At 69.2% G+C, this 115,343-nt stretch carries 85 protein-coding genes and 1 tRNA gene (2 of these 86 only partly in view); 43 read left to right on the forward strand and 43 right to left on the reverse strand.

Going from position 1 to position 115,343, the window contains the following annotated elements:
* A protein-coding gene (istA, locus tag WME97_RS22410) for an IS21 family transposase (protein WP_437541801.1) crosses the window boundary here: on the reverse strand, nt 1-993 show its 5' portion. The gene continues 573 nt to the left of window position 1, outside the view; 993 of the gene's 1,566 nt are visible here — the first part of the coding sequence; the start codon lies at nt 991-993; the stop codon falls past the left edge of the window.
* 921 nt (nt 994-1,914) lie between these two features.
* Between istA and WME97_RS22415 the strand changes: the two genes are divergently transcribed.
* Nucleotides 1,915-2,064, forward strand: coding sequence for a hypothetical protein (locus WME97_RS22415; RefSeq protein ID WP_437554762.1), 150 nt, complete (start codon nt 1,915-1,917; stop codon nt 2,062-2,064).
* A 252-nt stretch (nt 2,065-2,316) separates the two neighbouring features.
* Here WME97_RS22415 and WME97_RS22420 read toward each other — a convergent pair whose 3' ends face one another.
* The gene (locus tag WME97_RS22420) at nt 2,317-3,804 is read right to left on the reverse strand and encodes a DUF4041 domain-containing protein (RefSeq protein ID WP_437554764.1); all 1,488 of its coding nucleotides are present in this window, start codon (nt 3,802-3,804) and stop codon (nt 2,317-2,319) included.
* Between the two features lie 108 nt (nt 3,805-3,912).
* Between WME97_RS22420 and WME97_RS22425 the strand changes: the two genes are divergently transcribed.
* The 5 genes from WME97_RS22425 to WME97_RS22445 all read left to right on the forward strand — a co-directional run bounded on the left by WME97_RS22425 (nt 3,913) and on the right by WME97_RS22445 (nt 7,493).
* A complete protein-coding gene (locus WME97_RS22425; RefSeq protein ID WP_437554765.1) occupies nt 3,913-4,254 on the forward strand; it encodes a hypothetical protein in 342 nt (113 codons plus the stop codon).
* A 334-nt stretch (nt 4,255-4,588) separates the two neighbouring features.
* Nucleotides 4,589-5,023: a phage integrase N-terminal SAM-like domain-containing protein gene (locus WME97_RS22430; RefSeq protein WP_437554767.1), complete on the forward strand. Its 435-nt coding sequence runs from the start codon at nt 4,589-4,591 to the stop codon at nt 5,021-5,023.
* Nucleotides 5,020-5,430 carry a hypothetical protein gene (locus WME97_RS22435; RefSeq protein ID WP_437554769.1) on the forward strand — a complete coding sequence of 137 codons (411 nt, stop codon included), beginning with the start codon at nt 5,020-5,022 and terminating at the stop codon, nt 5,428-5,430. The genes WME97_RS22430 and WME97_RS22435 overlap by 4 nt, the downstream gene beginning before the upstream one ends.
* A gap of 242 nt (nt 5,431-5,672) precedes the next feature.
* Nucleotides 5,673-6,083, forward strand: coding sequence for a tyrosine-type recombinase/integrase (locus tag WME97_RS22440; protein WP_437554771.1), 411 nt, complete (start codon nt 5,673-5,675; stop codon nt 6,081-6,083).
* Between the two features lie 186 nt (nt 6,084-6,269).
* Nucleotides 6,270-7,493 (forward strand): hypothetical protein, encoded by a 1,224-nt coding sequence (locus WME97_RS22445; protein ID WP_437554773.1) that lies wholly within the window; start codon nt 6,270-6,272, stop codon nt 7,491-7,493.
* A 1,743-nt stretch (nt 7,494-9,236) separates the two neighbouring features.
* Here WME97_RS22445 and WME97_RS22450 read toward each other — a convergent pair.
* The 6 genes from WME97_RS22450 to WME97_RS22475 all read right to left on the reverse strand — a co-directional run bounded on the left by WME97_RS22450 (nt 9,237) and on the right by WME97_RS22475 (nt 14,900).
* Nucleotides 9,237-9,494: a hypothetical protein gene (locus WME97_RS22450; RefSeq protein ID WP_437543650.1), complete on the reverse strand. Its 258-nt coding sequence runs from the start codon at nt 9,492-9,494 to the stop codon at nt 9,237-9,239.
* Nucleotides 9,491-10,300: an ExeA family protein gene (locus WME97_RS22455; protein WP_437543652.1), complete on the reverse strand. Its 810-nt coding sequence runs from the start codon at nt 10,298-10,300 to the stop codon at nt 9,491-9,493. The genes WME97_RS22450 and WME97_RS22455 overlap by 4 nt, the downstream gene beginning before the upstream one ends.
* A gap of 2 nt (nt 10,301-10,302) precedes the next feature.
* Nucleotides 10,303-11,652 carry a helix-turn-helix domain-containing protein gene (locus tag WME97_RS22460; protein ID WP_437543653.1) on the reverse strand — a complete coding sequence of 450 codons (1,350 nt, stop codon included), beginning with the start codon at nt 11,650-11,652 and terminating at the stop codon, nt 10,303-10,305.
* Nucleotides 11,653-11,778: 126 nt separating this feature from the next.
* The gene (locus WME97_RS22465; protein WP_437545645.1) at nt 11,779-12,210 is read right to left on the reverse strand and encodes a hypothetical protein; all 432 of its coding nucleotides are present in this window, start codon (nt 12,208-12,210) and stop codon (nt 11,779-11,781) included.
* A 776-nt stretch (nt 12,211-12,986) separates the two neighbouring features.
* Nucleotides 12,987-14,585, reverse strand: coding sequence for an IS66 family transposase (gene tnpC, locus WME97_RS22470; protein ID WP_437554775.1), 1,599 nt, complete (start codon nt 14,583-14,585; stop codon nt 12,987-12,989).
* A gap of 120 nt (nt 14,586-14,705) precedes the next feature.
* Nucleotides 14,706-14,900 (reverse strand): hypothetical protein, encoded by a 195-nt coding sequence (locus tag WME97_RS22475; RefSeq protein WP_437554777.1) that lies wholly within the window; start codon nt 14,898-14,900, stop codon nt 14,706-14,708.
* Nucleotides 14,901-14,932: 32 nt separating this feature from the next.
* Here WME97_RS22475 and WME97_RS22480 point away from each other — a divergent pair, with 32 nt between their 5' ends.
* From WME97_RS22480 to WME97_RS22490, 3 genes are all read left to right on the forward strand, one after another.
* Nucleotides 14,933-15,283: a DUF5372 family protein gene (locus WME97_RS22480; RefSeq protein WP_437546103.1), complete on the forward strand. Its 351-nt coding sequence runs from the start codon at nt 14,933-14,935 to the stop codon at nt 15,281-15,283.
* Between the two features lie 75 nt (nt 15,284-15,358).
* A complete protein-coding gene (locus WME97_RS22485; RefSeq protein ID WP_437546105.1) occupies nt 15,359-15,865 on the forward strand; it encodes a helix-turn-helix domain-containing protein in 507 nt (168 codons plus the stop codon).
* A gap of 249 nt (nt 15,866-16,114) precedes the next feature.
* A complete protein-coding gene (locus tag WME97_RS22490; protein WP_437546107.1) occupies nt 16,115-18,232 on the forward strand; it encodes a recombinase family protein in 2,118 nt (705 codons plus the stop codon).
* Here the strand turns inward: WME97_RS22490 and tnpB are convergent.
* The 4 genes from tnpB to WME97_RS22510 form a co-directional block, all read right to left on the reverse strand.
* The gene (gene tnpB / locus WME97_RS22495) at nt 18,121-18,447 is read right to left on the reverse strand and encodes an IS66 family insertion sequence element accessory protein TnpB (RefSeq protein ID WP_437554778.1); all 327 of its coding nucleotides are present in this window, start codon (nt 18,445-18,447) and stop codon (nt 18,121-18,123) included. The two genes, WME97_RS22490 and tnpB, sit on opposite strands and share 112 nt — an antisense overlap.
* The gene (gene tnpA / locus WME97_RS22500; protein WP_437554780.1) at nt 18,444-18,785 is read right to left on the reverse strand and encodes an IS66 family insertion sequence element accessory protein TnpA; all 342 of its coding nucleotides are present in this window, start codon (nt 18,783-18,785) and stop codon (nt 18,444-18,446) included. Before tnpA ends, tnpB begins: the two co-directional genes overlap by 4 nt.
* A gap of 631 nt (nt 18,786-19,416) precedes the next feature.
* Nucleotides 19,417-21,633, reverse strand: coding sequence for a GmrSD restriction endonuclease domain-containing protein (locus WME97_RS22505; RefSeq protein WP_437554781.1), 2,217 nt, complete (start codon nt 21,631-21,633; stop codon nt 19,417-19,419).
* Entirely contained in the window at nt 21,630-23,342 is a 1,713-nt protein-coding gene (locus WME97_RS22510) for a DUF262 domain-containing protein (RefSeq protein WP_437554783.1), read from the reverse strand. Before WME97_RS22510 ends, WME97_RS22505 begins: the two co-directional genes overlap by 4 nt.
* 747 nt (nt 23,343-24,089) lie before the next feature.
* Here WME97_RS22510 and WME97_RS22515 point away from each other — a divergent pair.
* Nucleotides 24,090-24,239, forward strand: a complete 150-nt coding sequence (locus WME97_RS22515; RefSeq protein WP_437554785.1) for a hypothetical protein — start codon at nt 24,090-24,092, stop codon at nt 24,237-24,239.
* A 482-nt stretch (nt 24,240-24,721) separates the two neighbouring features.
* Here WME97_RS22515 and WME97_RS22520 read toward each other — a convergent pair whose 3' ends face one another.
* The 4 genes from WME97_RS22520 to WME97_RS22535 all read right to left on the reverse strand — a co-directional run bounded on the left by WME97_RS22520 (nt 24,722) and on the right by WME97_RS22535 (nt 27,822).
* Nucleotides 24,722-24,922 carry a hypothetical protein gene (locus tag WME97_RS22520; protein ID WP_437554787.1) on the reverse strand — a complete coding sequence of 67 codons (201 nt, stop codon included), beginning with the start codon at nt 24,920-24,922 and terminating at the stop codon, nt 24,722-24,724.
* On the reverse strand, nt 24,919-25,482 hold the full coding sequence (locus WME97_RS22525; protein ID WP_437554789.1) for a sigma-70 family RNA polymerase sigma factor: 564 nt from the start codon (nt 25,480-25,482) through the stop codon (nt 24,919-24,921). Before WME97_RS22525 ends, WME97_RS22520 begins: the two co-directional genes overlap by 4 nt.
* 192 nt (nt 25,483-25,674) lie before the next feature.
* Nucleotides 25,675-26,571 (reverse strand): helix-turn-helix transcriptional regulator, encoded by an 897-nt coding sequence (locus tag WME97_RS22530; RefSeq protein ID WP_437554791.1) that lies wholly within the window; start codon nt 26,569-26,571, stop codon nt 25,675-25,677.
* Between the two features lie 120 nt (nt 26,572-26,691).
* Complete coding sequence (locus WME97_RS22535; protein ID WP_437554793.1) at nt 26,692-27,822, reverse strand: RNA polymerase sigma factor; 1,131 nt, start codon at nt 27,820-27,822, stop codon at nt 26,692-26,694.
* Between the two features lie 427 nt (nt 27,823-28,249).
* Between WME97_RS22535 and WME97_RS22540 the strand changes: the two genes are divergently transcribed.
* Genes WME97_RS22540 through WME97_RS22550 form a run of 3 tightly spaced genes read left to right on the forward strand, consistent with a single transcriptional unit; the run spans nt 28,250 to nt 32,437 of the window.
* Entirely contained in the window at nt 28,250-29,170 is a 921-nt protein-coding gene (locus WME97_RS22540) for a hypothetical protein (protein WP_437554795.1), read from the forward strand.
* A 20-nt stretch (nt 29,171-29,190) separates the two neighbouring features.
* Nucleotides 29,191-30,828: a hypothetical protein gene (locus WME97_RS22545; RefSeq protein WP_437555465.1), complete on the forward strand. Its 1,638-nt coding sequence runs from the start codon at nt 29,191-29,193 to the stop codon at nt 30,826-30,828.
* 37 nt (nt 30,829-30,865) lie between these two features.
* Nucleotides 30,866-32,437 (forward strand): hypothetical protein, encoded by a 1,572-nt coding sequence (locus tag WME97_RS22550; RefSeq protein WP_437554796.1) that lies wholly within the window; start codon nt 30,866-30,868, stop codon nt 32,435-32,437.
* 73 nt (nt 32,438-32,510) lie between these two features.
* On the opposite strand, the gene comJ is transcribed toward WME97_RS22550, so the two are convergent.
* Nucleotides 32,511-32,978 carry a competence protein ComJ gene (gene comJ, locus WME97_RS22555; RefSeq protein ID WP_437554798.1) on the reverse strand — a complete coding sequence of 156 codons (468 nt, stop codon included), beginning with the start codon at nt 32,976-32,978 and terminating at the stop codon, nt 32,511-32,513.
* Nucleotides 32,979-32,981: 3 nt separating this feature from the next.
* On the reverse strand, nt 32,982-39,665 hold the full coding sequence (locus WME97_RS22560) for an RHS repeat-associated core domain-containing protein (protein WP_437554800.1): 6,684 nt from the start codon (nt 39,663-39,665) through the stop codon (nt 32,982-32,984).
* 927 nt (nt 39,666-40,592) lie between these two features.
* Here WME97_RS22560 and WME97_RS22565 point away from each other — a divergent pair.
* The 5 genes from WME97_RS22565 (at nt 40,593) to WME97_RS22585 (ending at nt 45,981) form a co-directional block, all read left to right on the forward strand.
* Nucleotides 40,593-41,114, forward strand: a complete 522-nt coding sequence (locus WME97_RS22565) for a hypothetical protein (RefSeq protein WP_437554802.1) — start codon at nt 40,593-40,595, stop codon at nt 41,112-41,114.
* 242 nt (nt 41,115-41,356) lie between these two features.
* Nucleotides 41,357-42,895 (forward strand): tyrosine-type recombinase/integrase, encoded by a 1,539-nt coding sequence (locus WME97_RS22570; protein ID WP_437554803.1) that lies wholly within the window; start codon nt 41,357-41,359, stop codon nt 42,893-42,895.
* Nucleotides 42,896-43,153: 258 nt separating this feature from the next.
* Nucleotides 43,154-44,017: a tyrosine-type recombinase/integrase gene (locus tag WME97_RS22575; RefSeq protein WP_437544987.1), complete on the forward strand. Its 864-nt coding sequence runs from the start codon at nt 43,154-43,156 to the stop codon at nt 44,015-44,017.
* 6 nt (nt 44,018-44,023) lie between these two features.
* Nucleotides 44,024-45,298 carry an IS91 family transposase gene (locus WME97_RS22580; RefSeq protein WP_437544988.1) on the forward strand — a complete coding sequence of 425 codons (1,275 nt, stop codon included), beginning with the start codon at nt 44,024-44,026 and terminating at the stop codon, nt 45,296-45,298.
* Nucleotides 45,299-45,792: 494 nt separating this feature from the next.
* A complete protein-coding gene (locus tag WME97_RS22585) occupies nt 45,793-45,981 on the forward strand; it encodes a hypothetical protein (RefSeq protein WP_437554805.1) in 189 nt (62 codons plus the stop codon).
* Here WME97_RS22585 and WME97_RS22590 read toward each other — a convergent pair.
* Complete coding sequence (locus tag WME97_RS22590; RefSeq protein WP_437554807.1) at nt 45,971-47,455, reverse strand: sigma 54-interacting transcriptional regulator; 1,485 nt, start codon at nt 47,453-47,455, stop codon at nt 45,971-45,973. The genes WME97_RS22585 and WME97_RS22590 overlap by 11 nt on opposite strands.
* Before the next feature lie 275 nt (nt 47,456-47,730).
* Here WME97_RS22590 and WME97_RS22595 point away from each other — a divergent pair, with 275 nt between their 5' ends.
* Nucleotides 47,731-49,320 carry an endo alpha-1,4 polygalactosaminidase gene (locus WME97_RS22595; protein ID WP_437554809.1) on the forward strand — a complete coding sequence of 530 codons (1,590 nt, stop codon included), beginning with the start codon at nt 47,731-47,733 and terminating at the stop codon, nt 49,318-49,320.
* 66 nt (nt 49,321-49,386) lie between these two features.
* On the opposite strand, the gene WME97_RS22600 is transcribed toward WME97_RS22595, so the two are convergent.
* Entirely contained in the window at nt 49,387-54,327 is a 4,941-nt protein-coding gene (locus tag WME97_RS22600; protein ID WP_437554811.1) for an MG2 domain-containing protein, read from the reverse strand.
* 423 nt (nt 54,328-54,750) lie between these two features.
* Between WME97_RS22600 and WME97_RS22605 the strand changes: the two genes are divergently transcribed.
* A complete protein-coding gene (locus WME97_RS22605) occupies nt 54,751-55,548 on the forward strand; it encodes a hypothetical protein (RefSeq protein WP_437554813.1) in 798 nt (265 codons plus the stop codon).
* A gap of 121 nt (nt 55,549-55,669) precedes the next feature.
* Entirely contained in the window at nt 55,670-56,614 is a 945-nt protein-coding gene (locus WME97_RS22610) for a bifunctional methylenetetrahydrofolate dehydrogenase/methenyltetrahydrofolate cyclohydrolase (protein ID WP_437554815.1), read from the forward strand.
* A 64-nt stretch (nt 56,615-56,678) separates the two neighbouring features.
* On the opposite strand, the gene WME97_RS22615 is transcribed toward WME97_RS22610, so the two are convergent.
* Entirely contained in the window at nt 56,679-57,533 is an 855-nt protein-coding gene (locus tag WME97_RS22615; RefSeq protein ID WP_437554817.1) for an SDR family oxidoreductase, read from the reverse strand.
* A gap of 167 nt (nt 57,534-57,700) precedes the next feature.
* On the opposite strand from WME97_RS22615, the gene WME97_RS22620 reads away from it, so the two are divergent.
* Entirely contained in the window at nt 57,701-58,645 is a 945-nt protein-coding gene (locus WME97_RS22620) for a LysR family transcriptional regulator (RefSeq protein ID WP_437554818.1), read from the forward strand.
* Between the two features lie 5 nt (nt 58,646-58,650).
* On the opposite strand, the gene WME97_RS22625 is transcribed toward WME97_RS22620, so the two are convergent.
* Nucleotides 58,651-60,273: a protein kinase domain-containing protein gene (locus WME97_RS22625; RefSeq protein ID WP_437554819.1), complete on the reverse strand. Its 1,623-nt coding sequence runs from the start codon at nt 60,271-60,273 to the stop codon at nt 58,651-58,653.
* A gap of 176 nt (nt 60,274-60,449) precedes the next feature.
* Nucleotides 60,450-61,265, reverse strand: coding sequence for a hypothetical protein (locus tag WME97_RS22630; RefSeq protein ID WP_437554820.1), 816 nt, complete (start codon nt 61,263-61,265; stop codon nt 60,450-60,452).
* Nucleotides 61,266-61,576: 311 nt separating this feature from the next.
* On the opposite strand from WME97_RS22630, the gene WME97_RS22635 reads away from it, so the two are divergent.
* Nucleotides 61,577-65,248, forward strand: coding sequence for a hydantoinase B/oxoprolinase family protein (locus WME97_RS22635; protein ID WP_437554821.1), 3,672 nt, complete (start codon nt 61,577-61,579; stop codon nt 65,246-65,248).
* A 225-nt stretch (nt 65,249-65,473) separates the two neighbouring features.
* Here the strand turns inward: WME97_RS22635 and WME97_RS22640 are convergent, their stop codons facing one another.
* From WME97_RS22640 to WME97_RS22655, 4 genes are all read right to left on the reverse strand, one after another.
* Entirely contained in the window at nt 65,474-67,480 is a 2,007-nt protein-coding gene (locus WME97_RS22640) for a hypothetical protein (protein ID WP_437554822.1), read from the reverse strand.
* Nucleotides 67,477-68,751 (reverse strand): hypothetical protein, encoded by a 1,275-nt coding sequence (locus WME97_RS22645; RefSeq protein WP_437554823.1) that lies wholly within the window; start codon nt 68,749-68,751, stop codon nt 67,477-67,479. The genes WME97_RS22640 and WME97_RS22645 overlap by 4 nt, the downstream gene beginning before the upstream one ends.
* Before the next feature lie 118 nt (nt 68,752-68,869).
* On the reverse strand, nt 68,870-69,943 hold the full coding sequence (uxuA, locus tag WME97_RS22650; protein ID WP_437554824.1) for a mannonate dehydratase: 1,074 nt from the start codon (nt 69,941-69,943) through the stop codon (nt 68,870-68,872).
* 70 nt (nt 69,944-70,013) lie between these two features.
* Complete coding sequence (locus WME97_RS22655) at nt 70,014-71,621, reverse strand: pectinesterase family protein (RefSeq protein ID WP_437554825.1); 1,608 nt, start codon at nt 71,619-71,621, stop codon at nt 70,014-70,016.
* A gap of 185 nt (nt 71,622-71,806) precedes the next feature.
* On the opposite strand from WME97_RS22655, the gene WME97_RS22660 reads away from it, so the two are divergent.
* Nucleotides 71,807-74,554 (forward strand): bifunctional acetate--CoA ligase family protein/GNAT family N-acetyltransferase, encoded by a 2,748-nt coding sequence (locus WME97_RS22660; RefSeq protein WP_437554826.1) that lies wholly within the window; start codon nt 71,807-71,809, stop codon nt 74,552-74,554.
* 127 nt (nt 74,555-74,681) lie between these two features.
* The gene (locus WME97_RS22665; protein WP_437554827.1) at nt 74,682-76,058 is read left to right on the forward strand and encodes a DUF5939 domain-containing protein; all 1,377 of its coding nucleotides are present in this window, start codon (nt 74,682-74,684) and stop codon (nt 76,056-76,058) included.
* A 447-nt stretch (nt 76,059-76,505) separates the two neighbouring features.
* On the opposite strand, the gene WME97_RS22670 is transcribed toward WME97_RS22665, so the two are convergent.
* A complete protein-coding gene (locus tag WME97_RS22670) occupies nt 76,506-77,048 on the reverse strand; it encodes a hypothetical protein (protein WP_437554828.1) in 543 nt (180 codons plus the stop codon).
* A gap of 53 nt (nt 77,049-77,101) precedes the next feature.
* Nucleotides 77,102-77,461 (reverse strand): SLOG family protein, encoded by a 360-nt coding sequence (locus WME97_RS22675; RefSeq protein WP_437554829.1) that lies wholly within the window; start codon nt 77,459-77,461, stop codon nt 77,102-77,104.
* A gap of 222 nt (nt 77,462-77,683) precedes the next feature.
* Between WME97_RS22675 and WME97_RS22680 the strand changes: the two genes are divergently transcribed.
* Nucleotides 77,684-78,604 (forward strand): AraC family transcriptional regulator, encoded by a 921-nt coding sequence (locus tag WME97_RS22680; RefSeq protein ID WP_437554830.1) that lies wholly within the window; start codon nt 77,684-77,686, stop codon nt 78,602-78,604.
* A gap of 54 nt (nt 78,605-78,658) precedes the next feature.
* On the opposite strand, the gene WME97_RS22685 is transcribed toward WME97_RS22680, so the two are convergent.
* Nucleotides 78,659-79,642 carry an MBL fold metallo-hydrolase gene (locus WME97_RS22685; protein WP_437554831.1) on the reverse strand — a complete coding sequence of 328 codons (984 nt, stop codon included), beginning with the start codon at nt 79,640-79,642 and terminating at the stop codon, nt 78,659-78,661.
* A gap of 493 nt (nt 79,643-80,135) precedes the next feature.
* On the opposite strand from WME97_RS22685, the gene WME97_RS22690 reads away from it, so the two are divergent.
* The 4 genes from WME97_RS22690 to WME97_RS22705 all read left to right on the forward strand — a co-directional run bounded on the left by WME97_RS22690 (nt 80,136) and on the right by WME97_RS22705 (nt 82,182).
* Nucleotides 80,136-80,525, forward strand: coding sequence for a hypothetical protein (locus WME97_RS22690; RefSeq protein WP_437554832.1), 390 nt, complete (start codon nt 80,136-80,138; stop codon nt 80,523-80,525).
* Nucleotides 80,526-80,637: 112 nt separating this feature from the next.
* Entirely contained in the window at nt 80,638-81,726 is a 1,089-nt protein-coding gene (locus WME97_RS22695) for a hypothetical protein (protein ID WP_437554833.1), read from the forward strand.
* 109 nt (nt 81,727-81,835) lie between these two features.
* The gene (locus WME97_RS22700) at nt 81,836-81,985 is read left to right on the forward strand and encodes a hypothetical protein (RefSeq protein ID WP_437554834.1); all 150 of its coding nucleotides are present in this window, start codon (nt 81,836-81,838) and stop codon (nt 81,983-81,985) included.
* 8 nt (nt 81,986-81,993) lie between these two features.
* Nucleotides 81,994-82,182, forward strand: a complete 189-nt coding sequence (locus WME97_RS22705; protein WP_437554835.1) for a hypothetical protein — start codon at nt 81,994-81,996, stop codon at nt 82,180-82,182.
* Between the two features lie 36 nt (nt 82,183-82,218).
* On the opposite strand, the gene WME97_RS22710 is transcribed toward WME97_RS22705, so the two are convergent.
* From WME97_RS22710 to WME97_RS22730, 5 genes are all read right to left on the reverse strand, one after another.
* Nucleotides 82,219-83,529, reverse strand: a complete 1,311-nt coding sequence (locus WME97_RS22710; RefSeq protein WP_437554836.1) for a serpin family protein — start codon at nt 83,527-83,529, stop codon at nt 82,219-82,221.
* 171 nt (nt 83,530-83,700) lie between these two features.
* Nucleotides 83,701-85,464: a CotH kinase family protein gene (locus WME97_RS22715; protein WP_437554837.1), complete on the reverse strand. Its 1,764-nt coding sequence runs from the start codon at nt 85,462-85,464 to the stop codon at nt 83,701-83,703.
* A 367-nt stretch (nt 85,465-85,831) separates the two neighbouring features.
* On the reverse strand, nt 85,832-86,239 hold the full coding sequence (locus WME97_RS22720; RefSeq protein ID WP_437554838.1) for a Kazal-type serine protease inhibitor family protein: 408 nt from the start codon (nt 86,237-86,239) through the stop codon (nt 85,832-85,834).
* A gap of 390 nt (nt 86,240-86,629) precedes the next feature.
* On the reverse strand, nt 86,630-87,400 hold the full coding sequence (locus tag WME97_RS22725) for a response regulator transcription factor (RefSeq protein WP_437554839.1): 771 nt from the start codon (nt 87,398-87,400) through the stop codon (nt 86,630-86,632).
* A 411-nt stretch (nt 87,401-87,811) separates the two neighbouring features.
* Complete coding sequence (locus WME97_RS22730; protein ID WP_437554840.1) at nt 87,812-88,978, reverse strand: alpha/beta hydrolase family esterase; 1,167 nt, start codon at nt 88,976-88,978, stop codon at nt 87,812-87,814.
* 326 nt (nt 88,979-89,304) lie between these two features.
* Between WME97_RS22730 and WME97_RS22735 the strand changes: the two genes are divergently transcribed.
* Both WME97_RS22735 and WME97_RS22740 read left to right on the forward strand, forming a co-directional pair.
* Nucleotides 89,305-90,126, forward strand: a complete 822-nt coding sequence (locus tag WME97_RS22735; RefSeq protein ID WP_437554841.1) for a polysaccharide deacetylase family protein — start codon at nt 89,305-89,307, stop codon at nt 90,124-90,126.
* Between the two features lie 92 nt (nt 90,127-90,218).
* A complete protein-coding gene (locus WME97_RS22740) occupies nt 90,219-90,389 on the forward strand; it encodes a hypothetical protein (protein ID WP_437554843.1) in 171 nt (56 codons plus the stop codon).
* A gap of 27 nt (nt 90,390-90,416) precedes the next feature.
* Here WME97_RS22740 and WME97_RS22745 read toward each other — a convergent pair whose 3' ends face one another.
* Nucleotides 90,417-91,493, reverse strand: coding sequence for an ABC transporter substrate-binding protein (locus WME97_RS22745; protein WP_437554844.1), 1,077 nt, complete (start codon nt 91,491-91,493; stop codon nt 90,417-90,419).
* 197 nt (nt 91,494-91,690) lie between these two features.
* On the opposite strand from WME97_RS22745, the gene WME97_RS22750 reads away from it, so the two are divergent.
* Nucleotides 91,691-92,758 (forward strand): hypothetical protein, encoded by a 1,068-nt coding sequence (locus WME97_RS22750; RefSeq protein ID WP_437554845.1) that lies wholly within the window; start codon nt 91,691-91,693, stop codon nt 92,756-92,758.
* Between the two features lie 81 nt (nt 92,759-92,839).
* On the opposite strand, the gene WME97_RS22755 is transcribed toward WME97_RS22750, so the two are convergent.
* Entirely contained in the window at nt 92,840-93,331 is a 492-nt protein-coding gene (locus tag WME97_RS22755) for a nucleoside deaminase (RefSeq protein ID WP_437554846.1), read from the reverse strand.
* Nucleotides 93,332-93,891: 560 nt separating this feature from the next.
* On the opposite strand from WME97_RS22755, the gene WME97_RS22760 reads away from it, so the two are divergent.
* Nucleotides 93,892-94,320 (forward strand): hypothetical protein, encoded by a 429-nt coding sequence (locus tag WME97_RS22760; protein ID WP_437554847.1) that lies wholly within the window; start codon nt 93,892-93,894, stop codon nt 94,318-94,320.
* Nucleotides 94,321-95,173: 853 nt separating this feature from the next.
* Entirely contained in the window at nt 95,174-95,476 is a 303-nt protein-coding gene (locus tag WME97_RS22765; protein ID WP_437555467.1) for a helix-turn-helix domain-containing protein, read from the forward strand.
* A 585-nt stretch (nt 95,477-96,061) separates the two neighbouring features.
* Here WME97_RS22765 and WME97_RS22770 read toward each other — a convergent pair.
* The 3 genes from WME97_RS22770 to WME97_RS22780 all read right to left on the reverse strand — a co-directional run bounded on the left by WME97_RS22770 (nt 96,062) and on the right by WME97_RS22780 (nt 99,606).
* Nucleotides 96,062-98,053 (reverse strand): peroxidase family protein, encoded by a 1,992-nt coding sequence (locus WME97_RS22770; RefSeq protein WP_437554848.1) that lies wholly within the window; start codon nt 98,051-98,053, stop codon nt 96,062-96,064.
* Between the two features lie 1,113 nt (nt 98,054-99,166).
* Nucleotides 99,167-99,415, reverse strand: a complete 249-nt coding sequence (locus tag WME97_RS22775) for a hypothetical protein (protein ID WP_437554849.1) — start codon at nt 99,413-99,415, stop codon at nt 99,167-99,169.
* Nucleotides 99,416-99,531: 116 nt separating this feature from the next.
* Nucleotides 99,532-99,606: transfer RNA gene (locus WME97_RS22780), tRNA-Glu, on the reverse strand.
* A 614-nt stretch (nt 99,607-100,220) separates the two neighbouring features.
* Here WME97_RS22780 and WME97_RS22785 point away from each other — a divergent pair.
* From WME97_RS22785 to WME97_RS22795, 3 genes are all read left to right on the forward strand, one after another.
* Complete coding sequence (locus tag WME97_RS22785) at nt 100,221-102,146, forward strand: TonB-dependent receptor plug domain-containing protein (RefSeq protein WP_437554850.1); 1,926 nt, start codon at nt 100,221-100,223, stop codon at nt 102,144-102,146.
* Nucleotides 102,143-103,267: an HmuY family protein gene (locus WME97_RS22790; RefSeq protein ID WP_437554851.1), complete on the forward strand. Its 1,125-nt coding sequence runs from the start codon at nt 102,143-102,145 to the stop codon at nt 103,265-103,267. Before WME97_RS22785 ends, WME97_RS22790 begins: the two co-directional genes overlap by 4 nt.
* A 174-nt stretch (nt 103,268-103,441) precedes the next feature.
* A complete protein-coding gene (locus WME97_RS22795; protein ID WP_437554852.1) occupies nt 103,442-105,199 on the forward strand; it encodes a hypothetical protein in 1,758 nt (585 codons plus the stop codon).
* A 23-nt stretch (nt 105,200-105,222) separates the two neighbouring features.
* Here WME97_RS22795 and WME97_RS22800 read toward each other — a convergent pair whose 3' ends face one another.
* The 3 genes from WME97_RS22800 to WME97_RS22810 form a co-directional block, all read right to left on the reverse strand.
* Entirely contained in the window at nt 105,223-106,047 is an 825-nt protein-coding gene (locus WME97_RS22800; RefSeq protein WP_437554853.1) for a CBS domain-containing protein, read from the reverse strand.
* 474 nt (nt 106,048-106,521) lie between these two features.
* Nucleotides 106,522-106,962 (reverse strand): hypothetical protein, encoded by a 441-nt coding sequence (locus WME97_RS22805; protein WP_437554854.1) that lies wholly within the window; start codon nt 106,960-106,962, stop codon nt 106,522-106,524.
* Between the two features lie 575 nt (nt 106,963-107,537).
* Nucleotides 107,538-108,485 (reverse strand): alpha/beta hydrolase, encoded by a 948-nt coding sequence (locus WME97_RS22810; RefSeq protein WP_437554855.1) that lies wholly within the window; start codon nt 108,483-108,485, stop codon nt 107,538-107,540.
* A 179-nt stretch (nt 108,486-108,664) separates the two neighbouring features.
* On the opposite strand from WME97_RS22810, the gene WME97_RS22815 reads away from it, so the two are divergent.
* The 5 genes from WME97_RS22815 to WME97_RS22835 form a co-directional block, all read left to right on the forward strand.
* Entirely contained in the window at nt 108,665-110,071 is a 1,407-nt protein-coding gene (locus WME97_RS22815; RefSeq protein WP_437554856.1) for an FAD-binding oxidoreductase, read from the forward strand.
* 257 nt (nt 110,072-110,328) lie between these two features.
* Nucleotides 110,329-111,903 carry a serine/threonine-protein kinase gene (locus WME97_RS22820; protein WP_437554857.1) on the forward strand — a complete coding sequence of 525 codons (1,575 nt, stop codon included), beginning with the start codon at nt 110,329-110,331 and terminating at the stop codon, nt 111,901-111,903.
* A 58-nt stretch (nt 111,904-111,961) separates the two neighbouring features.
* Nucleotides 111,962-113,836, forward strand: a complete 1,875-nt coding sequence (locus tag WME97_RS22825) for a protein kinase (RefSeq protein ID WP_437554858.1) — start codon at nt 111,962-111,964, stop codon at nt 113,834-113,836.
* A gap of 189 nt (nt 113,837-114,025) precedes the next feature.
* Nucleotides 114,026-114,898 (forward strand): alpha/beta fold hydrolase, encoded by an 873-nt coding sequence (locus tag WME97_RS22830; protein WP_437554859.1) that lies wholly within the window; start codon nt 114,026-114,028, stop codon nt 114,896-114,898.
* 128 nt (nt 114,899-115,026) lie between these two features.
* A protein-coding gene (locus tag WME97_RS22835) for an MFS transporter (protein WP_437554860.1) crosses the window boundary here: on the forward strand, nt 115,027-115,343 show its beginning. Its footprint extends 919 nt past the window's final position; the window shows 317 of its 1,236 coding nt (coding positions 1-317); its start codon is at nt 115,027-115,029; its stop codon lies beyond the right edge, outside the window.

The raw sequence follows: 115,343 nt of genomic DNA on the forward strand, positions 1-115,343 counted from the left end.
CGCGTCGGTCCAGTACGGCACGTCGAACGGCGCGGCCGGCGCCGGCTTCATGGCGCTCCTCTCGCGCGCCTCGAACACCTCGCGCGGCACCTCGCGCGTCGTGCCGTGGACGCGCGCGCCGGCGACGTCGCGGCACCACCGCTCAGCCGACACGCGCGCGTCGTCGAGGCTCGTGAACGACTCGCCGTCGAACCAGCTCTCCCGCACGTAGGCGACCTGATTCTCGACACGTGCCTTGTCTCTCGGCGACCTGACACGCGCGGCATCCACGAACAGCCCGCGCGTCTGAGCGTAGTCGAGGAAGGCCGGCACGAGCACGGGGGTGAGCTCGTCGGCGCGCAGCACGATGGCTTTCATGTTGTCCGGGATGATCACGCGCGCCATCGCGTCGAAGAACCGCCACGCCGCATCCAGGCCCGCGCACACCGCCACGGTGGTCTGCTCGAACGAGGGCCACACGAACTGGTAGCGGCTGTACACGAGCGTCACTACGAGCACCCACAGATTGCGAACTCGCTGCGTCGCAGGATCGAACAGCCTGCCCATGAGGCCGAAGTCGACCTGCGCGACCTCGCCGGGCTCGGTATCAGCGACACGAACCGTCGGCGTCTTCTTGCGCCACGCGAGCTCCTCCTTGGCGAAGCGCCAGAGCGTGTCGTAGCTCGCCGTGACGCCGTGGTCGCGCTGGAGCAGCGTGTGGATTTTCCGCAGCTTCAGCGGGCGAGATTGGGCGAGCCAGGCCTCGATACGCACGCGATGCGCGTCGATCTGCTTCCTCTCGTCGCTCGCGTCGGGCACCGGGCGCGCCTGCACGCGCTGGGCGATCGCATGAATCTCCTCGTCCGTCGGCTCGCGGTCGCGCGGCAGTGGCAACGTCGCTGCGGCCTCGAAGTACCTGCCGACCGTCTTGCGATCGAACCCCGTCTCGCGCGCCACCTGACGCGCGCTTTGCCCCGCCGCACGACGGCGGAGCATTTCCTTGATGTCAACCATGATCAGCTCTCGGTAGGGCATCGGGCTCCTTCCGACGGCGACCCGCGCCGTCGTCGGAAGGAGCCCGTCTCAGATCCCGACCGCGGCGTCCCGAGCTGGCCCCATGACCCTGCGAAAAACCTCGGAAGCTGGCCCCATGACCCTGCGAAAAACTAGGTCACGCCCCCGCGCGGGTGGCCCCATCCTCCTGCGATTGGGGTGGCCCCATGACCCTGCGAAAAACGCCGTCAGGTGGCCCCATGAGCCTGCGAGCTGGCAAGCTGGACTCCCGCTCTCCAAAGGAGATGCCGCATGCAGCTCGCGCTCTCGCTCCAGGACTATGCTACGGCGTTCCCCCCGTCGAACCCCTCGTCGCGCGGTGAGGAGCGCCGCAGTGGCGCTCCTCGCGCTCCTCGCGGCGGGCGCCGCGCTCACGGCGTGCGCGCGGGGCACCGGCGCGCCGAAGGGCCGCGAGTCGGCGCCGGAGCGCGACAAGGAGTGTACGGATCCGGCGAGGCCGAGGGCGTACTTCTATCCGGCGGAGGACCGGACGAACTACGCGCCTGACGACCCGTGCAAGGACGGCCGCCCGCCGCGCCGAAGTGATGACGAGGCTTGCCATCCCGCCACCCCCGGAAGAAGTGCGAGACGCTTGGCATGCACGAGGCGAAGGTCCGCCCGCACCTGGACGTGACGATCGCCGGGAAGGTGAACGTCGCCGCTCGCAGGACGAGGCCGAGCGCCCGGCCTCGCTCGCTGTCGCTCCAGCGACCGCTCGTCATCGTCCGTTTTTTCTGGCGGGACGATTCCGCGGGGGCGAACGGTCGCGATCCGGTGCTTTCCCGGGGATTTGGGGAGGACGTGGCGACGGATCGCACCCCCCCGGGAGGCATGGGCCCAACCCGGGCCCAAGGGCCAAGCCCCGGGCTTGGGGAGCTCGCCGTGACCGATCCATCGCCTCGGGCGGCGGTGGTCGCCTCGCTCGCCAGCACCCTGAGCCGCGCCGTCACCCTCGGAGATGAGGTGGGGGCCCGGGTCGTTCACGAGGCGATCGGTCGGCTGCTCGGGCTGCCGGTGGCACCGGAGGGGTGAGCAGGCCTGGGCCGAACGTCGAGCCCACCCGCTCGCTTCGACTCGCTGTCTCAGCCTTGCCGCTCGCCAGGGTTCTGCCGAGATCGCCCGCGCGCAGTGGTTGCGTGCCGAAGCGCCCCGGAGGTCTCCGGCAACGCGCTGTCGGCAAGCAGTAGGCCTGTGCCGGGGGGCAAGCGCGAAGGCATGCGCGGGCGATCAACCTCTCGCCGCGATGATGCCTGACGACTCCGCTGGCCCTGACACGCGTCGGTGTCAGGCGGTGGCCTCTGCGAGATCGCGCTCGAACGCCCGCGAGGCTTCCGCCTTCGCTTGCGCCTCCAGCCAGGCGGCTTCGTCGAAAGTTTTATTCGCCATCGCACGCTCAATCGCCTGCGTCTCTCGGAACTCCCGCGCTTCTGCCGCTAGCGTCCACGTTACCTCCAGCGACATCTGCCCGATCTCCTGGCGGATGTCGTGGAGCGGCACACGGAAGAACTCCTTGCGGGGGTTTACCTTGTTCACCTGGTTGCGGACAAAACGCTGATGGATCGCCCGTTCGAGGGCTGGAGCATCCTGGCTAGAGATCATCGCATGCACGTCGAACTCGAACGGCACGCTCGCATCGCCCAGCTCACGGACTCGGTCCAGGGGCTCGAGCCGCCGCGTCATCCCGATCTTGTAGACGTGCTCTCCGAACGAACCGACGTTCGAGATGATGTAGACGTGCCCGGCCTTCGTCTGCTGCGCCATCGAGACGGCGCGCTGGCTTTTCTCCTCCGCCGCGCGGAGCCGCTCGGAGAGTTCGAGGAGCTTCTGCTCGTACTTGGCACGCTCTTCGCCGTTCGCCTTCTCCACGTCACGACGTGCCTTTTCCATCGCCTTCCTGAGCGTTTCCTCCTCCTTCTCGGCCTCCTTCTTCGCCCTCTCAAACTCGCGCTGGGCTCGCTCTTCCTCCCGGATTCGCTCCTTGATCTGCCGCTGCTCCTCGCGCTCCTTCAGCTTTAGCTCCTGCGCGATCACGGCCCATCGAAGCTCTTCGAGCCGGGTGTCGAGGTACTCGGGCAGGATCCGCGCCTCGCGGAAGGCGCGCCCGTTCTGGTTCACCAGCATGAACGCATCTCGGATCTTCTGCTGCAAGGTCCCGAAGTTGTCGTGCCGAACATCGGCGAGAATCGTGTCGACCTTGCCGTTGAACGCATCGAGCACGAAGGCGATGGCCGTCGTGCGCCGGTTCGCCTCCACGTACTCGCACGTCGCCGCCGCGCCGTAACTGATCATGTCGCGGCACTTGCCGCGCGCCGCCTTGAGGCGCTGTCCTGCCTCGGCGAAACCGAACTCCTCGGCGAGCTCGTCCAGGAGACCCGCCGTCGGCATGACGTAGCGATCGCCGTAGCCCTCCATCACGTTCTTCATCGCCTGCGCGGTCTGCTCGAGGCGCTTCGCTTCCCGTTGTGCGGTGAGCGCAGCGCCGGCGATCTCCTCGGCGCGCCGGTTCGCGTTGTCCACGATACGCGCCGCGTCGGCAGAAGCCTGGCCCAGCGTCGCTTGAACCGAGGTGCGCGCCGCCGCCTGGGCGGCCTGCGCCTCTGCCGCGACCTGCGCCGTCAAGGCGTCGGCCGCAGCGTGCGCCTGCGCGTGCGTCGCGCGCGCCTCGGCGAGGAGGTGCTCAGCCTCCCGTCGAGCGCCGCTGGCGAGCTCCGCCGCAGCGGCCTCCGCGTGCGCCCTGAGCTGCGCTGCCCACGTCTCGGTTTGCGCCTTCAACGCGTTGGCCGCGGCGAGCGCTTGGGCGTCCGTGGTGCGCGCGTCGGCGAGGAGGCGATCGGCCTCCCGTCGAGCGCCGCTGGCGAGCTCCGCCGCAGCGGCCTCCGCGTGCGCCCTGAGCTGCGCTGCCCACGTCTCGGTCTGCGCCTTCAACGCATTGGCCGCGGCGAGCGCTTGGGCGTCCGTGGTGCGCGCGCCGGCGAGGAGGCGATCGGCCTCCCGTCGAGCGCCGCTGGCGAGCTCCGCCGCAGCGGCCTCCGCGTGCGCCCTGAGCTGCGCTGCCCACGTCTCGGTTTGCGCTCGTACTCCGGCGGCGGCGGCTTCGGCGTCGACGATCGTCTGATAGCGGCTCAGACGCTGAAGTTGCTCCTGCAGGCTCGCGACGTGCTGGCAAAGACCTCCGTTCGTATCGAGCGCCCGCTTGAGCTCGCTGCTTACCTGCTGGCGTGAGCTCTCCATTTGCCGGAGCGAGTCCTCCGTTTGCCGGAGCGAGCCCTCCGCTTGCCGGAGCGAGACGCTGGTCTTGTGCTCCTTGAACGCGAAGAACGCCGCGATCGCGAGTGAGACCAGGAAAAGGACGATGAGAGCGAGCTCCACGATGCTCCTCCTGCGGACGGCGGTACGCCGCGCTTCCAGAGTACGCGACCGTCGTGTCGCGCGTCCGGGCACGAATCTGATGGCGGCTCATCTTTGTCGATCGCGGGAGCATCCCTCAACACTCCTCACGACATCAGGGCCATCCCATGTGGCGCCAGCGCGCACGACGCCCTACGCCGGCGCCAGCGTGAACCCCCCGCGCCTCCTCGAACGCGTCCGTGAGGCGATCCGGACTCGCCGTTACAGCCCTCGCACCGAAGAGGCGTACTGCGCCTGGATCCGGCGCTTCATTCCCGTCCATGAGCGCCGCCACCCATGCGACCTCGACCCGGCCCACGTCGAGGCATTCCTCACGCACCTGGTGAGCGACCAGCCCGTCTACGCCTCGACCCAGAACCAAGCCCTTGCCGCCATCCTCTTCCTCTACACCAACGTCCTAGCGCTCCCCCTCGCGCAGCACGACGATGTCACCCGAGCGAAGCGCCCCGCGCGCTTCCTCGCGGTGCTCACTCCGAGCGAGGTGCGCGCTCTCCTGGATCGCATGACCGGCGTCCCGCGACGCATGGCCTCCGTCCTGTACGGCGCCGACCTCCGTCCGCTTGAATGCGCCAGCTCCGCGTGAGGGACCTCGCCCTCGAGCGCCGCGAGATCCTCGTTCGCCACGGCAAGGGCAGCAAGGATCGGATCACGATGCTGCCGCTCCGCCTGGTCCCCTCGCGCCACGCTCACCTCAGCGCCATGCGCACCCAGTACGCCGCCGATGTCGCGGCCAGCGCCGGCAGGGTGACCCTCCCCGACGCCCTGGACCGCAAGTATCCGAACGCCGGCCGGAATGGCACCGGCAATCGGTCTTTCCCGCGACGCGGACCTATTGCGACAGGTCAGCTCCGGCGGCATCATCTGCATGAGTCGGTGCTCCAGCGCGCGGTGCGAGAGGCCGCCCTCAGCGCCGGTCTATCGATGCGCGCGAGCTGCCACACCCCGCGTCACTCATTTGCGCCTGCGGGTGTTACCGAACTGGCTAGATGATGGCCCTGGGCCCTTTTTCGCTCGCGCTGGTTGATGGCCATCCGGTGCCCGGAGCCCCCGCCGGAGGCTCAGTTCGCCCATCGCCCGCACGGGACGGTCGCCGGAGCGCGGAGGGCGGGTCAAGGGCGGCGTAGCCGCCGCGCCCCGGCGCGGGCACCCTTGACGCGCCTGAGCACTCCGGCAGCCACGGCCGCGGGATGGGCCGACCATCACGGCCGTGACCGGGAGCGCTCACCCCCGCGATGGCCATCGAACAGCCTGCGCGATCGAGCATCAACCATCGTGAGCGTCAACAGCGGGAAGCCGGCTACGACATCCGCACCATCCAGGAGTTCCTCGGCCACCGCGGCCTGAGCACGACGATGATCTACACACACGTGCCGAACCGCGGGGGACTGGCCGTTCGCAGCCCCCCGCGACGGCCCCTTCGGTCCGAGGCTGTGAGCAGACCGGTATGTGTCAGCCAATGTTTTAACGAGGTGGCTGCGCCGTGTCATCCAGGCGCGACGCGGCGCGACACCTACAGCGTCTGCCGCGCCCCCTCCACGCGCCCCCGAGCCCCAGGAAAAGCGGCGACCGCCGCCGGAGTTAGACGGATCTACCCCATGGCGCTGGAGAGCGTTTGGGCCTTGCGGCGCAGGGCCGATCCGTGAGACATTTTGTGGGGGAGGCCACAAAAGGCAACGAGCTAGACAGACCTGGTCCGACGGTTTCGGTTGACCAATCGACTGATCGTTGGGCGGGCAGCGGCCGCTGGCGTCTGGGCGGAATGGGATGATATGGTCCATTGACGCAGCCGTGTGAGAGGCGTACGCTGACCGCGGCCTACGGACAAGCATATGACGCATCCGACGCCTGACCTTCCCACCGTTCCCCGATACAACGCTTGGCGGGAGTGGAAGCCGATCGTCGCAAAAGTCGACGTCGCAGCATGGTTTACTCTGCAAAATGAGATTCGCGCGCTTGAGAGCCCGGAACTCCAGGCTGGCTATGCTTATTGCAAGTACACGGGGTTCGACTGCATCGAGTTTATTATCCTCGCGAACTTCGTCGACGCTGCACCGGTGCGGCGGTACCCCGGCGGCCTCATTCTGGTGCCGTGCGAAGACGTCCTCCGTGCGGCGGCGGACCGGGCGCTCGCTCGGACTCCGCGCAGTGAACACATTTATGATGCATGGTTCCCTTTGCGCTCAACGGCACCCGAAGCAATTCGTGATGCGCTCTTGGAAATCGACGACATTGTGACTTTTATCGCGCGCTCTTACGGCGTCACGGCCCGATGGATGCCGAAATATATCGAGACCGTCCTTCCGCCGAAACCAGTTCGCACTATTGAAGACAGCGATTGGAAACGACACGCTGGCGCACTTTCACGTTTGCGAGCCTTGCCTGGTTCTGTTCGTCCTGCTGCTGCTCGAGCCGCTCATTGGCTGCTTCGCGCGCAGCAGCAGCGGGCAGGCATCGACCGCTTTCTGTACGCGTGGTTCGCGTTGGAGGGCCTGTTGCTTGCTCTGTATGAGCACGCCAGCGACGTGGAACTTCCGCTGCCAAACGAGGATGCCTCACTATCGAAGTCGCAGAGGCGCCGACTTCGGAATGATCAAATTCGACAGATCTTGGTCGAATCTATGGACCACGATCCCGAGCAGGCGACAATGAGAGCCTACTTCGATGTCGTTGTGCCGATTCGAAAGCGCTCAGAGGCCGTGCTCCGTGCGGCCTTGGGAGAACAAAGTCCGTTAATCGGATGGCTATACGGCGGGGCCGATGGTCCAGCAAAGCTGCGGACCGACATCGTTCATCATGGCAAGTCACCGCACGAAATTCACACTCGATTTCCGGTTGAGCGCATTGCGCAAAATGTAGAGGACCTTGCCAACGAAATCATTGTCCGAACGCTGCGTCGCATGTGGCGCGGAGAGCCCCTGCCGACATCGACCCATTCCGTGACTATGACGATCTATCCGGAGGCAACCATCGCAAACGCTCCAGATGGTGGATTCGTAGTTCAAGGCGATTTCCGAATTACGCATCAGCTGCTTGCTATCCTGGGGCTGCTTTAGCGTTGTTAAGCAACTGCAATACCTCCGACATCCATAGCGCGCTGCCCGAATGCTCTGTAGGCGTGGACGACGCCGCCCAACTTCCGGTTGCAGCGGGCAGGCTGCGTCCGCCGCGGAACTGGAGTCGTTAGGCGCGCGCTCGTCCCATGCCTCTGACGCTCTCCACAACGACTTGACCACACCGCCAGGCGGCGTACGATCGCGACGATGCCGTCCTCCAAGAAGAGAACGCAAGACCGCGTTGAGACGGGTGCAACAGCCCGGCGCCTCGGCAAGCTCGCGGAACGCGAGGTTTCGTACCGCTGCACGCAGGCCGGATTCATCGTCAACGAGTCCGGCGAAGATATGGAAGGCTGGGACCTCCTGCTTCAGTTGCCAAGCACAGGTGCGGCCCCCTCCTTTCTCGACCGAGCCCCGCCGCAGCTCAGTTGCCTCGTCCAAGTCAAGAGCACATCATCTGCGTCCGGTAAGGCGCGAATGACGCTGTCGAATGCGTTGAAGCTTGCCAAATATCCAGGACCAGCGTTTCTCATCGGAGCGCACGTCATTAACGACTCGATCGGATCTTGGTGGATTCTCCATTGCGGTGCCCGATTTATCGAGACAACACTGGAGAAGGCTATCAAGAATGCTGACAAGAAGCCGCTCAACAAAGTTTGGGTGCAATTCGAGCCAGATGATGGCGAGCCACTACCGGTCCAGGGGGTCGCTCTTCGCGCGGCGATCGAGCGGCACGTCGGCCAAAGTACATTCGGCTACGTGCGAGAGAAGGAACGGCTTCTCTCGACAGTCGGGTATGGGCGCCACAATAAGTTGGTAAATATGACCCTGGACGTCAGTTCGCCCGAGCGACTTTCCCACATGGCACGCTTTGCAGTAGGTCTCGAAAGAGAACTCCAGACCGACACAGTGACTATTTACGATCTTCGTTTTGGTGCCAAGCGGCGGGAGCGCTCTCATCGTGACGCCGTGATCGAGCTTCCAAACATGCCAAGCGGCCCAGCCATTCGTCTCGAACTCCGGGGCCCCAACGGGCAGTCCGTGTTCTTTGACGCCAAGACCTATTTCGCGTCGGCCATCTTTCCGTTTCTTCCGTCAGAATATAACATAATGCGGATCCGATGTCCGCATTTCGACATTTATTCAGAGCCTGAAAAGCGGCGTGACGATGCAAGTACGGTTCACTGGAGCCTGATAGGTATGGACGTACCTGTCACGGACGCAAATCTGATTGATATGGCTGATGCCGCCCGTGGAATGCGATGGTTGCTTTCTGGCGAGGCAACTGTTCACGTTTGGCTCAAGGAGAAATCGTTTGACCTGCCGTTTGGGGGCTTGAACGCGCCGCAAAACGAACTTTCCAGGTTCCTTCAGGCGATGGACGATTTTCGGACCGTGGTCCGCTCTTTTGGAGTGCCACTGGGACCGGGTGGTGTCCGGCCTTACACTATTGAAGAACAATCAGATCGTCTGTATCCGTTCGGCAGAGCCCATCCTGACGTCGAGCAGGCCAGGGACCTAGGCTTGCCGTGCGATGCGAGAGCGACGGCAGAGCACCGGCAACGGCGGCGAGACCGGACTGAGGGACCCCGAAGCGACGCCAGAGGATGTTACCGAGCAGGCTGCTTGATGGCCGGAAGATCCGGCTCTGTGATGGCCATCATCGAGCTGGATTTGCGCTCACCGCGATCGCAGCGAGGCATGCGCCGGGGTGACTGCGGCGGTCGCAGAGCGCCGGCGCTCTCAGTCGATGCGGAGTGGGAGGCGGTCATCGCCGTCGAGGACGGCGTGGTAGCGAGCGAGAGCGTCGTCGAGCCGATCGAGGTAGTGGAGCACGACGTCAACGGCGTAGAGACGAGGGCACAGCGGATCCGGGTCGCTCGGGTAGCGCGCGGTGAGCGCGCCGCGGGCGAGCGCGAGGGCCGCGACGAGGGCGGCGGCTGCGCTGCCCGCGGCGTCGCCGCGCCGCGTGTCCCCCTCGGCCACGGGGACGGGGTTCACCCGGCCTCCTCTGCGTCCAGCTGCAGGATGCGGCTCAGGACGTCGCGCTCGACGAGCTTGCGCTTCTTGCGCGCAGCGGCGCGGAGCGCGGCAGTGGCGAGTCGATCGGTGTCGCGCAGGCTGCCAGCGGCCGCCTCGTGCAGCATCGCGATGGCGTCCGAGGTGAAGAGCTCTTTCGTGCAGCCGACTCGGCCGAGACGTACACGCAGATAGTCGGCCGTATCGTCCGGCGTGAGCGGGTCGATGGTCAATCGGTAATGGAGGCGCGAATACAGGGAGCGATTGCGGCGCACGCGGAGCCGCTCGCCGAGCTCGGGCAAGCCAAGCAACACGAGCGAAAGCAATGCGCGGCTATCCCATGCGTAATTAAGGAGTATGTGAAGATGATCGAGTGTGTCCTGATGAAGCAGATGGGCCTCATCGAGGACGAAGACCGGAAATACGCGCTCCTTCGCGAGTTCCTCGACGTGCGTGCTGACCGCGTAGAAGACGTCTCCAGCGGTGCTGCAGCGAGCGAGACCGAGCGCCAGACAGAGCTGCCGATAGAAGTCCCGGCGTCCAAGCGTCACGTTGGCGCAGTAGGTCAGGCGAAACGTCTGCGGCGAAAGGGCATGACGGAGCGCGCGGAGCAGACACGTCTTGCCGACGCCGGGGTCACCGGCGAGCAGCACGCTCTTTCTGGCGTGCACCGCCTCGATGAGCGTCTCGAGTACCATCTGCTTGGACGGGGGGAGCCAGAGCTCGCCGTCTTCGACCTCCTTGGAAAATGGCTCTGCGGTGAAGCTGAAGTAGCTGCAGAAGTCCATGGTCATCCCTCCTCGTCATCGCGGGGCGTTCGTCCGAGAGCCTTGTCCAGGAGGGTCTTCGGCGGGTCAAAGGGGACGCGCGCCTCGTGAGCGACATCGAGGTTGCAGGCCGGTCGCGGCCGATGGGCGTTCTTCACCGGATCGACCCGGTGCAGGGCGAAGCGTTTGCCCTCGTGTTCAATCCAGGGCGGCTCGGTCGGCGTGACGAGGCACCTCGACACCGTGACGAGGCGGCCGGCGAGGAAGCCGAGATCGGTCTCCCAGTCCTCCCCATCCATCGAGAGCGTGCTGTCACGCCGCACGCGCCGGCGGGCCTGGGCCGTGAGCGCGTCGCGCAGCTTCCGCTCGTCGAGGTCGTCGGTGACGTGGGGATACTCCTCGTAGACCTGCGCGGGGGACTTGCCGAAGAGCGCCGCGTGCGGTGTGCGGTGATAGTGCTCGTCGACCCATGCGTAGAGCCGGACGTTGAGGTCGTGGAGCGACCCGAGCGCGCCGGTAAAGTCCAGGCACCTCTCGCGCAACGTCCTCCAGAAGCGCTCCATCTTGCCGCGCGCGGGGGCGTCGTACGGGCGGGCGTGGATCAGGGTGGTGCCGAGTCGCTCGCACGCAAGGTGCAAGGTGTGCCCGCGGTAGGTCGAGCCGTTGTCCAGGTAGAGGGCGTCGGGAGCGCCGTGCTTGCGCAGCGCCCGGATGAAGAGCGCCAGCATGTCGACCTCCCGCTCGGCGCTCATCGCCTCGAGCGCGAGGATGTACCGCGAGGCGTCGTCGAGCAGCGCGTGAATGCGCACCGGCGCCGGGCTGCCGTTGACGAGGATCGGCGACGCGTGACACACATCGCCGTGCCACAGGGCGCCGGGATGCTCGGCCTGCCAGCGCAGCCGCACCTTGCCGCCCGGGCGATCGCGCAGCGCGACGCGATCGAGGTGGTGTTCGGCATACAGCCGTCGCACCGTGGTGGCGGATATGGCGCCCTTGTCGATGCGGCCCGCCGCGATCAGGGTGTCGAGGATGAGCGAGACCGAGGCGCTCGGGTGCTCCTCTCGGATCTCGAGCAGCATCTGCCGTTGCTCGGGGGTGAGCTCGCGCGCCCGCCCCTTGTCCTTGCGGGGCTTGGGGCGTAAGCCCTCGAGACCTTCGGTCTTGTACGCGTAATACCAGCGCTCGAGCGTGGGGACGGAGTAGGTGCGCGGAGAATGGGCGCGTGGTGGGCGAAACCGCTGCTTGCTCAGGTCGGCGAGCGCTTCGGCGAGCTCTCCGCGGTCGAGCTCGCGGTGCATGAGCGAGCCGATGATCTCGCTGCGATAGAGCGCCACCGCTTCGGCGTGGTCCTTCGGCTGGAGGGGGTCTTGCACGTCGTGTCCTTTCCGCGCCGGTGACACCGCACCGGCCGCACAGCCATCCAAGCGCAAGGCGCTCCGCCGACCGAGGATCCAACCGGGTGGGGTCCGGCATGAGCTCGGCGAGCGGGCCGCTTGCCATCACGCGGCCCGCACGGCGCCTGCCATGACGGCGGCCTCGGGGACCTCGGCCGCAAAAGGCGCCATCGCGACGAGCGTCATCGCCGCCCGCTCGGCCCGCTGCCGCAGCGATGCAGCGAGGGGACTGGGGCGGACCGCCGCAAAGAGGCGCCTCTGGTCGATGGCGCGTAGCCAGCGCCGCACGGTCACCCAGCTGTCAGCATCGAAGCTGGCGGACCAAGGGCTGACGCGCCGCCGCACCTCGATGAGCGCTGCACCGGCGACGCCGACGAGCAGCAGGGCCAGACCGATCGCCGTCGCGGCGAAGTGCCGTCGCGGTGCGACGCCCCGCGGCACGACCGTGATCGCGGCGCTGCAGCGGCGGCATCGATAGCGGCGCGCCTCGATCGTGACGAGCCCGCCGCGCTCACCGGCAGCCAGCGGCCCGCGCACCTGCCGCGACCGCGTTCCGTGACCCCACAGCCCCAACCCGCCCCCCAGCGGGCACCCCGCCGCGCCGCAACGGGGGCAGCGGGCTGGCCGCGCGCGGTCTACGGTGGGCGGGGAACCAAGCCAGCCTTTGACATCGAGGTCCAAATGGACGATCTGTTGAGGGCTCCGCTCTTTCAAGCGATTCGGAGCACGACGGGAGGGGGCACGCGGCCAAACGAGCTCCTCCCGTCGCCTATTTTGTGGCCGGCGCCGCGCCGATGCTCCACTCCTGCCGCTGACCTACTCCGTTCGTTACGCCGACGGGCGAGGAGTCGTGCTGGTAATTTTCGAGAGGAGAACGGAATGCGCGCTCCCTCTTTTCCTGTGCTCCTGGATTCGACCAGCGCGTTCGTGCTCGGGACGAGCTACAATGAGAATTTCATCGGACTCGGCGTAATGCATGGCCGGGGAGCGCTCCGGCAACTTGCTGCCCCCGGACACCTCTGTCATCGCGTCTGATCCGCCTCGACGATGGTGTTCTCCGGTGGGTCGAGCGCCCCGTCATCAAAGAGCTGGATCCACAGGCGCACCATGGGCATCAACGACGGTGCTCGGTAACACCAGAGGAGCGCGGGACCGGGGGCGCCGGCGTGCGAAGGCGGCGTCCCGGCAAGTCGATTGTGTCCGCCGCGGTCGATGGCGCAGAGGCGCCGCCGCGGCAACGCCGGCGAGCGGCGCCCACGCCCAGCGCGACGTCGCCGGACGTTACCCGTAGCGCAGAGCAGGCTTCGAAGCGCTCACGCGGCCAGCGTGACCGGCGCCGTCCACGGGCTGGCAGCGAGCCGCTCCCGAGCGTCAGTGTTCTCGAGGGTCTGCTTCCAGGACTTGGGAGCGAGCTCGAGGACCCGATCGCGCGGCCAGCTCGGCAACAGGATCAGCACGTCGCGCAGGTAGGCCCAGGGGTCAATCTGGTGCAAGGCGCAGGAGGCGATCAGCGACACGATGATGGCGTTCCACTCCGCCCCATCGTCGCTGCCCACGAAGATCCAGTTTTTACGCCCGAGTGCCTCTCTGCGGAGCTCCAGCTCGCTGCGGTTGTTGTCCAGGCGGAGCCGCCCATCCTCAAGGAAGCGGGTGAGCGCGGTCCACTGGTTGCGCGCATACCCGATGGCGCCAGCGATGGGGCTTCTGGGCAGCACGAGCAGCTCCTCGCTGTCGAGCCACGCGCGGAAGGCATCGAGCACGGGCTGGGCATGGCTTCGGCGGTGCTCGGTGCGGCGGCCGGGAGCCAGGTCCTTGGTCGCCTTGTCGATGGCGAAGAGCTGGTGAATGAAGCCGAGCGCCGTCATCGCACGCTCCCGGTCCGACGACATCGCTTCAAAGAGGCGCCGGCGGCAATGGGCCCAGCAGCCGACCTCGGTGACCTGCTCGGTCCGGAACAGCTCCTCGTAGACGCTCGATGCGTCGGCCTGGACGTAGCCCTTGTACCCGCGGAGAAACTCCTTGGGGCCATCCTGGTTGTGACGAGGCGTGAAGCGGAAGAGCACGTGGTCTCGGTCGGCCACGAGCACCCAGAAGTGTCCACGTCGACACTTGTCCTTGGCCTGCACGAGCACCCCGGTGGCATCGATGGCAATGCAATGGGCGGAGAGCGCGTCCTTGGCCATGGCGGCGACCAGATAGCCCAGCACCTCGGCGCACGAGCCCACCCAGCCGCAGAGCGTCGAGCGCGCCAGGTGCACCCCTTGGCGCTCATAGATCTTCTCCTGCCGATGCAGCGGCAGATGATCGCCGTACTTGCTCACCAGCACGTGTGCGAGCAGCCCTGGCCCGGCCAGCGACCGGGGCACGGGGCTGTCGGCAACGTCCGCGATGACGACGCCGGCTTCGGGCTCGCCCCTGGCGGCAAACTTGGGTCGCACGATTTGCAGCCGCACGAAGCTCGCGGGCCTCCACTCCAGCGTCTCGGACACCTCTTCGCCGATGCGGACCATCTCGGCGGCGCGCTCATCGCGCACCTCCGGCGGGAGCAGCTCGATCCGCTCGACCGGCAGGTGCTCGGGCAGCTTCTGCCGTCCATGCGGGGTGCTCCTGCGCCCCTTGCCGTTGCCTCCGGAGCCGCCTCCTGGCGCAGCGCCGTCGTCCTCAGGCGCGCTCGCCGTGCCGGTATCGGGCGACGCCGCTGCCCCCGCGAGCATCTGGACGATGGCGTCGAAGGCCAGCTGCATCTGCCCAGGGTCGACGTGCTCGGCCTTCTGGCCGAAGATGTGGCGGCGAAGCCGCTCCAGCTCGATGCTGGCGAGCTCGTAGAGCTTGCGATACTCGTCGCGCTCGTGCGCGGCGCGCGCCAGCTTGTCCTTCAGCTCATGAATCTGCTCATCGAGCGACTTGCTCACGAGGCGGTAAGTACTCGTGACTTTTTGCTTTTTGAAGAGGGTTGTTGCAGGAAAAAGAAGGGCTCTCGAGGCAATGCGGCGCGCGCGATGCCCCGCAGAGCGCGGACAGGCCGGATGAGATCAGGAGCCTGGAGGCGGAGCCACCTCGTAGAGGCGCACGTCTCGCCGCAGCTTCGACGGCGTAAGCGCGATGCCCTCGAGGATCTTCGCCAGCTCGGCCGCGTCGATGACGACACTCGTAGCTCCCGGGGTGACCGCACGCGGGGCTCGAAACGTCCCGCGCTCTAGACGCTTGTACCTCACCACGAACTGCACGCCCTTCGCCCACGGGCGAGCGTCTTGTGCGCGTGACGCACCCGTTCCACCCGCTCAGCGGACGGCAGCTCGTCTGCGTGGGCGAGCGGTACAACCGGTACGGGACGCGGCTCCTGCTGCGCGTCGACGAGGCGCACGTCTACTCGGTGCCGCGGCAGTGGACCGACGTCGTCGCGCCCGATCCGGAGCTCGTCATCGGCGAGGGGCGCGCGCTGCTCCGGGTAGCCGATCTCCTGGAACTCGCCGGCCTGGTGTCGCACCTCGTCGAGCAGGCGGGCCGGGCTCAAGCGCGTAAAGGGAATAACACCGCACATGTAAAGCGAAATGTGCCGCCTACAAAGAAGAGACGACCCGAACATGCGAAAATGCGCGACAAGATCTGACCAATACGCGTTGCGCATGTTTGACATCGGTCACCGATGCGGCCTAGTTATCGTGACTCACATGTCGGAGGGCTCATGCCGAAACGAGGCGACCGGACAGAGCCGAAGACCGCAGCGCTCCGCGAGGACGGCACATTGAACCCGTCCCCCGACGAGGTCAGCGATCCGAAGTTCCAGACGGGCGGCTTCTTCGATTCTCGCGACCTGATGCAGGTGAGGTACGAGATGTTGCGCCGCGTGTCGATCGACAACCTGTCAGTAACGCAGGCCGCCGCCGAGTACGGGGTCTCTCGCCCGACGTACTACCAGGCCAGAGCGAGCTTCGATGAGTCGGGGCTTGGCGGACTCGTGCCAAAGAAAAGGGGCCCCCGTGGGCCGCACAAGCTCCAGGGTGACATTTTGGCCTTCGTCGAGAAACGGATCGTCCCGGGGAAACCGCTCCGGGCGCGCGAGTTGGCGAGGCTGGTCTGGCAGGTGTTTTCGGTCGAGATCCACCCCAGAACGATCGAGCGGGCGCTCGGCGGAAAAAAAACGACACAGCGGGCACCCGAGCGGGTGCCGAGGAAGCCGCTGCGAGGGTGAGAGTGACCGAGCAATACGAGGCATTGCGAGCGGCCGCTCTTGGCGAACGGCTCCCCCTCGAAGCGAGGAGCGGTCTTGCGCTTTTGCTTCGGCGAGGCATGTGGGCTTGGGCGCGGGCAGCGGCCGCCCAGAGCACGACATCGCGCACGACGCAACCGTCGCCTCCAAGCTTGACCCCCGATGATGAACAACGAGCCGTTGTTCACCTCTTCGCAGCGATGGCGAGGAGTTCCACTCCCCCGAGGAACCATGAATGAATCGCGCAAAGTTCAGTCGCACCATCTCGAGCGTGAAGCTTACCTCTACATCCGACAGTCGTCGATGAAGCAGGTGGTCGAGAACGTTGAGAGCACGAAGCGCCAGTATGCGCTTCGGGCGCGCGCGACAGCGCTCGGCTGGCCCGACGATCGCATCGTCGTGATCGACTCCGACCAGGGAGAGTCGGGCGCATCCGCGGCTTGGCGCGAAGGGTTTCGGCGGCTGGTGACGGATGTCGGGCTCGGGCGTGCCGGCATCGTGATGGGGCTCGAGGTCTCGCGGCTCGCGAGGAACAACGCCGACTGGCATCGACTGCTCGAGATCTGCGCCCTGGCGAACACCCTGATCCTGGACGAGGATGGCGTGTACGACCCGACGAACTTCAACGATCGTCTCCTTCTCGGCCTCAAGGGAACGATGAGCGAGGCGGAACTGCACGTCCTGAAGGCGAGACTGCGCGGCGGGGTCCTGAACAAGGTCAGGCGCGGTGAGTATCGATGCGTTCTCCCCACCGGCTTCGTCTACGATGAGAGCGGGACCGTCGTCCTCGACCCGGATGCGCAGGTGCGCGAAACGATCGCGCACCTCTTCGAGACCTTCGCCCGCGTCGGCTCGGCACACCAGACGGTCAAGGCGTTTCGAGACGAGGGCCTCCGTTTCCCTTCTCGCCTCCGCGCCCCAGCCGCGGGCGTGATCTTCCGTCCGCTCACGGCATCGGCGGCGATGCGGACGCTGCGCAACCCGCGGTACGCCGGTGCCTACGCGTACGGACAGCGTGTGTACAGTCGTACAATCGATGGAAAGAAGACGCAGCGGAAGCGCGCGAGCGAGGACTGGCTTGCCTGCATTCCCAACGCCCATCCTGGTTACATCACGTGGGACCGATACCAGGAGAATCTCCGGCTCCTCGCGTCGAACGGTCGCGGGTACGACGCCGCGCGTGCATCGCCGCCGCGCGAGGGCAGCGCGCTCCTGCAGGGGCGCGCCGTCTGTGGGCGATGCGGGCAGCATCTTCGCGTACGCTACAGGGAGGCTCGAGGGAAGCTCGAGTCCTGGTACGTCTGTGACCGCGCCACCGATTCCCATGCCGAACCGAACTGCCAATCCCTCGCAGGGCCTCCCATCGACGAGGCGGTCGGGCTCTTGGTGACCGAGAAGATGACGCCTGCCGCCGTCGAGTTGGCGCTCGAGATTCGGAGAGAGGTCGAGACTCGGTACGAGCAGGCGGATCAGCTTCGGTGTCACGCGATCGAGCGGGCGCAGGTCGACGCTGACCTCGCACAGCGCCGCTTCATGATGGTTGACCCCGCCAACCGTCTCGTCGCAGATACGCTCGAGTCCAATTGGAACGACAAACTTCGCGTACTGGCGAAAGCGCGCGACGAACGCGAGCGCGCTCGACACGACGATGGGATCGCGATCGACGAGGCGCTTCGCGATCGACTCGTCGCGATGACGACTGACTTCAAGCGGCTGTGGTTCGACCCGACGACGCCGAATCGGGAGCGGAAGCGAATGCTCGCCTACGTGGTGGAGGACGCGACGCTCGTGAAGCAATCTGCCGACGCGACCACGAAGATCCATATTCGCTTCCGAGGCGGTCAAACGACGACCATTACGACCGTTAACCCGAAAGCTTCCTGGGAGAAAGTGAAGACGCCGGCGAAGATTGTGGAGCTCGTCGACCGGCTGCTCGACCATCACATCTACGACGAGATCGCCGACATTCTTAACGCGCGTGGGCTCCATCCCGGCGGGGCCGCGTGGCCCGGCCGTGGCGGGGCCCGCTTCACGCCGAAGCGCGTGCAGTACATCGTGCATACGTATAACTTGAGACCACGCTTCGATCGACTGCGCGCCCGCGGGCTTCTCACCAAGGAGGAGCTCGCCGCTCGCCTTGGAATTCACGAGTCCACCCTGATCAGCTGGGTGAAGCACCGCATCATCAAGGCGCACGCGTACAACGGCCACGCGTGGCTTTACGAGGAGCCGGCGACTCACCCCAGGAAGCACTGCAGCCGCTGGGATCGCCTCAGCGACCGGGCAGCGGCAGCCCGTGCATCACGGAGCCGGAACCAACGTCCTCGTCTGAATTCGAAAGAGGTGTAGTATGAAGACAGGTGGTTGTAGAGCAGGCAATACCCGCTGCGGTCCCACCACAGGGCCTTGCAGCGGTCGGCTGCTCGGTTGAAGAAGAGAAACAGCGCTCCAGAGAGCGGATCCTGCCGCAGCACCTCGCGCACGACGGCGGCGAGGCCATCAAACGAGCGGCGCAAGTCGAGCGGCTCGGTGGCGACGTAGATCGAGACGCGGCCCGGGATCATCTCACGCCTCCGAGTGCGCGAACGACGCGCGCCAGCGTATCGTCGTCGAACGTCGGCGGCACGCGCACGACCGCCCCGTCCGGAAACACGATCTCCAGCGCGGTGCCCGGCGAGCATGTCGTAGCGCTCGACGGGGCGACCACCACAGGCAGCAACGCGGGCAGCGTCGCCTTCTCCGAGCGCTGCCGGTACTCGCTCCGCTTCATCCCCAGGCGGCGGCTCCAGGAGTAGAGCGTGCCTGCGCTGATCTTCTCCTGCTCCGCGAACACGCGGGCGGACTGCCCGCTCTTGTGCCAGCGCACCACCCGGTCGCGCCAGATGCGTCTGCTCTCGTCCATCCACACCTCCGGCGCGGATCTCTACGCAGCGCAGAGGCTCCAAGACAGCATGCGGGTCGCCGAACGCGTACGATCGTCTCAAGGTGCTCGCTATCATTGCCGCCGGTGACAATGCGGAGGGAAAGGTGAAATTCGCCGCTCATGTTGTCCCTGATGGATTTGACGTCGGCGAGCAGTGCGCCCTTCTTTTCGCTCCCTGGATGAGGACGGACAAATCGTTGCTCGTCGTTGTGACGGCCTTTGTTGGTGTCGTCGCTGAATTACCCAGTGAGCCAGGGGCACGGCAGGTCGAGTTCTCTCGACTGCTCGCTCTCACGAGACGCGTCGTCTCTCTCCGCAATAAACCCCGGGCCGCCGATCTATATCGTGAGGCGGAGAGCGTTCTGGGACAGATGGGGATCAGACGTGTCTACCAACCAAAGGACTCCAACGATGGCGCCTAACAAGCCAATCTGCCGACGGTTCGGCGGGCGGGCGTCGTGCCCAGATGGGCCAGGCAGGAGACGCCTCCAGGGGGCGCCCCGCGGGAGCACATCCGACCAACACCTGCATCACTGAGCGAGAAAGGGGGGGCCTCATGGTCGAGCGCCTCCCCGTCGTTGACTTAAAGCGCCGGGTTCCCGGGGGCGCTTTATGCGGGCTTCATCGCCAGGAGGTCCTTCACCAGGCGAACGCCGAGAAGAACGCGATCCTCCGTGTCCACCATCACGCCGCCTCGCGCTGCCTGCGGGACACGCACGAGCCCATCCGCTTCCATTCGGTAGCTCGACGCCACCCGGCGGAGCGCGGCGGCGTAGGCGCCGTCTGTCGGTACCCGCAGGACGAAGCCCTTCTCCGCGCACCTGATCGCGACCCCATCGCGCCCGAGCTCGAGCCACCGCTCGAAGTACGCGTAGCTCGTGAACCATGGATCGAGGACCGCGTCGTCTTGGTCGGCGCCGCTCCTCAGGTAGATCGCGAAGAGGAATGGATCGCGGTAATTGCTGTTCATCTGCTTCCTCCTCAGCATGCAGAGGCGGAAGCTCATCGGGCCCTCGGAACCCGCATAGATGCCGCTGTCGCCCGTGCGCATCTCGTCGTACTTGACGAGGTAGTAGCGCCAGTCGAAGGCGGGCTCTGCCTCCTGTGCGGCGAGGTAGCGCTGGGTGACGCTGCGGAGACGATCGCGAATCGCGCCGCTGCCGGGTGCCCCCACTGCGTCGAGCAGTGTTTTCAGCGCCGCCTTCGTGTTCGCGGCCCCCTTCGTCAAGAGGTCACGCCAGACCTCTTGCCTCTCGGTGCCGAACTGGTGGCGACGCGCCGAGTTTTGCTGGGAGTAGTCCCCACAGGCTAGCAGCGCCGCGTTCACCTCCGGTCCGACCAGCTCGATGTCCCGCGGGAAGATCTCGTCGAAGACGGCAGCGCGCCGCGCGAACTCCACCGCGTCGAGGTCGAACGACACGAGGCACCCTTGCAAGAGCGGGTGGTCCTCGAGCCGCCGGAGCGGAGGTGCCAGCGCCAGATGCTTGGCGAGGAATTTTCTCTTCTGCTCTTCCTCGGTGACCTGACGGCGATTGAATCCACGAGCCGGAGCCGCTCCGGTCGTCACGAGCAGAGAGACCTCGTTGAGCAGTGTGGGCAGCTCTGCCTGCCGTACCTCGTTCTCCGAGTTGAAGGCCAGGTTCCTGAGGACCCGGAGCCGCTCTGGCAGTTCGTTGCTGTGTGTCCTGAGATGCTGAACGACGGCGAAGAGCAACAGAACCTTCCACAAGGGAAAGGCACGGTTGGGACCGCTGCGACCGTCCGTGTACGATCTGCTGCACGCACGCAGGAGATCGACGTCGTCGAAGAGCGCGACCTTCGAGGGCGCGTGGTCGGCCCGGGTGAAGACACCGTCGAACCACGCGCCGGTGTCCTTTCCGTGCCACACGTCGAAGGCCTCGAACAGGAACGCGAGCCTGTTCTTGCTGCTCGCATACACGGCCCTCGCGCGGTGGAGATCGTCATCCGCCAGAGCGAGCATGTCCCAGGTCCCGAGGGCATCGGTAACGAAGCGGAAGTACCTCAGGAACAGGTCATCGATGGCCTTCTCGTAACCGCGCAGCTTCCAGAAGATATCCGACCACTGGTTGTCGATCTTCGAGCAGAGCTCGTCGTGGCGCTCCGGCGCAGCCTCACGGACCATGGCCTCGAGCTCGGCCTTGAAGTGCTCGAACCTTGTCAGCGGCTTCCCGCGCGAGTTCATCTTAATGTATAGGTCCTCGGTCAGGCCCAGCTTCTCGATGGACAGGAAGTCGAATGTGATCGCCGGGTGATCGGCGTCGACGAGGCGCCGCCATGCGGCCGCGCAATCAGTGCCCTGGAAGAGCGTGTGAACCTCGTCGAGGACGACGAGCATCGAGTCGATCGTCGGATCGTGACGCCACGCGCTTGCGAACCAATGTTGATCGCGGATCCAGCCCGACAACCCCGGCCCCTCGGACAGCGGAAAAGGACGCTGGGCGACGAGGAGTTCACAGAAGCGGCGTGAGCTCTGTCGCGTCTCGTAAGTCAGCGCGGGGAGACGCGTCTGCCCGATGGGCACCCCCGCGCGCGCGGCGAGGTACCAGTGCAACAAGAAGAGCGCGGTGAGGCGCTGCTGTCCGTCGAGCGGCACGAGCTTGCCGTCGTCGATGTGCCCATAAATGAAGTCGAGGTGAACGAGATGGCCATCGGCGAGCGCCTCTCTGAGGACCTTCAGGAACGCGCCGCGGATACGCGCCGCGTCCCGCGTGCGGCGCCCCTGTGCGTAGTCCCTCTGGATGATTGGGATCTCGATGCGCGCGATCCCGTGGCGCCGAACGAGGTTGATGAACGACGTGGCCTTCATGACGTTTTCCTCAGGTATCGCGTCAGCACGCCCGTCTCCTCGGCGAACATGGCGTCGAAGTAAGCTTTGCGGTCCTGCTTGCTCCAGAAGTGAAGCTGCTGATCGCCCGACTCCGTGTAGTACTTCAGGAAGGCCCGCCGCGTGCAGATCGGGATGTACCCTCCGCTCCGGTCCAGGCGGAGGATGCGCTCACGCTTCACCGCGAAGGCGGCGTTGTTGAGGGCGCTGTTCGTGTCCCTCGGGAGGAGCGCCAAGTTGTCGATGCCATGCAGCTCGTCCGCGGTGTCGGAGTCGCCGAATACTTCCATGACACGGACCGACAGCTCCAAGAATGAATCCTTCGTCACATCGTCGATCCCGGCGTCGACCTCCTCGACGATGGCGTCCCTGAGGGCAGCGCGGGTCGCGTCGGGGATGCTCAGCGCGCGCAGCACCTTCTCGTGCTCGCGGAGCCAGGCCTGCCACTGCTCCTTCTTGACGAGCTCCTCTGCGTTCTGTGCATGGATGTGCTCGAGGGACCAGCGGTTCGCCTTGTGAACGTGGAAAGGGTACCGCTCGAACGAGCCCTCGATACGACGCGTGCTCTCCACGTTGAAGAGGAGGAGCACTCGCAAGCACTTCGCGCGGTCGCGCTGGTACTCGAGGTCGTCGATTTGGTCGCGTGTCAGGTCGAGGCGATCGATGATCTCCGCGTCGAGTCTCGCGCGGAGCTGGGATTTCGCCATCGTCGCTGATGCTTGCATCAGCGCGCGGAGGTCGTCGTCCCCCGTGCCCGTCGCGACGAGGTAGCCGATGGAGTGGTAGAGGTGACGATCTTCGTACCACTCTTTGACGAGATCCATGCGGTTGAGGACGTCGTTCCAGACCTCCTCGGGTGTTTTCCCCTCCTCAAGCATCTGCTTGAAGTGATGGAACGTGTGGAAGCGGTCGGGGGTCTTCTTCTCGGCCATCAGCTCGAAGAGGAGTTCGATGCGCGTCGGATACTCGGCGGGCTGGCGGTTCGTCAGGAACGCCCAGAGTCCCTCGTCGTGGAGGTCGCGCTCAATGACATCCCACTGCATTCCGATCTCGATCTGGCGATGGGACGCAACTCCGTTCTCGCGGGCCCGACCGAGCAGCAACGCCTTGATAAGCTCGGCGTTGGTGAGCGGGATGCGGCCGACGTTAAGCCGGGTGAAGAGCTCGGTCGAGTCGACCTCGGGCGCCGCCTCATACCAGATCACTTTCACCCGCTTGCGAAGATGTAGGTAGATATCGGTGGCGAAGAACTCGGCGTCGCCCCCGCGCACCTCGAACCAGCGCTGAATGCACTTGAAGGCGCCGGACAGGTGGAAGAAGTCGATGTTTTCCTCAGCGCGTGCCGGGTCGAGGTCCCGCAAGAACTCGCCGCTCTGCGGGCGCGTCTCGTACTCGAGGGAGAAGGGAGGCGGGAACTTCTTGAAGCCCTCCTTCTGCATGAAGAGGTACAAAAGATACAGCGTAGTCAAGCGCTGCTGGCCGTCTATCAGCTCGTACCGGCCGTCATGGCGCTTCTTGACGACCACCGGCTGGAGGCAGTAGTCCCTGTCGTCCTTCTCCTGGATGGCTGCGATGTCCTCGATGAGGACGCGCACTTCGTCCTCGCCCCATCGGTACCCGCGCTGATAGGAGGGCACGAGAAACCGCTGCGTGATCGCCCCCACGGCCACGAGGCTCAGGTCGTTGGACATGCGGTCCACGATAGCCGACGAAGAAGGCGAACGGGAAGCGATGAGCACCCGCCGTTCGACTTTGGCAGTCGAATGCTAGAACTTTCGCCCTTGTCAAGCCCGGCGTGTGGCTCGTAAGCGGGTCGTCGAGCGCCCCGGCTTGCCCCACCGCCGTCCAGGGTGGGTGTTGAGCGCCCCTCCTTGCCCCACAACCGTCCAAGGTGGCGACGCGCAAGGCGCAGTTCTGCCTTGGCGCCCTTCCTCCGGCGCGCGCGGTGCCGTGTGGGGCTGGCCTACGCCGGCACGAGCTCAAGGTTCGCCGAGGCGATCATCGAGCCGAGTCGAGCGTCTCACGGGGAGCCGCCGAACAAGCCGTTGCAGCGGACGGTGCGCCGAGTCTCGCTGCGCTCGGCGCGGCGCCCCGCTACTGAACGGCAAATCGTTCGGCCAGTGCCCCGTCCCCGCGACGAGCAGTCCGCCTCGGCGGCAACTCGCGGGCTCCATGCGACCATCGGAGCGCTGCTTGGCGACGCGACGAAACCCACCGACATCTTGAGTCTCACGCCGAGCTCCTGCACCTCGTCAGCATCGCGCTCGCTCGCGGCCCTGAGCGCCGCCGCTAGGTCGATGGCTCCCAGGGGCTCGTGGAGGCCTACGGGGGCGCGAGGGAGGCGCCTTCATCGCGGTCGTGGTCGTCGTCGCGGTCGTCGTCAGCAGGGACAGGAGCTGCCGCGGAGCGGCTCGGTCCAACTGCGTGGGGAGCTCGCCATGACCGAGCCATCGCGTTGGGCTGCGGTCGTCGCCTCGCTCGCCAGCACCCGGAGCTGCGCCGTCGCCCTCGGGGATGAGGTGGCGGCCCGGGTCGTTCACGAGGCGATCGGTCGGCTGCTCGGGCTGCCGGTGGCACCGGAGAGGTGAGCAAGCTTGGACCGAACGTCGAGCCCGCCGCTCGCGTTGCCGAAGCCTTGCCGCTCGCCAGCGCCCGCGGGCTCTGCTGAGATCGCCCGCGCGCAGCGGTTGCGTGCCGAAGCGCCTCGGAGGCCTCCGGCAAGGTGCGAGAGGTGAAGCGCCTCCTCACGACAGGGGAGCCCAAGAAGGCGCATACGACGCGCGCACCGTTACCTCGCTGTGCCTGAGGCCGTCGAGCGCAGTGCCGCTGTAGTCCTTTCCAACTTGCTCAAGCAGTTGGAAGAACTCGGTCAATTCCCCGACCCCGCACTGCTCCAACGCGTGGAATTTTTCAACGCTAAACTCCGCAATTGAGCCGCGGGAGGCCGCCCCTCTCCTCGGGTTCGTGTATGCCGAAGAGAAGCGGAAGGCGAGACACGGGTCGGCCGGCTCGCTGACGCCCCCGGCCCTGATGCCCTCGGACGCGGGTTCACCAACGCCGAGCTGGGTGTCTATTCGTCGTCCAGAAGCGAGAGCAGCTTGTCGCGCCGCTCTCGCTTGACCCGCTGCCGGTTCAGGTCGGCCTCGTAACCGACTGCGACAGGTGACACCTTGATAACCCCTTTGATCATCATGAGAGCGTCGATGGTTCGGTCGGCCTCGTGGTCGTCCAAGTCGCGCCGCAGGCGCGCAACCAGGCCTTTGATGCTCATTGCGATCCAACTCTCCGGGCGAAGTTCCCCATGGTCACCTGAAGCACGATGATGGCGCGCAGCGCACCGATGGCCTTGGCGCGTCGCTTGTAGAGCGTAGAGAGAGGTAGCCCCGCGGCTTCTGCCACTTGGGCCATCGGGATCCCATCCAGATCGTGTGCCACAAGAACAAAGCGCAGCTGTGGGTCGAGCTCGTTCACCGCGTCGATGGCGCCCGATCTGATACTGTCGGATTCCATCGTAGCAGAGGCATCCGGCGCTGGATCGGCCACATCGATCAAATCGACGAGCTCCTCCCTGCGGTGCTGCATACGCTGGTGATAGTGCGACGCAACGTGTACGGTGATCGCGTTCAACCAGCGTTCCGGTCTGCCACGCTTCGGATCGAACCTGGGCCAGCTCTCCCAGGCATTGAGCCAGACTTGGCCTGCAACGTCGGTACGATGGCACCATGGGACCCCCAGCCTCCCCAGCCAGCGCAGCACGGCACGAACCTGCGCCGGGCAAAACAAGCGCGCGTGCGCGGCGGCGCGCTCGTCTTCATTCGACAGACGATCCATCGCGTTACCCTCCCCCGCGGGAAATCGCCCGTAAGCGGGTGATGCCGCGCGTCCGCCTCATGCGGCACCGGTTCGCGGTCTTCGCCGTCCGCTACCAAAGGAAGACGTCAGCCGTAGCTGCTCAGTTCCTGCAGCGCCGGCATGCTCGCCAGCAGGCGCCTGATGGCGTGTCGCTGCGAGGCGCGGCGGCGCTCATCCATGGCTCCCTACGCCCGGAAGTGTCGTGTTCAGCGGAGAGCGCTCTGCGTCGTCCCACTCGGACGCGTTGGCGGAGATCGTCCCCCCTTCGTCACGCTGTAGCGGGAAGCTCGTCAGCGTGGCGGCGCGCTGGGCGAGCTCCGCCCCCGCGGCGGTGCGGACAGGGAGCGGCGACCGAAGCCGCGGCAGCGGAGGCGGCGGGAGCTTCGCCCGCGGGCTCCTGGCCGCAAGCTCGGGAGACGGCACCACGGGCGGAGGAACGTCGAGCGCGCGGGGCGGTATCGTCGGCGGGGTCGGTGGCGCCGAGCTCGGCGCCGACGACGACGCGGGAAGCGCCGAGCTCTCACGCTTGGTGCTGGGAGCACCGATCTGCATCACCATCGTCGTCTCCGCGTCCGTTCGGTGGTCGTCGTACAGCCGCCACAGGCGCTCCCAGTACCGCGCAGGCGTGCCGGTGAAGGACTCCAGCTGCCGGGCAAGGCCGGGCGTCATCGGCAGGTCGCTCCTCAGCAACCGCTCCACCTCCCTCGGTTCCAACCCCGTGCTCTCGGCCAGCTTTCTCCTCCACGAAGGCGTCGTCGCGCAGAACGACTCGAGAACCCTTCCTGGCCAGGGGACGGGGCGCGTGCGGGCCTCCGTCAGCCCTGCGAGCGCCGCGTCGACATGACAGTCCAGAAGGCGCCGGTATCGGTCTCGCTCGCCCGCCGCCTGCTCCTTCGCATCGGTGAGGGCTGCCTCCTCGTCATCATGCGCGTGCTCGCGCGCCTCGCGAAGCCCGCGCTCGCGTCCCAGCGCTTCGCGCGCGGTGACCGCGAAGCCGATCGCGACGCACGCGATCATCGCGAGCCCGAGCGGCGACACCAGCCACATCGCCCCCAACATGTCTTCCATGAAGTTTCGCCTCCTGGACCTGAGCGTTGTTGTCCGACGCAAGGCGGATCTCGGCGTTGCGCTGCGCGAAAGCAGCACCGCTATCCCCGCCTGCCTAGCTGTTGATGGGTAGCCGACGATTCAGCGAAGCTGCCTGAGCAGCTCTTCGCGCTCGGCGGCGAGCCGCCCTCGCGGGAACTGCCGCGCGTGGGCATCGAGCAGCCGCCGAGCCTCGACGTCGGCCATGACGTCGTTGGCCTCGATGGCCCTCCGCGCCTGGTTGACCAGGCTCCTCTCGACCTCGCCGGCGGTCGGTCGAACGGCGCTCGCCGGAGGCGCGGCCCGGTGACTTCTCGTCTTCGGGTTCGAGGGAGCGGGCCTGCCGGTCACCATCGTTTCGCCGTGCGCGCTTCCGTGTTCCGTCGGCGACGAGATCTCGTGCGCGGTCGCCGCGGCGGGCGCCGTTGCGTCGGGCGCCCCATCTCCGCTGGCGGGCCCCGCGACGCTCTGGGCGCCATCTCGCGCGGAGGGCGCCACAGCGTCCTTCTCCGCGGGCGCGGTGGCAGGGGCGCGGACCGCCGCCGCCCTGATCCACGATTCCAGGTCGGGCAAGGGCGGCACGGCGGAGGCGAGCGCGCCGGTCAGCAGGACGAGGGCGGCCTGAACGACGATCCTCAGGCCCAGCCGGCGCAGCGATGCCACCCACGACGCACGACGGCCGAAGCCCAGTGCAAGCGGCACGCAGATGCTCCCGTCCCTTCCCTCAGAGCGCTCCTGCGCCTGCCACCGTCCCCCCTGCACCTCGAGCTCCTTGTGGGCCCGCCGGTGTCGCGTCTTCAGCGTGTCCAGCGGGAGCCCCTGCTCGGCGGCGATCTCGGCGAGCGGGATCTCCTCGAGGTCGTGCTTGATCACGAGATCCCGGTACTTGGGATCGAGTTGGTCGATCAGCTGCCGGGCGAGCTTTTCCCGCTGCCGTCTGCGGAGCAGCTCTTCCGGCGTGGGGAGTTCATCTCGGATCTCGCGCTCATCGAACGACGTGAGCACCTCGCCGCGGCAGCGCGCGTCCCGGACGTGATTGCGCGCCTGGTTGACGGCGATCGTGACGCGGTAGGGCCCCGGATCTCCGCCCGGCTCGATCCGTTGGTCGGCGTCGAGCCCCCGCAGCAGCGCTTCCTGGGCGATATCCTCGGCGTTTCGCGCCGGTACACCGTGGCGCCTGGCCAGGCGCCGGAAGAGCTCGAAGCCGGGGGAGTCGGTCTCTGGCTTGGCCACGGTAAGCAGCACACGCGAGGCGGCCCAAAAGGTTCAGAGAAATGAGTCGAGGAGCAACTTCGGTCGGATAATGTGTTGCCATGTGGTTGCTTAAACTACGCTTGGCCATGTCTGACGGATGGTTGAACGCATTCCCTCATTCGACCGCCAATTCCCACCGAAGCCGCCGAGACGTGGCGGTTTCTGCCGGTTGACGCCAAGCAGCCGGCGTCGGTACCGTCGCGGCATGCGTTGCATTGCGCATTCGCTCTCGATTTTTCTTGCGCTCGGGGCCGCAACAGGCTCCCCGAACTCGGCCAGCGCGGACAATATCCATCCGAAGGCGGGACCGAGCGACCGATCGACGGTGAAGGAGCATGTTCGCCGTGGTCAGAAAGCGCGCAAGGCCGGGCTGTGGACCGAGGCAACCGCTGAATACAAGGCAGCTTTGGAGGCCGCGGACGCGGCGACCAGCACCGAGGTGGAGCGCGCGGAGCTCGCCGGCGAGCTCGGCCTTTGCGAGCTCGCGCTGCACAAGTACCGCGACGCGGCCGAGCACCTGGCCAGGAGCCTAGAACAGCGCGAAGCGTTGCCAGAAGCGCTCCAGCAGCGATTCGAGGCAGGGCAGCGCAACGCAGGGCCGCACGTCGCGCGGCTCGTGCTCGGCGTCGATCCGCCCGACGCCGAGGTGCTCATCGACGGCAAGCGCATCGGCCGGACCGCGCGCACGTACACGCTGTTCTTCGAGCCGGGCCAGCACATGGTGCGGGGCCGTGCACCGGGCTGTAAGGACGCGCTTCATTCCTTGCGCGCCGTGGCAGGCGCGGAGCACGAGTTCACGATGCCGTTGCTGTGTGCGGCGGCGCTCGGCACCAAGGAGGTGAGCGGCGCCAAGGGGACCGCGACCGCGACGCCGACTCCCGTGCGCGCTTTGCCCGCGCCGCGCGCGCAGGCCCCCAGCCCGTGGGCCTCGTGGCCGGGCACGCTGCGTGTCGTGGGAATCTCGCTCGCGACGGGCACCGTATCGGCAGGCGCCATCCTCATGATCAGCGCCAGCAAGCTCGATCAGGACATGAGCGCGCGGCGTGACCAGCTCGAGAGCGACCCGAGATCGAGCTCGTCCATGTGCTGGCAAGCGCCGGAGCGCTCGCCGTGCGGCGAGCTGCGGCGCCTGCGCGACGCGCGCAACCTGTCCGACCGGGTGGGCATGGCCCTGGTCATCACGGGCGGTGTGATCGGCGCGGCCACCGCCGCGTCCTTCTTCACAGACTTCTCCTTCCTGGGACGCACGCCAGCGCAGGATCGGGTCCAGATATCGCCCGTCGTGACCGGGCACGGCACGGGCGTGAGCATCGAGGGGGTGTGGTAACCATGCCGGGTACCGAGGGGATGCGGCCACGGGAAGACCGAAGAGCGTTGGCCGCCGTCGTTGCTGTCGTGGTCTGTGCGTGGGGAGCGAGCAGCACGCTGCTAGCTTGCACTTCGTACCGTGACGATTGCTGGGAAGTGATGGAGTGCGCCCCTGCGCCTGAGCCGACTCTCTGTGACGGCAACCCAGCGACGGCAATGGCGCTCGACGAGTGCGGGGTGTTCGTCAGCCCGTTGTCGGGTGACGACAGGAGCCCTGGCACGAAGGACGCACCAGTGAAGACCCTGCAACACGCGATCGGGCTCGCCGCCCATGGGCGAAGCCACGGTGAGGAGCCGACCCGGCGCGTGTACGCGTGCGGCGGGTCGTTCGAGGAGAAGATCACGCTGCCTTCGGGGGTTGACGTCTGGGGCGGACGCCTGTGTGACGGCGGGGATTGGTCGTATGAGGCGTCATTTGGCGGGCCGGATCACCCGACGATCATCGCTCCGCCGGGGGGCATCCCGCTGCGGGTCCTCGGGGAAGAGGGTATGGCGCTCGCGGGGGACGACGCGGCGTCGGTGATCGCCGGCGTACGCGTCGTGGCGGCGGACGCATCGGCGCCGGATGGAAAGTCGTCGATCGCGATGATCTTGAGCACGGGCGCCACGGCGATCGTGCAGGACAGCGTGATTGTCGCCGGCAACGGCAAGGACGGGGAGCCGGGAGAGGACGCGGACACCGAGCGGGCGCCGGACGGCATGGTGGGGAACGACGGCGTGGACGCCTGCACCACGGACTCCCCGACGGGCGCCCTCCCGGTCGTGACGGTGTGCGACGATGGCATCGAGTCCATCGGCGGCTACGGGGGCGACGGCGGGCTCGAGTCGGGGAGCGATGGCGCTCCGGGACAGCCGGCGCTGGCGGACAATCCGGAGGGCCTCGGCAGCGCAGGTGTCGGCGCAGACGTCACGTTATGCGAGGACGGGCGTAGGGGCGCACACGGCGCCGATGCCGGTCGCGCGGACGGCGCGCTGGGGGTGGGCCACCTCGGCAAGGACGGATGGATCGGCGTCCGGGGCGAGGACGGGAAGCCAGGCGGCACCGGGCAGGGGGGCGGCGGCGGTGGCGGCAGCAAGTCGCGTGGGGAGATGGTCGCGTGTCGGGCAGGCCTGCCCCAGGGGGGCGCCGCCGGCGGCTCGGGAGGGAGCGGCGGCTGTGGCGGTCACGGCGGCTATGGCGGCGGCTATGGCGGGGCGGCCATCGGCATTGTCGTGCTGGACGGCGCGGAGCTGACGATTGGGGCCAGCGACGTGATCACGGGCAAAGGCGGCCGCGGCGGAGTGGGCGGGAGAGGCCAAGAGGGGGGCGTCGGGCGATATGGCGGCAACGGTGGAAAGGGATTTGGAGCCGACATGCCGGGCGCGTGCTCAGGTGGCTTGGGAGGCAACGGCGGTCGCGGAGGTGACGCCGGCGGCGGGCTCGGAGGCGCAACCATCGGCATCGCCTACGTGGCGCCCAACTTCGCCATTCGACCCGGGACCTACATTCAGGTCGGAGACCCCGGTGATGGCGGCGATGCCGGGAATGCCGGCGTCAGTGACGAGGTGGGCGAAGGGCAGCTAGGCCCGACTGGTGAAATCCATGCGTTCAGCGTGGGGAACGAGCCTCCCCATTGACTCGTGCCTTGCGAGACGTCGCCAACGAGGGATGCCCATGAGCCTGAATTCCGCGATCCTCCTGCTCGTCGTTCTTTCGCTCGCAGCGGCCGGTTGCGGCACCGCGCCGGGGGTGGACGGCCCTGGCGGCGCGCCGCCGTGTGACGGTCCATCGACGTGTGCGAGCGATCCCGTCCCCGAGTCGGTCTGCCTGGAGCATCTTGCGGCAGGTCGGGCGATGGACGGCTGCGGCGTGTTCGTCATCCATCCGTTTTTCGGCGGTGACGACGCGAATCCGGGCACGAAGGACAGGCCGGTTCGTTCCGTCCGGCGCGCGATCGAGCTCGCGCGCACCGGGCGCGGTCGCGTGTTTCTTACCGACGATGCGTTTCTGGAGACCGTCACGCTCCCCTCCGGTGTGGATATCTACGGAGGCTTCGAAACCGCCATCGCATGGGAACGCCAAAGAGGCCTGGAAAACCCGGTGCACATGATGGCCAAGCTCGGTCCCGCTGATCCCCGGCTCATCGCGCTGACCGTCGAGCCGGCCCGCGCCGGTGATACGGGGGCAGCGGACGGGGTCTCGATCGTCGATCATGTGTTGGTCAACAGCACAACGCATGTCGGAATGGTCGTTCGGTCGGGCGCCGCGGTGGAGATCATCGGAAGCTGGATCCAAGCCCTGAAGGGATTGAGGGGCGACCATGGGGAGGAATGGCCCTGGCCGTACCAGGCAGCGACGGGACCGGATGGCCAGTACGGGGAAGACGCGTGCTCCGCCGCCACGGTCCCAGGCGGGGCTCGTGCGGTGAACCCGTGCGAGGGAGGAATCCCGAGCTTCGGCGGCGCAGGCGGTGAGGGGCTTCCCGACGAGGCGGGCGACGGCGAGGACGGGCAGCCACGCGTGGAGTCAGACCCGACGGCCGGACGGGGGGGCGATGGGGACGCGCCAGGCGTCCCTTGCCAACCAGGTCAGGTGGCGCTCCACGGCGATCCAGGCATCCCCGGTGAACCGGGAAAGGGCCGCGGTCGGATCGATGAGACCGGATGGCACCCCGACAGCGCTGGCGACGGCACCCGGGGGACGCCCGGGCAAGGCGGCGGCGGGGGCGGGGGCCGCCGGGGCGGGCTCGCGGTGTGCGGCGTGGCCTCCAAGGGAGGCGCCGGCGGCGGCTCCGGAGGTGCCGGCGGCTGCGGCGGTCGAGGCGGCCGAGGGGGCGAGAACGGCCAGCCGAGCATCGGTATCCTGGCGCTCCACGCCAAGGTGACGGTGCGCGACAGCACCATCACCGCGCGCGACGGTGGCCCCGGCGGCGATGGCGGGGGGCCGGAGGATGGCGGCAAGGGCGGCAGGGGCCTGCCAGGCGGCGCCGTGGGGGACGGCACATGGTCCTGCGGCGGTGCCGATGGCGGCGACGGAGGCCCTGGCGGCCGTGGCGGCCCCGGGCGCGGTGGCGACTCGATCGGCGTCGCCTACCTCGACGAGGACCAGCTCACGCTGGAGGCGGTCACCTTCGAGCTGGGGCTGCCGGGCCCAGGCGGCACGAGCTGGAATTGGTCGGGCGAGGAGATCACGGGGGAGGACGGCATCCAGGTCAAGACGCTTCGATTCCCCGAGTCGCAGGAATGAAGCCCATTGTCCTCCGCGCTGTTCACCACCTGCATGGACCACTCCGTGGGTATCCCCCTGAGTGGATCGCGTGCTACGGCGCCGCTGGTTGCGCATCCATCAGAAGATCCTCCCCTGGAGAAAGCTCTTCATCCCTACGAACAACCCGGGGTGCGGTGGTTCCCGGCACGAAACGGAACTTGCACCACATTCGCGAATCATGGCATCGGCCGTGCTCGAAGAGAACCGTATAATCGCCCGGCTCCAGTTCCACCACGACCGTTCCGGTAAGGGTACCTATCTCGACATCAACGCCGGCCGGAACGTGAAATGGAACCTGGATTGCTCTAATTGCTGAGGGCGAAACATCAAGCGTCGGTCCCTTTTCCACAACGACCGAGGCCGGCCCATCTACATCGAGAGTACGAAAAGATACGCTGCCCGGTCTCCATGAGAACCCCTGTGAAGCATGCGCATCGGTCCAGTCATTGAATGGATTCTTCAGATGCGATTGAAAAACGGAGATCTGTGAATACGTTACTTCTAAACTGAACGGGTCCATGTCCTACTCCACGATGATCCTGATACGTGTACCGTCGGGCATCCCTCGGCACTGGTTCCCAATGCAGGCCCCTGCGCCCATGTTGTCTGCGGGCGACACAGGGCGAACACTCGCCCCCGATCCACCTTCCCTGAACATGGCTGGTGGGTACTCGTCGAGCTGTTTTCCCGGAACTTTCGCGTAGCTACTGAGTGCCTCGGCTCGTCGTGCGCCTATACCAGGACGATCGATCGTCAAAGTTGACGGATGACCAAGCGCCTGCGCATCACGTATGTGTCCGGCTGTCTCCGGATATCGAGCGCTCGGTACTCGGACGATTGGCACTCCCCCCCTTGCGGCCCCCGCCTCCTCCGCGAGCGCCCCCAGCCCTCTGCCCGCACCGAACACCGTCGCCGCGCCGAGGAGAATCGTCTTCACCCCCGCCGCGCCCGCCGCCCGATAGTCGCTCCGGTCGATAGCAAGGGCCGTGTCGGCGCCGTTGCGCCCGATCTCGTAGAGCGGGTTGACGGCGTTGAGCGCGCCGACGAGGCCGTCTTCGTCGTAGCCCTCCCACATCGCGCTGGCGAACTCGTAGCCGCTGTACATCCCGAGCGTCAGCGCATTCAGCACGAGCATCCGCCCGATCCCTGCTCCGAGGTCGCGCGTCCCCTCCGCGGCGCCCAGCAAGGTCTGGCCGACGACGGTGCCTGGGCCGCCGACGCCCGAGTGCTCCGGCGAGACGGTCACCGGCTGCGGCACGTACCCGGACGAGCTTCCGGTCGTGCCCACGTCGATAGGCGCCGTCGTGGCGCCGACCTCCACGGCCTCGCGCGGCCCTTCTTCAGGCTGGTTTGCCTTCGGCGGCGAGTAGAAGATCTCTACGGCGTATTGTTCCGGGCGCACCACCGAGTCGACCGGCAGGATCGGCGGCTCCACCGGCTCTTCCTGGAAGCCGCTCGGATCCACGTGATTGAGCGGGCTGTTGCGCACGTAGCTGTACGGATTCCAGCTCTGCCCGAAGGATGGAATCGAAACGATCGGGTCCGTCGTCAAGAACCGCCCGATCCTGGGATCGTAGATCCTACCCTTCATGTTCACGAGCCCGAGCTCGTCGTCGCTCTCGTGCCCCGTAAATCCCTGCGTCGTCTCGCTCGGGAACGAGGCTGGCGGGCGCTCCCCCCACACGGGGCTCCTGCGCTGCCCGAACGGGTCGTAGCTCCGCCGCTCGATCACGTCGCCGTCCTCGTCGGTGAGCGCATCGATCGAGCCGAGGTGATCGACATGCACGTAGCGCGTGCCGTCGTCCGAGCCTCCCCGGGTCACGATCGCCACCACGCGCTCCGGCGAGTGGACGTGGTACCGGTGCTCCACGGCGCCCGACGCCGCCTCGGTGACCCGCTCGTACAGATCGCCGAAGTAGAGCGTCTCCTTTTCCGGCGTGGTCTTGCGGATCCGCTGCTGGTCGCCGTCGTAGTCGAACGTGATGGTGCTCGCGCCCTGCGTGATGCGCTCCGGCAGATCGAACGGCGTATAGCGCACCGTTGTACCACCGGGCCGCGCCGTCTGATTCCCGACGGCGTCATGCGCGAAGGTGTCCGTACCCGCGCCGGTGCCGGTGATCGCATGCGGGTGCAGCGGGTCGCCATACGAGAGGTCACCGACGTCCGACTTGAAGGTGAGATTGCCGTTCGGGTGGTAGTCGTAGCGGAGCGCGCAGGGCGCCGTCGCGCTCTCGAGAGCGCCGAAGTACGCGCACGTCAGCCGTCGGATCGGATCGTACCGGAAGCGCTCCGTCGTGTTCTCGGGCTGGAGCGCGTCGGTGCGGCGGGTGAGATTCAGGAGATCGTCGAACCCATAGTCCAGGTCCTGCACCTCCCCCGCGCCGCTCTGCGTCGCCATGTGCCTCAGACGCTGCTTGTCCGCGAAGTAGCTCCTCTCCGTGACGGCGCCGTTGCCGAACACCTCCTCCCGGAAGCGCCCCGCGTCGTCCACGTCGGTCAAGCGCCAGTAGGCGAGGTTCGTTCCGCTGTCGCGCACGGCGAGCACATGGCCGTGCGCGTCGCGATCGTGGGCCACGACGAACGGCGTCGCGCCGGCAGGCGCCGGGTACGTGATCGTCTCGACGCGGCCGAAGTCGTCATAACCGAGCCTGGCCTCCAGCGGAGAGCGCTCGCCGTCGATGCGGAGCGCGATCGTGCCGAGCTGGCCACGGCCCGTGTACCCGTACGTCTTCTCCCCGTCGGGGCTCGCGAGCGTGTGCAGCTTCCCGAGGCCATGCGCCGCGGTGTCCCAGGTCCACGTGGTCGTCAGGCTCTCCGCGCCGTACTGGTCCACGCGTGAGCGGGGTCGACCGAGCGCGTCGTACGTCCACGTGACCTTTCGCTCGAGCGCATCGGTCGACGAAATCAGCTCGCCGAAGCCGTCATGGATCGAGACCGTCGTGCCCCGATCGGGATCGTCGAGCTGCCGGACGCGGCCGAATGCGTCGCGCGTCGTGCGCGTCACCGCCTCGCCCGGATCGGTGAGCGTGTGCAGCAGTCCGAAGGGACCGTACGCGTAACGGGTGATCCCGTCGGCCGCGTCGGTGATGGTCTTGATGCGCCCCAGCGGGTCCTGCTCGGTCACCGTCACATGATCGAGCGGGTCGGTGACGCGCACCTGCAGGCCATCGTACGCCGTCGTCGTGACCGCGTTCCACGGCGTCGTATGGCGCACCTCGCGGCCCGCCGCATCGTACTCGTAGCGATCGTACACGATCGCGCTCTCGGGCGTGTCCTCCCTGGCCGGCACCGAGCGCCGTGCGATGTGCTCGCCCAGCGCGTCGTACCCGATCTCCTGCATGATGCGCTTCGCACCGCCCGAGCCCTCCGACGGCTCCGGTTCGGGCCCGTGTCCCAGCCATCGGATCGGGCGGCCGAGGCTGTCGAACTCCACCGTATCGTCGGCACCGCCGGTCGTGATGCTCTGCTGCCTCACCCGCCACGCATCCTGCTCCGGGCCACCCTCCTTGCTGCGAGCGAGGGTGACGGTCGTCGTCGTGCCGTCCGGGCGCCTCTCGATGCCGAGCCGCCCGAAGCCGTCGTGCGCCCACGTCGTCACGAGCTGATTCGGATCGACCCGCTTGAGGAGCACGCCGAGCGCGTCGTCGAGCTCCACGAGCGTGGTGTGCCCGGCCGCGTTCACGTACTTCTCGGGGAACATGCCCTCCTCGTCGAAGCCCGTGCTGAATCTGCGCTTGTGCCCGAAGGCGTCCTCCGCGATGACGCCGGTGATGTTCCCGAAGTCGTCGCGCGCATAGGTGAGCTTCAGCTTCGTGTCCGGCAGGCCGTCGTCGCTCTCGGTGGACTCGGTCTCCACCTCGCCGTGGATCGTGTTCGTTCGCTTGAGGATCCTGCACTGCGACATCCCGGCCGCCGCGCTGCACTCCTTCTGCGTTTCAAGCAGGCCGAGGACCCAGCGACCTGTATCGTTCTTGAACGACCGCGTGACCTCGAGCGTCAGGTCGACGCCCTCCGTCGACACCTCCTCGGCGCGCACGTTGCCGAACGTGTCGAAGTCCGTCACCTTCGATATCGAGTCGCGCAGCAGCGTCGCGCCATCGCCGCCGCGCTCGATCTCCCGCACGTAGACCTCGATGGATGTCGCGTCCCCGCTCGGGGGCGGATAGACCCCTTGCGCTCGCTTCACCCGGCGCTCGGTGGGCAGCGTGAAGTACGTGGCGCCGTCGTTGGTCGGCACGAGCGTCCACGTCACGTCGCGGAACGAGAGCTCGATCAGCTCCGGCCTGGGCTGGCTCGCGAGCCCCGGAGCCCCGCGCAGCGTCCGCTGGATGCTCCCCGCGAAGGGAAAGACCTGGAGCTCGTCGTCGAAGGTGATGTGATCGTAGACGTCGATCGTCACGGCCCCCGTATCCAGGTCGGTGACGATCCGCTCGCCGAACCCGAGAAATCCGCGGCCCAGCCGGTGGTAGCGCCCGTCGCGGTAGCCGACCTCGAAGCGCCTCGCTCGATCCGCGCCGTTGTTGAGCGCGTACGCGCTGACCACCCGGCGAGGGCCCGCGACGCAGCGCCGAGGATAGCCGCAGTCGTCCGCCGCGCCGGAACGCGCGACGTAGAGCGCGCTCCTCCTTTCAGGATCCTCCTCCGCGGCTCCGCTCGTGACCGGCGCATCGGTCAGGTGGCCGTACGAGAGGCTCACGTTGGGCACGAAGCCCGGCTCGGTCGGCTCGTGCGCGTTCATCCCGTCAGAGACTGCGACCAGGAGATCCTGGTCGGCCGAGAGGTTCTGGAAGACGTTGAAAACACCGCCGAGCGCCAGGATCACGTCCTGGGCCCCGTCCCCGTCGAGATCGCCGGTGCGCGGCCCGCGCGGATCGGCGAGCGTGATCGCGTCGCCGAGCTTGGCCTCGAAAGGAACCCCTGCATCGACGAGCTTGAACGGCGGCCCCGCCAGGTCGCCCGTCGCTTGCAGGACGGCCCAGGAGGGGAGGACATTGGAGCCACTCAGCAGCATGCCTGGTGGGACGGGCATGAGCAGATCCTGCCGTCCGTCGCCGTTGAAGTCGAGCGGCACCGCGAGGCGGAAGAGCGCGTCCTGATCCGGGATACCCAGCAGATCGCCGAAGCTGAACGCGTTGACGGTCCGGAAGGGCGACATCACGAACGTCGGCCCCGTGTTGAGGTAGGTATAGAGCTGGTGGCTATGGACATCCGATTCGACGGCATCGGGCAGGCCGTCGCCGTTGACGTCGAGAAAGACGACGCGGTCCCCGGGCCGCACGACAGGGAGCTTGGTGTCGATGAGCTCCCAGCGCCCCTCGCCCCGGCGCATGATCGCTTCGTAGCTTTCTCCGATGAGGGGCGTCCCGTCATTCCACAACATCAGGGAAGGCACGACGAGATCGATCTTGCTGTCGGCGTCGATGTCGAGCGTGTGGAGCTCCACATCGCATGGATAGGCGCTGAGAACCTCGATCGATTCGCCCGTGGGGCCGAACCCCGCGGGCGTCGCGCCGCGCGCGGGCCTCCAGAGGTGGACGGTCCACACGGCGGACCGCGGATCCGGTACCAGCTCCTCGACGTGGTCCTGGCACTGGATCAGATCCGGCACCGAGTCGCCGTCGAGATCGGCGAGGTGCACCGAGGCGACGGGGCTGCTCAGGCTCGGCGGTTTTGGCGTGCTCCCGAGCGGGAACGGCCGGCGGATGCCCGTGTCATGCAGCGCGAAGGTCCGGTCCGGCCGGGACAGGAGCACGTGCCATGTGGTCCTGGTGTCGAAGACGTCGTGGAGAAAGACGTCCATCTGCCCATCGTCGTCGTAATCGAGCACCGTCCCGAGCTCGGGCTGAAGAAAGGCCGGGTCGGACGGTCCATCCGGATCGGCGACGAACAGCCAATCCTGGAGGAAGGCGCGCTCCGGCGCCGCGAGAAAGGACGGCGAGGCGCTGGGCCCGAGGTTGCGCGCCACCTGCCACGTGGTGATCGGATGCGACGGCGTGCTGGACCCCGGGACGATGTCCGGAATCACGAGATCGTCGAGGCCGTCGGCGTCGATGTCGAACACCATCGGGCTCGCCTTCTCGGAGACCGGCTTGGCGATGTCCGTCGTGAGCCGCTCGAATCCGGGCTTTCCGCGGCTGTACTGAAACCGTGTCGGAGGCTTGCAGACCCCGTCGCTCGCGCACTCCTCGACCTGGGTCAGGAGCGTCCGGCTCGTCGTCGGGCTGAGCTCGTAGCGGAAACCGTAGCTCCGGACCAGCGCGTCGCCCGGACCGAGCATCTGGATCTCCTCCAGGCGAAGCGAGCGCTGGAGCGCCATGCCGCCCGAGTAGCCCGTGCGAACCGCGGCCGCGTCCTTGGTCCCGTACACGAAGCGCACCGCCCGGGAAGGCTCGAGCGACGGCGTGCCCTCGAAGCTCGTGTAGCGGATCTCGTCGACCGCATATTCGGCGGTATGGCCGTCCTCGGCCTCGGCGAGGCAATATGCGTACGTCATGGCGTTGCCGCGGCCGTCGCGGGCCTCGTTCGCGAGCCACGCGCGCGGGACGCCGCCTCGCGCGAGCGGCTTGCTGCCGTCGGCGCGGCCGTACTCCACGATACGGCCGGAGGGCAGATTCGCCTCGAAGAAGAGCGCCTCGGTGGGCGCGCTACGTTCCGGAGGGTAGTGACCGACCACCTTGACGAAGGTATCCGGGAACGTGCGGTACTCGATGGTTCCCGGCCTCTCTCCCACGGCGACGAGGCGCTGGCCGTCGAGGCAGAGCGCGTCGTCTCCGTCGTACCGCACGCCGCGGATCTCCCCGTCTTGCGCGAGGCTCTTCGGACATCGTGTGATCGCGGACAGTCCGGCGAGGGAGAAGCCGTTGCCGAGCACGCCGTCGCCGCCGTCGCTCCGGTAGACGATCTGGAGCCCAGGACCCATGCCCGCACGCGAGGGCGGCGAGGCCAGATCCATGGTGTACAGGGCCTCACCGGTGCTCGTGATGGAAAACGCCCCGGGGATGGTGCCGGCGGCGACGGTCTCGACCTCCGGCGCGGGACGGGACGTGGCTGGGGCATGCGCGCGCTGCGTCCGGCAGGCAACGAGGCCAGGCGGCTCCGGAAGCGGCTCGCCGAAGGCGCAATAGCACCCGCCCGACCCGAGCACGCAAGCGAGAAACATCCAGAGCGGGATCAATGCCCGGTGCACACAACGCGGAACTGGCGACATCGCAGCCTCCCCGGCGAACAGCAGTGCCACGACGCTGCATCGCGCGTCAAGCGCTGCGCTCATGCTGAGCCGCCCCGTGCATGCCGAGATCGAGGCATTCATGAATGCCTCTGTGCCTGTTCGGCGTACACACGGCGGGCGCCACAGCTTCACTCATCGAGGGGCTATTGGCCGTCCACGATGAAGTCGCGACGAGGAGAGGGCAACCGAGCGTGAACGCGTGCATGGCGGCGCGCACACTGCCTCGACGACCACGAGCGCGGTTTTCGGCTGAGCCTTGCAAGACCCCAGATTGAGTGGATTGCGCTGGTACGGGAGGTCAGCTCGCACGACGGCGTGATCGGGACGCGCCACGGCAGCCCAGGTACGGCGGCGACCCGATCGGCATTGGCTACCTCGACGAGGACCAGCTCACGCTGGAGGGCGTTGGCCATGATCGGGAACCGCCGGACAAGGGCGGCATCGGCTGGAACCACGATGGCCGCATGGTGTTAGGGCAAGACGGCGACCGCGTCGAGGCGATTCCCTCCCCCGATAGGAGCAGCGCACATCAGGCGAAGATGTGCTCGTAGCGGCTGACGAGGCGCCGGCCGGTGCCGGGGCTCCTCAGCCGGACGCACCTCCTCGGGGCGCCATCGCGGCCCGACGCCGCAGCCGGTCCCGGCGCCCGCCTCGGTTTCACCTCCGCGCGCGGGGCGGAAGGGGCGCGCAGAACTACCAAATCGAGCCCTTCATTTTCCCAGTTTTTCGGCCCCTCAGCGACGCTTCCAAAAACACCTAACCCCGCGACATCGCTTGATGTTCTTTCCGGGCGCGTACACCGGTAGTTCGCGGCGAACTACCGGGAGCGCAGAACTACCGTTTCGTGCCCCTTCCGGCGGCGTCGGTCACGGTTGCGAACGAACCCAACACGGATGGAGGTACATCATGACACGAGCGGCTCTCGCCCGTGTATCGGCACCCCTTGCGCTTCGTCAGGTGGAACACGGCACACGCGTGGTGGAGAGGACATTCCCGGACGTGCCTGCCCGAGGATCGTGCCCCCCGAGGGGGCTTGCCCATCCCGTCACAGCAACGGCGACGCTCGCGATCCCGCTGGAGGGGCTCACACTCACAGCACCGCAGCCGGAGCTGCTCTCGCAGAAGAATGTCGAGTCGGTCACCGGGATCCCGGCACGCGTCTACCTCGACACGATCCGCGGACCAGGCTTCCCGCTCCCGGTCACCAGGCTTGGCAAGCTGCGCCTCGTCCAGCGCGAAGCGTTCGTCGCCTACCTCCAGGCGCTGGCTGGTGACCCAGCATCGGGCCGTGACGCAGAGGTGGATGAGCGCACGCGGGTTGCCGCCGTGCTGGCCTCTGCCGGCCTCGAATCTGTCCTATGTACGCACACCGACCGGGCGAGCGTTCCTCCTGCAGGAACAAGCCGTGCTAGGCTGTCGCCGAAGTAGAGCGGGCCCGCTCGGCGCAGCGAACGCCGGACGGGCCCTTGATCGACCCCCGCATCACCGGAGACCGACCCATGACTGACGTACCCCAGCGACGGGCGCGCGCCAAGCGCTCGGCGTCGTCCCCCGCCTCATCCCTCCCTGCACCAGCGTCGACCGACCGGCGTTCGCGTCCGAGCCGCTCTGGCGGGCGGCCCTCTCCGGGAGCGGAGGAAGCTGCGCCCGCCGCAGGCGCGCCGAGTTCGGTGAGCACGACGGCGCTATCGAAGCTGGCGACTCGCGCGCCCGGCAGGCCCGCAGGAGACAAGCGCGCCAACGGCTCCGGGTCCGTCCGGCTGCGCGGGAAGACGTGGACCGCGCGCCTCAGCCTTGGCGAGGCCGGTCGATCCACGTTCAGCTTGCCGACGTGCCGGACAGAGCAGGAGGCCAACGCGCGCCTGGAGGTGCTGTCCGAGCTCGCCGGGCGCCTGCTCGCAGCCGGCCAGATCGTTCTCGGCTTGCCGCTGCTGGAGCGGGCTGCGGCGCGCGAGGGCAGCGCGCTCCGCGACGTCCGGCTTGCCATCGAGCAACTCTGCAGGGGCGAAGCGCGTGCTCGCGCGTCCGGGGAAACAACCTTCGCTGAGTTCGCCGAGTTGGTTGTTTCTGGAAGGCTCGCCGAGCAATACCCATTGCATGTGAAAGCGCTTCGCCATCCGGAGCAATACCGGCATAAACTCAATCATGTTCTAGGGGTACTCGGCCCCGTTCCTCTCGCTCGTTTGACGCTCGATCATGCGGATCGCGCGATCTCCATGCTGCCAGGACATCTTGAGGACTCCTCGCGCCAAGGAGTCGCAAAGGTCATTCATCGGATACTCGCGCTCGCGACCTATCCGGCGCGCATCATCGCCAGCAATCCGCTGCCGCGTGGATGGATCCCCAAGGCGGAGGACAACAAGGCCAAAGGCTCCCTCTATCCCGACGAGGATAGGCGCCTCATGGCGGCGGTGAATATTCCTCTGTCCTATCGGATCTATTATGGCTTCCTGATTCGCGAGGGAATGCGTGCAGACGAGGCCGGAAGGCTGGAGCCATCCGACCTCGATCTCGAGCGCGGCGCCGTGGTGCTCGACGAGAACAAGACAGATGACCCACGCGCCTGGGCACTCTCACCCGACGTCGTGCGCGCGCTTCGGACCTATTTCGCTGTATGTCCCCCGAAGGAGCGTGTCTTCATTGGGCCGAGCGGGCCCCTGCCGGGGCGCAGTGGGGCACACAACTTTCGAAATCATCTGCGCCGTGCTGGCATCGATCGGCCCGAGTTGTTCGAGACCACGCAGTCACGGCTGAATATACGCTTGCACGACACCCGTGCGACCTTCATCTCGATCAAGCTCGCGAACGGCCGCACGGAGACGTGGATCTCCGATCGGACCGGGCATAAGTCGAGCCGTCAGATCCACCACTACAAGCGCGCCGCGCGCAAGGTTGCTGAGCTCGGCTTGGGGGACTTCGCTCCTCTGGACGAGGCGATCCCCGAGCTGAACGGCAGGGGCGGCCGTTTGGGTGGAAGTGATCCCATGTCCGCGGGCCCGGAGGCTGGCTCGCCGTCGCCGAGCAACGGCGCGTCCCTTGTCCGCGCGCTGCACCACCGAGCGCCGGGCGCGGTCGTTGACCACGCCGGCCAGCCCGCAGCGGGCGCCCCGGTGGCTGTAGGCGGCCCGTTGGACCAAGCCGCTTCGCGGCAGCTCCTGTGCCGGCCGCGAGCGAGCGCGATGCTGACGAGGTGCAGGAGCTCGGCGTGAGGCTCAAGAAGATGCTGCGGGCCCTGCGCCGTTAAGCATTCCGGATACCGAGCCGCGGTTTCCTGCCGCGGCTCGGATCCTTGTCTTCGCTGCGGTTGTCACGGCAGTCATTGCTGCCGCAGCGCGGCTTTTGCCAGTATTTATTGCGAAAAAAGAGCCCGGCGCCGCGCAGGACTGGCCGCCCGCCGCCTCATTCCCTGCCCACCCTGCCGTTCGCGACGCCCCTGCCCGGGCGCCGCGTCCACCAGGAGGGCAGCGATGGGACAGCTCCGCGATCGAATGGCCGAAGACCTGAAGCTGCGGCGATACAAGCCGTCGACGTGCGACAATTACCTCCGCTGCGCACGGGCCTTCGTAGCCTATCACCGCAAGCCGCCGCAGCAGATGGGTCTCGACGAGGTGCGCGCGTTTTTGCTCTATCTCGCCGAGCAGCGAAAGATCGCGGAGGCGACGCAGCACCAGTACGTGGCGGCGATCAAGTTCCTCTACGCCACCACGCTCGGGCGTCCGGAGGTCGCTGTCGCGATCCCCTGGCCGAAGGTACCCCAGAAGCTGCCGCCGGTCCTCAGCGGCACCGAGGTCGAGGCGCTGCTCAACGCGATCGGCTCGGTCAAGCAGCGCACGATCGTACTGACGGCGTACGGCGCCGGTCTGCGGATCGATGAGGTCTGCTCGCTGCGGGTCGAGGACATCGACAGCAAGCGCAACCTCATCCACGTCCGCAATGGAAAGCATGGGCGTGATCGGTACGTGATGCTCAGCGCCCCCGTGCTGACCGCGCTGCGCATCTACTGGCGGGCGGAGAGACCCGCTGGACCGGAGCTGTTCCCGGGTCGCAAGCAGGGCTCGGTCATCTCGCACGAGGCGGTGCGCAACGCGCTGCGCGAGGCGGCGAGGCGCTGCAAGCTGCACAAGCGCGTCACCCCGCACGTGCTGCGGCACAGCTTCGCTACCCACCTGCTCGAGCTCGGCACCGACATCCGCGTCATCCAGGCCCTGCTCGGCCATCGCTCCATCCGCACCACCGTCCGCTACGTCCGCGTCAGCCAGGCTCACGTCGGTCGCACCCGCAGCCCGGTCGAGGTGCTCGGCACCCAGGAGGCCAAGAAGAAGCTCGGCTGAGGTCGCGTGCACCCGCATCCCCCGGCGCCGCGGCCCACGGCGACGGGTAGGCCTCGGCTCGAGGTCGCGGATATCGTCCGCGCCCACGGCGAGGCCTACCTGCGCGCCCACGCCGTCTCCACCGCCCAGCGCAAGGTCCTGCGCGACATCGCTGCGTGCAGGACCGCGGTGCTGGGCGGCCATGTCGACGTGTGCACGAGCTGCGGCCACGAGCAGCCCTCGTACAACTCCTGCCGCAACCGCCACTGTCCCAAGTGCCAGAGCCTCAGCCAGGCCAGGTGGATCGCCGAGCGGCAGCAGCGCATCCTGCCGACGCACTACTTCCACGTCGTCTTCACGCTCCCGGCCGAGCTGCGCCCGCTGGCGCTCGTCAACCAGCAGAGGGTCTTCGATCTGCTCTTCCAGTGCGGCTCGCGGACCCTGCTCACGCTCGGCCGCGATCCCAAACGGCTCGGCGCCGACCTCGGTGTCACCGCCGTGCTGCACACCTGGAGCCGCAATCTCAGCTTCCATCCGCACCTGCACTGCATCGTCACCGGCGGCGGCCTCTCGCCCGACGGCTCGCGCTGGATCGAGGGGCGGCGCGGCTACCTCTTCCCTGTGCAGGTCCTCGGCAAGCTCTTCCGCGGCAAGTTGCTCGCCGCGCTTCGGCAGGCCTATGACGCCGGAGAGCTCGACCTGACCGGCGGGGCCGCCGCGCTGGCCAACCCCGCTGCCTTCGCTGCGCTGCTCGACGCGCTCTACCGCAAGCCCTGGGTGGTCTACGCCAAGCCGCCCTTCGCTGGGCCCGAGCAGGTCTTTGCCTACCTCGGTCGCTATACCCACCGTGTCGGGCTGTCCAATCACCGGCTGCGGTGGATGGATGAGCGCGGCGTGTGCTTCCGGACCCGCGGAGACAAGACCGTGACGCTCTCCGCAGACGAGTTTCTGCGTCGCTTCCTGATGCACGTGCTGCCACATCGCTTCGTGAAGATCCGACACTTCGGCCTGATGGCCGCGTGTCACGCCACCACCACGCTCGAGGTGGCACGCACGAGGATCCTGGCGGCGCGAGACGCAGGGCAGTGCGCTGTCGGGGGAGATGAGCACCGGGAAGGCAGCTCTTACGAGAACGAGCCCTCTGCGCGCCACGTCGTCAAGGTCGACTGGTGCACGCTGCTCGCCGAGCTCACGGGGATCGACCTGTCCATCTGTCCTCGCTGCGGTCAGGCTGCGATGGCTCGCCGCCCGCTGCCGTCGTGCGTCGTCGGCTCTTCCGCCGCCCCTCCGGACACGTCATGAGCATCGCTGGCCTGGGCAGAAGCGACAGCACCACCTCCGTTGCGCGGCGGTCAGGCATCGATCCGCCTTCTGCGCCGTCCACCTCGGCGGCGTGCGTGCTGCTGGGCCTCCATCGGCGCCGCGCTCTGCCTCGGCACGTCTGCGCCCAACGTCGTGGCGGCGGGATGCACCACGCGTGCGAGCCCCGCCGCGCCCGCCTTCTGCGGCCTTCTCGGGCAGGATCTCCATAGGCCTCGCGACCGCCTCGCCCGGCCGCGAACCGGCCCGGTCCAACCCGACGTTTGCGGGACTGCGCCGGGACCTCGCCGCCGCTGCTGCTCAGGCGCAGTCCCGCAAACGCCTATTCATTGGGCCCGCGTTGGGCCACGCCGGAGAGCGAGCCGGCCGCGAATCAGACAGAACAGATTGAAATTATTAACATTTCGTCCGCCTCCGCCGCGTCGTCTCAGAAATCCTGGCGGGATTTCTGACACGCGGAACCAGGCAGCCCGCGCATGAGCCTGACGATCCACGCCGCCATCACCCGGCGTGTCGGGAAGGAGCACGCCGAGGCGTTCGAGCGAGACCTGGCCGAGTTCGCGCGCCGGCTCGCCACCGGCGACTCCACCAGCATCCCCCCTCGCCGAAGCGCGCCGGCTCCCGGGCGCGGAGCCCATGCGCGCTCCCCGGGGCTCACCGCCTGATGTCGTACTTGTCCAGCTTGTACAGCAGCGCGCGCCGCGAGATGCCGAGCCGCTTCGCCGCGCGCGTCTGGTTGTTCCCCTCGGCGGCGAGCGCGTCCTCGATGCTCCGCTTCTCCAGCTCGGCGAGGCGCGCCGGCATCGTCCCGCCGTCGGCGGACGGCGGCGGCGCCCCCGTGCTCGACGGGGGCGCGCCCGCGCTCGCGGGGGGCGCGGCGCCCTCGGCGCCCTCCACCACCGAGGCCGGAAGGTGCTCGACCTCGATGACGCCGCCCTCGGCCAGCACGACGGCGTGCTCCACCGCGTTGCGCAGCTCGCGCAGGTTGCCGGGCCACGCGTGCGCCTCGAGCGCCTGCGTCGCCGCGGGCGCGAAGCGCGGCGCCCGCTCCCCCATGCGCCCGGCGACCTGCTGCGCGAAGCGGTGCGCGAGCAGCGCGATCTCGGCGCGCCGCTCGCGCAGCGGCGGGACGCGGAGGACGAACGTGCTGATGCGATAGTAGAGATCCTGCCGGAACCTCCCGGCCGCCACCTCGGCCTGGAGGTCCCGGTGCGTCGCGCACACGACGCGCACGTCGAGCTCGATCTCCTGCGTGCCGCCGATCCGGGCCACGCGCCGGCTCTCGAGCACGCGCAGCAGCTTGGCCTGCATGGCGAGGGGCAGCTCGCCGATCTCGTCGAGCAGCAGCGTGCCGCCCTGCGCCGCCTCGAAGTAGCCGATTTTTCGGCGATCCGCCCCGGTGAAGGCGGCCTTCTCGTGCCCGAAGAGCTCGCTCTCTAGCAGCGCCTCGGGCAGCGCCGCGCAGCTGAGCCTCACGAACGGGCCCCCGGCGCGCGGGCTGGCGCGGTGGAGCTGCTCGGAGACGACCTCTTTCCCCGAGCCCGTCTCGCCGAGCACGAGCACCGTCGTCTGCGCGCGCGCGAGGCGCTGCACCACCTGGAAGACCTTCACCATGGCCTCGTCCGCGACGACGAACCCGGCGCCGGCGCCGGAGGGCGGGCCCTCCAGCGCCTCCGGCGCGGCCCCCGGCGGCGCCGCCTCGACGGGCGCCGGCGCCGCGATCGCGACGACGATCTCGGCCGGGCCGATGCGGATCACGTCGCCGCCGGCAAGGGCCCGCTCCGCCCCGCGCACGACGGCGCCGTTCACCGACGTGCCATTGCGGCTCCCGAGGTCGACGAGCGCGACGGTCTGGCCCCGCCGCGCGACGCGCGCGTGGTTGCGCGAGACGCGGGCGTCGTCGATGCAGACCGTGGACTCCGGCGCGCGGCCGACCGCGACCACATCGCCGTCGGTGAGATCGATCACCCGCGCGGCGCCGTCACCGGCGCGGACGATCAGGGAGGCTTGACCCTGCGGCGTCCCCTCGCCGGGCGCGCTCTCCGCGGCGTCGAGCTCGGTCGCGACCTCGACCGCGGCACGCGGCGGCTCCGCGCTCGGCGGAGAAGCTTCCTGTCGACGAGGGTCTCGCTCCGCCATGCCGTTCGAAGGTTGCGCAAGTGTACGACGCTTGCACAACCCTCGGCAACGGCGGCGCGCGCCGCCGCGCGGAAGACGCGGATCGCGCGCTGGTCCCCGCCTTGCAATGCCTTTGCGGCGCGCACGGACCAGCGCCTCTACGGCGCGCGCAGAGGCTGCGGGAACCTGCGGGAACCGCCATCGCCCGGAGCCATCGCGGGGATCGGAGCGTCTGGAGACGCATCGCGCCGACGTGCGCCTGGCTTCACCAACGACCAACACGACAGGAGACGAGCATGACTTATCCCATCCGACCGGCGTCCTCTCTCGCGATCGGCGGCGCCCTGCGCCATGCCCTCGTGAGCCTGGCCGCGACGCTCGCCGCCGCGGGGTGCGGCGCAGATGCGAGCTCCGACGCGGAGATCGCCTCGGCGGCGAGCGGCGATGCTGTCACCGGCGCCCTCACGATGACCTGCTCCAAGCTGACGGTGAGCCGGGGCAGCATCGGCGCCGGGCAGACGGCCGCCGCGCTCGCGACGGGGGAACTCACGGGCCAGCAGGACGTGTGGAGCAAGTACGTCGAGTTCGCGCCCAACACGAGCGCGACGTGCGAGTACACGCTCCCCTCGGGCACCTCGGCGGCGCAGCTCGCGTCCCTCGCGCTGAGCGTGAATTACCGCGGCCCGGCGAAATCGGAGATGCGCTGGACCTTCGAGGCGTGGGACGCGGCCGCCCGCGCCTGGGTCGCGGTCGGCGACAACGCCTTCGCGCGCGACTGGTCCTGGACGAACGCGAGCCTTGGCCTGCCGGGGTCGCTCGGGCGGTTCGTGGCGGGCGGTACCCTCAAGATCCGGTACGCGACGAGCAGCTCCGTCGACAGCTCGATGCTCGACAAGCTCGTCCTCACAGGCACGACGAGTGGCGGCTCCGGCGGCGCCGGCGGCAGCGGTGGTACCGGCGGCAGCGGTGGCTCCGGCGGCAGCGGTGGCGCCGGCGGGGCGGGTGGCAGCGGTGGCGCCGGCGGGGCGGGTGGCAGCGGCGGCGCCGGCGGGGCGGGTGGCAGCGGCGGCGCCGGCGGCAGCGGTGGCGCTGGCGGCTCGGGCGGCGCCGGCGGTAGCGGCGGCTCCGGCGGTAGCGGGGGCTCCGGCGGCTCCACAGGCACCGGTGGCTCCACCGGCGGCATCTGGGTCCCCGCGCCGGGCACGACGTGGCAATGGCAGCTCACGGGCACCATCGACACAAGCCTCGATGTCGCCATGTACGACATCGATCTCTTCGACGCCCCGCAGGCGAAGATCGACACGCTGCGCGCGGCCGGGAAGAAGGTGATCTGCTACTTCAGCGCGGGGAGCAGCGAGGACTGGCGCGACGACGCGTCGAAGTTCCCCGCCGCGGCGCTCGGCAACCCGCTCGACGGCTGGCCGGGCGAGCGGTGGCTCGACACCCGCAACGCCGGCGTGCGCGACGTCATGAAGGCCCGGCTGGACCTGGCGGTGCAGAGGCGCTGCGACGGCGTGGAGCCCGACAACGTCGACGGCTACACCAACAGCCCCGGCTTCCCGCTGACGGCGGCGACGCAGCTCGACTACAACCGCTTCCTCGCCGCCGAGGCGCACGCGCGCGGGCTGTCGATCGGGCTGAAGAACGACCTCGACCAGGTGAAAGACCTGGTGGGGAGCTTCGACTGGGCCCTGAACGAGGAGTGCCACGAATACGACGAGTGCGAGATGCTCACCCCGTTCATCCGCGCCGGCAAGGCGGTGTTCCACGCGGAGTACGTCGACGCCTCGCAGGCAAACGCCGTCTGCGCCGCCACGAAGCCGCTCGGGCTCTCCACCTTGATCAAGAAGCTCGACCTCGACGCCTGGCGCGTCGCCTGCCCCTGATCCACGCGCCGGCGCAGGGGCGCCGGCCGCGCCCTCGCGGTCAGCGCCCCTCACCCGCTCAGCCGCTCATTCCCCCGCCACCTCGAAGGTCTGCGCTCCGGAGAAGCTCTGCTGCTCCGGCTGGTAGTACGGGTGCACCTCGGCGCCGCCGTCCTCCGCCCTGACAGGCATGGTCGCTTGCAGCCGGTAAACGAAGGTGGCCGCGCGCTCCGCGGCGATCTCCTTCACGTAGAGGATCAGCTGCTTGCCCGTGATCTCGAACTTCGAGAGCTGGCCCGCCGCGATGTACTCCTGGAGATCCTCGGTCAGGAGCTGGAAGCCGGGCGGCAGCCCCACGGTCACGAGGGCCATGCTCTGCACCGAGTCCGTCTTGTTCTGGACGCTCAGCGACGCCGTCACGATGTCGTCCACGTACAGCTGGGTCTTGTCGTACGTCACGCTGACCGCGAGCGGACCTCCCGCGTCGCTCGGGACCGCGCTCCACGGGAAGTTGTGGCGGCTCACCAGGTTGTAGCTGAGCTTCCCCTCCCCCGCGAACGAGAGCGTGACGTCGTGCGCGCCCGCGGTCGCGAGGTGCGTGAGGTCGACCGTCGTCATGACGTCGGCCTGGTCCGCGCGCAGCGAGACCGTGCCCGCCGCGTCGCCGTCGACCGCGACGGTCACCGTCCCCGTGGCGCCCTCCGTCCCCTTGCTCGCGGCGAGGAGCAGCGTGCGCAGGCTCCAGATCGTCGCCTGGGTGGAGCCGAAGTTGCCGTTCGGGTCCTTCGACTGGGTCAGGAACTTCACGCCGCCGTCGGCGCTCGGCCGGTGGGCGCCCGCGGAGAGCAGCGCATGGGCGGCGAGCGCGGTGGTCGTGACCCTGGCGTCGTTCCCGGACTCGTAGAACGAGGTCTGCGTGCCGCCGTCATCCCAGTAAAATGCGTCTCCTTCCGCGGTCTTGCGCTGGTCCAGGGCGTCGAGCACGCTGTCGGTCAGCGCGCCGGAGGGGTCAGCCACGGCGAGCGCGTTGGCGGCGATCGCCAGCGTGTACAGGTCGTCGGTCGCCGGCTTCAGCGAGCGGCCCAGGTAGGCGAGCCCCGTCCCGATCTCGGGCCCCGTGTACCCCGCGCTCGCGAGCGCCCAGAGCACGAAGGCGCTGTTGCGCAGCGTGCCCGTGTGGAAGCTGAAGAACTCGGTCTGGTCGCCTTCCCACGTGCCGTCCGCCTTCTGCTGCCCGGCGAGCCAGTTGACGGTCCGGGCGAGCATCGCCTCGTCCACGGTGTGGACCTTGATCATGTCGGCGAACTCCATGACGCCGAACGCGGTGACCGACAGGTACGGATGCCCGTCCTGCTCGCCGAACCACGAGAAGCCGCCGCCCGAGTGCTCGAACGTGAGCAATCGCTGGTACCCGGCCGAGATCAGCGACTCGGCCTTCATCTGGATCTCCGGGGTGATCTGGCCTGTCTGCTTCATGTACTGCGTGACGAGCACGTTGGGCCAGGTCGTCGAGGTGGTCTGCTCGAAGCAGCCATTCGGGACCTGGAGCATGCTGTCCATGCCGCTCACGACCTGCGACAGGAACGCGGGGTAGATCTCGAGATAGAGCTGGTTCGAGCCCGGGACCGCGTCCGCGGGGAACGACAGCGCGTGATCGGCGCTGCCCGGCGCGAGCATGCCAGACGCGCTCTCCGCGAAGGGCTTCCCGTCCGGGACCACGCGCACGGTGCGGGCCACGGCGTCGGCGCCCGCGCTGCCCCGCGCGGTGACCGTGAGCGAGTTGACGCCCACCGTGTTCACCTTCACCGGGAACCGGACGCCGCGCACCTCGCCCGCCGCGAGGGACACCGTCGTCGACGTCGAGCCGAGCGGCGTGTACCAGCTCCCCGGCTCGAGGCTGAGATCGACCGTCTGCGGCGTCTCCAGGTAGTTGTAGACGGCGATCGGGAACTCGACCTCATCGCCGCGCGTGAGCGTCGCCGGGAAGCTCACGTCGACGAAGAAGTCCTGGAACACCTTGAAGCCGCTCTGGATGCCGCCGAGCTTGCCGTCCGTGGAGTTCGCCAGCGCCGAGAGCCGCCACTCGGTGATGCTGTCCGCGAGCGGGATGCTCAGGGTGGCCGTGCCGTCCGGGCTCGTGATCACGCTCGGATTGACGTAGAGGGTCTCCGGGAACTCGCGCCGGACGCGCGGCCCGCCGTCGCCGCCCGGCTCCGCGGTGGGATCCCCGGCCGAGCCGCCGCCCGCTCCGGTCCCCCCGCTCGATGCGGACGCGGCGCCGTTGGCCCAGCCGCCGTCCGCGTCGCCGGGGATGCCCCCTTCATTCCACTCTTGCGGGGGCACCGGGACCCCGAGATCGCCGAACGTGAACGCGAACGTCGCGTCGTCCGGGCTCTGCTCCACCTCGTCGGGCCCCGACGATTGCAGCGTGAACCCGCTCCAGCTGGAGGCCACCCGGTACGCGTTGCCCCACACGTCGAAGGCGCGCAGGCGCTCGGCGACCCGGCTCCCGAGCAGCTCGACGTACACGCCCTGCCCGTTGCAGCTGAACTGGGTGCTGTCGCAGCCGAGCGCCTTCAGCTCCTGCGCGGCGGCCGCGGTGGCCTCCGCGAGCCAGGGCTTCATCACGCCCTTCTGGCGCTCGTTGAACGGAGCGAGCTCCTCCGGCACCTTCGCCAGCACGGCGGGCCACGTGCGCGCCTGGAGGCCGGTGAGCGACGTGCCCGCGAGCGCGGCGAGCGAGGCCTGGGTCTTCACCTGCGCGGCCTCGGCCTGCTCGGGATCCTCGCTCGCGGTCGCGTTGAACAGCAGGTCCTGGAGGTTCGCGGCGGGGCCGTGGATCTCGTAGCTCGGCTTCGCGAACTCGTCCTCCAGCTCGAAGTAGGTGCGGAGCAGCCCGGGCTGGGCGTCGACCAGCGCGAAGACGGCCTGATCGACCACCTGGACGCCGAGCGCGGCGACCTTCGGGTTCCCCGCATCGTCCTTGACCGACAGCCGCAGCGTCGCGGTCTCCCCCGGCGCATACAGGGGCTTGTCGGCCTCGACCTCGACGCTCAGCGCGGAGTCGCCCCGCGCGAACACGGTGCGGCCGGAGCGGACCAGATTGCCATCGTCGTCGACAAGGTACGCCTCGACCCGGTTGCTGCCGAGCAGGCCGGCGTCGACGGGCATGGTGAAACGGGCGCGCCCGGCCTCGAGCTCGAGAGAGCGCATGTCCACGGCCTGACCGTCGTTCAGCCAGTCGACATAGACGCTGCCGGACTCCTCGCTCGACTCGATGGTCACCTCGACCGTCTCGCCGGTCTCATACACGGCCCGATCGGTGCGCACGAGCAGGTGCTCGCCGCCCGTCTGCGTGCCGAACGAGAACTTCCGCGTGACCGCCCGCTCTCCTACCGTCGCCCGCACCTCGAACGCGCCCTCCGCCGTGGCGACCGGCGGGGTGAAGCTCACCGCGGCCTGGCCGAAGGCGTCGGTGCGCGCGGTGAGCTGCGTGCGGTCCGGCGCGGTGATGACCGCCGCCGTGTCGGCGAGCGGCGCCCCGAGCGGGTCGGTGACGAAGAGAAGGAGGGTGTTGGGGATCCCCGGGACGAGCTCGCGCGCCTCGGGCACGAGCACGATCGTGGCCGCGTCGGCGGCGACCTTGACCGGGATCGCCTTCGTGACCTCCTGCCCCGCCGTGTCCGCGACGGTGACGGTCAGCGTCACGGCCGCGTCGCCCTGCTCCAGCGGCAGGCCCGCGAGGCTCGGCGGAAGCGTCAGGCTGAAGCCGTAATGGCCCTCGGCGTTGAGCTCGCCCACGATGCGCTGGAACGTCGTCTGACCGACGTCCAGCGACGCCGCCTCGATGGTCACGCTGCCGCCGGCGACGTTCTTGCCGAAGAAATAGCGCGCGTCGATGGTGCCGGTCAGCGTGTCGCCCGCGGTGTACCAGGGCCTGTCGGTCCTCACGGCGACCTCGAACTTGGGCAGCGCGTACTGCCCCACGGTCACGACCTTCTCCGTCGTGGTCTCCCCGCTCACGAGGCGCACCTTGAACTCGCCGGTGTTCACGATGGAGCCAATCCGGAACGTCGTCGCGGCGACGCCGTAGGCGTCGGTCTCGATGGGCTTCTTGAAGATCTTGTTGCCCTTGCCGTCCTCCACCTCGAACGTGATCGCCTCGCGGACGAGCGGCGCGTTGTTCCCCCGCTCGAGCGCGAGCGCGCGCAGGTGGATCGTCTGGCCGGGCTTGTAGAGCGGCTTGTCGGTGGTGAGGAGCAGCTTCGGGCCGGGGCCCTCGACGGTGATGTTCGCGGTGAGGGCCGCGTTGACGCCGAAGCCGAGCGCCTGCGCGGAGACGGGGTGCGCGCCGAGCGCGCCGGGCTCCACCTCGAACACCGCGGCGCCGAGCGCGTCGGTCGTCCCGCGGAGCGGCCGCGCCCCCTCGCCCACCGCGAGCTCGACCTCCACGTTGGGCACCGGCTGATGGGAGAAAGCGTCGGTCGCGCGCACGCGGTAGCTCGCGGTGCGCCCGCGCACCACGCGCGCCGGCCCCTCGAGCTGCACGTCGTAGGGCGGGATGACGCGCAGGAGGCTCCGCGTGACGAGCAGCCCCTCGTCCGACCCGTCGTCGACGCGGACGAGGTACCGCGCGAGGCCCGGCTGCGCGCTCACGGCCGGCGCCGGAAGGCGCGCCTCCGCGGTGGTCGCCGTCCCGCCCGCGATCTCCAGGTCGACCTCGGTCGTGCCTTGTTCCCTGTCCGCGCCGAGATCGACGAGCGTGACGCGCAGGTGGCCGCTCGTCGCGCCGGCGGTCAGGTTGCGCACCGGGATCTGGAGGCGCAGATCGCTCCCGTCGATCACGCCCAGCAGCCTCGCTTCGTCGACCTCGAGCGTGCCGTTCCGCGGCTGATCCGGGCGACCAAGCGACGTTGGCGGGGCCTCATCGGAGGAGCACCCCGCCGCGAACGCGCTCGCCAGCGCCAGCGCGGCGAGCAGGTGGGGAGAGCTCCAGCGTCGGCGGAGAGCATCGAAGCGTACACGCATAAGTCCAAATCCTCCCGATCGGCGCTGGCACATCCCCAGCGGCCGGCGCGTAGGTTGCATCCACCGTACCAAGACGAAACACCGCCATCGAGCAGCGAATCCGCGGGAATAGACGCGGATCGCGCGCAGGATGTGCGCCACCTTGTGCCAAGGTTGTAGCCCACCCGCGCCTCCACCGCGTGCGGGTGTCCGTTCCCATGGGGGAATAGCGACGCCTCTATGACTCGATGACTCGACAACTCGATGGCTCGACGAGCCGAGGACCGCCGAGCCCCCGCGATGGTGAGGCCGCGCGGCGTGCCCGGCCCATAGGATGGGGTCGACCGGTCACGAGGGTCCGCGCCGTGCTCCCCTGGACATCGGGATCCGACCGTCTCAGGTTCTCGCCCGGGCGCAAGGCGTTTCGCCGCAGAGGAGGGGACGATGCAGATCGACTTCGAGATGCCCGTGATGGCCGACGGCGGCCTCGATGCGGGCGTGCTCGACCGCGTCCTGGTCGACCGGGAGCGGGGGGTGCTGACCCACGTGGTGCTCCGTTCTCCGCTGGCCAGCGAGGAGCTGCTGATCTCGATGGATCTCGTGCAGGGCACGGCGGACGGGCACCTCCGCTTACGGCCCGGCCGGGACGAGCTCCTGGCGCTGCCTCGGTACTACGAGGGGCGGACGACGGCGCAGCCGCCGGGGCGCGTCGATACCTCGCTCGTGCCGCAGCCGCCCGAGCGGAGGCAGGAGCTGGAGGAGGCGCTCGGGGTCACGGACGATACGGTCGAGCTCGGCCCCGACACGCGGGTGATGACCGCCGACGAGGCCGAGGCGCAGCTCGTTGGCATCGGCGCGAACGATCCTGGCAACGACATCTCGCGGCTCCGCGTGCGCGGCCCCGCGGGCGCCGAGGCCGACTTCCCCGCATCCTGGATCGACGTGATGCGCGAGGACGTGGTGGCGCTGAAGGTGACCCGGGACGATATCTTGCGCTCTCGTCCGGCGCCCAGACGCCGGGACGGAAACGTCGCGAGCCTCGAGGGGCTCTCGGGCATGGGCGGACGCGACGGCGACACGCCCGAAGAGGTGTTCGGAGCGAACTTCGTCGATGAGCTGCGCGGCAAGGGCGGTATGCTCCTCCGCGTGCCCGGCGCCGGCAGCCCCGCCGAGGCCGAGAGCAACCGCGTGGCGGCGCCCGTGGTGGACGCGGGCCAGGAGCGGCGGTCCTCCTCGCGATGAGCTCGTGAGCCAGGCACGGCGGCTCTCCGAAAGGATGGAGTCTCCGAGAGGTGGAGTTGAGATAGAGTCGCCCGCCGGAAACTTGACACCGATGCTCGCGCGTGCTCGTCTCCGCCCCAGGATGGACCCTCACCACATTCCGCCGAGCCCGGGCACGCGCACGGCCAGCGTCCTCGATCCGACCGCGGTGGCGGAGACGTTCCGCAGCGAGATCCGGGCGGAGCTCGCGGCGCTGCCCGAGCCGCTCGTCCTGGTCGGTGTGCTCGCGGCGGATCACGGGCCGTCGTACACATACGCGGAGTACACGCGTAAGGCGTGCGAGGACGTGGGGATCCGCTTCGAGATCCGCCACGCGACGCGGCTCGACGCCGAGGACGCCATCCGCGCGGCGAACGAGGACGCGCGCGTGCACGGGATGATGGTGTATTACCCGATCTTCGGCACGGAGCAGGACGTGTACTTGCGGGACAGCGTCGATCCCGCGAAGGACATCGAGGGGCTCCACACGTTCTGGGCACGTTGCCTGTACCAGAACCAGCGCTTCCTGGACGAGGCGAAGACCAGGAAGGCGATCCTGCCGTGTACGCCGCTGGCCATCCTCAAGCTGGTCGAGGCGGCCGGCTTCTTCGGCGAGGGGGAGCGGCCGCTCGAGGGCCGGCGCGTGTGCATCTTCAACCGGAGCGAGGTCGTCGGGAGGCCGCTCGCGAGCATGATGGCGCACGACGGAGCCCACGTGACCTCGTTCGACATCGATGGTCCGTTGCTCTTCGTGCCCAGCTCCTCGGGCGACATGCACGAGGTGCGCGAGACGACGGTGGACCGGGCGAGCGCGCTGCGGCAAGCGGACATCGTGGTGACCGGCGTGCCCTCGCGGAGCTTCCCGGTCGTGCAGGGCGCCGAGATCCGCGAGGGCGCCCTCTGCATCAACTTCTCCACCTTCAAGAACTTCAGCGACGATATCCAGAGCAAGGCGAGCGTGTTCGTGCCCCGCGTCGGCCCCATGACGGTGACGATGGCGATCCGGAACAGCCTGCGGCTGTACAAGAACACCCACCCGGGCGGGTGAACCCGCGCGCGGGGCCTGGACGCGCTCGGGCGCTCGGGGCCGACATCGCCTGTCCTCGCCAGCGTCAGCCTCCGGTCCACGCCCGCGCGTGCTCGCGCGCCCAGGCCTCGAAGGTCGTCGGTCTCCGCCCCGTCACGCGTTCGACGGTGTCGGTCCGCACGGCGCCGTTGCCCGCGCGGATACGCTCGATGAGCTCGCCGACGGCCGCGGCGAGCGACGGAGGGGCCCCGGCCTCGATCATCCTCCGCCTGGCGGCGTCGACCGAGACGTCCACGCGCCGCAGCGGCGTGCCGAGGACGCGCGCGAGGATCTCCACCTGATCCGGCGTGCTGAGGAGCTCGGGGCCCGTCACCTCCAGCGCCTGTCCCAGGAGCTCTCCGGTGAGCATCGCGCGCGCGGCGACCGCGGCGATGTCGCGCGGCGCGACGGGCGCGGTCTTGCCGTCCCCATGCGGGTTGTAGACCGTGCGCTCGGCGCGTATGGACCGGGCCCACTGGAAGGTGTTCGACATGAACGTGCCAGGGCGGACGAACGTCCAGCGGAGCCCCGACGCCTTGACGAGGTGTTCCCGCTCGGCATGCCGGTGAGCTAGCTGCACCGTCGGCGCGCCGGCGCTGATGCTCGACAGGAGGACGATGCGGGGCGCGCCGCTCGCCTGCGCTGCTGCGAGGAAGCCTCGAACGTGATCGATGCCATCGGCGTCCGCGACCGGCAGCAGGAACGCCGCCGTCACGCCCTCGAGGGCCGGCGCGATCGTGTCCTGTCGGCCGAGGTCTCCCACGGCCTTCTCGACCCTGGCTCCCCAGTGGGCCACCTTGCGCTCATCGCGCGTGAAGACTCGGACCTTCTCTCCGGCGGAGAGGAGCTGATCGACGACTTCCTTCCCGACGTTCCCGGTAGCACCCGTGACCAAGTACATGCGTGTCTCCTTCCATGTGGACTCCTCGGATCAACCTGCGCGCCGCGCGTGAGCCGTCGCGTCTCCATCGCGCCGAGCCGCCCGTCCGGGAGAGAACCTACGACTGTTCCACGGCCTTGATTAGTGTTGACCTGCAGGAAGAACAGTTCGATAGCTGGAACAATTCGATGTTGCCTGACCTCAACGAGATCGCGGTCTTCACCAGGGTCGTCCAGGCGGGCAGCTTCACGCGGGCTGCGCGCGAGCTCGGGATGCCGAAGTCGACGGTGAGCCGGAAGGTGTCCGAGCTCGAGGCGCGGCTCGGCGCGCAGCTGCTCCGGCGGACCACGCGCAAGCTCAGCCTCACGGACGTCGGCGCCGCGTACTACGAGCGCTGCGCGCGCATCGTGGCCGACGTCGACGACGCGGACCGGGCCGTGACGCAGATGCAGGACGGGCCGCGCGGGCTCCTGCGAATCACGGCGCCGCTGCACTTCGGGTGGATCGGCGGCGTGGTCGCGGAGTACCTGCGCGATCACCCCGAGGCGAGCGTGGAGGTGGTCTGTACGGATCGCATCGTCGACCTCGTCGCGGAGGGGTTCGACGCGGCGCTGCGGATCGGCGCGCCCAGCGACACCTCGCTCGTCGCGCGCCGCCTCGGGGCGCTCCCGCGCTGCCTCGTGGCGGCCCCCGGGTACATCGCGCGCCGCGGCGCCCCGCGCGCGCCGGAGGACCTCGCGGGCCACGACGTCCTCGTGTCCGCGGGGGCGCGCGCGGGGGAGGCGCCCGGCGCGCGGTGGGTGCTCCACCGCGGCGCGCGGCGCGCGGAGGTGCGCGTGACGCCGCGGGCGACGGCGAACAACCTCGAGGTGCTCCACCGGATCGTGCTCGCGGGCGTGGGCATCGGGATGCTGCCCACCATGCGCTGCGAGCTGGACGTGCGCGAGGGGCGCCTCTCGCGCGTGCTCGACGGGTGGAGCCCGGCCGACGTGCCGCTCCACGCCGTTTATCCCGGCACGCGACACCTGTCGCCGAAGGTGAAGGTGTTCCTCGACCTCGTGCGTGAGCGCATGAGCCCTGCGCTGCGCAACCGGCAGGAGGACGGAGCGGGCGCCGCTCGGAGCAGCGCATGAAGAGGTCACATGTGCTCGGTAGGATCGTCCCGAGGGATCCGGGGCCTCGGGGGCAGCGGCGCCCGTTTTCTGGCGGACGATGACACCGCCGGCGGCGTGCGCACGGGCGCGGGCGCGCTGGTCGGCGCCTCGGAGGCTGCTGTCGCGCCCGGCGCGGCCGTCGCGCTGTGGGAGGGCGGCGGAGGCTCCGGTGACGCTGTCGACGGCGCGGCTGCGGGCAGCGCGGGCGTGGAGGCAGGCGAGGCCGCCGGGTCGGGCCGCGACGCCGGTTCGCCGTCCGGCGCGGGGGCGTGAAGGACCGCGTAAGTGACGAGCCCCAGGGCGAGCGCGCTCGCGCCCAGGGCCAGCGAGATCCAGGCGCGGCGGCTGTCGGCTTTCCGCGGGGCGAGGGTGTTTCCTGCCGACGTCAATGTGCTGATGGACCCCTGGAACGCCGGCGCGGCGCCCTCCGAGGCGCCACCGCTCGGAGCGCCGTGGAAGGGGGATCCTGCTTGGTTCCGCAGCGTGGGCATTGACGCGCTGGAGGCGGCGCCCATCGTGCCGGGGCTCGGTCCCATCATTCCAGGGCTCGCTGCATCTGGACGCGCCCCTATCGCATCTGGACGCGCCCCTATCGCATCTGGACGCGCCCCTATCGCGTCTGGACCCGTCCCTGACGCGTCTGGACGCGCCCCGATCGCATCTGGGCTCGCCGCCGGCGCGCCGCCGGGGACGGCGAGCAGCGGAGGCGGGCCCTCCGCGGGAACCGACGGCTGGAGAGGTCGGGGCTCCGACCCCGCCGCGGAGGCCGCCGCGCCGAGCGCCTCGGCGAGCTCGCTCGCGCCCTGGAACCGATGCGCCGGGTCGCGCGCGAGCGCGCGCGAGAAGAACCCATCCACTGAGGGCCCGAGCTCCGGCACGACGCTGGACGCGGGGGGGACATCCTCCGTGCAGATCGCCACGAACACCTCGCCGATCTCTTCACCCGGGAACGGGAGACGGCCGGTGAGGCAGCGATAGGCGATCACGCCGACGGACCAGAGATCGCTGCGCCAGTCGAGGGTCTTGCTGCGGCGCACCTGCTCGGGGCTCATGTAGTAGGGCGAGCCGACGAGCGTGCCTGTCTTCGTCTCGTTGCCGGCCAGCAGCGTGCCCTGGGCCTTGGCGATGCCGAAGTCGAGGACCTTCACGAGCTCGTCCTCGTCCTGCCGCGAGAGGAAGAGGTTCGCGGGCTTGAGGTCGCGGTGGACGATGCCCGCCTCGTGCGCGCGACGCAGGGCCTTGCACACCTGCGTGACGATGCCGAGCGTGGCCGCGGTGGAGAGGCGCCCCTCCCGCGAGAGCCGCGTCTCGAGATCCTCGCCGTCGAGGAGCTCCATCACGAGGAAAGGCGTGTCGCCCTCGAGACCGTAATCGTGCACGTGCACGACGTTCGGTATCTTGAGCTGCGCCGCGGCCCTCGCCTCCCGCTCGAAGCGCGCCCGCGCGGCGGACGAGGCGGCGTACTCGGGCGCCATGAGCTTGACCGCGACCGTGGCGTCGAGCTGGAGGTGCCGGGCCACCCAGATCGCCCCCATCCCGCCCCGCGCGAGCATCCGCTCGAGGCGGTATCTTCCGGCGACGACGCTGCCTTCTGCGAGCGAATTCATGAGCCTCGGCCTCTCGCTGGGAACGCGCGCCCCAGGGGCTCAGAGTCGAGCAGCCGGGGCGCCTCGCGCCCAACGAAGCAAACGAACGACCCCACGGCAACAGGGATCCGACCCGGACCGCGCGCCGCTTGCTTGCGGCTCGACCGGATCGCCGCGCTCGCGGCGCCGCGCGCCGCCTACTTGCGCCTCGGCCGTGCCGCCGAGCTCGCGGCGTCGCGCGCCGCCGTCGCGGGGGCGCCTCGCCCGGCGCCCTGCGGCGCGCGGAGATCGCTCGCGCGCGCCCGCCGCGCGGGAGGGCTGCCCTGCGCCGTCAGCGCCTCCAGGGCGGCGCGCAGCTCGGCGCGCACGTGCGGGCCGAGGAGCTTCTCCGCCATGGCGCTCAGGCGTCCCGCGAACGCGGCCATGATGCAGCCCGCGCGCTGGTCGTCGCGCTCCGGCGCCCCCGAGCGCCGGTAGTGCCGCGCGTAGTCGCCCGTGATCGCCCCGAGATCGCCGCCGACGTGGACCGCCTGCCGCATGAAGAGCCGCGCGGCGCGCTCGTTGGTGATCGACGGCATCTGCGCCAGGGTCAGGGCCACCTCGGTCCTGCCCACGGCGAGCAGCATGGAGACCACCCGCTGGCGCGCGAGCTCGACGAGTCTGGGCGCGAGCGTGTGCTCGTCGAAGACGTGGACGTGCGCCGGCACGAGCGCTTCGCCTTCCGTGCCGAGCTCGCTCAGGAACGCGTTCAGCACCGGCGAGCGCGTCGGCGCGGCGCACACGTACTCCCGCGCGCCGCCCGCGTTCGAGGGGCCACCCGGCGGGTGGGGGCCAGCGGCGGGCTTCGCGCGCGGCCCGGGTCGCGCTGACCGCACCCCTCGTGACCGCTCGAAGTGCCGCTCCGCGCTCCCCGCGCGCTCGTTCTCCGCGGCAGCGTCCGTCGCGCCGAGCAACGCGGCCAGCCCCGCCGCGTGGGCGGCGGTGACGTGCGGAGGAGGTTGCTTGCTGGACATTCGAGCAGATCCTCTCGTTTCGAGGGCCGATGGAGCGCTTATCACGCCGCACGAACGGTTGTACAGCGCTGAACGCCGGTTCCCGGGCGGACGCACGCTGCCATGGGACCGCGGCGAGGCGGCAGGCCGCGCGGGGCGACGGCGCGGCGCCCCCTTGCGCGCGGCGGGACGCTGCGAGCTTCCGTCGGCATGGGCGGGGCCACCCTCCCGACGGTTGAAGATTGTTCAATGAAAACTTAGCCTTGCCGCCCTTCGGCTGGCAGGACGGGGCGGAGCGCGGCGGAGGAGGCGGCCGGCAAGGAGTGGGTTCCATGACCTCGACCTCGCACAAGTGGCAGTTCTGGATCGATCGCGGAGGCACGTTCACGGACGTCGTGGCCCGGCGGCCCGACGGCTCGCTCACCACCGCCAAGCTCCTGTCGGAGAACCCCGAGCAGTACGCCGACGCGGCGGTCGAGGGGATCCGCCGCCTGCTCGGCCTCGCGCCCGGTCAGGTCATCTCTGCCGCCGAGGTCGAGTGCGTGAAGATGGGCACCACGGTGGCCACGAACGCGCTGCTCGAGCGCAAGGGGGACCGCACCGTGCTGGTCACAACGCGCGGCTTCCGCGACGCGCTGCGCATCGGCTACCAGAACCGCCCTCGCCTGTTCGATCGCCACATCGCGCTGCACGATCTGCTCTACGAGCGCGTGATCGAGGCCCGCGAGCGCGTCGGCGCGCGCGGCGAGGTGGCCGAGCCGCTCGACGGCGAGGCGCTGCGCGGCCCGCTCTCGGAGGCGTTCGAGGCCGGGATCCGCGCCTGCGCGATCGTCTTCATGCACGGCTACCGGTTCGCCGCGCACGAGCGGCGGGCGGCCGAGATCGCGCGCGAGGTCGGCTTCACCCAGGTCTCCGCGTCGCACGAGGTGAGCCCGCTGATGAAGCTCGTCTCGCGCGGCGACACCACCGTGGTCGACGCGTACCTGTCGCCCATCCTGCGCCGCTACGTCGAGCAGGTGGCCAGCCAGATGCCCGGCGTGCCGCTCTACTTCATGCAGTCGAGCGGCGGGCTGACGCTGGCCGGCCGCTTCCAGGGCAAGGACGCGATCCTGAGCGGCCCGGCGGGCGGCATCGTCGGCATGGTGCGCACCGCGCTCGCGGGCGGGCACGAGAAGGTGATCGGCTTCGACATGGGCGGCACCTCGACCGACGTGTCGCACTACGCCGGCGAGCTCGAGCGCGCCTTCGAGACGCAGGTGGCCGGCGTCCGGATGCGCGCGCCGATGATGAGCATCCACACCGTGGCCGCGGGGGGCGGCTCGCTCCTCGGCTTCGACGGCGCGCGGCTGCGCGTGGGGCCGGAGTCGGCCGGCGCGAACCCGGGGCCGGCGTGCTACCGCCGCGGCGGGCGGCTGGCCGTCACCGACGCGAACGTGATGCTCGGCAAGATCCAGCCGGAGTTCTTCCCGCACGTGTTCGGCCCGGGCGCCGACGCGCCGCTCGACCGCGAGGTCGTCGAGCAGCGCTTCCGGGCCATGGCGGCCGACGTGCAGCGCGACACGTCGCGCCCGATCACGCCGGAGCAGCTGGCCGAGGGCTTCCTGCAGATCGCCGTCGCGAACATGGCCAACGCGGTGAAGAAGATCTCGGTGGCGCGCGGGCACGACGTCACCCAGTACACCCTGCAATGCTTCGGCGGCGCCGGCGGCCAGCACGCGTGCGCGGTGGCCGACGCGCTCGGCATGCGCCGCGTCTTCGTCCACCCGCTCGCGGGGGTCCTGTCCGCCTACGGCATGGGCCTCTCGGACCAGAGCGCGATCCGCGAGGCGGCCGTGGAGCGGCGCCTCGACGAGGCGGGGCTCTGCGCAGCGCGCGAGGCGCTCGCGCGCATCGGCCGCGACGCGGAGGCCGAGCTCGTGGGGCAAGGGTTCTCGCCGGAGCGGGTGCGGCTCGTCCGGCGCGTCCACGTGCGCTACGAGGGCACCGACACCGCCCTCGTCGTGCCCGACGGCAGCGCAGAGGCGATCCGCGCCGCCTTCGACGCGGCCTACCGCAGGCGGTTCGCCTTCCTGATGCCGGACAAGGCGCTCGTCCTGGAGAGCGTCTCCGTGGAGGCGATCGGGCCGGGCGAGGCCGCCGAGGAGCGGCCCGCGGAGGCGCGCCCGCACCACCCCGAGGCCGACGCCCGGGCGCGGATGTACGCCGAGGGGGCGCTGCACGACGCGGCGCTGTACCGGCGCGAGCGGCTCGGGCGCGGCGCGGTGATCGACGCGCCGGCCATCGTGGCCGAGGCCAACGCGACGACCGTCGTCGAGCCGGGCTGGAGGGCGGAGATCACCGCGCTCGGCCACATGGTGCTCACCCGGGTGGCGCCGCGCCCGGCGCGGCGCGCGGTGGGCACCGAGGTCGACCCGGTGATGCTGGAGGTGTTCAACAACCTGTTCATGAACATCGCCGAGCAGATGGGCCTGCGGCTCCAGAACACCGCCCACTCGGTCAACATCAAGGAGCGGCTCGACTTCTCGTGCGCGCTGTTCGACGCGGAGGGCAGCCTGATCGCGAACGCGCCGCACATGCCGGTGCACCTCGGCTCGATGGGCGAGTCGATCAAGACCGTGATCGCGCGGAACCCGGGGATGAAGCCGGGGGACGTGTACGCGCTCAACGATCCCTACCGCGGCGGCACCCACCTGCCGGACGTGACGGTGGTCACGCCGGTGTGGGACGAGGGCGACGAGGCGGGGAATCGCGTGCTGTTCTACGTGGCGTCGCGCGGCCATCACGCGGACATCGGCGGCATCACGCCGGGCTCGATGCCGCCGTTCTCCAGGACGATCGCGGAGGAGGGCGTCCTCCTCGACAACGTGAAGCTGGTCGAGGCCGGGCGGCTCCGCGAGGCGGAGATCCTGGCGCTGCTCGGCGGGGGGCCCTACCCGGCGCGCAACCCGCAGCAGAACCTGGCCGACCTGCGCGCGCAGATCGCGGCGAACGAGAAGGGCGCGCAGGAGCTCGCCGCGATGGTGGCGCAGTTCGGCCTCCCGACGGTGCAGGCTTACATGAAGCACGTGCAGGACAACGCCGAGGAGAGCGTGCGCCTCGCGATCGCGCGGCTCGACCCGGCGCTCCTCCACGACGGGCGCTTCTCGCTGCCGCTCGACAACGGCGCGACGATCGAGGTGGCGATCCGGATCGACCGGGAGCGCCGCGCGGCGGTCGTGGACTTCACCGGCACGTCCGGGCAGATGGAGAACAACTTCAACGCGCCCCGCGCTGTGACGATGGCCGCGGTGCTCTACGTCTTCCGCACGCTCGTGGACGACGACATCCCGCTCAACGCGGGCTGCCTGAAGCCGATCGAGGTCGTCATCCCCGAGGGTTCGATGCTGAGCCCGCGCCCGCCGGCCGCGGTGGTGGCCGGCAACGTCGAGGTGTCGACCTGCGTCACGAACGCGCTGTACGGGGCCCTCGGCGTGCTCGCGAGCAGCCAGCCGACGATGAACAACTTCACGTTCGGCAACGAGCGGCTCCAGTACTACGAGACGATCTCGGGCGGCTCGGGGGCGGGCATCGAGCTCGGCGGGAGCGGCGGTGGCGCGCGCGCCGAGCGCGGCTTCGCGGGGACGAGCGTCGTGCAGACCCACATGACGAACTCGCGCTTGACGGATCCGGAGGTGCTGGAGCACCGCTTCCCGGTGCGGCTGGATCGCTACGAGATCCGCGAGGGCTCGGGCGGGGCCGGGCGCTTTCCGGGCGGAAACGGCGGCACGCGCGCCGTGCGCTTCCTGGAGCCGATGACGGCGTCGATCCTGTCGAACGGGCGCTCGACAGCCGCGTTCGGCCTGGCGGGCGGGATGGCGGGCGCGCCCGGGCGCAACCTGGTGGTGCGCGCGGACGGCTCGGTCGAGGTGCTGGGGCACATCGGATCGGTCGAGATGGGGAGCGGCGATGTGTTCGTGATCGAGACGCCGGGGGGCGGCGGGTACGGAGCGCCGGAGGCTGGCTGAGGAGGCGGGCGATCGCTCTTTCGACTGGTTCTGCCCACCAGGAGTCTGACCAGGGATCCAGAGAGAGATTTCAACGCAAAGGCGCAAAGGCGCAAAGGCGCGAACCTGAATAAGAGTTTTTTTCTTTTTTGCGTCTTTGCGTCTTTGCGCCTTTGCGTTGAAATCTCTCTTCGTTCGCAAACGAGCGCACTGGCAGGATTTCTGACTCGCAGTAGCAGCCGCCGCTCACGCGTCGACGGGCGCGGGCCCGGGGTTCCGATCGACGGCCAGCGCCGCGAGCCGCAGCCCGAACGCCTCGTACCGATCGCGCGCCGCCTGCGGCATGCCGAGCGCCTCGAGGCACGCGCCTTCGCGCTCGGGCCAGGGCAGCGCGTGGTAGATGCGCCGGGCGCGCCCTACGAGGTCGCGCCGCCCTGCGCCGCGCCCGACGCGCAGGAGCACCTCGGCTTGCACGAGGACGCTCCCCGAGCGAGCAAAGGCATCATCGAGAGCTTGCTCCGCCTCGCCGACGCCGGCGCCGCGCTGGATCGCGTACCAGAGCCGGAGGCCTGCGATCCGCGCTGCCTCCCCGGGAAGGTGATGAGCCTCCGCCGCACGGGCGGCGTCGGCCAGCAGCGCATCGAGCCGCTCCAGCGAACCGGACCGGAGCGCCGCGACGGCGACGCGACCAGCGCACGCCGCGATGAGCTCGGGCGCGCCCGAACGCGCGAGCGCCAACGCGCTCTCGGCCGCTTCCGCGGCGAGCAGCTCCGATCCGGCGCGCGCGAGGTGGTTGCCCGCAACGAGCAGCTCCGCCTCGATCCGCGCCCACGGAGGGTTCGCAGGCGCGACAGCGGTGACTCGCGAAACGAGCACCGCAATGGCGGCGTCCATGCGGTCGAGGCTCCATCCTTCGAGGAGCCCGGCGCGCACGGCGAGTCGGGTCCAGCCTGCGATGGCGCTGACGCGCGCGAGCGCGCGGGAGAGATCGCCGTCCCCCGCGATCACGTCGGCGAGATCCTCGAGGCCGCGAAGGGCGTCAGGCTCCCCCTGCGAACAGCGGACATGCAGGCGGAGCTCGTCGGCTTGCTCTGACTCGACGGAGGCGATGGCGTCGACGGCGGCCTCGAGCTCCCCCTGGCGGATGAGGAGGTCGGAGAGCGCCAGCGCGAACGAATGGATCCCGAGACGGGGCCCTGCTTGCGCGGTCTGACGGAGGCTGTCCTCTAGCCTGTGCGTCGCCTCCTTCCAGCGCCCTTCGGTGATCAGGAGAACCGCTTCCAACCTGTGCATGAAGAGGCGATTCTCGGTCGCCAGCCAGGCCATTTGCGCCTGCCCTAACGCTTCGCGCGCGCCCCGCGCGTCCTTGCGGCAAAGGTAGGCGTCCGCAAGCACGATGAGCTGCCGCGCAACGAGATCCGGGTTGGGCGGAGTCGCCTGCTCTGCGCCATCGAGGGCCTCGCGTGCCACGGCGATCTCGGAGCCGTAGTAGTCCGAGCGCTGCGAGATGATCTTGGTGTACTGCTCGCGGAATTCGTCCCGCACCGGCCCGAGCACGCGCAGCGCCTCCTGCATGTGGGCGCGACGCTCCTGCTTGATGGTGCTATCGGCGCGACGGTAGTGGAGCGCTGCCAGTATCGACCGGTCGTGCGCCGAGAGCCGTTTCTTCCGCTCCAGGAGCGCGATCCCGCGATCGAGCGCGCGGTACCCGCCCTCCAAGCGGCCTTGCATGAGCAGCTCTACCCCGAGGGCCAACAACGCAGCTGGTGAGCGCTCGTTGGCAATCCGATGCTCGACGTCGGGCTCAGCTTCCTGCGACGGCTCGAGATCGATGGCCTCCTGAGGTTCGATGAGGGCGACGGCGTCGCGGATCGAGTAGCAGTCCGGCGCCTCCCGCACGAAGCGCTGAAACGCCTCGATGCCGCGCAGGCGCAGCAGGAAGCGGCATTTCCGGCTGAGGAGCTTGTCGCGGTTGAGATTGAGCGCCAGCATCGCGTCCGCCGCGGGCTCGCCGATGTGCAGAAAGACGACGCCCTCGCCCGCCGCAGCAGGCGAGTCGAACATCTGCACGACATCGCCGCCGTTCTCGAGCGTGAACTCGCCGCTCGCCTCGACGCCGATCACGCTGCGCACGATCGGCCAGGCCGCGTCGCCGGCGACGACGATCACGAAATGCCCCCGTCCCAGCGCGGCCTCGAGGCCGCGGAGCTGTTGCTCGTCCGCTCGCCGCAGCTTGCGCACGACCCGGCTCACGCCTTATCCAGCCACTCCCAGAGCATCGGCGCCACCTCCCACCAGATACCGTCGTGGTTGTGCTCGATCACGACCGATCGCCGGGCGTATTCGAGCTGTCCCGCATCGGCCAGGAGGTGCGCCTCGCGTATGGCGCGGAGCGCCTCCTTGTCCTTGGGATAGAGCGTGGCGATGAACCTGGTCTTCTCCTCTGTGAGGGTGTCCTCCCACGCGATCTCATCGACGTGATCCTGCTTGTAGATCTGCGCCTGGATGATCGCGAACCGCAGGAGATTGAAGAAGTCGCGCACGACCCCGCCGGAGTACAAGGCGGCTTCGCGGACGACCTCGGCGTCGAACAGCCCAGGGCCCACGCGCGCGTCGAAGATGCTTCGCATGACGGCGACGCCCGTCGGGTCCTCGGCACCTGTCGGATCCAGCACGTTCGTCTTGCGCAGCACCTGGATCGGACGCAGGTGGTTGACGTTCCTTCCGAGGGTGCCGCCCGGACCGCCGAAGGTGACGGAAGGAGGCACCGTGACCAGTATGGGAACGTGTGGCGCGAGGAGCGCCCCCAGGTTGGTGTGGAAGATCTCGGTGAACTGCTCATTCGATCGCAGCTTCTCGAGATCGTCGACGACGATGAGCACGCGGTGCGGGAGGCCGGCGTGCACCAGCGCCGTCCCGATGTCGTCGACGAGGGCGTCGATGAGCTCGACGAGCACGCTTCCCTGGGTCTCGGCGAACCCGCGGAACTCGCGGCGGCGACCTTGCTCCACGGCGAGCTCCTGGCTGAGCTTGACGAAGAAGAGGTCGAAACTCAGGCCAAATTTCCCGCCCTTCTGCACGAGCCCGGCCGGGCCGTAGAGCGCGGCGTCGATCCGCTGCAGAATGCCGAGCCATCGGTCCGACCGATCGAACGTCACCAGCGTCGTGTCCGCGCTGGCACGCGCGTAGAGCTGCGCCGCGATCAGGAACAAGAGCTCGTGCGAGGCGAGGCTCGGCTGGTGCTCCGGCTCGATGTCGAACGCGACGATGTAAAAGCGCTGCAGGATGTCATGGTCGGCGAGGAGCCGCTTAAGCTCCGTGCTCTTGCCGCTGCCGATGTGCCCCGACAGGAAGAAGCGGTCCCGCTCGCTCGACTTGAGGAGCTGGCCCCGCAGCCGCGCGAGGGGCGGCAGCTGACGCCTCTTGCCGACCGGGATGGTGGTCTGCACGTAGACCGGGTCGTTGGGCTCGAGCGCCTTGAGTTCGAGGGCCTGGTAGGCGTCGTCGAGGGTCGTGGCAGGCACGGTGCCGACACTCTAGCCCCCGCGGCACGGGAAGTGAAAGGTCGCGACCGGCGGTCGGCGTCCGCGACGGACCCCCGGCCGAGGCCGGCGCCCCCGCGTCCCCTGCCCGCTCAGCCGCTCATCCGGGGGCAGACACCTTGGCAGCGGGCCCGGGCGAGAGCTTGCACGTGGCCTCCCACAGACCATTCAGGTACACGAGGCCCAGCGCGCGGTCATAAAGGCCATATCCAGGCTTGCCGGTCTCGCCCCAGATCATGCGGCCGTGGTCCGGGCGCACATAACCGTCGAAGCCGACGTCATGGTACGCCTTCACGATGGCGGCCATGTCGAGCGACCCTTCACAGGACAGGTGGGCGGACTCGAAGAAGGTGCCGTCCTCCTGGACCGCCACGTTGCGCAGATGCCCGAAGGGGATGCGGCCCATGCCGCCGAACTCGCGCACAAGCGATACGATGTTGTTGCACAGATCGGCGCCCAGCGAGCCGGAGCACAGCGTGATGCCGTTGGCCGGAGAGTCGACGGTCTTCACCAGGCGCATCAGATCGTCGCGGTTCTTGACGATGCGCGGCAGGCCGAAGATCGGCCGGGGCGGGTCGTCCGGGTGCATGGCCATGCGGACGCCGACCTCCTCGGCGACCGGGATGATGCGCCGGAGGAAGTGCTCCAGGTGCTCCCACAGGGCCTCTTCGCGGACGTTCCTGTACTCGTCGAGGACGGCGCGGAGCTGCTCCGGCTTGTAGCTCGAGTCCCAGCCGGGCAGCGAGATGCCTTGTTCCGGGTCGATCTCGGCCACCGCCGCGGCGTCGAAGGCCAGGGTCAGCGAGCCGTCGGGCAGCTCTCTGGCCATCTCGGTGCGGGTCCAGTCGAAGACCGGCATGAAGTTGTAGCAGATCACCTTCACGCCGGCGGCCGCGCAGTTGCGGATATTCTGGCAGAAATTGTCGATCAGCCGCTCGCGGGTCGGCTTGCCGAGCTTGATGTCCTCGTGCACCGGCACGCTCTCCACCACCTCGAACCGGAGGCCGACGCCCTCGACGCGCGCCCTGAGCGCCTGCAGCCGCTCGACCGGCCACACCTCGCCCACCGGCACATCGTAAATAGCCGAGACGATGCCGTAGATGCCCGGGATCTGACGGATGTACTCGAGCTTCACGGGGTCGTTCTCGCCGTACCAGCGAAAGGTCATCTTCATCGTTCCGGTCCTTCCAGCGTCACGGGTCATCCCGTGCAGAGCTCAGGGTTCGATGCGCCACGCGGCCGGCTCAGTTCGGAGGGACCCAGCCGCCGAGCACGATCGCTGGATCGCGCATCATCGCCGCTTGCTGCGCGGAGATCTGCGTCGATCCGGCGACACGCCCGCTGGTGTCGATGAGGCGTCCATCCACGTCCCGGCTCTGGTACTCCCAGAAGCGGAGGGTGCGCGGAGGAGACCCGCCCGTGATCGTCCACCCCGCCCGCGAGATGTGGCTGCCGAGCGTGCAGTTGACGTACGCGACGTGGCTCGCCGGATACTGGCTCACGTCGATCCTCGCCAGCGTGTTCCCCGTGATGCCCGCGTCGCTCGTGATGCGCGAGTCGACGAAGACATAGCCGTAGCCAGCGTCGCCGTTGCGCGCCTGCACGATGTAGCCGGATCGACCGACCGTCTTGATCTCGCACCGGTTGAAATACGCCGCGCCCGTGCCCCACACGAAGTCGACGTTGCCAGAGATCGTGCAGTTGTCCGCGTAGAGGCGCCCGGACCAGAGCAGCGTGTCCTGGAGGCTCAGGATGTCGGCGTCGCGCACGACGCACCTGTCGCAGTCCTGGAGGCGCAGGGCCTCCGCCTGGGAGCCGCCCTGCGGCGTCAGGTTGTGGATGGTGAGGTTCTCGATGATGAGATCGCTCACCTTGTCAGCGCCGACGAGCGCGCGCCCCCTGGTGCTCGGGTTCAGGTTGTTGTTGTTCGTACCCGACAGGACCGTGCCTTTGCGATCGGCCCCGCGCAGCGTGATCTTGTGTTTGCCCTCGAAGTAGACGACCCCGTGGTGGGTCCCGCGCTGAACGGTGATGAGCACGCTGTCCCTGTTATTCGCCGGGACCGCGTCGAGCGCGCCTTGCACCGAGCAGAAGTCGCCGGAGCCGTCGAGCGCAACATCGAGCGACGAGACGCTCGACGGGCCTGCGTCCGCCGTGTCGAAGCGCCACGCCGTCGCGTCCGCGATCGCGAACGAGCCGCCCCCCGGGGGGACGATGGCGCCCGGGTCGACCGTGACGTAGTAGGACTGGCCGTAGTCGAGCGCGCGCGACGGCAAGGACACGACAGCATCGTTGCCGTCCACGTACACCGGGCGAGGTACGTTGAACGTCCGGCCGCCGATCGTGGCGCTCACGGTCATCGAGGCCATGTCGACCGTCGCGACGGCCGCGCCCGGCCGGGCGGCGTTGAACACGCGAACGGCGCCCGCGCTGCCCAGCTTCGGAGCGCCGGGGAACGTGATGCGCAGCGGCGGATCCGGGCACAGCCCCCGGGCGCCCGGCGCGGGGAACAGCGCGCTCACGCCGTCAGGGAGATCGACCGGGGCCGCGCCGCCGTCGCCCTGGCTCGCGCCCGTGCCCTCGCCGCCGCCGCCGTCGGCCGCGCCGGCGCCGCCCTCTCCCGCGCCGCCCGACGCCGCGCTGCTGGTCGACCCGCCGCCGCCCGACGCCGCGCCGCCGGTCGATCCGCCGCTGGTCGAAGCGCCGGCCGTCGAAGCGCCGGCCGTCGAGGCGCCGGCCGTCGAGGCGCCGCTGGACGCCTCGGCGCTTGTGTCGTCCGCCGTCCCAGCGCCCTCGCAGGCGATCGAACACAGACCGAGGAGCCCGAAGAGAAAAAGTCGAGAGCGGATCATGGCGCCGGCGCAGGGTATCAAGGCGCTGCGCGGCCTGGCAATCCGAGCTCAGGGCACGGAACGTGCCCCTGCCCTGTTCGCAGAGACTCCCCATGCGCCAAGGCCGGCCGTGTGGCACGACGGCCATCGTCGTTCCCGCGCAACGGCCCCTGGAGCGTTCGCCCCATCCACCCTCGAGGAGCTTCATGGCTGACTCCGTACCCATGACCGACCGTGCCCACGATGTCCTTCGTCAGGAGCCTCAGAGCCTCGACCCCATCTTCAGGCCGCGGAACGTCGCGGTCATCGGCGCGACCGAGAACAGCGGCGCCGTCGGCCGCACGCTCCTCTGGAACCTGATCAGCAACCCGTTCGGCGGCACCGTCTATCCGGTGAACCCGAAGCGGCAGAGCGTCCTCGGCATCAAGGCCTATCCGAGCATCGCGGCCGTGCCGGCGAAGGTGGATCTCGCGGTCCTCGTCACGCCCGCCGGGAGCGTGCCGGGCCTCATCGGCGAATGCGTGGACGCCGGCGTCCCCGGCGCGATCATCATCTCGGCCGGCTTCAAGGAGATGGGCCCCCCGGGCGTCCAGCTCGAGCGGCAGATCATGGAGCGCGCCCGCGGGAAGATGCGCATCATCGGCCCGAACTGCCTCGGCGTCATGAACCCGATCGGCGGGCTCAACGCGACGTTCGCGAAGGGGCAGGCGCGGCCCGGCAAGGTCGCGTTCATCAGCCAGTCCGGCGCGCTCTGCACGGCGGTGCTCGACTGGAGCCTCAAGGAGCAGGTCGGCTTCAGCGCGTTCGTCAGCGTCGGCTCGATGCTCGACGTCGGCTGGGGCGACCTGATCGATCACCTCGGCAACGACCCCAAGACGAGCAGCATCCTCATCTACATGGAGTCGATCGGCGACCCGCGCGACGCGCGAGCGTTCCTGTCGGCCGCCCGCGAGGTGGCGCTCACCAAGCCGATCATCGTGATCAAGCCAGGCCGCAGCGAGGCGGCGGCGAAGGCGGCCGCCTCGCACACCGGCTCGCTCACCGGCTCGGACGAGGTGCTCGACGCGGCGTTCCGGCGCGTGGGCGTGCTGCGCGTGAACGACATCGCGGACCTGTTCTCCATGGCCGAGACGCTGGCCAAGCAGCCGCGGCCCGGCGGCAACCGGCTGTGCATCGTCACCAACGCCGGCGGCCCGGGCGTGCTGGCGGCGGACGCGCTCGTCGCGAACGGCGGCGAGCTGGCGCCGCTCTCGCCGGAGACCCTTGGCGAGCTGAGCGGCTTCCTCCCCGCCGCGTGGAGCCGCAACAACCCGGTCGACGTGCTCGGCGACGCCGGCGAAGACCGCTACGCGAAGGCCCTGGAGATCTGCGCGAAGGACCCGAACAACGACGGCGTGCTCGTCATCCTCACGCCGCAGGACATGACCGAGCCGACCCAGACCGCCGAGGCGCTGCGCAAGCACGCGCACGTCGAGGGCAAGCCCGTCCTCGCCAGCTGGATGGGCGGCGTGGAGGTGGAGGCGGGCAAAGCCATCTTGAACCGCGCCGGGGTCCCGACGTTCGAGTACCCCGACACCGCCGCTCGCTCGTTCTGCTCGATGTTCCGTTACGCGTACGCCCTCCGCGCCCTGTACGAGACGCCGAGCACGGACGAGCGGGCGCTGAACGTCGATCGCGAGAGGGCCAGGGAGCTCATCGCCGGCGTCCGCGCGTCGGGCCGGACGCTCCTGGATGAGGTGGAGTCGAAGCAGCTCATGGCGGCGTACGGCATCCCGACGGTGCCGACGGCCGTCGCGAGGAGCGCGGACGAGGCCGTGGCGACGGCCAGGCAGATGGGGTATCCGGCCGTCCTCAAGCTGTACAGCGCCACGATCACCCACAAGACCGACGTGGGCGGCGTGAAGCTCGGTCTGCGCGACGATGACGCCGTACGCAGGGCGTTCGAGGAGATCCAGGAGAGCGTCTCGCGCCTGGCCGGCGCGCAGCACTTCCAGGGCGTGACGGTCCAGCCGATGATCTCGCTGAAGGACGCCTACGAGATCATCCTCGGCAGCTCGATCGATCCGCAGTTCGGCCCGGTGCTCCTGTTCGGGGCCGGCGGGCAGCTCGTCGAGATCTTCAAGGACCGCTCGCTCGGTCTGCCGCCGCTCAACGCGACGCTGGCGCGTCGCATGATGGAGCAGACGAGGATCTACCGCGCGCTCCAGGGCGTGCGCGGCCGCAAGCCGGTGGACCTCACGATGCTCGATCACCTGCTCGTGAGGTTCTCGCAGCTCGTGATCGAGCAGCGATGGATAAGCGAGATCGACATCAACCCGCTCTCCGTGAACGCGGAGGGGGCCATCGCCCTCGACGCCCGCGTCGTCCTGCAGGCGCCGGACACGCCGGAGTCCTCGCTCCCCAGGTCGGCGATCCGCGAGTATCCCACCCAGTATGTGACGGAGCTCAAGAGCAAGGACGGGCAGGCGTCGTTCACGATTCGGCCCATCCGCCCCGAGGACGAGCCGCAGATGGTCGAGTTCCACAAGAAGCTGTCCGAGCGGACCGTGCGGCTCCGGTATTTCTACCCGATGCAGCTCGACCTGCGCACCGCGCACGAGCGGCTGACGCGCGTCTGCTTCGCGGACTACGACCGCGAGATGGCGCTGGTCGTCGAGAAGCCGCCCGCGGGCGGCGCGCAGCGGCAGATCATCGGCGTCGGCCGGCTGAGCAAGCTGCCAGGCACGCGCGACGCGGAGTTCGCCCTGCTGATCAGCGACGAGCACCAGAGGCAGGGGCTCGGTTCCCGGCTGCTGAGCCTCCTCGTCCAGATCGGCCGCGACGAGGGGCTCTCCCGCATCAGCGCCGACATCCTGGCCGAGAACGTGGAGATGCAGCGCGTGGCGCAGAAGCTCGGCTTCCGGGTGACGCGCGAGATCGGGGACTCGACCGCGAGGGCGGAGCTGACGCTGTAGGCGCGATAGGTCCTGTGCGACAGCCGCGCTGCTGGAGCACCCGTGGGAACGTGGGGGGCGGCGCGGCCGGGCACGCACGTGGCGCTTCCCGCCGCCTGCGAGGCATGCGCATGCTCGGGGAGCAGCCATGGATACCCACCGTCTGAAGACCCTGTTCGAGCGGCTCAGGCAGCAGCACCCCGTGAACGCAGGCGAGATCGACGCGGTCGAGCGATGGCTCCACGACGCGCCGCTCATCCGTCGCTACCGTATCAACCCCCACGTGGTCGCGGCGGACACCGCGCTCGACGCGCACGCGGTCATCCGCGTCCTGCTGCACGGCACCCAGACTGGCCTCTTCGACATGCACTGGGACGTCCACTGCGGCCATTGCAACATGCTGGCCGAGGCGATCGACGACCTCGCCGCGGCCGCCGCCGTCTCGTTCTGCCCGATGTGCGAGTACTCCTTCGACGTCGACATCTCGGTGCGCGTCGAGGTGACGTTCTCGCTCGGCCGGTCCATCGAGGACCTCGGCTTCCCCCCGGTTTGCCAGCCGCCGTCGGCGCTCCACCCCCGCTATGGCATGACCGCCGCGCTCGGCGAGACCGTGACGGCGACCGAGGTGCTCACCGCCGGCCGCTACCGCTACTTCTGCCCCTTGACCCGCGCCAAGGGCATCCTTCGCGTCGAGGGTGAGCCCACGGACGAGGTGCAGGCCGTCGCGATCTCGCAGCTCGCGGGACCCCACTTCGACGTGACGGAGCTCGTGGTGCGGCCCGGCCCGCTCAAGATCGCGCTCACCAACGTCGGCTGGCCGCAGTGCGGCTTCATCGTTCATCACGATGTCCTGAAGGACGAGCTCGATCCGGCCAGCCTGCCGCGGCGGCTCAGCGGGCTCGAGCTGCTCCATGTGCCGGAGTACCGGCGCTACTTCGGCGGCATGGTGCTGTCGGCGCGGGAGCGGCTGACGGTCCGATCGGTCCTCGTCGTCTTCACCGATCTGTGCGGCTCCACGCGGCTGTACGAGCGGATCGGCGACGCCCCCGCGTACAACCTGGTGCGCGATCACTTCGACATCGTGATCGGCGCCGTCGAAGCTCAGGGCGGCGCGGTGGTCAAGACGATCGGCGACGCGGTCATGGCCACCTTCCTGGACGAGCGGTCCGCGGTGACGGCGCTGAGCGCAGCCATGCGCGGCATGCTCGGCCGCAACGCCGGCCGGCCCGAGGGCGAGCGCCTCGTGCTCCGGGCGGGCATGCACCGCGGCCCGGCGTTGCTCGTCAACCTGAACCAGCGACTCGACTACTTCGGCCGCACCGTGAACACGGCGGCGCGCATGCTCGGCGTCTCTGCAGGCGGCGAGCTCACCGTCTCCGCGCCGCTCGCCGCCGACGCCGAGCTCGTCGGCATGCTCACCGATGAGGGCTGGACGCCACCGCGCGCCTCGCACGTCGACCTGAAGGGGATCGAGGGGACCCGCACCGTGCATTCGGCGGGTTTTCCCGGCATGGCTGCGCGTTGACCCGCGCGCGTCTCCGACGCACCGGACCCGCTGACTGTGCACGGCCCGCGGCGCGCTCCGCGTCGTCCCGTCGATCGCCTCCGAGCCTCATCGCAAGCTCCTCTGCCCACGTCACAACGCAAGCGGGTACCCCTCCACCGAGTACGCGCAGGCGCGCGGGATGGCATGAGCGTGCATCGCAAACTGCAGCATTCCGGGACACGATGGATGCTGCATGGCTTGATTCTCACTTCGCGCAGCATTCCCTCGAACGCGCACGCTGTGCAGGTTACGCGGAACAGGTAGCTGCCCATGAGTCTGCTCCAGTCTGCCCAACCCTCGGATGAACCGCGGCGCGAAGCGCCGGCCGATCCATCGGGGAGTTAGCGTGTGTGTCGGCTACGTTCGCACTCCCTTCGCCCTTCACGCGTCTGGATGACCTCTCGTGATGGCCATTCATCCAAGGGTTCACCTCCAGATTTGCCACCACTTTTTCCCTGGAGACCGCTGTTCCGTCTGCTCGCCCGGCCCCTCACCATCGTCCTCTCTGAAGTCCTTGTGCTGGACCAGCTGGACACCGCCACAGGCACCGCAGAAGGCGCTGAACGCGTCCATTCTTGCGCCGGCAGGAATATTTGGGAAGACCTTCGCCATCAGCTCGGAAGGCGCGTCGAACAGCTCGTCCAGGCCGCACTTGCTACACGGCCCAATGATCCAGTCTTCGCGCTCTCGCAGGTACCGCTCGCGGACCTGCAGCAAGTGCTCGCCGCCGGTCGGCGCAATGAACCGGACCTCTGCGCCTTCGCTGACGGTCTTCAACTGGTGCGGCTGGTTCAGGACCCGGGCGCTAAAGACATCGCCGTGGCATGCGGTGACGCGCACCCAGACGAGCTCCGGACGGCGATCGGTGAGCCGCGGCCCGCCGTCGTGAACCAGGACTTGCAGGTCGTCCGGGTGGTCGACGTGGAAGCGGCCCTCGAGCCTCGGGTGCTGTCGCCAAGCTGCCGTCATGTCCCAGAACCTCTCAACAGTTGCACTCCTGCCAGCCGCGCCCTCCGCGCCCCTCACTCCGCGAACACGCTCACATCGACACCAGCGGCCTTCGCCAGCCCGGCGAGGTGTCCCGACCCGCGGCTCTTCTCGAACGCCGCATGAAACACCAGCACCCGCGCCACCCCGCTCGCCAGCATCCGCTCGTTGAGCCCCTTCCAGGCACCACGCTTGTACTTCGCATAGTCCGCCTTGTTCTTCGCCATCGGCTCCACGTCGAGCCCCAGCTCGGCGGCTACGCGCCCGGCAAGGGCGTCCGCGCCCGGCGAGTCGCCGTGGATCACGGTCGCCCCCACCGGAAGCCTCGCCAGCTCGCGCCGGATCGCGTCCACGTTGGTCCACGCCACGGCGCCGGCGACGATCACACGCGTCATTCCACCATCCTACCCTCGAAGCGCGCAGAGCGGGAACATCAGGATGTACACATTCCCGGCTGGCCCTCCCGGCGTAGCACCCGCACCCGCCCGCCGAAGCATCCCGCGCTATGGGGCAACCGCCTCGCCGAGCGTCGTCGCGGCGAATTCCGCCCTATCATCTCAACGAGCATGGGATCGAGAAGTGCAATCCGCCGTGCCGATGGGCAGGCCGCGCGCAGGGTGAGCACGACGCGCCCTCCGGCCGGGAGCGTCCTGAAGGCGTCCGTCCCGCTCTTCGCCGGCTCGCCTGCGCCGGGGGCGTCGGGCTCCGCGCCTCGCGCGCCGGTCGACGTCGATGCGGTGGACCTGCCCGCGTTCGGCCTCGCCGACGATGTGCTGCCGTTCAGCGGCGACGTGCACGCGCACCGCAAGCACCAGCTGCTCTACGCGAGCGCGGGCGTCCTGCACCTCGAGGTCGGCAGCGCCCACTGGATCCTGCCGCCGCAGCGCGCGGCGTTCATCGCGGCCCACGTCATGCACCGCGCGCACGCCGCGGGGCCCGTCGCGCTGCGGACGGTCTACCTGTCGCCGCGGCTCACCCAGGTGCCGCTGCCTTCTGGCGATTCATCAGGCGAGGAGCGCGTCGACTGCCGCGTCTTCGCGGTGACGCCGCTCGCGCGAGAGATGGTCCTCCACGCGATGCGCTGGGGGCCAGACCACGGCGGGCGCGACGCGACCGCCTCGCTCTTCTTCAAGACGCTCGGCGCGCTGTGCCGGGAGTGGGTCGCCGAGCCGCTCCCGTTCAAGCTGCCGGTCGCGCGCTCGTCCGAGCTCGCTCGGGCGATGCGGTTCGCGCGCGAGCACCTCGGCGAGCACCCGACCCTCGACGACGCGGCGCGCGCGGCGCGCACCTCGACGCGCACGCTGTCGCGGCGGTTCGTCGAGGAGGCGCGGACGACGTGGACCGAGTACCTGAGCACCGCCCGGATGCTGCGCGCGATGGATCTGCTGGCCGTGAGCGGCGCCCGCGTCACCGACGTCGCCGTCGCGGTCGGCTTCGACAGCCTGGGGGCGTTCACGCGCGCGTTCGCCGCCTTCACGGGCGAGCGGCCGAAGGACTTCCGGGCCCGCGCGCAGGCGAACGAAGCGCCCGCGAGGTGAAGCGGCGCGGCGCGCGCGGGCGAACAGCGCTCCCGGGCGGCCGCGCCGAGGCCCTCACTTGCTCGCGATCGCGTTCACCAGGCCGTAGACGCCGTACTCGATCATGTAGGCGAGATCGTAGTCAGGGAACTCGGCGCTCGCGAGGGCCGCAATCTTCTTGTGGTGGCTCGACGCCTCGGCCCCCGAGAGCTCGCTCTTCTTCGCGCCGAGCGAGGCGACGTAGCGCTCGACGAGCGACTCCATCCCGGTGAGGTACGCCTTCTGCTCGTCCACCGCGGCGCGCACCGGGGCGGTCTGCCCCCGGCCGCCGTGAACCGTTAGCCCGTCGAACTCCAGCAGCTCGTCGAGCGCCGCGCGCCACGAGGCGAGGTCGGGCGACGGCTTGCCGTCGCGGAGGCCGCCCTCGAGCCACGCGTGCGCCTTGTGGTGCACGAGATCACCGACGACGAGCGCCCTGGCCGAGGGGACGATCGCGACGGTCTGCGTCGTCGAGATGCCGGCGTGCTCGAGCTCGCGCAGCTCGACCGCGCCGGCCTCCAGCGGGAGCGAGGTCGTGCCCTCGAACGTCACGTCGACGACGGCCTTCGGCGGGTACGTCTCCTCGGTGAACATGCCCGCGCCGATGAAGTACGCCTTCTTGTAGGCGTGGACCTCGTCGATCGCGCCCGAGGTGGCGCGGCTCGCGACGACCTTCGCGCCGATCTTCTGGAACTCGGAGGTGCCGTTGAACTTGTCCGGATTCGGGTGCGTCACCACGACGTACGTGATCGGGCTCTGCGTCTCCCGGCGGATCTGCTCGATGGCGCTCCGGGCGTACGCAACCGTGAACTGGGCGTCGAACACGACGACCTCGCGCCCGGTGTCGTAGTAATACGAGCGTGTATCAAAGCCGGCGGCGTCCGACGTGAACGCGGCGAGCCGCGCGGCCGGCGCGCCGGTAGGGCCCTCCACAGGCACGCTCGGGCCCGCGGCCTCCGAGGCGCAGGCGGCGAGGGCGGTGAACGAGGCGACAGCGGCGGCGCGGATGAGCTTCGACATGGGGGGTTCCTCTCTCGATGGCATCGCGGGGCGTCCTGCCCCGGAGACGGGGGAGAAGATGCGGAGATCGGCGCTGGCGCGCTTCCTTCCAGAAGCCAATGTTTTGCTCCTGCGCGCCAGCGTCGATCAGACCGTCGTACGCAGCCGCTGTAGGCCGCCTCGGCGCCAGTCGGACCGGCCTCGGCGGCGCCCGGCCGACACGAAGATCGCCCTTACAGAAGCCGCATAGCGCTGTAGTATCGTTCACATGGGGGTAGCTCATGGGACAGGGACGCGGCGCGCGGGCGGCGCACTCGACAGCCCAGCGGCGACGGTGCTGGACGGGGCCACCCTGAACGCCATTTCATCGAGCGACGGGCTCATGTCTCTCCACGGCCCAAGACCAACCGCACACATCTCCATCGGAATCTCAACGACCTCGTCACCGAGGCTCTCCCCGGCCCCGTACCGCCTGAACGTCGAGGCGGAGCCCTCTCCAAGTAAGGGAACGTTGATGACAGACTCGCTCAACCCGTACCAGGATTTCGCCGCATGCCACCCGAAGCTGCGGGAAGCGGTGTCTGAGGTCGTCGCCTACTGGGAGCCCGATTCGGCGCCTGTGACGGTCGTCTTCGGCCGCATCGGTCGTGCGCTTGTTCAGCTTGAGTCCGACCTCGATGACGTCACGCTTGATGAGGTTTCGCGGCTCGTGGAGCGTTCGCTTTCAGGAAGTGGCCCAGAGGCAGATGCGGTCGCGACGGGGCTCCTGGAGGCGATCTGCGCCCACAGCGTCGATGCCCCTGCCGCCGCTGCGCGCGTCGTCTCTCATCTGGGGCCCGATGCGCGCGCTTACATTCGGGCCTGGGATGCCTTCACCGGAACGACGACTCCGGGCGTCACGTAATCGTGCTGGTAGTCATGAATGGCGGGGGACCGCGCTGCGCCGCCGGCGTCACCGCTTCACGTCACGAGCTCGCCTGTCGACGGCGGTCGTGGTAACGCTGCTCCGCATGGCGATGGCCGCGCGAACGGCGACGAAGAGCGGGACGCGCTCCCCGCAGGGGCGCCGTCGCGTTCGCGTGTACACGGCATGGCACCCGGTACTCGTCGCGCTCCTCGAGCACGTGCTGCCCGCGGGCTGGTATCAGTGCATCTCGGAGTTTCAGCTCGCGCGCGAGCCGCTCCGCGTCGACCTCGTCATCCTTCGGCGCCGGCGGCGCGGCGCTCCGCCCAGGCCGAGCCTTCTCACCAGCGTCGTGGGCGGGCTGGCCGAGCACACCTTGGTGCACTTCAAGGGGCCGACCGACGAGCTCGAACGCGACGACGCCCGCATGCTCCTCGCTTACGCGCTGCAGTACCTCGTCGTTGCAGAGATTGAGGACCCCGCCTCCGTCGCCCTCCGCGTGCTCGCGCCCCGCCTGACCCCGCGCTTCGTCGAGGCGCTCAGATCGCTCGGCTGCGCGCTCACGCCCACAGGACCGGGCACACACGAGGGTCGGCTCTGCGTCTTTCCGCTGCGGGTGGTGGAGACGGTGCCGGCGAACGCTCGCGAGGGCGACCATCTGCTGTACACTGTGACGCCTGGGATGGTCGCCGACCCCGGCGGGATCCCGGCGCTCTCCCCGACGGAGATCGCGGTGTTCTGGGCGCTCCTGGAGCATGTCGAGCAGCTTCGACGTCCGCTCCCGGGGCAGAGGAAGCGGCACATGAAGGACGAAAAGCGGGTGGTCGAGAGCTTCGAGAAGGTGCTCACGCGCCTCGTCGCGCGGGTGCCGCCCAAGCAGCGGCTCGCCGGGCTCGCCCCCGAGCAGCTACTCGCCGGGCTCGCCCCCGAGCAGCGGCTCGCCGGGCTCGCCCCCGAGCAACGGCTCGCCGGGCTCGCCCCCGAGCAGCGGCTCGCCGGGCTCGCCCCCGAGCAGCGGCTCGCCGGGCTCACCGAGGCGCAGGCGGTTCTCGCCCTGCCGGACGCGATGCTCCGCGCGTTGTCCGCGGAGTACATCGCTGCGCTGCCTCGCGAGACGCAGGCGGCGATCCAAAAGCGCCTCGGGGCAGCCTCGCGGCGGCGCCCGGCGCGTCGGCGAAAGCCGCGCAGCCCTTCGAGATGACGCCTCGACGCCGGAATCGGCGACGGCCGAGGCGTAGTTCGTTCTTTCAGACCATGCGCCGACCGTGCAATGAGCGATAGAGACGCCCCCTGAGGCCGTCCTCGGATCCATGCTGCCGGGGTTCGACTTCGCGGCGCAGCAGCTGCTCGACTTCCGGATCTCCGTCCTCGCCCTGCCCGTCATGCCGTGGGTCTTCATGGCGCTGGCGTTCTTCCCCTCCGTGGAGCGGGCGAAGCTCGCGACGCGCTCGCCCTGCTGAGGCAGCTCGTGTTTTATCTCCCTCTGATGTGGCTCTTGCCCAAGATTGCCGGGGTGAGCGGGGTGTTCTGGGCGAACGCCGCGATCGACATCGCGCTCTTCGTGCTCGTGATCCCCCTGGTCGGCCGGGAGTTCCGGAGGCTCGACGGGCGAGGCGCGGAGGCGGGCGCCCCGCTGCGCGAGGCGACCGCCGGGTGAGCCGTACCCGCGCGCCGGACGCGCGGCCTCGCGGCGCTACGCCGACGGGTCGGCCACGCGACCCACGAACAGGATCGCGCTCGTCGCGTTGTCCCGGATGAAGAAGAAGAACGGGCGATCGAAGCGGATGGCCGCGGGCTCGGGCGGCCCGCTCTCGTCGAGGACCACCGCGGTCGCCGCCGCGGCCTCCGTGCCCGCCTCGTTCACGGAGACGAACGCCTTGTGGACCACGGCGGAGATGAACAGGCCCCCCTGCCCGTCGATCCCCGAGAAATCCGCGGCGCCGAAGGCGGCACTCATCCCCAGATCCATGAGCGGCGGGATGAGGTCGAACGTCGACTCCACCTTGAATTTCGGCAGCCCGATGGTGACGTTCCGCGGCTCCAGCGAGCCCAGGACGCCGTCGAGCCGCGCGCCGTCGAGGCCTTCCTCGAACGCCTCGATGTCGGACGGCAGCACGAGCACCATCGACAGCTCGTCGCCGTCATAGGGCATCTCGAGCGCCGCGTAGCCGTCGCCCTCGCCGTAGCGGACCTCCGACGTGGCGGCCATCATCGGTACGGAGACCGTGGAGCCGTCCGCCAGCGTGAAATCGCCCGGGGCGGTGTCCTCCTCCTTGAAGGGGAACTTCCACGCCGCGTTGAAATAGATGGCGTTCGTCAGCACGAGCCGGGTCGCGCTGCTGATGGAGCCTTCCGGCAGGAGGTCCTTGATCCGGTCCTCGGTGCGCTCTGCGACCCACCCGTTGATGATCTCCCGGGTCTCGCTCGTCCGGCCGAAGTCGACGAGATTCATCCCGGCCCCGTAGTTCTCCGCGAGCACGTCGAGGAACGCGGGCAGGAACGGATAGCCGACCTGCCCCCAGAGCGCGTTGGCGATGTTGAGCTGGAACCCCTCGCCGTCCTGCCCCTCGGCGACCTCGCCGCGGCTCTCGAGCGCCAGATCCAGCGCGTTGAACGCCGGGTGCAGCCGCTCCTGAGGCAGCGTGAAGCGAAGCGCGCTCGCCATCTCCGCCTCCGTCTCCGTGCGCGCGCCCGCGTACGTCATCGCGAGCGCGCTCGACACGCTGTGCGGCGAATAGAACATGTTGCCCGGCTCGCCACCGAGCTCCCCGTAGAGGTCGAGCGCGAACGCCGTGTTGCCGTCGGCGAGCGCCTCGCGATCGGCGTCGGGCACCGAGGGCTCGAGGATCCGCTGCTTCTCGGAGGTGAGGACGCACCCCACCGTCTCCGGATCGCTGCATCCGGACGGCGAGGGCTCCGGGTCCTCCCCTGTGCCGCCCGAGGAGCAGCCCGCGAGGAGCACGGACAGAGGGATGAGGATTGAAGAAAATTGGTGATAACGCATGGGCCCCGGCGCAGCAGCGCTTGTGCCAAGGGCCCCGGCCTCATCGACCCCCGCGGAGATGGCCGCTCTCGCGGCGGTGACACCCACCGGCGCAGCGCCCGCGATCGCAGGGACATGGTTGGCCCACTGTGGCACAGGACGCGTTCGTCCTGTGCGGAGGCGACGCGACCCTCACTGCTCGAGGTAGAGGGCGACCTCCGCTGTCCGTCCCTTGGCGTGGGCGATCAGCGTGGCGAGTCCGTTCTCGAAGTCCTCGGGCGTCGTGAGGTGCGTGTGCCCCTCGATCTCGCCCTCCGGCCCGACGACGTACGGCGCGATCAGGTCGTGCGCCGCCTTGAACCACGCCTCGGAAGCGGCCGCCTCGTACTCCTTGGTGGCGGCCTGCGCCACGTAGCCGCGGTAGACATCGAGATAGACCGGATCGTCGAGCAGGAACCGGACGAGCGGCCATTGCTCGGTCACCTCGGCCATCGAGAGGGGCAGCGCCGTCAGCCCGATGGTCACGCCCGCGTCCGCGTCCGAGAACGCGAAGGTGTGATCCCAGGGGATCCACGTGAACTGCCCGCCCTTGTTCGGGTCCGCGTAGAGATAGTAGTTGTGCGGCAGGCGGCCGTACACGTCCCAGTCCTCGATCACCGCGTTCAGCGCGAACCAGTGCAGGAAGCCGTCGACGTCGAGGCGCGCCTCGAGCCCCGCGCGCCAGGCGGCGGCGTCGGTCCTGTCGGCGTGCAGCGCGTCGAACAGCGCCCGCGCGTCCGAGAGATCGGTGTCGTCCTCGTTGTTCTCCTTGACGATGGTGTCGGGGTCCCACGTCTCCCACCGCGCGCCGGTGCCATCGGGCTTGTAGAGGTTGCCCTTGTGGCCGCCGAAATGGGTATCGAGGAACGACTCGTCCGACGGGAGCTCGATGCCGGTGTACAGCCCGAAATAGACGGGACCTTCCCCGTGATCGACGAAGACCCGGTAGAACGCGGTCGCGGGCGCAGGGATCCCCGCCTTGGCGAAGATGTCGGTGCCGATCTTCTCGCGCAGGAGCGAGGGATCCAGGTACCCGCTCGCGAACGACATCGAGTCGAACCCGTAGAAGCGCTGATTCTTGGTCTCGGGATACTCGTCCTCGAATCGGTCGAAGTTGAGGCGCAGCGGCAGCTTCCAGTTGCCCGCGTTCCAGGGCAGGAGCAGGCTCGAGTTGCCCTTGAAGCGGATGCCGACGTGCTTCCACTGCCGATCCTCGGTGGCGACGTCGCACTCGACGTAGACCGGCGTGCGCGGGAGCAGCTCGACGCTGCTGATGAGCCCCGGATCGCCGCCCCCAGGGCCGGGCGGCATGCAGGTCAGCTCGCCCTCGACGTCGGTGCACACCCCCTCGGTGGCGGTCCCGAAGATGTCGATCGTGCAGTCGGCGTCCGCCGCCAGCCCCTCGCAGGCGGCGATCCAGTCCGGCGGCGGCACGAATTCCCCGGGCTCCTGCGGGGGCGGCTGGCAGGTCAGGCCGCCGGGGAGCTCCGTGCACGCTCCCTCGGTGACGGCCCCGAAGAGGTCTATCGTGCAGGCGTCGCCGGCCACGAGGCCATCGCAGGCCGTGACCCACTCCGGAGGCGGCGCGAAGGGACCGCCCTGCGAGCCGAACTCGCCGGCCAAGTCCGTCATGTCGTCGACCATCTGCTGCCACTGCTCGGGCGTGATGGTGATGTCGATGCGGGGAACCCGGTCCTGCGGGAACGCGGCGGCGTAGTCCGGCGGCTCCGTGGGGACGCCGCCCGCCCCGCCGTCGCCCCCTGCGCCGTCGCCTCCCGCGCCCTGCCCCCCGGTGCTGCTGCTCGCGCCGGCGCCCGCCCCGGTCGCGCCGGGGTCGTCGGACGAGCCGCAGCCCACGAGAGGCGCGGCCGCCAGCGTGGCGAAAGGCAACAGGCAACGAAGAATTCTCAAGGTCATCGATCGCTCCTCAGCTCGCGTTTCGGGGCGATATTATGTCAATTCTGGATCGATCGTGTGACGAAACCTCGCGCCAGAAGCGTGCGGCATGCCGTCATCGGCCAGATCGGCCCGAGGCGCAGGGCTGGCGTGAGGTGGAACTTTCCACATCGATCGCGGTGGATTCTTCCATTCATGATGCAGCGGAGATTTCCACGTTGGAGGAGGGCGGCGCAGGCGCGCCGCGCGCCCTCCCGCGACGATCGCGCAGGCCCCTCCGCTCCCCTGGGAGAGCGAGGTAAGTCGACATCGACGCGGGAGGACGGCGAGAGCTATCGAGTCGACGCCGCGGGGGGACGCGGCACGTCAGGCCCCCCGCGGCGCGCGATCACGAGGGCACGCCGCACTTGCCGGGCGACGCGACCGAGACGCCTGCCGCGTTCGCGAAGCATGCATTGCTGTACGTCTTGCCGTCGCAGCCGCAAACGGGATTGTACACCTGGGTGCACGCCTGCGGGATGGGCGCGCAGACGCCCGTCTGATCGCCCGCGCCGCACTGCGCCTTGATGTCGTAGTCACAGAAGGAGCCGCGCTCGCACGCGATCCCGGCGAGGCCGCCGCAGACGAGGCCCTGGTGCCCGCCGCCTCCCCTCACCTCACTCGGCTCGGAGACGATCGATTCGGGCGCATCGTCGGCCACCTCCACCTGACAGCCCGCGGCGAGCGGGGCCATGGCGAGCGCGAGCCAGACGACGGATGCCATGCGACTGGCCTTGAACCAAGCCTGAACGTTCATGATGTTTCCTCCAATGTCGCCTCGCCGCTCCCGACAAAGCGATGACCGTGCACGAGCCTTTCCCCTGGAGAGAAAGGGCGCCTTGCGCCGAGCGCGAGCGCGGCGCGTGATCCCTGTCATCCCCCTGTCGATCGGTCGGCGAGCATGAGAGTCAACTCGACGCGACCTACGTGCGATGAGACCTCGAGCCGACGGTCGCAGCGCCGCGGGGGCACAGTCTCCTTGGCAGGAGTCAGGCCACACGTCGGGCGGCGCGGTTTCCACGGCGGGCACGCCCGGCTGCGGCGTTAGGGGCCGCCCGGATCGGGCGAAAGCTGCGCAACGTGAGCGAGGGCTGGCGCAACCTGCCCCCGCAGCGCGGCCTGCGCGGGCGCGCGCTCGCGTCGCCCCTCAGCCCAGGAGCCCCCGCTCGCCCAGCCACAGCGTCGCCCCGGCGCGGCTATAGATGCCGAGCTTGTCGTAGGCGTGGGCGATGTGGTGCTGCACGGTCTTCTGGGAGATGTCGAGGACGACGGCGATCTCGCGGTTGGTCTTGCCGACCCCGACGAGCCGCAGCACCTCCAGCTCGCGCGCCGTGAGCGCCCTTCGTGCTCGGACGGGCCGAGCGCACCCGTCGCCGGCGCGCTCTCCGCTCGGAGGAGCGCTCGGAACGGGATCGGTGGCGAGCAGGTAGTTGTACGTCGTCCCGCGCCCCCCGGCGAGGCGATGGGTCCAGATCGGGTTGGCGCAATAGAGCTCCAGCATCTCCTTCGTGTACCCGATCACGAAATGCTCGAAATACGGGTGCCAGGCCGGGAGGTCGTGAACTCGAAATTCGACGCCGGCGTCCCGCAGCGCCGCTTCGGAGCGGCTGTCGGTCTCGGAAAAGTAACGATGCCAGAGGGTGGGAATGGCCGTGACCAGCGAGGACATCCCCGGATCTCGGACGAAGCGCTTCAGCGGGCCATCGACGAGCGCCCAGCGCGCCGACTCGGCCCCGAGCTCGAAGAGGGCGTCCTTGCGGTCCGGATAGAAGCGCCGCACGAGCTCGTCGTGGAACGTGAGGAACTCGGGCAGCGGAACCAGGCTGCTGGCCGTGATCGGCTGCCTGAACCACGGGTGGCTCAGCGCCATGTCACGAAAGAGGCCGCGCCACGCTTCCGAGCCGAATCTCCGGCTCACCAAGGTTTTCCGCGTCAGGATTGTGGTTCCGCTGACCTTCATGGGAAGCTCGTTGACGCCTCCCGCTGGACGACGAAACCGCTCGGGAGGCAGGCTCCCAAAGTATCACTCGCCACGTCGAACGATCAAGGCGTCGGCCACCAACGCGCGAGTTCGCGTGTCACGCCGCAGCTACGATCACGCGGTATTCGCGCATCGGCAGCAGATTCTTCTGATGGCGCTGCAGGCCGACAGACCGCGCTGTGGGATGCGCAGCGTCATCGCATCCCAGAGCGGGTCGCACCTCGATGTCAGCGGAGTCGCTCGAGCGTGGAGGCGGGTGTGGGCAGGACGGCGACGATCGAGGGACGCCGTGCACGGGAGTGGGGGGACGCGCCGCGTCGAGCACGCAGAGCGCGCGTCAGGAAGAGGCTACGGCATGGTGTGCCGCTTCAGGACCGGCCAGCCGACCGCGGCGTTGCCGTAGTCGTGGCCCCCTCCCTGCTTCGTGCAGAGGGCCACTTCGACGCCGCCCTCGCAGTTCGAGAAGGTCGAGCAGCCCTTGCTGTCTTCGGCCGATGGCGAGCCCGTGCACTTGTTGATCTGGCCCCACTTCTCGAGGGTCGATTTCGCCCCGAGGAACGTGATGGGCATGCCGCTCACCACCGCGGAGTGTCCACCGGCGTAAGGCACGATCGGATCCCCGGTGCTGCGGAACGAGATCACGGTGATGGGGCGCGACGGCTTGCAATCGGCGATGTTCTCCTGCAGGAGATCGAAGGCGGCGGGCGCCACGGCGGCGAACGTATCGGCCGCGTGGCAAGCGAGGTAGTGGGACATTCCACCTCCCATCGAGAAGCCGACCGCGTAGATGCGCTTGGGGTCGATGCAGGCGGTCTCCTGGATCTGGGCCACCATCGCCTTGACGAAGGCCACGTCGTCGGTGTTCTTCACGCAGCAGGGCCCCACGTTCCAGGCGCCGCCCGAGGGGCCGGCGAGCCCTGACGGGAAGGCCATGATCACGCCCTCCGGGTCGGTCTGCGCCGGATACGGCGAGCCCGATCGCTCCGACGGGCCAGAGCCGCCGAGGGGGTGGAGGTCCACCACGAGAGGCACCGGCTTGCTGCCGTCGTACGCGGCAGGGACATGCAGGACATAGCTGCGGTTCGAGCCGCCGACCGTGATCGTCTTGTTCGTGTCGCCGGCCCTCAGCGCGGTCGACGGGCAGGTGATGGGCTCGCCGCCACCCGCGCCGCTCGTGCTGGCGCCGCCACCCGCGCTGCTCGTGCTGGCGCCGCCACCCGCGCTGCTCGTGCTGGCGCCCGCGGCGGGGCCGCCGCCGCCGCCGTCGCCGCCGGCGCCGCTCGTGCTGGCGCCATCGCTGCCGGTGCTGCTGCTGGTCGAGCCCGTCGTGCCCGCCGACACGCTCCCGCTGCCGCTGCCCGAGCTGCTGCTCGTGCTGGCGCCCGCGGCGGGGCCGCCGCCGTCGCCGCCGGCGCTGGTGGTCCCATCGCTGTCACCACCGCAGCCCCAGAGGGAGATGCCGAGCGCTCCCAGCACCAGAATCAGCTTCGGTAAACTCGTTCGTCCGTACGTCATTGGTCAGCACCTCTGTCCGGTGGGTTCAAGACCGCCATCCGGTGCTCGGGCCACGTCCTCGGAAGCGCGAGACAGCGCCGCCCCTCGTCTTCCCGGCTCGCCATCCGTGGTCACATCACCCGATGCACGTGGCTGTCATATCCGAGGTCGCCGGCTCGAGGCATGGGCATACTGGCCTATGCCTCGGCGCCGCAGCCGCTCGCCGCCGCGCGTTCCCGGGAGCATCTCCAGGCGTTCCTGGAAGGCGCAGAGCGCGCTGGTCTTCCCGGAAGGGCGCCGGAGGCCCGGGCACGGTCGATGATACGGCGACGTGTTCCGTGGAGATCGTGCCCACGGAGAGCGGCTTTGCGCGGCGCCCCGCGACGCGCCGACAGCAGGCGGCGCTGGCGTTCGTCGTGGCGTGCCTTGCCGCCGTCCTCCTCTCCCCGGTCCACGTGACCGGGCGTCACCCGGGCGCCCTTGTCGTGTCCATCGAATTCGACGACACGCTGGCGGATCAGCTCTCCGTGCGCTCCATCCTCGCCCAGCACAGGATGCATGCCACGTTCTTCGTGAACAGCGGTGTGCTCGGCCGCCCCGGCTACCTGACGGTCGCGCAGCTCCGCGCGCTCGCGTCCGACGGCCATGAGATCGGCGGTCACACCGTCAATCACGTGCGGCTGCCCGGGCTCAGCGCCGGCGAGCAGCGCCGGCAGATCTGCGATGATCGCCGCGCCCTCCTCGCGCTGGGCTTCGCCGTGAGCGACTTCGCCTACCCCTGGGGCGCTCACGACAGCGTCAGCACCGCGCTGGTGCGCGCCTGCGGTTACGACAGCGGAAGACGCGCGGGCGGGCTCGCGTTCGCCTCATGCATCTCGTGCCCACGGACGGAGTCCATCCCTCCCCCCGACCCGACCGCCACCCGCGCGCCCGGATCGCTCACCCGCAGCCAGGGCGTCCCCACGATCAAGGCTCTCATCCGCAGCGCGCAGCAGGACGGCGGATGGATACAGCTCATCTTCCACCACGTCTGTGACGCCTGCGGCACGTACAGCATCTCCAGACAGGACTTCTCCACCCTCCTCGACTGGCTCGCGGAAGAGCGCGACGCGGGCCGCGTCGCCGTCCTGACCGTGCGGCAGGTGATCCGCGGCGAGGTGCCTCGCTAGGCGGCCTGTGGCGTGGACGAGGCGCCCGATGCTTCTCCTGGATCCAGAGGATTTGAGGTGGCGAGTCGGCGCGAGACAGGGACAGCCCGCTCGTGGACGCGTACGTGGTCGCTCCCTACAAGGCGAGCATCGCCGACGCCAGGCGCCTGGGCCTGATCCGCACGACGTTCGACTTCGAGCCCTGGGTCGACCGCAGCTTCCTCGATCAAGTCCTGAGAGAGGAGAAGCTCGAAAGTTTCTGGAAGCCCCGCGCGCTGCCCTGACGCATCCAGGGGGGCGACCGACCCCGACTACTTCGCGGCCTGGTCGTTCGCGTAGGGGTTGAGCTCGTTCGTGTAGACGCGGCTCAGGGCGATCTCGCCCGGCTTGAGCTCGCCGCTCTTGACCATCCAGTCGATCCAGACCTGGAAATCGCGCTCCGCGATCAGGCCGCCTTTTCCGGCGACGCCGTAGCTGCGCCAGAACTTGATGGCCGAGTCCTCCTCGTTCCGGCCGCGCTTCTTCATCAGCGCGATGCAGCGCGCCACCACCGTCTCGCGCGGGGTGTCCCGGGCCCACTCGATGGCCTTGGCCGTCGCCTCGACGAAGCGCCGCGCGGTCTTCGGGTTTTCCTTGATGAAGCTCGTCTTCATCACGTAGCTGCCCGCGGTGAACTTGCCGTAGAGCTCATAGTCCGAGAACAGCGATCGAATGCCGCCGCGCTCGAGCGCGCGATCGCGGTAGATGTCGCCGAGCGTCGCCACGTCGACCTGCTTCTCGCGGAGCAGCTGCTCGCCGTTCACCGGGGGAACGACGAGCAGCGTGACGCGCCGGGCCTCCTCCGGCGCGAGCTGGCCACGCGACAGAAACTCCTTGATCATGAACTCGCTGTGAGCGCCGAGCGTGTTCATGGAGATCGTCTTGTCCAGGAGATCGCGCGCCGTGCGCAGAGGGCTGTCGTTCAGCACGTAGAAGCCGCTCTGGCGTTGCTCGTCGACACCGTAGTAGCCGGCGACGGCGATGATGGGCGCCTTGGCCGCGATCAGCTTGACGATGGCGCCGTTGAAGGCGCCGCCGAAGTCGGTGTCGCCGGTGACCACGGCCTGCACGCTCTGCGGGCCGCTCACCGTGCTGCCGATGAAATTCAGGCGGATCGGCGCGAGGTAACCGAGATCCTCGGCGAGCTCGATCGGCGACACGGTGCCGTTGTTGCCCTGATAGCGGAGCTCGAGCGTCTCGAACTCGCCCTCCGATCCGGCGGCGGAGGCGCGCGAGGCGTCGTCGCGCGAGCAGCCCCCCGCGGCGCACGACACCAGCACGACGAACAGGAGGACCGCAGGCCACGCGGCGCGGAGCAGGCCAGGAGGAAGGGGACGCGGAGGAGTCATGTCCGTTATATTAGACGAGTATCCGTTATAATACAAGCCCCCTCCTTGCCGACGGACTCGCGCATGCGCCAGAACGCGTGGCCCTCGACGTGCCTGGCACGAGTTTTTCTAGAACGCTGTCTTGCATCAAACCGCGCGCTTTTCCAGGGATCCCCCGACGCGCGGCCCTGGCACTCTTTGGCACAGGAGCGAATCCAATGACAGACCTTCGACCTACGTGGCTTCATTTCGGCCCCGTGTTCTCGCTCGCGATCGCCCTTTCCGGCGCGCTCGCGGGCTGCGGACCGCTCGGCTGGACGACCTGTGAATACGACGGCGTCGAGTACAGCCCCGGCGACGAATTTCGTGACAAGGAAGGGTGCAACAGCTGCTTCTGCTCGGAGGACGGGAACGTCTCCTGCACCGATATGGCGTGCATCGCCGAGTGCACGTGGGGAGGGGTCACGCACGCGCAGGGCGAGTCGTTCCCTGCCGGGGACGGGTGCAACAGCTGCTTCTGCATGGAGGACGGGAACGTCGCCTGCACGCTGATCGAGTGCACCGGCGGCTGCATCTACGAGGGGCTCGCCTATCTGCCCGGTGAGTCGTTCCCGGCGTCCGACGGGTGCAACACCTGCACCTGCGATCCCTCGGGCTCCGGGAGCGTCGGCTGTACCAAGATCGGGTGTCACGGCTGCGAACGAGACGGCATCGGTTACGCGGCGGGGGCGCCGGTCCCACCGGACGACGGCTGCAACAGCTGCACGTGCAACGCGGACGGCGAAATCGTGTGCACGGACGTGGCTTGCCCGGAGGGCTGCACGTATGGAGGCGTGGAGTACAGGCCGGGCGACAGCTTCCCGGCCCTCGACGGCTGCAACACCTGCACGTGCGGCGGGGATGGCAGCGTCGCATGCACGGAGAAGGGCTGTCTGGAGGCCTGCACCTACGGAGGCGTGGGATACGAGCAGGGCGACAGCTTCCCCTCCCTCGACGGCTGCAACACCTGCACCTGCACCGCCGGCGGGGGCGTGGCGTGCACCGAGCGTTATTGCGGATGCGACCCGTCGAGCGAGTGGTGGCGCCAGTACGTGAGCACCAGCCCGGAGGAGTGCGCGCTCATCGACTTCGCCTGCACCGGAGGCTTGACCTACGTCTCCAACGAGTGCGGCTGCGGCTGCGAGCAGGACCCGAGCTGCCCGCCCTCGTTCAACTGCATGCCACCTCAGGCGTGCGATGTGGACGAGATCAAGAAGCGCTGCCCGTACTCCACGATCGCATTCTGAGCGGATGACCTCGAGGCGCATGCGCTCAGGGGCGCCGCGCGGACAGCGGGCAGGATGATGGCCTGTCGAGCGCGGAGCGGGCTACGACCGCTCCACGGCGCTCCGCAGCAGCGCCACGGCGGCCTCTCGCAGGATCGGCCCGTCCACGCGCACGGCGGGCGAGGCCTGCGCCAGCACCTCGTGGCAGCGCACCGGCAGCGCTGGCCCGCCGAGCACCGCGATGATGTCCGGCGTGCTGGCGGCGTAGACGATGCGGCTCACCCCCGCCCAGAACAACGCCCCCGAGCACATGGCGCAAGGCTCCCCGCTGGCGTACACGGTGCCGCCCGCGAGCGCTTCCGGGCCGTGCGCCGCCGTTGCTTCGCGGATCAACACCACCTCTGCATGCGCGGTGCAGTCCCCCTGCCCTGCGTTGGCCGTGCGCCGCTGGTTGAAGCTCACATGGATCACCTGGCCGCCTTGCACGAGCACGGCGCCGAACGGCATGTTGCCGGCGCGCAGGGCGTCGCTCGAGGCGTCCACGGCGAGCTGCATGAAGCCCGCGTCCAGGGGGTCGTCTACTGGATGGGTCATGGTAAACTGACCTCGCCGTTCACCGAGCTCGAGCGCGGGATCACGCCTGGGCCTGTGGATGCCCTCATGGTCGCTGCGTCGGCTCATCCTCTCGCACTGCGCATGCGGTGTCAACGGCAGAGGTCGATCGCCTGCGGCATCCTGGGGGTAGCTCCTCGACCGCGCCAGACACCGGCATCGCTCCGCGAACTCCCATGGCGACGTTCAAGGCGCTGTCACTGCCGGCACCTTCGGGCCGGACGACATTGCGAGCTCGGAAATTAGGGACTAAGGAAGACGGAGCCAACATCAAGATCTTGCTAGAATGCGCAAAAGGACGCGTCATGCTCACGGTGATCCGCAAAGAGGACAGGGCTACGCGCCCCCTGGTTGCGACCTCAATCCGCGGGAAAGACGTCGAAACGCGAGCTCTGCGGCGTGGCACGGGATATGCCAACAAACATGCTACCTGCCAACACTCAACTTCTGACCGAGCTCGGTCGGGCGGTCACGACAAGAGACGATCCATGAGATTGCTCCCAGCGGCGCTACATGCCTGGAGTGCCTTCTTGCTGTTCACCATGACCCCCGCGAGTGGATCGCCTTCGGCCGGCGGCAGCTCTGCCGAGGACGGACGAAGCGATGCCAGCGGGGTTCGCGACGGCGCTCCCCGGACGCGCGAACCGAGCTTCGCCGATTGCCGTGGGGCGAACACCTATACGTTCAACACCGCCTTGTCGGACACGCGCTGCGCGGGCCCGGGGCTCGTGGTCTTCGCGGACTCGGAAGTGGAGGCGCTGGGATGCGCCGCCGCGAGGGCCGTGCTCCAGGGGGTTCAGCTAGCCCCGGCGGGGGCGGCGCGGACGTACGCGATGTGCGTCACCAGTCCCTTCGGGAGGTCGACCCAGCACGTCGCGGCGTACTCCCAGGAGGACGCCAAGACGTGCGCGCGCTCCTATGTGTGCGCGGCACTCGGCAACTGCACCGCCGCGCCGAACGCGTGTCCGTGACGTCGCCTCGCTCGATTGCCGCAGCGCGGAGCGAGCCTCCGGGGGAGAAAACACCAGGTCCGCTGAACGGCGACCGAGCCGACGAGGCGCATCGATGGCCTGCGCTCGATGCTGACCCCCACCCCGGGGATGCCCGGAAGGCCCTCCCCGCTCCCTTCACCTCCATGGCGTGAGCGGGTGCCGGGAGGCGCCCGGCAGCGGCATTCGACCGGACGCTTGTTCCCGCGCGCCTGGCGAGTCCGCTCGGCGGGGCCTGACCCGAGGGCGCGATCGACGTTGCCGAAGACATGCCGGCGCGGCGCGCGGATGCCCTTCGGGATGCGGCTCCTTGCGCACGTAGGCGACGCCACCGGTCGCCCAGACCGGCCCAGCTTGCTTGCAAGCTCTCGACTGTCGGAGCGTTCGTGCTATTACGGCGCCCCCCATGAACGCCTCTGACGCGATCAAGGAGCGGGTGGACCGCTTTATAAAGGACATCCTGAGCCTGGTCGAACGAGTTCAGGAGGAGCACCGCGCCGCGGCGCACCGGACTGTGACGGCGATGCTGGCCGATCTGGGACGGACAGCGGCGAACGCCTCCTCGGAGCGCCGTCCGAAGCCCCGGAAGGGGCCGAAGCCCCCCCGGAAGGGGCCCGCGCACGCCCAAAGGAGCGTGGCGAGGCCTACGAGGAGCGGGAAGCAGGGCGCCCTTTCGGGAGCGTCAAGTTCCTCGACGGCGGCACCGTCCACGAGGACGGCACCGTCCACGAGGACGGCACCGTCCACTGGGACGGCACCGTCCACGAGGACGGCACCGTCCACGAGGAGGACCTCGGCACCGACGTCCGGCGCGGACCGAACCACGGCTGGCACGATGACCGCGACGGGAGACTCCACGAGCGATCGGGAGGCTGTGGTGCTCGAAACCGTTCGATCCCTCGTGCGAGGGACGGCGACGGAGATCGCCGCGCGCAGCGGGCTACCGAACGGGAGCGTGTACGTCACGCTTCGCACGCTCGTCGCTCGCGGCCGCGTGGCGAGAGCCGGGACAGCGAGGGGCGCCGAGTACAGCCTCGTCTCGTCCGGCGGGATCCGGCCCTTCAAGCGCGTGAAAGCTGCGAGACCCACCAGCGCTGCGGAGATGGAACAGACCGCCGACGCCGCGCTCCCGGAGTAGAAGATTCCACTCACGCACGAGATCGTCGCGGCGCGTTGAATCGAGCCCGGAACCTCCTCCTGTCGAGGAAGAGGGGGCCACCCTCGCCTGCATCGACGGGATGAGGGCGAAAGTTCCGTGGGTGCTGTCGCTCCTTCGGCAGGCCTGACGGAACGCCGTCTCGCCGCACCCCGCGTCACCGAGCCTGTCCCGCTCGTGTACGAGCGCGCATCGCCAGTGAAAAATAGCGCGCATCCGACGGCGGGGGGAAGCCGTCACGGGCGCTCTGACCTGCATGCCTAGAATCTCGATCAGGTTGAGAGCCAGAGAGAATCAACATGAAGGCGGGAAGGCAGGAAGAGTAGCCCACGAAATCTTCCTGACCTCCTCGTGCCCTTTGGTCCGGAGGCGCACCGCGTTTTCGGCTCGGCGCCCGTCGCCCGCACGGTTGACCGGGGCAGCGCGGTCCGGTTGCAAGCGGTGAAGGCGTCGGGCGCCTCTGTCACGCCGGCGATGGCACCGAACCTGAAGGGGCGACGTCAGCGCTGGTGTCGACTGGACCAACCTCCCTGAAGATGAGCCGGGCGAGCTCGTCGATGGGCGGCTTTACTCGAAGAAGCCGGGCGGCGGCACGTGGAAGACGTCGTCTTGCACGCTCACACTCGGACCGACCACCGAGCGAACGACCCGAGCCATCGTGTAGCTATCGACCTCTGCCTGCTCGCTGCCGCAGAATTGGTTGCGATAGTAGTGCCGATCCGCATCCCGGCTCCGCCTGAACTGATCTTCGATCAGCGCACGCCCGGTCGCTCCGAAAATACTGCCCGGGAACTTGGGCTCCATCAGCACACCAGTGAACAGCGGAAGGTGCTTGACCTTCGCGCGCACACCCAAGAGAGGCGTCATGAGCCGCTCGCGGACCTGCGCAGCCAACGTGGAGTCGCCTGCGATGTGCTCGAAGCACGCCACCGGGTCGTCGACGTCGTCTGCGTGCTGCAGCGAGCGAGGGCACCCGGGCCGACCGTAGATGAGACGTTCGCGCCCCGACAGCATGAGCTCTCGGATCTCATAGTAGTTGACCGCGCCGAGCTGCTGATTTCTGAACGTATTGTTTGCGATCAGGTCGAGCCCATAATTCGCAGGGATGTTGCGCTGCGAGTCGATGGTCGTCAAATCGTTGGCCTCGTGTGGGAAGTAAGCGAGCCCGCGCATGATCTGCGCCATTGGATCTTCCACGAGGGTCCAGGGTGTGCTCGGATTCGTGGGATTGCCCAGCGGAGTGGGGATGCCTGCCAGCGCGAAGTAGAACCCCGCTGAAGCCGCGCGCGTCGGAAACAAGCTGCCGATGAAAGGATAGGCTCCCGGCGGCGGGCTGGGCTGCCCCTGCAGCTGGACGTGCATCCGTTCGTCCCAAGTGCCGTCAGGTCGAGCAACGGGGACGAGCTCACTGGGCGTGCTGTGCAATGACAGGGGACCGAGCACGACTTCCATCGCGCTCTGGGGATTCAGCCCCGGGCGGTAGCCGCGGTAGCGAGGCAGCGGGCGTCCGGTCAGCGCTGGAATGAATTCATCGAAGATGATGTGTTGGTAAATGGCCAGCGTCCAGCGGCGAGCGCAATCGAACAAGAGGTCGTCTCCTTCGGGACTCGCGGGATCCACGTCGGGATGACGCGCCTGGCAGAGCGCAGCCTGAACATTGTGAAAGCGCAGCCACAACACGTGAACGGCCGTGGTGCCGATCGTGCTCAAGTTTCGATCGTCGAGTAGCGAAGGCGTGAACGCCTCGATGCCATCAATCTCGCTTTCCTCACGCAGCCCCGTTTGCGCGAAGCTGGGCGGCAACATGGGGACGGGCAGCGGGGGGATCGGTCCGACTTGTGGTGAGCTCAGCGCCTGAAATTGAAACTGCCCCCCGTTGTGGCTCCGCAGCGACGCGAGCGCCTCTTGACTGTGGCCGTAGAAGGTGTCGCCATCGACGAACGGGGTCGCAGAGTTGGCGAACTCGAGCGCGACTTCGCGGTGCCGGCGCACGGTTTCTGGTAGTGGCCCAGAGACGATCATGGTGCGGAAGGCAGGCGCTTCGGGCACGCCGGCGGGGGTGTAAACGGGAACGACGTTGAATAGATCGAAGGGTTCGAGGATCGGCACGCCGCTCAGCACCGTCGCGTTCTCGGGGTCAGACTGGTTTGCAAAGCCGTGTCGCAAGCGGCGTGGGGTAACGGATGCTTTCAGCCTCTGCACGTCGTGGGCCACGAACGCCGAAAGGCGCGCGGCGAGGTGGGTGAGGCCGTTGGGGTCCGGCAGGGGCGTGCTCGGGGCGAAAGGAGCATCCAGCCCGTGCAGCGCGTTGGAGAGGATGCGCGCATTGTAAGGCGTACGATGTCCAAACCCGCGGACCTCCACTGCGTCGATGGTGAATTCACATTCGGGGTCAAACCCCTGGGGCCCGCACGTCCCAGGCGGTGCGGCGCTCGACGGAGCATAGGGGAACGCATTCGGTTCGCCGTTCGAAACCGGGCGTTCACGCATGAAGTACAACACCTCGTCGGCACCGCGACGGTAGGCTTGACCGGCGAGGTAAACGAAGGGTGTTCCCACCGAGCCGACCTCCGGGTCGCCAAGATGATTGCACCGGCCGTCGAGCGAACGTGGTGCCGAGGGGTCACAAGGCCGATGCGAGCCGTGACGCCGTTCACCGGAGCGCTGATCCAGGTCAGCCTGCGTGCCTGCGTTCAGCTGCTGCTCGCTCTGCTGGACGTCGTGCTGATCTCCGGAAGCCGACGACTCCTGGCATCCTGATAGACAAAGAGCGACGAGTATCCAAGAGCCCAAGCCTTGTTGCCGCACCTGATGACCAACTCCGATTCGGCGCGCTGCCTTCGTTGTCTGTTCATTGTCTGCAGATGGACGAAGTCGCGCATTCCGTGCGGCCATGCTGTTGCCTCCTTGGCTTCCAAATGGGGAAACTAGGCTGAACGCACCGCAGTTCTTCCTACGATGGCGTGGCTGTCACGCTCTTCCCCTGTAAATTGGAGCACAGCATAGACGAGTTTTGTTCGCTGGTCAACGGTGCGGCTCGTGGAGCTTTCGCGCATAGCTTCTGAGCCACATTACGAGAAAGGTGAAGTCGAGCGACGCGGCGCGCGGGGCGGCGGCGCCCGCCTCTCAATCTTGAGCGCGTGCAGTAGAGCGGTAACCACCGAGCCCGACGGGACACGCTTACCCACGGAAATCGCTCCATTTTCCTGGATAGCACGATCACATCGTGGTGGTGCGACGATGCCAACTCGCGCAGCGGGACAGAATAGTCCAATCTCGGCCGAACCCATTTTCGCTCGCCTGCGGCGGCGTTCGCGGTCCGGATGAAGGGGCCCGGATGAAGGGGCGAAGAAGAGCAAGAGCTATCCTTTCCCGTCCGAGTTCCTTGCCGTGGTCTCGTGCGAGCGCGTGCCGCTCCGCTGGCGCCAGCTGTTCGCTCTCTCGATCTACACCTGCACTACGCCTACACGCGCGCCGCTGAGCTCGAAGCGCTCGAATGGGAAGACGTCGACATCGATCGGCGCGTCATCCACATCCGCCGGGCGATCGATCGCTCCGAGGCGGGCGAGGTGAAAGAGACGAAAACGAACAACCCGCGCCGCATTCCCATCGAGCCCGCGCTGCTCCCGCTGCTCTTGGCGATGCAGCGGAAAGCACCGCGGGGCCGCGCGATCAACGTGCCGTCCAGCAGCGATCTCTCGGTGCGCTCACGGCGATACCTCGTTGGCCGGCGTCGAGCGCGCCGAGCTCTTCGCCAACGACGCAACCGGCAAACAACTCACCTTCGACGATCTCCGCGCGACCGGCATCACGTGGATGGCCCTTCGCGACGACGAGCCGATCAAGCTCATGCGCCGCGCCGGCCACGAGCACATCGCTACGAGCATGGGCTGCGTGCCCGAGGCTGAGAACCTCATGCACCCCGTGGGCGAGCCCTTCCCGCCGCTCCCTGGCGCGCTCCTGGTTTCGTCCAACGAATCATCCGAGGGACCGGCCACCGGAGGCCTGCTGCGCGGAAGTACTTACGGAAAAAGGAGCGTCCCCAGCGGGATTCGAACCCGCGTAGCAGCCTTGAAAGGGCTGAGTCCTGGGCCGGGCTAGACGATGGGGACCGGCGATGCGGCGCGGGAACCTACCGTCCGTCGTCGAGCAATGCAAGCCCAACTCGCGTCGCCTGTTGAGGTCCCGCTCCCGCCCCCGCGACGTCCCGGCGCGCGCCGGCCGCGCGGCCTCTCCCCCGAGGCTCACCGCAAGCCCTCAGCCGAGGCGTCCTCCTCTCGGCGTGGCCGCACGATCGGCACGTACCTCCGTCCCGGCGCGAGCTCCTCCCCTGCTCCCGCTACGCGCCGCCCGCACGCTCACGGCGCCCGCCCCCCCGAACAGCTGGACGACCGCCCTGAATCGGGCGACCATCCCCCCACCCCGCCTCACCCGCATCCACCAAACGCCGCACGGGCCGAGCTCTCCCCATGCTTCCGTTGCCGCCCCTCGATCCTGCCGTTCTCATCTCCCAGGGAGGACCGTGCCCCGGCGTCGGCGCCTGACGCGGGCCGCGCTGCTCGCCTTCTGCCCGCTTCCGGCGCTCGTCTCAGCCGCCTCCTCGCGCGCTGCGCTCGCGCAGCCCCTTTCCGAGCAGCCCTCGCTCTCGCCTCCTCCAACTTCGCCCTCACCTCCTCCCTCTTCGCCTCCTCCCCCCTCGCCCGCCGCGCCGCCTCCGCTCGAGGTCGTGGTCACCGGCACCCGCACCCCCGAGAGCAGCCAGCGCGCCACGGTGCGCACGCGCGTCGTCACCCGCGAGGAGGCCGAGCGCCGCGGCGCCGCCAACGTCGGCGAGGCGCTCGACGGCGAGCTCGGCGTCCAGGTCAACCCGAGCGCCTACGGCGCGCTCGGCAACCCGAGCGCCATCCAGATCCAGGGTTTTGACCTCGACCGCGTGCTCGTTCTCGAGGACGGCGAGCGCGTCATCGGCGACGCCGGCGGCGCCATCGACCTCTCGTCCATCCCGCTCGGCGACGTCTCCCGCATCGAGCTCGTCACCGGCCCGACCAGCTCGCTCTACGGCACGAGCGCCATCGGCGGCGTCGTCAACGTGCTCTCCGCGCCCCCCGACCACCCGGGCTTCAGCGGCCGCGCCCGCGTCGAAGGCCGGAGCCGCGCGGGGCTCCTCCTCCATGGCGCGGGCGCCTACCGCGGCGAGCGCACCTGGGCCAGCGTCGACGCCTCGTTCCAGCGGGAGGACAGCCTCTCCCTCGTCGAGCCCAGCGAAAACCTCGCCGATCCCGGCGCTGGCGCCGACGCCCCCACCGCCCTGCCCGAGCGCTCGCAGCGCCTCCTCGGCCTGCGCGCCGGCGCCACGCTCGACAGGGGCATCGACCTGCGGCTCCGCGCGCGATGGATCCACGACGAGCAGGACGGCATCGAGCAGAAGGAGTGGCCCGTCCTGGGGGTCTACCTCTACGACCTCCCCGAGGTGACCGACCGCATCACCCTGCACCTCGCCGAGACCCTCGACTTCGGCGGCGGCTCCAGCCTGCGCCTCGCCGCGGGCCGGCAATGGGCCTCCCGGACGAGCCGCCGCGACCTGCGCGGATCGCCCGACGAGGAGCTGCGCGAGCGCTCGGGCACCCTCCAGAGCTACGAGGCGATCGCCACCATCGCCGACGGACAGCGCACCTGGGTCGCCGGGGCGCGCGCCGAGGTGGAGACGCTCGACCAGAGGCTCAAGGTCACGAAGGTGTCCGCCTCCGGCACCGTGGAGACGCCACCGATCGACGAGGTGCCCGAAACCCAGCTCGGCAGCGCCGCGCTCTACGGCCAGCTCGCGTGGAAGCTCACCGACGAGCTCACCCTCATGCCGGGCGTTCGCGGCGAGCTCCGCCTCCGCTATGGCGGCGTCATCGCCCCGCGCCTCGCCCTCGCCTACCGGCCCGCGCCGTCGCTCACGCTGCGCGTCTCCGGCGGGCGGGGATTCCGCGCCCCCAGCGCGAAGGAGCTCGGCTTCTCGCTCGACCACTCGAGCCTCGGCTACATCCTCCAGGGCAACCCGGCGCTCGCCCCCGAGACGTCGTGGGGCGTGAACGGCGATGTCACCTGGACCCCCCGAGAGGGCCTCACGGCGCGGGCCGGCGCCTTCGCGAACTGGGTCGACGACCTGATCGACGTCGACCCGACCCCCCTCGACTCCTCCGGCGGCGTCGACACGCACACCTACATGAACATCGCCGAGGCGCGCACCGCAGGCATCGAGCTCTCGACCACGCTGAAGGCCACGCCGTGGCTCCGCGTCGAGGCCGGCTATGCCTACCTCTGGACACGAGACGACACGGCCGATCACGCACAGCCGCTCTCCGGGAAACCGCCGCACACGGCGCAGGCGGCGCTCCGCGGCGAGCTGCCGTTCGAGATCGAGCTCGTCGCCCGCCTCCGGACCATCAGCAGCGCATTCATCGAGGAGGACCTGCACGCCCCCGGGTTCACGACGCTCGACGCGCGGCTCGCGCGGCCGCTCTGGCCTTCGTCGCAGGCGTATCTCGGCGTCAGGAACCTGCTTGGCGCGCATAAGGACCCTGATCGCCGCGGCGATCACCGGCCCCTCGAGGGGCGCACGTTTTACGTCGGCGTCCGCGCCGATCTACCGTGGGAGGACTCATGACAAGAGGATCGGTCGCGGCAGCGCTTCTCCTGCTCACCCCGGCGTGCGGCGGCGGCGGGAGCTCCAGCGGAGACCCCGGCACCTCCAGCGGAGACCCCGGCACCTCCAGCGGAGACCCCGGGACTACGCAGGACGGCGCGCTCCTCGAGGCCGACGTGCCGGCCACCGGCCGCGTCTTCCTCCGCCTCGCCACGCCGGAGATCGCGCTCCCGGAAGGCGACGGCGCGGCGTCCACCGACTGGGATCTCGCGCTCTCGGGCTACGACGTCTTCACCAACAGCGGCCTCAGCGGCCCCGGCGACGGCGGGGCGCTGCCGATCGGCCTCGAGGACTACAGAGCGGGTGAGCTGCCGAGCACCCCCTTCCTGCTCACGGACGACTCCGGCGGCGCCTTCTCGCGCTGGTACGCCTACGACGGCGAGGAGCACGTCGCCTTCAGCCGCTACCACGTCCACGCGATCGAGCACGAGGGCCGGTACTGGAAGCTCCAGATCGTCTCCTTTTACGGGGAGGTGGACGGGGCGCCGGTCACGGCGCTCTATCAGCTCCGCTACGCCGAGGTGCTCCCCGACGGCCCCGGCCCGACCGTCGACATCCAGGATCTCGACGCGACCGCGGGCGGCATCGACGCGCCCGAGACCGAGCCGAGCGCTTGCCTCGACCTCGCGGGCAACCGGCAGCTGATGCTCACGCCGGAAGAGGCGCGCGCGTCGACGGATTGGAATGTCTGCTTCCGAAGGTCGCTCGTCAGCGTCAACGGCGAGCTCGGCGGCCCCGGGACCACGCGCGCCGTCGACCTCCAGGCAGATGCGTCGGACTCCGAGGAGCTCGCCGAGGTCAAGGCGCGCACCGCCGCGTCGGAGCAGGCGCGGTTCGACGCGGCCGACCACGCGGCCCTCTCCGATCCCGCCGTCCCGTACCGCGGCGACCACATCGCGACCGCCTTCACGGGGCGGTGGATCGAGCCCGGCGCGACGCCCCCCGCGCCGGCCAAGGACGCCGCGTGGCTCGTCCAGGGCGCGGACGGCGTGTCGCGCTTCGTGATCGTCATCGAGCGCTTCGAGGGCGCGACGGAAGCATCTCCAGGTCGGGTGAGAATGCGCGTCAAGCAAGTGGAATGAGCGCCGCTCACGCCATCGCACACGCCGCCGAGGTCACGAGCGTGCGCAGCGCGTGACACCGCGCGAGGGCCCGCGCATACTGCGCGCGCGGTGAGGGAGGGCCCTTACCGACGCAGGAGCATGCTTATGTCAACGTCGCTTGCACCGGCATCGAGCGCTATCGATCCGTCTCGCGTGGACGGGAGGAAGCCGGGCGGCGAGCGCCGGGCAACGCAGGTTCGCGGAGGCGCTCTCCTCGCCGCGGGCGCGCTCGCGGCCCTCGTCGCGGGCGCCTGCGGCGGCAGGGTGGTGGTCGACGGGTTCGAGCCGCCGCCCGACGGCTCCGGCGGCTCCTGGAGCTCCGGAGACACCGCGAGCTCCGCGCCGCAAGGCTCCTCCGGGGCCGGTCTAGGCGGCAGCATCGGCGAGGGGGGGGCCCCGCCGATTCCGCCCCTCGTCAAGGAAGAGCACGACAACGTCGACATCGACGGCGCCGTCCCGGTGACCATCCAGCCGGGCACCCTGGGCTTCACGGCCGTCGCCGAGATCATGGCGTCATCGCCGAGCTTCGAGCCCATCGGGATCGAGAGCATCCGCGGCCCCGACGGCAGGCTGCTGGCGGCCGACTACACAATCCCAGGCACGATGGCCGCCTTCTTCAACCAGGGCATCGGCGCGGCGGCCGTCCCCCAGACCGGCGCGGACGCATCCGCGCCGCTCGCGCCGGGCGTCTACTGGATCAAGCTCGGCAACGGCGGAGTCGGCCCTTTGGTAGAGCCGGTGCGCCTCTCGGTGTGGCACCGCCGGACGCTCGACGGGCGCTTTCACGGCGGGAAGATCGACATCAACGCCTTCATCGCCGGAGAGGCGGTCTCCGAGCAGTACATGCGGCGCGCGCTGCTCGCCGCGTACGAGGGGTACGTGGGCCTCGGCGTGGGCAGCATCAACATCCGCCACCTGGGCTCGGAGTGGGAGTTCATCGACGACGAGCTCCTCCCCGGCCTGCTCGAGCAGACGGCCGGCGCCCCCGGCCGTCCGGCCCTCAACGTGATCGCGGTGACGGCGTTCGGGGGGAGCATCGTGCAGGCGTCCGGCGTGACGCCCGCCGTGCCCTCGGTCGCGGTCGAGCACGGCACCCACCTGAGCGGCATCGTGGTCACGCTCTACGAGGAGCCCTCGGTTGACACCATCATCCTGCGCCATGAGCTCGGCCATCTCGCCGGGCTGTTCCACACGACCGAGCTCGACGCTGACTTCGGCGACCCGCTGGACGACACCGAGCAGTGCAGCAACATGAGGTCACTGGGGGAGCGCTGCCCGGATTTCGGGAATCTCATGTTCCCGACGGGGGGCGACTTCTCGGGCACGATGACGCCGCAGCAGACGGCGATCGTGCGGGCGAGCGCGCTCTACCGCGGGATCGTCGAGCAGGGCGGCGGGGCGGCCGTCCCGCTCCCGGCCGACGCGGACACGCCGGCGAGCGGAGCGCCCATCGCGCCGCCGACTCCGGGCGAGGGTGCTCGCTCGTTTGCGCCGGACCGCCTCGCCTCCACCGCCGCGCTCCCGCCGCACGCAGCGGCGCTGCTCGCGGGGCACTTCTGCGGCCAGAGCGCGGCCCGAGGCGCGGATTTCGACGAGCTGCTCCGCGCGGCCGGCGCCGACGCCGATCGGCTGCTCGCGGTCGGCCGCGATCCCGGCGCGCCGGCGTACGTGAGGGCGCGCGCGCTCACCGCGGCGGGCCGCGCCGCCACGCGTTCCTCCGCCTCGGCGCGCGTGATCGCGGAGCTCCAGGCCCTCGCCGCGGACCCGCGCCTCCCGCGCCGCGCGCGGCTCGGCGCCGTCGAGGGGGTCGCGTCCGCCTCGCCCGCCGCCGCCCGCGCGCTCGCCGCGCGCCTGACCGCCGACGCCGACGGGGTCGTCGAGCGGATGGCGACCCGCGCCGCCGCGCGGTGAGGCCGCGCTCGCCGCGGCCGGCGTTATCCCGCCCTGGACCTCGCGGCCATCGAGATCACGCCCGTCCCTGCGACGGCGCGCGCGAAGTCCAGCCCCGTCAGCACGCCACGGAGCCGCCGCCCCTGCACGACGAGCACGCGCCGCGCCTGCGCCGCGTGCGCGGCGGCCGCGGCGCGGTGGAGCGGCGTCCGGACGTCGAGGCAGACCATGGCCGGGCTCATCACGTCCTCGACCGGTGAATCGGACAGCACGCCGTGCGCGAGCAGCGCCTCGGTCTGGGTGAACATCCCCACCGGCCACCCGCCGGGATCCACCACCACGAGCCCGCTCACCTGCGCCGTCGTCAGCCGGTCGGCGGCGAGCGCGAGCGGCGCGTCGAGCGGGATCGTGTACGCGGGCGCCGACATGAGCCCGCCGATCGGCGTCGGGTCCCGCGCCTCGACAAGGGAGAGCAGGAGATCCTTGGTGCTGAACACGCCCGTCAAGGCTTCGCCCTCGCGGACGAACACGCGATGGATACGGTGCTTCAGCAGCACGCTCGCCGCCTGCCCGACCAGCGTCGCGCGCCCGACGGTGATGATGCCCGGGCGCAGCACGGCCCGCGACGGGACATCGGGCAAGGTGAGCAGCATTCCTCGGCTGTTCGTCTTCGTCTCGAACCTGCCGAGCCGGAGCAGGTCGGTGCGCGACAGCACGCCGATCGCGCGCGACGCCGCGTCCAGGATCGGAACGCAGGAAATCGCGCGCTCGCCCAGCGTGCGGTGCACCTCTGGCAGCGGCGTCATGTCGGACGCCGCGATGACTTCACAGGTCATGTAACGCGAGACGGGTGTCGCAAAAGACATCATGGCGAGCATTCCTCGAGGACGCCGGCGATCCGGCGCGCTCCAGAGGGAGCAAGAAGCGATCCGCCATGGGACGAGGGCCGCCAGGCCTGGCGCAAGCGCAGGCACCGCGCCTCGGCGCGCGATCTGCGCCGAGGTGTGCAACGGGCTGGGCAGCGGCTGAGCCGCCAGACCCAGGTGCGCCTGCCAGGCGGCGATGTCCTAAAATGCGACAGGTGGGGGGCCCCGGAACGTGGCCGTCAGCTGCACGGCCGTCGCCGATCCGGAGCCCCCCGGGGCGCCTGGCCTCCAGGAGCTTCGCGCTTGCCGCGAGCTCCCGGAGGCCAGGGTCTCGACTCTTCCCGGGCGACCCGTCAGACGACCCGCTGCTCGGGCGCCGGGCGCGCAGGGGGTCCCTCGTGTTCCGAGGGCCTGGCGCGCGCCGGTCCAGGGCCCGCGCTCGCCGTCGTCGCCGCGGATGGACTCCGGGCCAGTGGGCTAGAACCTGCCGCAGCCGCCGCCGCCCCAGCCGCTGCCGCCCCAGCCGAGCCCGCTGCCCCAGCCGGACCCGACGCCGCCCCAGCCGGGCCTGCCGCACGGCGACGTGAAGCCGCCCCAGGGGCTGTTCCAGCCGCAAGGCTTGGAGTTCCAGCCGGGAGCGCCCCAGTTGTTCCAGGGGTTCCCGCCGACGAAGCTCCCGTTGCCGCAGCTCGGGAAGCCCACGTTAGGCCAGCTCCCCGGGAAGCCCCCGGGGACCCCGCCGCAGCTCCGCCAGCCGCCGTTGCCGCACAGCGCCTGGGAGGCCTCCTCCACCGTCACGGCCTCGTCCGCATCACTCTCGTCGACGTCCGCCTCGCCCGCGCCCACCGCGCACCCGGTGGCCAGCGCCGCCATCGCCATCGCGACGCACATCAACCTGGTATTCAACAGCTCGACCATTTCTCCTCCTTGCCCTGCCCGCGACGTCTGCAAGACCGTCGCGCCAGTCGGGTTGCGGAGAGAGCAGCGCTCATGCCCGAGAGCTGGTGTGCAGAGCCTGCCGCCCGAGGGCGCGCGCTGCGGGCGCGAGGCAACGACAAACCGACATTCCTAAACAGCGCACGGCCCCGCGGTGATCCTGCGCGTCCCCCCGCGCCGGATCACTGCGCAGAGAAGGCGCTTCCACGCGCGCTCGGCGCCCACCGGGAGCGCCTCGCGCAACGCGGCGGCTCCGGCAATAACACGCCTTTCGCGCGCTGCGGATTTCTCGGCGCAGCGCGCGCCGACGAGGTGTCTCCGACGATGTCGAGCCTCCGCGCCGACAACATGAGACAAGGGGCGATAACACCGCAGGTGCATTCGCCGTCCTCAGGCGATCAGCGCCGCCCCGCTCGGCCCATCTCCCCTGCGCTCATGTACGCAAGAGTGCTCAAAAAGGACGCTCCGGGCATCCCGCGCTGCGCGCGTCAGGGGTCTTATCGAGTCGAGTCGGCCCCACCCTCCGCCGGGCGAGCGCGGCGGCGGCGCGGGGCCGCTCAGGGCGCGGCCATCCAGGTCTCCCAGGCTCTTGAGAAGTCGTCGGCGTGGATCTCGTGGCCGCGCCCCGGGTGCACAACGAGCTCGTGCTCCCAGCCGTGCTGGGTCAGCACGTCGGCGAGGTTCTCGGCGCTCGCGATGGTGGAGGCGAGCTCGAGCTCACCGACGGCGATGAAGATCGGCGGCCTCTCCTCGGAGAACAGGTGCTCCTCGATGACCATGCGCCCCGCGCCGACGAGCGCTGCGCCGTCGACGGCGACGAGGCCTTCCAGCGCCACGTAGCTCGCGAAATAGCCGCCGTTGGAGAAGCCCATGACATAACGCCCGCCGAACGTCCCGCCGAGGATCCGCTCCATCAACGCCTCTGCGCGCATCCACTCTTCGAGCAGGGCGGGCGCCGCGGCGTCGACGGTCTCGCGGCGCGTCGGCCAGCAGGAGTAGGTCTCCACGGACGGATCCCAGGTGCAGAGTCCTGGTCTTCCGCGCGGAAACACCGCGACGGCGCCGAGCGCCTCGGCGGCCTCCGCGGCGGTTGCCTGCAGGTCCACGGGCAGCGAGTCGGGCGCCATGGCCCCGTGCAGCACATAAAGGATCGGCGCGCCGCGGAGCGCGGTCTCCGGCACATGGAAGCAGGTGTGGTCGTCCAGGCCGATCCACCCTGCCGAGCACCAGTCCGTCTCGACCGGCTCCCAGCTCAGCGCGCCGCCCTCGCCGCCGCCGCCGCCGCCGCCCCCGCCGCCCTGCCCTCCCGCGTTCCCTTGCTCGCCCGCGTTCCCTTGCTCGCTCGCGCCCGACGCGCCGCTGCTCGCCGCGATCGGGTCCGGGGCAGCGCCGCCCCCGCCGGCGGCGCCCGATCCACGCTGCGCCTCGCTGGCAGCGCGCTCGCACGCGACCAGCGCGAGCACCGCCATGCTTGCCACCCTTGCCGCGCGGTCTGCCCTGTCCATGCGCGCTCCTCGGTCAAGATGCCCTGTCGGTCGTGGCGCGGCAACGCTCTCGCGGCGCCTGCGCCACGAGGACTCCCGCCCCGCCGCCGAAGCGACCCGCTCGGCGCGCCTGCCCCCCGGGTGAGGGCGAAGACCGCCTGCCCTTGCCCTCCCGGCGATGCCGCAGTACCGAGCCGACCATGACCCCACTTACTGGCCTCCCCGGCCCCTTCCTCGAGGCCGTCCAGCGTGAGTTCCCCGCGGATTTCCTCTCGACGGACGCCGCCGATCTCGCGACCTTCGGCCGCGACTGGACCAAGGTCCACGAGCCCAGGCCCTCGGCCCTCGCGCTGCCGCGGTCGACCGACGAGGTCTCGCGGCTGCTCCGCCTCTGCTCCGAGCACCGCGTCCCGATCGTGCCCTCCGGCGGCCGCACGGGGCTCGCCGCCGGCGCCGTGGCGGCCAGGGGCGAGCTCGTCGTGTCGCTCGATCGGATGCGCAAGATGGGCCCGGTCGACGTCCTCGGCGCGACCGTGCGCGTCGAGGCCGGGGCGGTGACCGAGGCGGTGCACCAGCACGTCGCGCCGCACGGCCTCACCTGGCCTGTCGACTTCGCCTCGAAGGGGTCGAGCCAGGTCGGCGGCAACATCGCCACGAACGCCGGCGGCGTGAAGGTCATCCGTTATGGCCTGACGCGCCAGTGGGTGCTCGGGCTCACCGTCGTCACCGCGAGCGGCGCCGTGCTCGAGCTGAACGGCGCGCTCGAGAAGAACAACACGGGGATCGACCTGCGCCAGCTGTTCATCGGCAGCGAGGGCACGCTCGGCATCATCACCGAGGCGACGCTCAAGCTCACGCGGGTGCCCGAGGCGCTCAACGTGTTCCTGTTCGCGGTGCCCGACCTCGCCGGCGTGCTCGCGCTGTTCCGCGAGGCCCGGACGGGGCCGTTCGTGGTGATGGCCTACGAGTTCTTCACCGAGAAGTGCCAGGCGCGCCTGCGCCGCCACAGGAACGTGCGTGTGCCGCTCTCCGCGCCGTCGGACTACTACGTGCTCATCGAGGTCGAGCGCGGCGAGCCCGAGGCGCTCGAGGCGTGGATCACCTCGCTGTTCGAGCGCGGGCTGGTCACCGACGGCACGCTCGCGCAGCACGGCGCGCAGGCCGCCGAGCTCTGGGCGCTCCGCGAAGGGATCAGCGAGAGCCTGTCGGCGACCGGGCTCCCGCACAAGAACGACGTGTCGCTCCCCATCCAGGAGCTCGAGGGCTTCTGCTCCGAGCTCGAGAGCCTCTTCGAGGCCCGCTATCCAGGGTGGGAGATCGCGCTCTTCGGCCACATCGGCGACGGCAACCTCCACATCAACGTGATGAAGCCCGACGACCTCACGCGCGAGGAGTTCCTGAAGCGCACCCACGAGGCGGATCACGCCATCTTCTCGCTCGTGAAGAAGTACCACGGCAGCATCTCCGCCGAGCACGGCATCGGCCTGCTCAAGAAGGATTACCTGCCCTACTCGCGCTCGGTAGAGGAGCTCGCGATCATGCGGTCGATCAAGCGGGTGCTCGATCCGCTGAACCTCATGAACCCGGGCAAGATCATCGACGTCTGAGCGCCTCCCGCTCCGCCCCTCCCCCGGCGCCCCGCTGCGATACCTGACGAATCGAGCGGCCGTCGCCTGATCCCAGAAAAGCGCGACGAACCGGCACCTTTGCCCCGGACGCAAGGCGTTTCCCGGATTTTTCACGCCTGCGCTCGATACCACTACCAGGGCCATAGAATTCGAATCATACCTAGTCGGCCATGACGACGGACATGGCCTTTCCGGCCACGACGGGCGGTTTATCAACGAAAGAAGCGGCGCGGCACATGACGTTCCGTCCCATGTTCGGTCGCTATGAAGTGATCGGAGAGCTCAGCTCCGGGGGTATGGGCGCCGTCTACCTGGCGCGGCAGAAAGGCCCTGGCGGCTTCATCCGTGACGTGGCGTTGAAGGTGATGCTGCCGGATCTGGCCGGGAAGATACCGGACGCCGCCAGGATGTTCCTCGAGGAGATGCGCGTCCTCGCGAGCATCAACCACAACAACGTCGTTCGTATCCTCGATTTCGGCGACGAGCACCAGCCGCTCCACATGGTGATGGAGTACCTGCCCGGCGTGACGTTGGCCTCGCTCCGAGCTCAGCTGTACACCGCGGCGCGGGTGCTGCCGCCGGACCTCGTGGCCGCCATCCTCGCCCAGGCATGCCGGGGACTCCACGCGGCGCACGAGCTGCGCGATGAGCATGGCAATCACCGCGACCTGGTCCACCGCGACGTGACCCCGCAGAACATCATGTGCTGCCCGGATGGCGCGGTGAAGATCATCGATTTCGGGATCGTCTGGGCCAAGCACCGGCTGGTGGAGTCCACGGGCTGTCTGATGGTCAAGGGCAAGCTTGCGTACATGTCGCCCGAGCAGGCTTCGGCGTCGCCGCTGACCCGGAGATCCGATCTGTTCTCCGTGGGGGTCATCCTTCACGAGCTCCTGACCGGCCAGCCGCTCTTCCGGCGCGACACCGACATCGCCACGATCCGGGCCGTCCTTGAGGCCTCCGCCCCGCCCGTGCGCTCGCTGCGGGCCGACGTGCCACGGCGGCTGGACGAGCTGGTGCTGCACACGCTCGCGCGCGATCCAGCGGCTCGGCCGGAGAGCGCCGCCGTCGTGGCCGACGAGCTCGAGGCGATCGTCTGGGAGGCGGGCGGGCGCTTCGTCCATCCAGAGGCAGCTGCCCGCCAGCTCTCGGCGCTCGGGGCGAGCCTCGCTGGGCGCGCGGCCGAGCCCCTCCGCGCGGCGCCCTGGTTCGTCCACGCCGAGCGCGGCGCTCCGCCGGCAGCTGCGATGGCGCAGCACGAGGGCGGGGTCGAGGCCCCGCGAGCCGCCGGGCTGCTGGAGCTCGCCGCCCCGCGGGCTGGCACCTGCGAGGCGCGCTCGCTGCCGGAGGGCCGGAGGCTCATGCTCCAGTCGGTGGCCGTCGACGAGCGAGACCGCTTCCAGACACCCATCCTCTTCGCGGCCGCTCCGGACCTCCTGCCCGCGCCGCTGCTCGTGTCGCCGCGCGCAGGCTCGCTCTTCATCGAGGTCGAGCGGCGCGCCGTCTTTCCCGGCGGGCCGCGGCCGAGCATCTATCACGATGCCAGCAACCCCTCGACGCGCTGCGAGGGCCTCCTCCTCCCCGAGGTCGCGCGGGACGTGCGCTTCGACGTGGGGCACCGGCGCGCCCGGGTACAGCGGCTCCACTGCGACAGCGCCGAGGCGGCCGCCGGCGGAGCGCGCCTCCGCGTCGACATCCCGTGGCTCGCGGCGGCGATCGTGGCCGACGGCGCCGCGAAGCGGCTCGTGGTCCTGTCGGCGGTCGACCCGGCGACCGGGACGGCCCACCTCGCGTGCATCAACGTCTTCTAGGCCGCCGCTCACGCGCTCGAGCGCGGCGATCGAACCCTGGACTCATGAGGTGATGACCATGCTGACACTGGTGCAGACGCCGGAGTCGACGCAACCGATCCCCGGCGGGCAAGGCGCCGGAGCCTCCTCCACGCCGAGGAGCGCGCCCGGCGCGGCGCTGAACGCCGTCCAGGCCAACGTCAGCTACCAGTTCCTCACCACCCGCGACGCGACGGGGCTCTGCTCGCCGATCGAGCTCGGCCGCGGCAAGTTTGCGAAGGTCTACAAGGGGATGCAGCTGAGCGCCGGCCAGAACGTGCGGTTCGTCGCGATCAAGGTGCTCCACGACTTCGCGCAGCTCTCCGAGGAGCGCCTGTTCAGCCAGGAGATCAAGCTGCTGAAGGAGATGACGACCGACGCCGGCGTGAACGTGGTCTGCACGCTCGACATCATCCAGCTAGAGCCGATGGTGCTGTGCGGCTGCGGCACCATCTACCACCCCGCCTGCCCGAGGGGGTGCAACACGCTGCTCCGGCGCAAGGACATCGCGACGGAGAGCCACCCATCGCTTCACTGCAAGGAGTGCGGATACGAGCTCTCGGGCCGTTACATCAACGGGCAGTTCTTCGAGCTGCTCCAGTACCCCGCGAAGCGCTGCTGCCAGCAGGGCCCCACCGCCAGATCGGGCAGGATCCTGAACTTCGTCGATCGCGAAGCGGTCGTGATGGAGCTCCTCGAGGTGAGCCTCGTCGAGTTCGTCGGGCGCCGCCGCAGCGAGCTGCAGGCCCTGTGGGCGCGGTACGGCCAGCCCTGGGTCGAGCTCGACACCCGCGCCCAGCGCGGCGATCCGTGGCATAGGCGGGCGTTCACCTGGATCGATGACGTGTGGCGGCAAGACCGGTCCCACACGCTCTTCCACAAGGCGATCCTGCTCGAGAAGGTCCGGTTGATGGTGGAGCTCGCCGAGTCGGTCGCCTGGCTGCATGGCGAGAAGACCATCGTGCACAAGGACCTCGCCCCCGACAACCTGATGATCACCCCCGCCAGCGCCACGACCGCCGAGCGCCAGCGCGAGGGCGCGAGCGACCTCCGCGAGGCGCTCGACGACATGATCAGCTCCCCGCGATTCCACGTGCGGGTCATCGATTTCGGCCTGTCCGACAAGGACGAGCTCACCCGCAGCTGGTACGAAGACGAGGTCGCCGGCGGGAGCATCAAGCACCCCTTCCTCTCGCCCGAGGCCTGCCGCCGCAAGTTCCGCATCGCGCAGCGGATCACGCTCGACGGTGATCGGTTCCGGGTGCCGAAGCCCCTCGCGGCGGACCTGATGGACACCGATATCCTGGCCGATGAGCGCGACCCGAGGCACGATCACGATCTCGAGATCATCCGGATCGAGCGAGATCCGTCGAGCGGGGAGCTCATCGCCTGCTTCCGAGGCGAGCCGCCGCTCGATCCGAACAACCAGCAGTTCGATCTGGTGCGCCGGCTCGGCGAGGCGCACGATCTCTACGCGGTCGGCGCGCTCTTCTATTTCATCTTGACCGAACAGCAACAGGATGTGGAGGCGCTCGGCAAGTTCGTGGGCTCCCTGGAGGACGTGCCTTTGCCCCTCACGCCGAGCCACCTGGCGAAGAACGACCATTACGTGAAGCGCCGCAACGCCATCCCCGAGAAATTCTGGCAAGACGAGCTGATGGTGCTGATCCTGCGCGCGATGGTGCGAGGCCGCCCGGAGAGCCTGAAGGCGAGCCGCATCGCCAGAGATCCGACGGCGGCGCGGCAGCTCCTGCGCGAGACCAAGAAGATCTGCAACGGCATCCAGCAGGAGATCCTCTCCGCCCAGCGCGTCGCGAAGCTCCAGCGAACGCTGCTCCTCGGGGCGGCGGGGGCGCTCGGGCTGGTGATCTTCCTGGTCGCCACCCTCGTCGCGATGACACGGCACCACGGGTGAGCCACGCGCCGTCCGGAAGTCGCAATTTTCTTGCAATGACAGAACCGCGGCGTCGCTCGACAGGGGCGTCCGCCGCGGCCTCTGGCACGTCGAACCGCCCGGAGCACCGTGTAGGATCCCGGGACTCAACCCGTGACCGCGCGGCAGAGCGCCGGCGGCCGTTCGACGGAATCAGCGCAAGGAGACACGATGACCTTCGACGAATCCAAGCTCTCGCACCGGTTCACCGAGCACGGCGGCGTGCGCCTCCACTACGTCGAGGCGGGCGACGGGCCGCTCGTCGTGCTCCTCCACGGCTTTCCCGAGATCTGGTACTCGTGGCGCCACCAGATACCCGCGCTGGTCGAGGCGGGTTACCGCGTGATCGCGCCCGACATGCGCGGCTACAACCTCTCGGACAAGCCCGAGGGCGTCGCCGCGTACGCGATCGCCGAGCTCACCGCCGACGTGGCCGCGCTCATCCAGGCTTCTGGCGCGGAGCGCGCCGCCGCGGTGGTCGGCCACGACTGGGGCGGCGGCGTCGCCTGGGGGTTCGCGGCGCGGTATCCGGCGCTCCTCGAGCGGCTGGTCATCCTCAACTGCCCTCACCCCGAGCGGCTGTTCGCCGGGTTCCGCACGGCCCGGCAGCTCCGCAAGAGCTGGTACATGTTCTTCTTCCAGCTCCCGAAGCTCCCGGAGCTCGCCGCGCAGAGGGACGATTTCGCGCAGCTGCGCGCGTCGGTGAAGGACGATCCGCGGCGCCCGGGCGCGGTGAGCGACGAGGATCTCGCCCATTACGTGAAGGCGTGGTCGCAGCCCGGCGCGCTCACGGCGATGATCAACTACTACCGGGCCCTCTTCCGCCCGGGCAGCCTTGGCGAGCTCGGCAGGCCGCCCCGCATCGACATCCCGGTGCAGGTGATCTGGGGCGAGCACGATCGCTATCTCGGCTCCGAGCTCGCTACGCCGGATCCGAAGCTGGTCCCGAACGCCCGAGTCGCCCGCATCCCCGACGCGAGCCACTTCGTGCACTACGACAGGCCCGAGAAGGTCAATCAGCTCCTCCTCGAGTTCCTGCGCTGACGCCGTCGCTGAAGCGCGATCGCGCGGCGCTCGCGGGCGTGCGCGGCGCGACCGCCGGCGAGGCACGTTTCCTGACGCACGTACCCGTTTGACACGGCGGAGCGACCGATCGAACCTGGCGGGCGCTCATGCTCCGCCGCATCCCCGATCGCAACATCTGGCTCGTCTTTGGCTCGATCTTCCTCCTCGGTCTCGCGTACGGCATCGCCATCTCGCTCACGGCGGTCTTCCTCGATGCGCGCGGGTTCACCAAGACCGACATCGGCCTGCTCGCGTCGTGCTTCGCGCTCGGCATCGTCCTGCTCTCGCTGCCGATGGACACGCTCATCCGCCGGTTCTCGGCGAAGACCACGCTGGTGCTCGCGCTCGTCGGGTACGCGGCGGCGGTCGGCGCCTTCCCCTTCCTGCCGACCTTCGCCGCCATCGCCGCGGTGCGTTTCCTCGA

It is taken from the genome of Sorangium sp. So ce367 (assembly GCF_051520455.1).
Lineage (GTDB): Bacteria > Myxococcota_A > Polyangia > Polyangiales > Polyangiaceae > Sorangium > Sorangium cellulosum_B.

Bases quoted from the DNA above. Each gene is read 5' to 3' on its own strand.
- uxuA (WP_437554824.1), bottom strand. From the start codon at position 69,943: ATGAAGATGACCTTTCGCTGGTACGGCGAGAACGACCCCGTGAAGCTC.
- WME97_RS22575 (WP_437544987.1), top strand. From the start codon at position 43,154: ATGGGACAGCTCCGCGATCGAATGGCCGAAGACCTGAAGCTGCGGCGA.
- WME97_RS22505 (WP_437554781.1), bottom strand. From the start codon at position 21,633: ATGAAGGCCACGTCGTTCATCAACCTCGTTCGGCGCCACGGGATCGCG.
- WME97_RS22510 (WP_437554783.1), bottom strand. From the start codon at position 23,342: ATGTCCAACGACCTGAGCCTCGTGGCCGTGGGGGCGATCACGCAGCGG.
- WME97_RS22565 (WP_437554802.1), top strand. From the start codon at position 40,593: ATGACACGAGCGGCTCTCGCCCGTGTATCGGCACCCCTTGCGCTTCGT.
- WME97_RS22520 (WP_437554787.1), bottom strand. From the start codon at position 24,922: ATGAGCATCAAAGGCCTGGTTGCGCGCCTGCGGCGCGACTTGGACGAC.
- WME97_RS22625 (WP_437554819.1), bottom strand. From the start codon at position 60,273: ATGAATTCGCTCGCAGAAGGCAGCGTCGTCGCCGGAAGATACCGCCTC.
- WME97_RS22765 (WP_437555467.1), top strand. From the start codon at position 95,174: ATGACCGCGACGGGAGACTCCACGAGCGATCGGGAGGCTGTGGTGCTC.
- WME97_RS22690 (WP_437554832.1), top strand. From the start codon at position 80,136: ATGACAGACTCGCTCAACCCGTACCAGGATTTCGCCGCATGCCACCCG.
- WME97_RS22805 (WP_437554854.1), bottom strand. From the start codon at position 106,962: ATGGTCGAGCTGTTGAATACCAGGTTGATGTGCGTCGCGATGGCGATG.
- WME97_RS22635 (WP_437554821.1), top strand. From the start codon at position 61,577: ATGACCTCGACCTCGCACAAGTGGCAGTTCTGGATCGATCGCGGAGGC.
- WME97_RS22750 (WP_437554845.1), top strand. From the start codon at position 91,691: ATGACAGACCTTCGACCTACGTGGCTTCATTTCGGCCCCGTGTTCTCG.
- WME97_RS22490 (WP_437546107.1), top strand. From the start codon at position 16,115: ATGAATGAATCGCGCAAAGTTCAGTCGCACCATCTCGAGCGTGAAGCT.
- WME97_RS22610 (WP_437554815.1), top strand. From the start codon at position 55,670: ATGGACCCTCACCACATTCCGCCGAGCCCGGGCACGCGCACGGCCAGC.
- WME97_RS22550 (WP_437554796.1), top strand. From the start codon at position 30,866: ATGAGCCTGAATTCCGCGATCCTCCTGCTCGTCGTTCTTTCGCTCGCA.
- WME97_RS22515 (WP_437554785.1), top strand. From the start codon at position 24,090: ATGACCGAGCCATCGCGTTGGGCTGCGGTCGTCGCCTCGCTCGCCAGC.
- WME97_RS22790 (WP_437554851.1), top strand. From the start codon at position 102,143: ATGACAAGAGGATCGGTCGCGGCAGCGCTTCTCCTGCTCACCCCGGCG.
- WME97_RS22605 (WP_437554813.1), top strand. From the start codon at position 54,751: ATGCAGATCGACTTCGAGATGCCCGTGATGGCCGACGGCGGCCTCGAT.
- WME97_RS22745 (WP_437554844.1), bottom strand. From the start codon at position 91,493: ATGACTCCTCCGCGTCCCCTTCCTCCTGGCCTGCTCCGCGCCGCGTGG.
- WME97_RS22810 (WP_437554855.1), bottom strand. From the start codon at position 108,485: ATGGACAGGGCAGACCGCGCGGCAAGGGTGGCAAGCATGGCGGTGCTC.
- WME97_RS22595 (WP_437554809.1), top strand. From the start codon at position 47,731: ATGACTTATCCCATCCGACCGGCGTCCTCTCTCGCGATCGGCGGCGCC.
- WME97_RS22760 (WP_437554847.1), top strand. From the start codon at position 93,892: ATGACCCCCGCGAGTGGATCGCCTTCGGCCGGCGGCAGCTCTGCCGAG.
- WME97_RS22590 (WP_437554807.1), bottom strand. From the start codon at position 47,455: ATGGCGGAGCGAGACCCTCGTCGACAGGAAGCTTCTCCGCCGAGCGCG.
- WME97_RS22695 (WP_437554833.1), top strand. From the start codon at position 80,638: ATGGCCGCGCGAACGGCGACGAAGAGCGGGACGCGCTCCCCGCAGGGG.
- WME97_RS22825 (WP_437554858.1), top strand. From the start codon at position 111,962: ATGCTGACACTGGTGCAGACGCCGGAGTCGACGCAACCGATCCCCGGC.
- tnpB (WP_437554778.1), bottom strand. From the start codon at position 18,447: ATGATCCCGGGCCGCGTCTCGATCTACGTCGCCACCGAGCCGCTCGAC.
- WME97_RS22665 (WP_437554827.1), top strand. From the start codon at position 74,682: ATGGATACCCACCGTCTGAAGACCCTGTTCGAGCGGCTCAGGCAGCAG.
- WME97_RS22620 (WP_437554818.1), top strand. From the start codon at position 57,701: ATGTTGCCTGACCTCAACGAGATCGCGGTCTTCACCAGGGTCGTCCAG.
- WME97_RS22815 (WP_437554856.1), top strand. From the start codon at position 108,665: ATGACCCCACTTACTGGCCTCCCCGGCCCCTTCCTCGAGGCCGTCCAG.
- WME97_RS22560 (WP_437554800.1), bottom strand. From the start codon at position 39,665: ATGTCGCCAGTTCCGCGTTGTGTGCACCGGGCATTGATCCCGCTCTGG.
- WME97_RS22800 (WP_437554853.1), bottom strand. From the start codon at position 106,047: ATGATGTCTTTTGCGACACCCGTCTCGCGTTACATGACCTGTGAAGTC.
- WME97_RS22730 (WP_437554840.1), bottom strand. From the start codon at position 88,978: ATGACGTACGGACGAACGAGTTTACCGAAGCTGATTCTGGTGCTGGGA.
- WME97_RS22655 (WP_437554825.1), bottom strand. From the start codon at position 71,621: ATGATCCGCTCTCGACTTTTTCTCTTCGGGCTCCTCGGTCTGTGTTCG.
- WME97_RS22530 (WP_437554791.1), bottom strand. From the start codon at position 26,571: ATGGAAGACATGTTGGGGGCGATGTGGCTGGTGTCGCCGCTCGGGCTC.
- WME97_RS22700 (WP_437554834.1), top strand. From the start codon at position 81,836: ATGCTGCCGGGGTTCGACTTCGCGGCGCAGCAGCTGCTCGACTTCCGG.
- WME97_RS22600 (WP_437554811.1), bottom strand. From the start codon at position 54,327: ATGCGTGTACGCTTCGATGCTCTCCGCCGACGCTGGAGCTCTCCCCAC.
- WME97_RS22525 (WP_437554789.1), bottom strand. From the start codon at position 25,482: ATGGATCGTCTGTCGAATGAAGACGAGCGCGCCGCCGCGCACGCGCGC.
- WME97_RS22615 (WP_437554817.1), bottom strand. From the start codon at position 57,533: ATGTACTTGGTCACGGGTGCTACCGGGAACGTCGGGAAGGAAGTCGTC.
- WME97_RS22670 (WP_437554828.1), bottom strand. From the start codon at position 77,048: ATGACGGCAGCTTGGCGACAGCACCCGAGGCTCGAGGGCCGCTTCCAC.
- tnpA (WP_437554780.1), bottom strand. From the start codon at position 18,785: ATGGACGAGAGCAGACGCATCTGGCGCGACCGGGTGGTGCGCTGGCAC.
- WME97_RS22710 (WP_437554836.1), bottom strand. From the start codon at position 83,529: ATGCGTTATCACCAATTTTCTTCAATCCTCATCCCTCTGTCCGTGCTC.
- WME97_RS22675 (WP_437554829.1), bottom strand. From the start codon at position 77,461: ATGACGCGTGTGATCGTCGCCGGCGCCGTGGCGTGGACCAACGTGGAC.
- WME97_RS22630 (WP_437554820.1), bottom strand. From the start codon at position 61,265: ATGTCCAGCAAGCAACCTCCTCCGCACGTCACCGCCGCCCACGCGGCG.
- WME97_RS22455 (WP_437543652.1), bottom strand. From the start codon at position 10,300: ATGGACTTCTGCAGCTACTTCAGCTTCACCGCAGAGCCATTTTCCAAG.
- WME97_RS22545 (WP_437555465.1), top strand. From the start codon at position 29,191: ATGCGGCCACGGGAAGACCGAAGAGCGTTGGCCGCCGTCGTTGCTGTC.
- WME97_RS22485 (WP_437546105.1), top strand. From the start codon at position 15,359: ATGCCGAAACGAGGCGACCGGACAGAGCCGAAGACCGCAGCGCTCCGC.
- WME97_RS22830 (WP_437554859.1), top strand. From the start codon at position 114,026: ATGACCTTCGACGAATCCAAGCTCTCGCACCGGTTCACCGAGCACGGC.
- comJ (WP_437554798.1), bottom strand. From the start codon at position 32,978: ATGGACCCGTTCAGTTTAGAAGTAACGTATTCACAGATCTCCGTTTTT.
- WME97_RS22820 (WP_437554857.1), top strand. From the start codon at position 110,329: ATGACGTTCCGTCCCATGTTCGGTCGCTATGAAGTGATCGGAGAGCTC.
- WME97_RS22685 (WP_437554831.1), bottom strand. From the start codon at position 79,642: ATGTCGAAGCTCATCCGCGCCGCCGCTGTCGCCTCGTTCACCGCCCTC.
- WME97_RS22720 (WP_437554838.1), bottom strand. From the start codon at position 86,239: ATGAACGTTCAGGCTTGGTTCAAGGCCAGTCGCATGGCATCCGTCGTC.
- WME97_RS22755 (WP_437554846.1), bottom strand. From the start codon at position 93,331: ATGACCCATCCAGTAGACGACCCCCTGGACGCGGGCTTCATGCAGCTC.
- WME97_RS22440 (WP_437554771.1), top strand. From the start codon at position 5,673: ATGGCCATCGAACAGCCTGCGCGATCGAGCATCAACCATCGTGAGCGT.
- WME97_RS22585 (WP_437554805.1), top strand. From the start codon at position 45,793: ATGAGCCTGACGATCCACGCCGCCATCACCCGGCGTGTCGGGAAGGAG.
- WME97_RS22715 (WP_437554837.1), bottom strand. From the start codon at position 85,464: ATGACCTTGAGAATTCTTCGTTGCCTGTTGCCTTTCGCCACGCTGGCG.
- WME97_RS22445 (WP_437554773.1), top strand. From the start codon at position 6,270: ATGACGCATCCGACGCCTGACCTTCCCACCGTTCCCCGATACAACGCT.
- WME97_RS22660 (WP_437554826.1), top strand. From the start codon at position 71,807: ATGGCTGACTCCGTACCCATGACCGACCGTGCCCACGATGTCCTTCGT.